The sequence below is a fragment of the Streptosporangium sp. NPDC000396 genome (assembly GCF_042898655.1).
In the GTDB taxonomy this organism is placed as follows: domain Bacteria; phylum Actinomycetota; class Actinomycetes; order Streptosporangiales; family Streptosporangiaceae; genus Streptosporangium.
On the sequence record NZ_JBIAZA010000007.1, the window covers coordinates 170,656 to 283,699 of the forward strand.

Genomic DNA, 113,044 nt, shown 5'->3' on the forward strand with positions numbered 1-113,044 from the left:
GAGGCCTTCCTCGCCGAGCGCGACGAGCGGCGTGGTGAGTGACCTCCGTGTCGGGCTCATCGGCTACGGCGTGGCCGGGGCGTTCTTCCACGCCCCGCTGATCGCCGCGACCCCGGGGCTGCGCCTGTCGGCCGTGGTGACCGGCAATCCCGAGCGGGCCGCCGAAGTGAGGGAGAAGTACGGCGCGCGGGCGGTCGGCGACGCCGGCCAGGTGTGGGACTCCAGCGATCTGATCGTGGTCGCCTCCCCCAACCGCACTCACGTCCCGCTGGCCGAGGCGGCCCTGAAGGCGGGCCTGCCGGTCGTGGTGGACAAGCCTCTGGCCGCGACCGCGGAGGAGGCTCGCGGGCTGGTACGGCTCGCACGCGATCGCGGCCTGATGCTGACCGTGTTCCAGAACCGGCGCTGGGACGGCGACTTCCTGACGATCAGGCGGTTGGCCTCCGCCGGGGAGCTCGGCGCCGTGAACCGGCTGGAGTCCCGGTTCGAGCGCTGGCGTCCCACCCCGAAGGGCGGCTGGCGCGAGCTCGGCGGCGCCGCGGAGGTCGGCGGCCTCCTCTACGACCTCGGCAGCCACCTGGTCGACCAGGCCCTGCGGCTGCTCGGCCCGGCCACCCGGGTCTACGCCGAATCCGACATTCGTCGGCCGGGGGTCGCCTCCGACGACGACACCTTCATCGCCCTCACCCACGCCGGCGGCGCCCGCTCCCACCTGTGGGTCAGCGCGGTCGCCCCCCGGCTCGGCCCCCGTTTCCGGGTCCTGGGGTCGCGGGGCGCCTATGTGAAATACGGCCTCGACGTCCAGGAAGACCGTCTCCGGGCCGGTCTCCGCCCGGACTCCCCGGGCTTCGGCGAAGAGCCGCCAGAGCGGTGGGGCTCCCTGGGCACCGACGACGCCCACCGCCCGGTCCGCACCGAACCGGGCGCCTACCTCGACTTCTACCGGGCCGTGGTGGCCGGTCTCCGTGAGGACGCCCCGCCCCCGGTCGATCCGGAGGAGGTCGTCGAGGCCCTCACCGTGCTGGAGGCCGCCCGCCGATCGGCCGCGGAGGGCCTGGCCGTCTCCCTCTGAGAGCCACGACCTCCTCCAGCTCCTCCAGCGACCCGCCACGCGCCGGGGTCTTGCCCGTGTGCCCCGGCCGCGTGACTCGCCCTCGGCGGGCCTGTCCTGTGCGCCCCGGCCGTACGGCGTGAAAGGCGGGCCGCGGAGTCTCGGGCCGCGGTCAGTCGCGCAGGCGGGAGCGGAGGATCTGGGAGTCCGACTCGGTCCAGCCGTGGGAGGCGAGCCACGGCAGGGGGCCGCCGAAGCGCTCGTCGAGGACGTGCAGGAACTGCTCCATGTACTCCGGGCGCGGCCGGTGGTCGTCGGCCGGGCGGGAGTCGAGGTCGTCGCGGTAGGTGGAGCTGGCCCGCAGACGGGCCAGGATGCCTTCCAGGCGCTCGGCGGTCGCGGCGTAGTCGGCGACGATCGCCTCCCGGGTGACTCCGGCGACCTCAAGCGCCAGGGCGGTGACGACGCCGGTGCGGTCCTTGCCCGCGGCACAGTGGACGATGGCGGCGCCGTCGTCGTGGGCCATGGCGCGCAGGGCGGCCATGACCGAGTCCGGCCTGTCACGAAGGTAGCCGTAGTAGAAGCCCGTCACCCTGAGCTCGGCGAGGTCCTCTTCGACCCTCTCCTGCCAGGGCAGCACCTTGTCACCCTCGATCGTGTCGGCCTCGACGTCGGTGTGTTTGCCACCTTCGGCGAACAGGGTGAGGTGGTGGATGCTCACCTCAGGGACGGCCGTGAGCGGGCCGGGGCCTTCGAGGGACACCTCGGGGCCGGAGCGCAGGTCGATGACGTGACGGAGCTTGAGCTCGCCGACGAGCAGCTCGACGTCGCGCGCCGTCAGCCCCTGCAGGTTGTCCGACCGGAACACTCGGCCGAAACGCGTGGTTCCGCCGTCCACCGTCGCGAGCCCGCCGAGGTCGCGTACGTTGACGGCACCTTCCAGATCGATCCATCGTGTGAAGTCGTTCATCAACGATGAGCCTATACGGCGAGATACATCCACACAGTTAACGCACGGGGCTTATTGCCACAAATGTCAACGCCCTCCAGTGCCCCGGATCTCCCCGCCCCGGCCCGCGACGGCAGGCCGGTCACTCCCCCTGCGGCGCGGCAGGCCGGTCACCCCCCGCGCGGCGCAGGAGTTCGAGGGTGCGGCCCATGCCCGCCTGGTTTCCGAGGCTTCGGTAGATGTCCTGGGCCTGCCTGAGCGGGACGAGCGCCGCCTCTCGGTCGCCCGCCTCCAGGTGCGTCTCGCCGAGGTAGCGCAGGCTCCTGGCCATCCACCAGCGGTCGCCCAGCTCCTCGAAGTGGTGCACGGCCTGCGTCAGCGACTCCTGCGCCTCCCGGATGCGGCCCAGCCGGCCGTGCGCGCGTCCCGCCGACAGCTCTGCCCTGGCCACACCCCAGGAGTCACCGAGCGCGACCAGCATCTCCGCGGCCCGTCGCACGTAGGTCAGCTCGCGGAGCCCGTTGGCCGGGTTGCCCACCTCGCCCGCCGCACGCAGGCACCTGGCCTCCTCCCACAGCTCACCCCTGAGCCGGAACATCTCCGCGGCTCGCTCCAGGCTGAACCCGGCCCGCGTGAAGTCCTCCTGGGCGGCGCCGGTGTCGCCCAGGGCGTGCAGCCTCCTGGCCGTCGCGCCGAGCACCTCGCCGTAGGCGCGCAGGGTCTGCGCCTCGGAGTAGCGGTTGCGGTCGTTCTTGAACACCTCCAGCGCCTCCTCCAGCAGTTCCCTGGCCTCCTCGGGTTTGCGCTGGGCGAGCCGGAGCTCGGCCAGGTTGCGCTGGGTCCTGGCCGACCACCAGCGGTCGCCCTCCCCCTTGAAGGCGGCGATCGCCTCGATCAGGTACCCCTGGCCCTGGTCGAGGTTGCCGTCGCTGAACAGGGACATGCCGACCGAGCGCATCGCCCGCGCGGCCCACCAGGACTCGCCGAGATCGGTGAAGATTCCCAGCGCCTGATCGGCGTCCGCCCTGGCGGCCTGGTGGCTGCCCTGGCCGCCGGCCACCGCGGCCCGGTCCAGCAGGGCGATGCCCAGGGCCCGTCTGTCGTCCATGTGGAGCGCGGCCTCGCACACGATCTCGGCGACCGCCCGCCAGTCGGACCAGTAGGCCCGCAGAGAATGGCAGAGCGAGCAGAAGGCCCGGCCCAGTCCCCAGGCCAGGTCCCACATCTCCAGGCTCCTGGCCTGGTGGGTCACCGCGATCAGGGTCAGCCGCTCGGAGTTGAGCCAGTCGGCCGCCGACACCTGGGCTCGCGCCGTGAACACCGGGTCCACCGTCCTGCCGCCACGGCCCCAGTCCTGCGGCCAGCGGGCCATCGCCGCGGCCTCGGCGCGACGGCGGTAGCCGGACAGGACCCGTTCGATGGCCGCCCGGCGATGGCCGTCGTCGTCACCGGAGACGGCCAGTTCCCGGGCGAAGATCCGGACCAGGTCGTGCAGCCGGTAGCGCATCACGCCGGAGAAGTCGACACCCGAGCACTCGGCGAGCTGGACGTCGATGAGCGCCTCCAGCTGGTCGGCACCGTCCAGTTCGGAGGTGGCGAGCAGCTCCCCCGCCACCCAGCCCGGCACGTCGGGAGCGGTGAGCAGGCTGAGCAGGCGCAGCAGGCGGCGCTGGATACCGGTGCAGTCGTCATAGCTCAGCTGGAGCGAGGCGCGCACGCTCTTGTCCATCCTGCGGGCGAGTTCGAGCTGGTCCAGGCGGTGGCGCTCGTCCTTCAGGCGGTTGGCGAGTTCGCGCAGGGTCCAGTTCTCCCTGGTCGCCAGGCGTCCGCCGCAGATGCTGATGGCCAGCGGCAGGTGATCGCACATCTCGACGATCTCCTGCGCCGCCTCCAGATCGGCGGCGACCCTGCCGTCCCCCGCCAGCCGGGCCAGCAGTTCCACGCCCTGCGCCTCGCTGAAAACCGACAGCTGCTTGTCATAGGTGTTGAGCAGGAACAGCGGCTGCCGCGAGGTGATCATGACCGCGCACCCCGGTTCGGCCGGGATCAGTTCCTTGACCTGGTCGCCGTCCTGGGCGTTGTCCAGGCCGATCAGGATGCGCTTGCCCTTGGTCCAGGTCAGCCAGAGCTTACGCAGCTCGGTCAGGCCGCCGGGGTCGGTGGTGAGCCTCACCCCAAGCGCCCTCAGGAAGCCGATCAGCACCTCCTCGGGCCGGACCGGGGCGTCCACCGCGCCGCGAAGGTCGGCGTGGAGGCGCCCGTCGGGGAACCTGTCGGCGATCTCATGGCCGAACCTCGCGGTGAGCGCGGACTTGCCCACGCCGCCCCTGCCGTACACCGAGACGACCAGCGGAGAGGTCTGCTCGTGATCGCGGGACCGGTGACGCTCGGCGAACACCCGGCGCAGCTCGGCCAGCGACTCCGTCCGCCCGGTGAAGTGCGCGGGGACCGGCGGCCACTGGTCGGGCGGGCGCCAGGAGACGTCATCGCCCGCGACGGGCTCCTGCGCCTGCGTCTGCGTGCCGGTGGTCGCCCAGGTGAGCAGGCCGACCAGGAGGCCGGCGATCGCGGTGACACCGATCTTGGCCCCCGTGGGCAGTTCCCACACGTCCAGCGAGGTCGCCAGGATGCTGGCCGCGGCGGCGGCGATTCCGGCCGCGGCCGGGGCCGCCAGTGGGATCGACCGCCTCGGCGGCCGGGAATCACGATGATCAGGCACGTTCGACGGGCCGGGCATCCGCACCCTCCGGAGAAAACCGCGGCACGCCCGCGGTCCCCCGACCCAGCCGACGTGTTGTCTCAAGATTCATTCTCAAGATTCATTCAACCAGACGCCGGACGACGGTAGCGCCCAGAAAGGTATCAACCAGTCGGTAGAGCCACATCTCTCCGGCTCTCCCCGTTCTTCAGGGGCCTCCGGGCCGGGGAGGACGCCGCGGCGCCTTCCGCGAACCGGCCCGAGAAGCCGGTCGCCGACCGGCGGGGCGAGCGTCATGACGGGGTACGGCATGCATGCCGTACCCCGTCATCGGCCCGGTCGCCGGCGCCCGTTACAAGCCGATCACGTGGCAGGTCGCCTGGGCGGTCCTGGACGGGTCGCTCTCGGAGGTGGCGGTCAGCGTGACCTTGGCCAGGCGGCTGCCGCCCGGGGCCTGCTGGGCGTTGACGGCCACCGGCGCCTGTTTGCCGAACTCCGCGGTCGCGAGCTGGTTCGGCAGCGAGACCGTCCAGCCGCGGCCCTCGACGGTGGCCGAAAGCCGGTAGACGTCGGAGGTGAGGTAACCGCTCACGTCCTCGGGGTGCTGTCCCCGGGCGGGGGCGTTCCTCCCGGTGTTGAACAGCGGGAAGCGGCAGCTGGACAGGCCCTTGCCGCCGGGGATCCCGGCGGCCGGGAGCAGTTTCAGGCCGCGCTTCTGCGGCCCGGCGCCGTCCAGGGAGCGGATCGCCACCGTGTAGGAAAGGACGCCCCCGCTGTCACGTCGCACGTCGAGGACGTAGAAGTGGAGCCTGTTGGCCTCGTCCACATACTCGAACTCGGACCCGGAGCCGGTGCCCGCGTGGAACAGGGCGTCCGACAGCTGGCGGTAGTCGCCGACCGTGATGGGCACGGCGGTGCCGTCGGGCAGGACGTAGTCGGTCATGCCGATGTCCTGCGGGTTGGCGTCGACGACCCACTCGAAGGGCGCGCGATCCTGGTTCTTGGTCTTGGCCAGCAGAACCCCGGAGTCGGGTGTGAAGGAGTCGGAGCCCATCCGGTCGACGACCTCGACGGTGTAGTTGTCGTAGCCGCCACCGTCGCAGAACGGGTTCGTGGCGATGTCGCAGGCGGGGCTCCGGTCACCGTCGCCGAAGGCGATGTTGACCCCCGACAGGCCGTTCGATCCCGGCTGGACCGCCCGAGCGGTCACCCTGGCCACGACGAGACCCGACTCGGCCAGCGCCTCCCGGGACAGGCGCAGCACGTTCCGCTCGTCCACCATCTCAAGTTTGATCTTGTTGCGGAGCATGTGCTGGGCTCCCATGGAGCCTCCGGAGGTGGGCGGGATCAGCCAGCGGCTGTGCGGTCCGCCGGGGCCGTTGAAGCTGCCGCGGCTGAGCATCTCCCAGATGCCGGTGTAGGCCCGGCGCGGCGGCACGCCGAAGGGGTTGTTGTAGTTGTCGCCGATACCGAGGATGTGGCTGAGCTCGTGAGCGTAGACCCCCTGCCCCGAGCTCTCGGCCTGGGTGGACGACCCGCCTCCGGCGTTGGGCCAGATGGATGAGGCCGAGGCCCAGGAGGTCCACTCCACGTAGCGGGTCCTGGCCCAGTTGGGCAGGTTCGGATCCGGCGGGCCGAAGGCGTCGGTCACCGCCTCCTTCGTCGGGAACTTGATCGGCCCGAACTCCTGCCAGGTGGCCGATTCGTCCTGGCCCGCGCTCAGGTAGAAGACGAAGTCGAAGCCGGCGGGAACCTCCGGGCCCTCGGCGGCGACCCAGGCTGCCCGCCCGTCGGTCCTGATGTTCTTGTCACAGCTGTCCCCGGCCGGGCAGGCGGTGCCCGCCTGGAACTCCATGGCGTACTCGTGGGACTTGCCCGGCATCCGGTAGGGGCCGAAGGCGGTCAGCTCGACGCCGTAGCGCCCGCCGGAGTCCTCCATCCAGTACTCGTGGATGGTGTGGCCGCGGTTGAGCTCGTTCGGGGTGTTGAGGAAGTCCTTGTAGAACTGCGAGACCTTCTCGCGCGGGATGTCATGGGCTTCGGCGCTGGGATTCCTGAAGACGGTCGAGCCCTGGGGCTGGGTGACCACGAAGGGCTGGTTGGGATAGTCGAGCAGGACCAGCGCGCCGCGGAAGGTGCGCTTGGAACCCTTGACGGCGGGGTCGGCCCAGTTCGTGCCCGGCGGCCTGGTGTAGTCGGCCCACGTCATGTGGTCGGGGTTCTTCCAGTTCTGCGGGTCGATCGGGGCCGGACCGCCCGGCTTCCCGACGCGCGCGGTGGCGGGTTCGTCTCGCTGCCAGGGTTGGGTCTGGGGCCAGTGGTTCAGGCGCCAGGGGTGTTCGGGCTGGGGAGGCGGCTCGGCGGAGGCGGGAGCGGAGGCGATGCCGACGGGGATCAGCACCACGGCCGCGATCAACGCTTTAAGTAACTTGGGGGGACGAGTCACGTCAAGTGACGCTATAGATCGTCTTAACCGAGATCAACAATCTTCTGTAAGAAGATGGCCCTATGCCCTGTTTCGTGGCAAGACATTTGAGATCGACAGGTCACTGCCCTTAGTCTCTTCAAAAGGGACAAACAGACAGGAGTGTCTATGCCCACGCGCCGAGGTCGCACCATCGGCGCGCGTGTGCTCCCAGCGGTCACCATCCACAGCGCGCCGCTCGTCCTGCCCGTCTGCGGGCCGCCCGTCGAGGACGGCGCCGTCGCCGTCCGGGGCGATCGGGTGATCCGGGTCGGGCCTCGGCGGAAGATCGAGGCCGCCCATCCCGACCTCGTCCCGGTTCGCTGGCCAGGCATGATCGTTCCGGGGCTGATCGACGCCCACCTCCGGCTCGGCCCGGTCCCCGTCCCGGCGTTCGTCCACGGCGTCACCGCGATCGCGGGCGTGGCGGACGACCTCGACTCCGCGTCCACGGTCGGCGAGACCGGGCTGGGCGGCGTGACCTATCTTGAGACGCGGTGCGAGGACGAGAGGCGGTGGGAGAGCGACGGCCGCGACCACCTGATCACCGCGATCCGCGAGGTGGACCACCCCGGGATCATCGGCATCGCGGCGCACTCCCCCGACCCCGCGGTCATGGAGGACCTGGCCATCCTGTCCCGGACGTTCGGACTCCGGCTCCACATCGAGCTGGGCCGCCATCCGGCCGGATTCCTGGACGAGGTGGGAGCCCTCGGCCCCGGCTGTCACGTGGCGACCTCCGGTCCGCTCGACGAGGCCGACCGCAAGCTTCTCCGGATCCGGGGCACGGCGGTGGCGATAGCGTCGCCGTTCGCCGCCGAAGGGCTCCTGGACGGCGAGAGCGTCATCGCGTTCGGCACTCGGACGGGCGGCGACCCGCTGGCCGCCGCCCGCATGCTCGCCCGGGACGCAGACCCCGGCCGCGACCGGCTCCTGGTCGAGGCGGTGACGCTGGGCGGGGCACGGGCTCTGGGTCTGAGCGAGGGCCCGGGCCGGCTGGGCTCCCTGGCCCCGGGCAGCCGGGCCGACTTCGCCGTCTTCGCCGTGGAGGCCGACGAGGAGAGCGCCTACACCGCCCTGCTCCGCAACGGACCGGGACGGTGCGTGGCCACCGTCATCGGCGGCCGCCCCCACTGGCGCCTCGAAGACCCCGCGACCACGGCGGAACGGCATCTCGCCTGACCGGGATGACACCTCGCCTGACCCGGACGGAACCTGACCGGGACGGCACCTCACCTGACCCGGATGGAACCTGGCTGGGACGGAACCTGACCCCCGCCCGGTCCTCCTCCTTGGAGATCTCCTGATAGGGGCGGTCTCGCCTGCGCCGAAACCGGCTGCCTCGGTTGGGCACAGCTATAGCGAATGCATACTCGCCTACGTATACTCGCAAACGAGTACCAAGGTGAGGTGACGAGACATGGCCAAACGGCGCAAGGTGAACAACATGCTTGGCCTGGCTGTGCTCGCGACGGTCTACGCCAAGCCGATGCATCCCTACGAGATGGCCTCCGTTCTGCGCGCACGCGGCAAAGACCGGGACATGAAGATCAAATGGGGGTCGCTCTACACCGTGGTGCGCAATCTTGAGAAGCACGGATTTCTCGCCGTGGCAGAGAGCGTCCGGGACGGCGCGCACCCTGAGCGCACGATCTACCGCATCACCGACGCCGGACGCCAGGAGTACGCGGACTGGGTCCGCGAGCTGATCGCGGTGCCCGAAAGGGAACAGCCGAAGTTCGAAGCCGCCCTGTCGGTCTGGGGAGTCATCCACCCCGACGAGGTGATGGTCCTGCTGCGGCAGCGGCTCGCCCTGCTGGAGGAGGAGGTCGCCGGCCAGCGGGAGACGCTGGCCCAGCACTGCCGGGAGGTTCCACGGCTGTTCCTCGTCGAGTCGGAGTACGACCTGGCCATTCGCGAGGCCGAGGTGGCCTGGATCCGGTCGCTGCTCGGCGAGCTCACCAGCGGATCGTTTCCCGACCTCGAGGCGTGGCGGGCCTGGCACGAGACCGGCCAGGTGCCGTCCGACGTGGCGGACCTCATGGAAAGGGGCAGCACCACCGACTGATCCTGGAAAGCCGACCCGGCGGGGTGCGGGAACACCACCGCCGGGTCGTCACCCTCGAACCGAAACCCGCGGAACGGAACCCGGCCACGAGGTGGCAACCGTAACAATAGCCGGGCTCTTTCCCGGGCCGGTTCGGACACTCACCATCCGAAACCGGAGGGACCATGGAGAACGCGCAACGCAAGCAAACCCAGGCACCGCAGATGGAAGGAGCGATGGCGCGGTGGTACGCCCGCCAGCGCGGCTCGGCGCCCCAGCTCGCGGCATTCCGGCAGTACGCCGCACGACTCGCCGGCGACCTGCCGCCCGGAGCCGCCGTGCTGGAGGTGGCACCGGGTCCGGGATACCTGGTCGAGATGGCACGGCTCGGGCTCACGGTGACCGGGCTGGACATCAGCCACACGCTCCTGGAGATCGCGGCCGAGAACGCTCGCCGGGCGGGCGTGCGCGTCGACTTCCAGCAGGGCGACGCGGCCGACCTCCCCTTCGACGGCGAATCCTTCGACCTGGTCGTCTGCCAGGCCGCCTTCAAGAACTTCGGGCGGCCCGGCAGTGCCCTGAACCAGATGCATCGCGTCCTGCGCGGCGGCGGGACGGCGGTGATCCACGATATGAACAAGGACATCTCCCGCGCCGACATCGACCGGGAGGTCAAGGGGATGGAGCTCAGCCCGCTGAACGCCTTCATGACGAAGCTGCCGCTGATGTGGCTCCGGCGCCGCGCCTACTCTCGGGCCCAGTTCGAACACCTGGCCGCCGAGAGTGCCTTCCGGACCTGCGATGTCCGGGCCGACGGGATCACCTTGGAGGTCCGGCTGGCCAAGCGCGGCGCGGACTGAACCTCACCCGCCGCAGAAATGAACACGGGGCGGCGGCCCTGCTCACCCCGTCGCGGGCATCCGCGTACGGTGACCGCAGGACCGCCGCCCCGCCCGTCCTCGTCCGGCGGCCGGGATGTCCCTATCTGGCCGGTCACGATTCCTGCCGACGAGGTCACGGGGCGGGGAAGTCGAACTCCCCGTCCTTGACGCCACCGATGAACGCCTCCCACTCGGCGCGGGTGTAGACAATCACCTGGCCGTCGGGGTGGTGGCTGTGCCGTACGGCGACCCGCCCGCTGCCGTCGGCCAGCGGTCCGGCCTCCACGCAGCTCCCACCGCCGTTGTCGCTTCTCGTGCTGATGTGCCAGGCAACGTTGGTCAAGTCTTCAGGGGTAGACATGCCATGCCCTTCCATCCGGCTCACCGCAACAGCTTCCCTGCCGTCGCGGAGATCAGCTCAGCTGACTCCTCGGGCGTGAGGGTCAGCTCTTGCAATTCATCGTACGTCCGCGCAAAGCGCTGGGTATCGGGTGATTCCACATAGATAGCCCCTTTCGGCGTCTCCGCATAGCCCACTTCGGGAAACGGCTTCTCCATCGTGAAAATACGGAACGCGCCGGTCGGGCTGGCGTGCGCCCCGGCACTGAATGGCAGCACACGAATCTCGATGTTCGGCCCGGTAGCACATCCGGCCAGGTGCCGAAGTTGCGCCGCCAAACATTTCGGACCACCGACCTCGCGACGCAGCACGGCCTCATCAATGATCGCTGAGAACCGGGGCGGATTCTCTCTTTCGAGGATCCCTTGACGGGTCATACGAAGTTCGACCCAACGGTCGATCTGCTCGCTCTTGGCGTCATACTCAGCCGCCGCGATCGCCGCCCGCGCGTATTGCGAGGTATGAAGCAGACCTGGAAGCAGGGTGTTGTCGAAGGCGCGGATCTCTTGCGCCCGGGACTCCAGCCACACATAGGCGTGGTCAACGGGTTCGGCCAGTGGGTGAGCGCCCACAGCGCCGCGTCGCGACTCCACTCCGACCTTGTCTGGCTCTGAGGCGGCGACGCGTGACCGGGCCCACGACATCGGCGACAGATCACTGATAGCGCCATCACGCGTCTCGGGGACTGCGAGCTTTCGGGAAGGTGGACGGCGCACTTTCCCGCAGCTCACAGAAGGCATGAATGTATCTTTCAGCAGTCCTCAGACTGCGTTTGAGATCTCGGTGGGAACGGCGCCGACATGCCGAAACCCGGTTGACCTGTGGTGAATGATGAGATCGTGATCTCCAAGGAACGCGCCGTCGAACTCGTCGAGTCCTTCCTGGCCACAGAGCGGCTGACGTGGTCATGGAGGGGGCCGGCCCCCGAACTGGCCGTCTACCACGTGGAGGAACACTCGGTCGGCTGGCTCGCCTTCTGGAACACGGCGGAGTACGCCCGCACCGGAGACGCGCGCGACAACCTCATGGGCGGCGGCCATTGCCTGGTGGACCGGCACGACGGGAGCATCCACTACATCCCCGACGCCTGGTGGTCGGAAGAGGGCTGGCAGGAGCACTACCTCCTGCAGATCAAGGGCATAAGACCGCCTGATCCACTGGCCTCCGCTGTTCGCGCGCTCGTCCACTCCGCCGGCGTCGTGGCCGCGATGAGCCACCTGCGCAAGCAGGCCCCGCGACTGAGCTTGCAGGAAGCAAAGGCCTACGTCACGACCGTTCGGGACGGTGCCGAACCACCGGAAGAGCTGGCAAGCCTTACCCGGAAGGAGCCGAAGTGGCCGCTTCTGCCCATCGAAACGCTGGCCGGTCCGGTCCAGCAGAGGTCTGGCCGAGGGGTCGAGGAGACCGTGTTGCTGGTCCACGTCGGGTAAGTCGGCCCCGGGCCGGTGGGTTCGCATGCTGAAACGTTGGAGCCGAACTCCCGGCCCTCACCGCCCACCCGGCGACGGCCGAGAGCCCCTTTCTACTCCTTCTCGGTCTCGCTCCGCGCGGCGACGTGCTTCTGGTAGGAGTCGCCGTCGAGATCGGCGATGTCCACCGTCGTCTGCACCGTCAGGCGGGGCGTGGGCTTCATGTGGTCGCGGGCGAGGGCCAGAACCGCACGGGCCAGCTCGCTCTTGGCCTCGGCCGTACGGCCGGACAGCAGGCCCACCTCGATGTGCACCATGGCGTGATGCGCCGCGCCGTCGGCGATGACGTACTCCTCGATGGGCCGGAACCGGGTCTTGCAACTGTCCAGCGCGGTTTCGGCCATCGTGGCGACCAGCGTGTGAAGGGCCAGCGCGAACCCACGGCGGTCGAACGCGTCGGTCATGTTGTCGGAGTATTCGACGAGTATCTGCGGCATCGGCTCTTCGGGCTCCCACTCGGGCGGACGGTTTCCCGGCAGCGTAGTAGAGGCGTCTCCGCGGGGATTCAGCCGGTGCACGGAACCGGATAAATCCATAGATAGATCATATAAGCCGCCATAAGATGACGATCATGACGATCTCGTTGAGCGATGCCACTCGAAAGATCATCGATGATGTGAACCCCGCGGTTCTCGCCACGGTGAATCCGGACGGGAGCCCGCAAACCTCCGTGGTCTGGGTCGGGCGGGACGGAGACGACCTGCTCATCTCCTCGCAGGCCGGCCGTCGCAAGGAGAAGAACCTGCGCCGCGAACCCCGGGCGAGCCTGAGCGTGTTCGACAGGAACGACCCGCTCCAGTACGTCGAGGTGCGGGGCACGGCCTCCGTGACCGAGGACACCGGCCGGAAACTGGCGGCCTCCCTGGCCGAGAAGTACGAGGGGCCGGGCGCCGGCGAGGAATACCTGGAACTACCGCCGGACGTCGTCCGGGTCGTGATCCGGCTCACCCCCCGGCGAATCCTGGGCACCGCCGCCACCTGATCCGGGACCTCGACCGAGCAGAGCATCGCCTACTGCCGCTCGCTCGGCGACGTCACGCTTCACGAGCCGGCCCGCCACCCGGCCTCGTCCGGCAACCCGCGCGAGACCTCCCCCGGCCGGGGAAACCAGCGCTGATCTGCGCTTACTCCGCAGGAACGCGGGAATTTACCCCCTGACCTGCCGACATCGGCCGGCTGGATCCTGTGACGGGCGATGTCGAGGGCCGGCATCCGCTCGCGTCGCCGTCGCGGCCGGTTCCCGATCGCTTCTCGCCGTTCCGCCGCCCGTCGCGCAGGCGGCGTGACTTCGCCGAAGGAGGCTGGGATGTCCCTGCCCAGGGGCCTGCAGCCCGTCGCCATGACCGGCACCGGCCGGGCGGACTCCCTCATCTACGACGCCCGCGACCACGGTCTCACCGGCGACGGCGTCACGAACGACCAACCGGCTCTGGCCGAGCTGGTCGACACGGCCGGGGCGGCGTGTGCCGACGACGGCCGTCCTCGCGTCATCTACTGCCCGCCAGGGGTGTACTCGATCCGGGACGCGGGCACCGTGTGGCGGAGCGGGGTGTCCCTCATCGGCGCGGGCCCGGGTGTGACCAGGTTCGTCCTGTCGAATCCCGGCAATCCCACCGATCCGACACCGCTGGCCTTCTTCACCGCCATCCAGCACGGCGCCGGCCGCGACAACCACATCGCCGACTGTACCTTCGCCTCGTTCGAGATCGACGGCTCTGGTGTCGAGCTCGCGGAGTACGACGTGCTCGCCAAGGGGCTGGGCCTGCAGTACGTGCTCCGGGGCCGCTTCCGCGACCTGTACATCCACCACACCGCGGCCTCGGGCTTCGGCTGCGACTTCCTGCAGGACTCGGTGGTGGAGAGCATCGTCGCCATCGGCTGCGGGCGACTGGACAGCGGCGAGCAGATCGGCGGCGCCGGTCTCGGCATCGGCATCGGCGGCTGGGGCTCCGTCGAGCGCCTCACCATCACCGCCTGCACCGCCGTCGGCAACGGAACCAACGGCGTCTTCCTAGAACTCCAGAATCGGGAATGGACCCCGCCTCGCGGCATCCGCATCACCAACTGTTACGCCGAGGGCAACCGGTACGGCATCTCCGACTGGGGCGCCGACGGCCTGATCGTCTCCGCCTGCACCATGATCGGCAATCAGGAGGCCGGATACGACGTCTCGGGCCTGGGCACGACCTCCGTCGCGGGGAGGGGCGGCATCGTCACCGGCTGCGTCGTCGACGGCAACGTCCGCGACGGCGTCAGCATCGGCAACACCCCCGGCCGCTACACCGTTCAGGGCAATCGCGTCAGCCGTAACGGCCGCTACGGCTACCGCCAGCACAACATGCCCGGCGGCCCGTCCCTCGCCTCCACCGAGATGGTCCTGGACGGCAACGACGTCTGGGGCAACGCCCTCGACGGCGTCCGGATCGACGGAACCCTTGTCGACGCCGTCCTGCTCGGCAACCGGATCCGTGACAACGGCGGGCGGGCGGCGCCGGCGGCATCCGGCCGGGGTGCCACCGTCACCTACACCGCCACATCCGTGATCGACACCGCCGCCGCCTGGCTTCCCGGCGGGCATCGCGGCAAGACGCTCACCGTAGGCGACCGCACGGCGGTCGTCGCCGCCAACACCGCCACCGAGCTGGTCCTCGCACCCTTCCGCCCCGGCGTGACGACGGCCTGGGTCGGCGACCCGCCCGCGGCGGGCACCCCGTACAGCCTGCCCGCCTCTCCCCCCGTCCGGAGCGGCGTCAGCCTGAACGCGCCGACCTCCGGCCTCACATTCCGCGGCAACCGCGTCTGGGACAACCATGACCCCAAGACCCAGACCCACGGTCTGTGGATCACCGACGGCGGTGGTTGCCTGTCGGGCCGGGTGGAGGACAACGACCTGGAGGGCAACGCCGTCGCGGCCGCTCTCTTCGACACCGCCCCCTCCGGCGGATACTGGGACCGCAATCACGGCCTGGTCACTCGCTTCTGAAGGCCGCGCGTGCCGGTCAGGGCGTTGATCAGCACGGGTACGAGGAGCATCGCGGACACGAGGAAAACACGTCCGATGCCGTCGGACAGAGCGGTCGGGGAGTCGGCTCCGGCGCTCAGCCGATCGTGGGAGTGAGCGGTGAAGACGGTGACGGCGAGGGCGAGGCCGATCGCCATGCCGATCTGGCCCGCCGACTGGACCATCCCGGTGGCGAGCCCCACGGTCCGCTTCGTGACTCGGGACAGGGCCACGACCTCGCTCGTCATCCAGATGAACGGCAGTCCGGCGCCGGTGAGCGCCAGGCCGGGCAGCAGATCGGCCAGGTACCCGGAGCCGGGACAGACCCTGGTCAGCGAGAGCAGGCCCGCACCGGTCATGACGCAACCGATGACATACGGCAAGCGTGGGCCGCGACGGGCGAGCATACGGTTGCACACGCGTCCGACCAGCATTATCCCGCCGACCATGGGCAGAAGTGCGAATCCCGCAGCCAAGGCGCTGTAGTGGTGAACCTGCTGAAGGTAGATGCTCCCGACGAAGACGACAGGGGCGGTGGCCGCGGAGACGAGCAGGATGGCGAGGGAGCCGGCGACCAGCCCACGGTCACGGATGACCACGGCGGGCAGGAGCGGGTGGCTGGCACGAGCCTGGGTCATCACGAAGAACCCGCCCAGGGCGACGGCCGCGGCCAGCGTCCAGCAGGTGACCTCGTCCCATCCGTGCTCCGGAATGCGGATCAGCGCGTAGATCAGTGTCAGCAGGCTGCCGACCAGGGTGAGCGGGCCGGGAACGTCCACGCTCTGGCCGTGCGTGTGACCGTCGCGAGGGAGCAGCCTGCGGGCGATCGGGAGCACCGCCGCGGCCAGGGGAACGTTGAGATAGAAGACCCAGCGCCAGTCGAGGTAGCTCACCACGAGTCCGCCGAGGAAGATCCCGGCCATGGCACCGGCTCCCCCGGCACTCGCCCAGGCCGCCAGGGCCCGTGCGCGTACGGCGGGCTCGGGCGTCGCCATGATCATTATTGCCATGGCCGCAGGAACCAGCAGCGATGCCGCGACGGCCTGCGCGGCCCTGGCCGCGATCAACGCGCCCCCGCTCGGCGCGACGCCGCAGGCGGCCGATGTCACGGCGAAGCCGGCAAGACAGATCAGGAAGAGCCGCCGCGGGCCGACCAGATCCGCGACCCTTCCGCCCACCAGCTGGAACCCGCCGACCAGCAGCACGTAAACGTTGGTCACCCAATGCACGTCGGCGAGGCTCATCGCCAGATCGCGCTGGATGTCGGGCAGGGCGAGCGACACGATCCCCGCGTCGGCGTTGGCGAGGAACGGCGCCAGCGCGACAAGGGGCACCAGACGCCCCTGGGACCCGCCACGACCGGCGGTTCGCTCAGGGGCCAGGGCCCGTGGTTTCGGACAGGGGATATCGAGCACGGCCATGGTGGCTCCTTGGGGGACGAGTGACCCGCTCACGGGCCGGCACGGACGCGCCGGGTACGGGGAGGCAGAGGCGCTGGACGCGGACGCGCCGGGTACGGGAAGACAGAGACGCTGGACACGACCGCCCCGCATATGGGGAAGGCAGAGGCACTGAGTACGACCAGCGATACGACCGGCGGGGCAAGGCTTCCGGGCGCGAGATGATCCCGTTCTCCGAGAGGACCGGGCCACGCCGGGAGAACTTCTCAGGCGGCGAAACGATCGCGAATGAGCCGGCGGCCGGTGTGGTCCCGGCACCGCGTCCGGCGGTCGCAGAAATGGGCCCAGAATGGGCGCGATTGCCGCAATTAACTGAATGAGCGCGGAACGGACACCACTGGTTCGGCGATGGCGAAGCCGCGTGACGGACCCCCGGTCGAGTGACCGTCACGCGGCTCGGCCAAAGATCGGCCCGCGGCCCCCGTCTCGGAGCCGGCCGCCTCCTCTGCCGAGCGTGGCCGTACCTCAGCAGAGGAGGCGGAGAACAGGGGCGGCGGCCCGGGTCCCCGCCCGGCTCGGCACCGTGCTCAGACCGGGGAACCGAGAAGCCACGGCCCAGGGGTGTCTTTTGGATCTTCTTGCCTACTGCGGTCGCCCAGACGGCGCCCCGCCGCGTTGTCGCCCCACCCCACGAAAACGCTACGCAAGCTCCGCGTTTGCCGCGGGGCCCCGGGGTCTTACCGCCCGTAGAACACCACTACGGGCTCCTTCGTCTTGCGAGGCACCACCTGGCCGATCCTCGCCACGGCAAAGATCCAAGGGACACCCCCTGGTTCGGTGACCACGAACCTTCGTCGGGTTTCCGAGACGGACTCAGCCGAGGTCGCCACCGAGACGGCGGGTCACCGAACCCGGTGAACATATGCCGGCGCCGCGTCAGACGGCCTTGAGGAACCCGGAGTCGACGGCGAACTCCGCACCGGTCGTGCTCGCCGAACGCGGCGAGACGAGCAGGGCGACCACGTCGGCGATCTCCTGCGGGTCGACGAGGCGTCCGGTGGTCAGCTTCATCATCTCCGGCGCGACGCTGGCCATGACACTGTCACGGTCGGTGCCCGCCATACCGGCGATGATGTCGGCCGCGCCGCCTTCCTTGGTCCACCACGCCGTGAGCACCGGCCCCGGGGAGACCGTGTTCACACGGATGCCCTGGGGTCCGAACTCCTCCGAAAGCGCCTTGGTGAGGTTGTTCATGCCGGCCTTGGCCGCGTTGTAGTCGACGTTCATGGGGGCGGGCTGCCGGGCGCTGCCCGAGGAGATGTTGACGATCGCGCCGCCGCCGCGCTCCAGCATCAGCGGGATGGCGGCGCGGATGGCCCGCACCGTGGAGAAGAGGTTGAACTCGAACATCTCCCGCCAGTCGTCGTCGGTGGGGGTCATGAACGACATGCGCGGCAGCTGCACCCCGGGCGGCGGGCCACCGGCGTTGTTCACGAGGATGTCGAGGCCGCCGAACACCTCCACCGCGCGTGCCACGACCTGGCCGGGCGCCTCGGGGTCCATCAGGTCGACCGGGACGTGGACCAGGTTCTCACCGGCGAGCGTGTCAAGGTCTGCGTTGCCCTTGCGGGAGGCGGCCACCACGCGGACGCCCTCCTCCAGCAGCGTGCGGGTGATGGCAAGCCCGATGCCCTTCGAGGCACCGGTGACGACCGCGACGCGGCCGGAAAGCTGCAGATCCATGAGGTTTCCTTCTGACGATCGTGCCCCCGCCCGACCGGGCGGGGAAGAGCCGGTTGTCGCGCTCTCATGGACTCAAACACCACCGCTCCCGCAGGGGTTGCACCTCACCGGAATCTTTTTTCCGCGCTCGCCGTCCGGCGTCTCCACGTGGTCACCCACGCCCGCGGCCGTCACCTCCGGCCTGCCCGGCGAGCCGGACGATCGCGGGGAGGGGGAACAGGAGCAGGTAGAGATTGGGGATCCACCAGGCGAGGGAGAAGTCGCCGCGCAGGGTCCAGAAGGCGACTGCCATCAGGCCCGAGGTCGCGGTGAGGACCAGGGAGACGAGCATCAGCCCCGGACCGCTCGGCGCGCCCCGCCGGAGCAGGTGGAGACTGGTCAGGCCGGTGGCGCTGGCCAGGAGGTCGATCCAGAGGAACGACCAGTTCCAGGAGACCATGAGCGGGTTGGCGTAGTCGGCGAAGGCCCACTCGGGCGGGATGAGCCCCAGGCCGGTGACCGAGAAGTAGATCAGGAAGCCCACGTCGGTGACCAGCATGAGTGTTTTGGTCACCCCGAAGGAGGGACGGGCGCCGCCGAGACCCCCGCCGGCCGGGCGGGCGCCGCCGGACGGGCGGGCGCCGTCGGTGGGACGGGCGGCCGTCCGGGAGCCGCCGCGGCGAAGGGCGGCCGCGCCTGAGCCGGCGCAGGAGAACACGCCGGCGCTACCCCGCGGCATGGTCGATCATCTCCATCAGACGGTGGCGGACCTGCTCGTGCAGCCCCTCCTCGGGTTCCGCGAGGCCCAGCAGGCGGGCCGCCCACCAGCCGTCCACGGCCAGGCGGACCAGGGTGGCGACCGCGGGATCGATCCCGTCGTCGGCAAGCCGGTGTTGCCATGTGGCATAGCGCTCACGCAGGGGCGCGAGGCCGCCGGGGTCGACGAGCACACCCGCGAGCAGGGCCGCGGTGATCCGGTCGGCCGGGGCCCCACCGGCGGCGGGCCGTTCGGGGATGGTCGCGGCGACATAGGCGCGCAGGAAGTCACCGGGTCGCGGGCCGGAGCCGGCCAGGGCCTCGTCGAAGGCGCCGACGAGGCGCTCGATCATCGCGGCGACCAGGGCCTGCTTGGTCGGGAAGTGATAGAACAACCCTCCCTTGGAGACGCCGGCGCGCCGGGCCACGGCCTCCAGGGTCAGCGACTCGGCTCCCTCGGCCAGCAGCACCTCGGCTGCGGCGTCGAGCAGACGGTCTTTCGAACTCGGTCTCGGCATGAACGAAACTGTACCGGCTGACCGGTGTAGTTATCCAGAGGGGGCGGAAGCCGTACGCTCTCGTCATGCTGAACACCCGATACGCGCGCTCCGGAATGGTCTGCACCGTCGATCACCTCGCTTCCGGAGCGGGTGTGACCATGCTGGAGCGGGGTGGATCGGCAGCCGACGCGGCGATCGCGGCGAACGCCGTCCTGGCGGTGACCGCGCCGCACATGTGCGGGCTGGGCGGGGATCTGTTCGCCCTCGTCCATGACGGGACCGGAGCGCCCGCGGCGCTCAACGCGTCCGGGCGGGCGGGATCGGGCGCGGACCCCGAGCGGCTGCGCGCCGAGGGGCACGACCGCATGCCGCATCACCACGACATCCGTTCCGCTCCGGTGCCCGGCTGCGCGGACGGCTGGCTGGCCCTGCACGGCCGGTACGGCAGGCTGACGATGGCCGAGGTGCTGGCACCGGCGATCGGGCACGCCCGCGACGGGTTTCCGGTCTCGCCCCTGATGTTGCCCGCGCTGGAGACCGTCGGCCCGCTCTGCGACGACTTCGCCCCCGCCCGGCGAGCCGGCGACCTGATCCGGCGCCCCGGGGTGGCGCGGGCGCTGGAGGCCCTCGCCGACGGGCGGGACGGGTTCTACCTGGGCGAGTTCGGCGAAGGGCTGCTCGCGGCCGGCGACGGCGAGTACACCGAGGGCGACCTGGCCGGAGAGAGCGCCGAATGGGTGGAGCCGCTCCGGGTCCGGGCCTTCGGGCACGACGTGTGGACCATGCCTCCGAACTCGCAGGGATACCTGCTGCTGCTCGCGCTCGGCATCGCCGAGGAGCTCGGCCTGCCGGACGACCCGGCCGACCCGCTCTGGGCGCACCTGCTGGTGGAGGCCGCGAGGATGGCCGGGCACGACCGGCTGGACGTGCTGTTCGACGGCGCGGCCGTCGACGACGTGCTCGGCTCGGCCACCGCGCGCCGATCCATGATCACCGCGAACGGGCGGGTCGCGGTGCGTGACCTCACCGCCCCCGGCGACACCACCTATCTGTGCGCGGTGGACGGCGAGGGCATGGGCGTCTCACTGATCCAGTCCAACGCCGCCGGTTTCGGAAGCCTGATCTTCGAGCCTCGCACCGGCATCAACCTGCACAACCGGGGCATCGGGTTCTCGCTGCTGCCGGGCCATCCCGCCGAATACGGCCCCGGCCGCCGCCCGCCGCACACCCTCGTCCCCGCCCTGGTCACCGATCCCGGCGGGTCGCTCCGCTCGGTCGTGGGCACCATGGGCGGCGACGCCCAGCCGCAGATCCTGCTCCAGGTGCTCACCCGCCTGCTGGCCCACGACCAGGCTCCCGGCGAGGCCATCGGCTCCGCCCGCTGGCGGCTGGCCTCCGGCGGCACCGGCTTCGACACCTGGCGCGCCCCCGACCAGGCCGTGGTCGAGGTGGAAGAGGGCGGCCCGTGGGGCGACGGCCTGCGGGAACGGGGTCACCCCGTCGGCGCCGCGCCGTACGGCTCCGCCTTCGGTCACGCCCATCTGATCGACGTGCTGCCCTCGGGCGTCCTGGCCGGAGCGGCCGACCCGCGGTCGATCATCGGAGCCGCGGCCGGACTCTGACCGGCTTCACCTGAAGTAGTGGTCCGCCTTTCCGAAGGCGTAAGTGACCCACGAGCCCGCGCTGTTCTTGTGGTAGAGGTACCCTTCGGCCCACATCGAATAATTGCGAGTCATCATCGGCGTGTAGCAGGTGCTCTGGCCAGGCAGGACACGCTTGTTGCCATTGGCGGTGTCGCAGCTGTAGGCGAGTCTGTGGGTGCCGTGGGGCCCGCTGCGGCGAATCAGCGCGTTTCCGTACTCACCGGCCCCGAGTTTTCCGCCGAAATTGACGAAAGCCCACGACGTGTTACACGACAGGTTCCTCCGTACCTGAATAGTGCCGTAGACGGTGTCACCCCGGACGATTTCCTGGGTGGCGACGACCCGCCCGTTGGTGGCGCACGCGCGGCCGTTGATCACCTTGTAGGGTGACTGGCCGTTGTACGGGTCGGCGGCCTCGGCGGCCTGGACCGGGCCGCCGAAAGGCAGCAGCGGTAAGACGGCGAGCAGGGCGAACAGGCGAGCCTTCGACTTCACGGGGTTCTCCTTCTGCGTGGCATCGGCTGGGGACCCTACCGAGTTCTGCCCCCGCCTGACAGCTTTACCGCAGCGACATTCAGGGGGCGGCATGGCCACGTCTTCATCAACCGGATCGGCCACAACACCCCTGACCCGGCTCCAGCGCCCACGGCGAAGGCCTCTGCCGCCGCGGATCCTGGCGTTGACCTCCGCGATCTGGCACAACCGCGGCGCGTGACGCCCACCCGCCGCGGGTGGTCACCCGTGGCCCGCGATCAGCCTGCCGCCTCGCGGGTCAACGCCGCCACGAGGGCCGGGAAGTCGTCGACGGCGAAGTCGGCCTCGCCCGCCTCGGGACGGGCGGCGTGGAGATATCCCCAGGGGCCCCTGCGAATGAGGGCGGTCCGCATTCCGGCCGCGCGGGCGGGACGGACGTCGTTGTCGAGCCGGTCGCCCACATACAGGATCTCGCCCGGCTCCCGCCCCGACACCGCGACGACCTTGGCGAAGAAGCCGGGATCGGGCTTGGAGACACCCCAGCCGTCGGAGGTGTGGATCCCGTCGACGGGCAGGTCCATCGCGGCCAGCGCGTCGTAGGCCTGGGGCGGCTGGTTGCCCGCGATGATCAGCTCGTATCCCAGGTCGCGCAGCGCGGCCAGGCCTGGCCGTACGTCCGGATAGAGGTCGTCGGCGTCGAAGTTCACCCGGAGCCCGTCGGGGTCCTCCAGTTTCCAGGCCTCCTGCTCGGCCTCGACGTCGAACCCGGGCCTGATCAGCCGGAAGGCGTCCTCGAAAGACCTGTCGAGCGCGGCCATGCCGCCCAGCACGCCGAGCATCGTGAACCGCGTGACGCCGAGCCGGTCGGCCCAGCGCGACCAGATCCGCGTCTCGTCGATCAGCGTCTCCCCGACGTCGAACACCAGCGCTCGGACCACGATGCCTCCCCCTTCGTTCAGCCCACCGATCCTATTTCAGTACGGCGAGGCCGCCGCCCCGGAGATCTCCGCGGGAGGCGCCGGAGCCCGGGGCGAGGACGCGAATCGGGCGGTGAAGTGATCCATCAAAGCCTCGGCAGGGGACCGTCGCCTTCAGACGACGGGGGAATGCCGTCCCCGCCGGGATGCCTTTCCGGTCCTTTCCCCGGGCATGGGGCGGGCGGTGCCGTTACATTGATCGGGTGGTTCCTCGGGTGCGTCCCTTTTCCGGCGCGGCGTCTGCCCTCGGGCACTGCGGCGCGTGCCGCCCCGGGTGCCGCCGCCCCGCCCTGGGGGAGCGCGTCACGGTACGCCTTGAGGAAATGCTCCGGGCCAACCGTGAGGAACCGATCGGCGTCCCGGTGAGCGGCCGTGCGTAGATCCTATAAATTCCTGCTGCGCCCCACCCGCCACCAGCAGATCGCGCTCGCCGCCTGCCTGGAGGACCACCGGGTCCTGTACAACGCGGCGCTGGAACACCGCCGCACCGCCTACCGCAGGGCCGGAGTCACCATCCGCTACGGCGACCAGTCCGCCGAGCTGACGCACATCCGCGCCAGCGACCCCGACGGGCAGGGCCGGTGGTCGTTCTCCTCCCAGCAGGCCACCCTGCGCCGCCTGCAGACGGCCTTCACCGCCTTCTTCACCCGCGTCAAGGCCGGGCGCACCCCGGGGTTCCCGCGGTTCAAGGGACGCGGCCGGTTCGACACCGTGGTCTGGCCCAGGGACGGCGACGGCTGCCGATGGGACGCCCAGCCCCACCACCCGGCCGCCACGTTCGTGCGGCTGCAGGGCATCGGGCAGGTGCGAGTCCACCAACACCGCCGAGTACCCGGCACGGTCAAGACGATCAGCGTCACCCGGGAGGGCTCCCGCTGGTTCGTGGTGCTGTCGTGCGACGGCGTGCCCGCCGAGGTGCTGCCCGCCACGGGCGCGGCGGTCGGGATCGACATGGGGGTGGCCTCCCTGGTCACCACCTCAGATGGCGACCCCGTCGACAACCCGCGTCACCTGGCCGCGTCCGCGGATCGGCTCGCGGCGGCACAACGCGCTCTGGCCCGCAAGAAACGCGGGTCCACCCGGCGGCGTAAGGCCGTGGCCCGGCTTGCCTCGCTGCATGCGAAGGTGCGCCGCCAGCGGCTCGACTCAGCGCACAAGGCCGCGCTCGCGCTGGTCGGCGGCTATGACGTGATCGTGCACGAGGACCTGCGGATCGCGAACATGACCCGCTCGGCGTCCGGCACTCTCGAGGCGCCCGGCACGAACGTCGTGGCCAAGTCCGGGTTGAACCGGTCGATTCTGGATGCGGGTTGGGGGGTGTTCCTGCGGGTCCTCGCGTACAAGGCTGAAAGCGCCGGTCGCGAGCTGATCGCAGTCAACCCCGCCAACACCTCCCGCACCTGCTCGCGCTGCGGGCACTGCGCGCGAGAGAACCGCGTCAGCCAGGCCGCCTTCCGATGTACGGCGTGCGGGCATGCCGCGCACGCCGACGTGAACGCGGCCCGCAATATTCTCCGGGCAGGGCTTGCCCTTCGTGAGGCCGCGAAAGCGGCTTAGCGAGAAGCCGCTCCCTTCAGGACCCCGGTGCAGATCTCCTAAAGCGGGTATCGGCGAAGTAGGCGGGTGAGGTGGGTGACACGGGTGGGCTCGGGGCGGTGCCCTTGGAGCCAGTCGTCGATCCGGATGAGGTTGATCGCGGTTGCGGCCAGGCAGTGGCCCACATGGGCTTGTTTGTGGCCTTTGTAGCTGGTGTGGCGGCCGGCGGTGCGGTGGACGAATTGGCAGACGGTGGACTCGATACCGGCCCGCCAGCGATAGCGGGCTCGCCACTGGTCTGTCTCCTGCTCACGTCGCCGCTGCTGGAGTGCGGCGCGCAGGGCGGGCGCGCGCAGTGTCAGGGAGCGCCCCCAGGTTTGATTGGCGGCGATGGTGCAGCGTGGCTGCAAGGGGCAGGCTCGGCAGGTCTGGGCGGCGAAGCGGATCTGGATCAGCGGGGTGCGGGTGCTGTGGCTGGCGTGCGTGGCCGACCAGGACACGCTGGTGTGCCCTGCCGGGCAGGTGGCCTGTTGACGGTGGTCGTCGATGACGAAGTCGTCATGGGTGAACATGTCGCCATGGCCGCGCTTGCGGGTAGCCGGCCGGGCCGGGCCGACGAGATCGATATCGTGCTCCCGGCGGGCGGTCACGATACTGGCGGCACTGATGTAGCCGCTATCGGCCAACTGCTCGGCGGGCACCAGGCCGCGCTGTCGCAGCCGGGTGTGGATGCCACCCAGCGCTTGACCGTCGTTGCCCGCGGCGGCGCTGGTGGTGGCAACGTCGGTGATCAGCCGGGGTGCGTCGGCGTCACAGGTCTCGGTCAGATGCACGCAGTACCCGGTCCACGTGGTGGTGCCCTTGGCGCCCCGGCGTGCGTCGGTGTCGTAGGGAGAGATCAGCAGCTTGCTGCTCGGGGGCAGATCGCCCGGCTCCCGGGCGTGGATGCCACCCTCGTCGCGGTGGTATTGCTGGACCCAGGCCTGACGCAAGACCTCCACGGCGGGGATCTGGCGCAACCAGGCGGGCGAGGAAGGCTGCCACACCGCGGTCAGCAGGTGCAAGCCATCCTGTCCGGTCTGGCTCAGCCAGGTCTGCCGGTCAGCCGGGGTGGACAGCCCGTGCCAGGAGTCCACGCGCTCGCCGTAGCGGCCCAGCCAGTCGCTGTCGCGTTCGGCCACGACACTTTCCAGCCAGCCGGGGGCCGCGGCAGCCAGCGCTTCCAGCGCGGCACGCAACGTCTCGGCCACGAATTCCATCCGGTTGAGTTGCCGCACATCCGCGATGACCATGGCCGAGTCGGTGCGTTGCCGTCCTCCCTGCCGCAGCAGTCCACGCTCGCGCGCCACGCGCAAGACAGTGGTGAGGATCTTCTCCTCCAGGCCGTGTTCAGCCAGCCGGGCACGGAACCTGCTGAGCAGCGTATGGTCGAACCCACTGTCGTCCAGTTCCAGCCCGAGCAGGTATTTCCAGTCGATCCGCGCTCGAACGGCCTCGGCGGCCTGCCGATCGGTGAGCCGCTCGGTGAACTGCATCACCGACACCATGGCCAGCGCTCCCGGCGACGCGGCAGGCCGCCCATCGGCAGGAAACGCCTCAGCGAACAGGGCGTCGTCGAAGAACTGTCCCAGACTGTCTCGCAGCCGCAGCGCCAGCGTTCCCTGAGGAAACGCCGCCCGCGCTACCCGCCTGGTCAGCTTCGGCACCTCGAAGACTCCTCGCGGATCCAACGACATCAGACTCACCCGCCCCCGCCCTGGACGATTCTTGGCCTTCCTTCCACTGTCTGTCGGCATGTCTAACGAAGCACCCGCTTTAGGAGATCTGCACCGGGGTCCTTCAGGGAGCGGAGGAGTCACAACCATGCCGCATGGCTTCTCCCGGCCGGGGGAATCCATGGGAAACTTAGAGTGCTCGTTCGAACACGAAGGGACACGGGTCCATGGTGATGACGGCACAGGGGCGACCCCCCCGGCACACTCCCCAAGAAGATCAGCCACGTCCGCACACCGCGAGAGAGTTCTTCGAGGCGTTGCCCCCCACCCCCGGCTTCCGAGCCGAAATCATCGACGGGAATCTGATTGTGAGTCCTGTTGGCAGCCCCGAGCACAGCTGGAACGCGACGCTACTTTCCTATGCACTGCTACCGGTCGTCATGGAGCGCAACTGGCACGCCCACGTGGGAGGAGTGAACGTCTGCATCGACGGACCCCGCGACAGCCTCGTGCCCGATTTCACCCTCGCTCCCACCGACTGCCCGCGCTGGGGCTCTCTCGAGCTGTTCTCCTCCGGATTGATCATGGTTGCCGAGGTCGTCTCGCCGGGCAGCGTCCGGGTGGATCGCGACGACAAACCCCGCATCTACGCCGGAGGCGGCGTGCCGATCATGCTGCTGGTCGACCCGATCGCCACCCCACCGACCGTCACGATCCTCAGCGACCCCGAAGGCGGCGCCTACCGAGACATGACCCAGGTCCAGATGGGCAAGCCGATCAAGATCCCCGCCCCCGTCGACGTCGAGCTGGACACCTCGATCTTCCTTTAAAGGAACGGCCGGTGCCCGATGAGCTGCGCGATTCGCTTCAACACATGGTGCCCCCATCGCCGAACCGGCAGGGGGGCCGACTCCCGGCGAAGCGTGCGAACCACCCCCCAGCCTTCAGACGGCACGGCGCGACGCGGGCGACCTGCTCCATGACCACCGCGCATGCCTGTCGTTACGGCGGGGCACCCCATAGAACACTTAGAGCGCTTATCCAGACACGAAGGGGCACGGGTTCATGGTGATGACGGCACAGGGACGACCCCCCCGGCACACTCCCCAAGAAGATCAGCCACGTCCCCGCACGCCGAGGGAGCTCTTCGAATCCCTTCCCCCCATGCCCGGCCTCCGGGCCGAGATCATCGACGGGAATCTCATCTTGAGCCCTTCCGGCATCCCCCATCATGGCCGCATCGCCATGCGCCTCGCCTTCGCCCTGCTCCCCCTGCTGGAGGAAAACGACTGGGAGAGCTTCACGGGAAACGTCGACGTCTGCGTCGAGGGACCGCGTGACACCGTGGTCCCCGACTACTGCCTGGTGCGCACCGGCGCCCCGCTCTGGGGCGACCGGGAGATCCTCTCCTCAGGGTTGATCATGGCCGCCGAGGTCGTCTCACACGGGAGCACGGAAATAGATCGTGCCACGAAGCCCCGGATCTACGCGGGTTGCGGCATCCCCATCATGTTGCTGATCGACCCCGTCGCCTCACCGCCGACGATCACCGTCCTCAGCGACCCCGAGGACGGCGCCTATCGAACCACCGGCTGCACCCAGCTGGGTAAACCGATCAAGATCCCCGCTCCCGTCGACGTCGAACTGGACACCTCGATATTTTTGTGACCCCCGCCCCGCTGCGGCGGGCTTCCGGCGGGCCTAAAGCTGCTCCATGGCCTTGCGGATGCGCTTGTCGGAGATCGAGTACGGCGTGCCGAGGGTCTGCGCGAAGTAGCTGACCCGAAGCTCCTGGATCATCCAGCGGATCTGGCGGACGTCGTCTCCGGAACGGCGGGCCGGGGGAAGCTTCTCGACCAGGTCGTGATAGTCGTCCTCGATGTCGTGGATCTTGTGCATCCGTTCCTCGTCGCGGAACGGGTCGTCCGGAAACTTCTCCAGCCGCCGCTCGGCCGCCTTGAGGTAGCGGAGCAGGTCGGGCAGGCGATCGTAGCCGGTGTCCGTGACGAAGCCCGGGTAGACCAGGTCGGCCACCTGGTCGCGGATGTCCTCGATCGTGGGGGTGGAGCGGGCCTCGGACAGGAGGGTGGTGAGCGTGTGCCACACCTTGAGGATGCTCTCGACCCTGGCGACCACATCGGCGGTGGTGTCGAACAGCTCGGCCCGGACCTTGTCGTGCAGGACGGTGAAGGCGGACTGCTCCCAGACCGGTCCGCCGTGCTCGCTCATGAGCTTGTCGGCGGCGCAGGCGATGCAGTCGTCGAACAGGGCGACGGCACCGGTGTGCGGGCTGCGGCTGAGAGCGAGCTTGGCCTGGTTGCTCAGGCGGCCGAGCACCCATTTGGCCGGGGACGGGATGTTGAGCAGCAGCAGCCTCCGGGTGCCTTCCCACATGGCCCGGCGCTGCTCCGCCTCGGTCTCGAACATCCGCACGGCCACGGTGGCGCCCTCGTCGGCGAGCGCCGGGTAGGCCTTCATCCGGCGCTGCTCGAACGTCTTGGGCAGCTCCCCCACGTTCCAGGTGGTCATGCCGGATCTCTCCAGCCCGTCGGCCGCCCTGGACAGGGTCTGGCGGAGCTTGGGCGCGAGCCGCCGTTTCAGCTCGGCGAGGTCCTTGCTCTCGGCCAGCTTGTGCTTGCGGCCGTCGATCACCCGGAAGGTGATCTTCAGGTGGTCGGGGACCAGGTCGAGCTGCCAGGCCTCGCTCGGCACCTGGATGCCGGTCAGGTTGAGCAGTTCCCTCTCCAGCACCGCGAGTAGCGGTTCCTGGGTGGGCTTCGCGCGCTGGAGCACCTGCTTGGCGTAGTTGGGGGCGGGTACGAAGTTGCGCCGGATGTTCTTGGGCAGGGCCCGGATCAGCGCGGTGAGGAGCTCCTCGCGCAGACCGGGGATCTGCCAGTCGAACCCGTCGGCGTTCACCTGGTTGAGCAGGGAGAGCGGGATGTGCGCGGTGACGCCGTCGGCGTCGGTGCCGGGCTCGAACTGGTAGGTCAGGGGGAACCGCAGGCCGCCCTGGCGCCAGACGTCGGGGTAGTCATTCTGGCTGACGTCGCCCGCCGACTCGCTGATCAGCATCGATTTCTCGAAGTTGAGCAGGTCGGGCTGGTTCGCCTTGGTCTTCTTCCACCAGGAGTCGAAGTGACGCCCGGAGACGACGTCCGCCGGGATGCGCTGGTCGTAGAAGTCGAACAGCGTCTCGTCGTCGACGAGGATGTCGCGGCGGCGTGCCCGCTCCTCCAGCTCCTCGACCTCTTCGAGCAGCTTGCGGTTCTCCTTGAAGAACGCGTGGTGGGTCTCCCAGTCGCCCTCGACCAGGGCGTTCCTGATGAACAGCTCGCGGCTCAGGTCGGGGTCGATGCGGCCGTAGTTGACCTTGCGCTGCACCACGATGGGCACGCCGTACAGCGTGACCTTCTCGTAGGCCATCACCGAGGCCTGGTTCTTCTCCCAGTGCGGCTCCGAGTAGGTGCGTTTGATCAGGTGCTGGGCGAGCGGCTCGACCCACTCGGGTTCGATCTTGGCGTTGACCCGGGCCCAGAGCCGGGAGGTCTCCACCAGCTCGGCGGACATCACCCACAGCGGCTGCTTCTTGGCCAGCACGGAGCCGGGGAAGACCGCGAAGCGGGCATTGCGGGCACCGATGTATTCGGTGATGGGACGGCGAGGGCCGTCGTTCGTCGTCTTCTTGTCGATGTCCTTGACGCCGATGTGGGACAGCAGGCCGGACAGCAGGGAAACATGGATCTTCTGCTCGTCACCCGGGGTGCTGTTCAGCGTGACGCCGAGGGACTTCGTCATCTGGCGGAGCTGGCTGTAGACGTCCTGCCACTCGCGCACCCGCAGGTAGTTGAGGAACTCGGCCTTGCACAGGCGCCGGAACGCGCTGGAGGACAGTTCCTTCTGCTGCTCCTGGAGGTATTCCCACAGGTTCAGGTAGGAGATGAAGTCCGACTCCTTGTCCGCGAAACGGCGGTGCTTGTCGTCGGCGGCCTGCTGCTTGTCGGCCGGGCGCTCGCGCGGATCCTGGATGGACAGCGCGGCGGCGATGACCATGACCTCGCGGACGCAGCCGTTGTGGTCGGCCTCCAGCACCATGCGGGCCAGGCGGGGGTCCACCGGCAGGCCCGCCAGCTTGCGGCCGAGCGGGGTCATCTGCTTGGCCTGGTCGAACGCGCCCAGCTCCTGGAGCAGGTCGTAGCCGTCCTTCACCTGGCGCTGGTCCGGCGGCTCGACGAAGGGGAAGGCCCCGATGTCGCCCAGGCCGATGGAGGTCATCTGCAGGATGACCGAGGCGAGGTTGGTGCGCAGGATCTCCGGGTCGGTGAACTCCGGCCGGGTGAGGAAGTCGTCCTCCTCGTACAGCCGGATGCAGATGCCCTCCGAGACACGGCCGCAGCGGCCCTTGCGCTGGTTGGCCGAGGCCTGGGAGATCGCCTCGATGGGCAGTCGCTGGACCTTGGTGCGATGGCTGTAGCGGGAGATGCGGGCGAACCCGGGGTCCACCACGTATTTGATGCCGGGCACGGTCAGCGAGGTCTCGGCCACGTTGGTGGCCAGCACGATCCGGCGTCTGCTGTGCCGCTGGAAGACCTTGTGCTGCTCGGCGGCCGACAGCCGGGCGTACAGCGGAAGGATCTCGGCGTCGCCGCGCTTGGAGAGCGCGTCGGCCGTGTCGCGGATCTCGCGCTCACCGCTGAGGAAGACCAGGATGTCGCCCGGCCCCTCGGCGCACAGCTCGTCCACGGCGTTGCCGATCGCCTGGGTCTGGTCGTCGTCCTCGCCGATCGGCCGGTATCGGACCTCGACCGGGTAGGTCCGGCCGGAGACCTCCACGATCGGCGCGTCGCCGAAGTGCTTGGAGAAACGCTCCGGGTCGATGGTGGCCGAGGTGATGACGATCTTCAGGTCCGGCCGTCTCGGCAGGAGCTGTTTGAGGTAGCCGAGGATGAAGTCGATGTTGAGGCTGCGCTCGTGCGCCTCGTCGATGATCAGCGTGTCGTACTGGGCGAGGTCGCGGTCGTTCTGCAGCTCGGCCAGGAGGATGCCGTCGGTCATCACCTTGACCAGCGTGTCCTCGCTCACCTGGTCGGTGAACCTCACCTTGTAGCCCACGGCGTCACCGAGCGGCGTGTCCAGCTCTTCGGCGACGCGCTCGGCCACGGTCCGGGCGGCGATCCGGCGGGGCTGGGTGTGCCCGATCAGGCCCTTGACGCCCCTGCCCAGCTCCAGGCAGATCTTGGGCAGCTGGGTCGTCTTGCCGGAGCCGGTCTCACCGGCGACGATCACGACCTGGTGGTCGCGGATCGCCTCAAGGATGTCGTCCTTGCGCTGGCTGACCGGCAGCGCCTCCGGGTAGGTGACCGCGGGGACCCCCGCCCGGCGCTGGGTCACCCGGCGCTCGGCCTTCTCGATGTCGGAAGTGATCTCCGCAGCGATCTTCTGCTGCGTGGCGCGGTTTCTGACCTTGCGCGCGCCGTCGAGCCGGCGCCGGATCCGCCGCTGGTCGCGCAGCGTGAGCTCAGGCAGGCGAGCGTGGAGTTCAGCGAGCGGAGGTGTCAACGGAGGCGTTCCCATACTGCGAACAGAATACTTTCAGCCCGCAAGTCGGGGCCCAACCGACCATGCTGCCCCAGCCTCGGGGGTCACCGCATCCCAATATCGCCCCGGCGGCGGCACCAGGACGGCCTTGGCCGGTTCCGGCGCACACCAAGATCGCTAGAGTACGGTCCGTGGACCAGACAAGCGATGTCGCGCGACTGCTGGACCAGTCGCGCGCCGGAATCCGCCGGCTACGGCCCGCGGATGCGTGGAAGGCCGCTCAGCGAGGCGCGTTCATCGTGGACACCCGTCCCGAGTTCCAGCGCCGCGCCACCGGCGAGATCCCCGGAGCCGTCGTCATCGAGCGCAACCACCTGGAGTGGCGGCTCGACCCCCGCTGCGACTCCCGGATCCCGGAAGCCGTCTCCCACGAGATTCAGTGGATCGTGATCTGCGCCGAGGGATACTCCTCCTCGCTGGCGGCGGCCAGCCTGCGGCAGCTGGGACTGCACCGGGCCACCGACGTCGTCGGCGGGTTCGACGCGTGGCGGGAGGACGGTCTGCCGACCGCGCGTCCCGCCCGTCCGACGACGGCACGCGGTCCCGGCCAGGCCGGTGACGAATGACGCGGCCCGTCTACCTGGACTACCAGGCCACCACTCCGGTCGATCCCCGCGTCGTCGAGGCGATGCTCCCCTGCCTCACCGGAGACTTCGGCAACCCCGGCAGCCCGCACGCCTACGGGCAGGCCGCGGCGGCGGCCATGCGCGTCGCCAGGGAGCAGGTGCGCGAGCTCCTCGGCGCGGGCCCGGACGACGAGCTCGTGTTCACCGGAAGCGGCACCGAGGCCATCAACCTCGCCCTCACCGGTGTGGCCAGGCGGTCCGGCCGCGGGCGGATCGTCATCACCGCGATCGAGCACCCCGCGGTGAGCGCCACCTGCGACCGGCTGGCCGGTGAGGGGTTCGAGATCGTGCGGTTGCCGGTCGACGGAGAGGGGCTGGTGGACCTCGGCGACGTCGAGCGCGCCGTGGACGAACGGACCGTCCTGGTCTCGGTCATCCACGCCAACAACGAGATCGGCGTCGTGCAGCCGGTCCGTGAGATCTCCGAGATCACCCGATCGCGCGGCGCACTGCTGCACGTCGACGCGGCGCACAGCCTCGCCACCCTCCCCGTCGACGTGGACGACCTGGGAGTGGACCTGCTGACCGTGGTGGGGCACAAGATGTACGCCCCCAAGGGGATCGGCGCACTCTACGTCAGGGCGGGAGCCGTACGGCTCGTCCCGCTGATCCTGGGTGGCGGGCAGGAGCGCGGCCTGCGGTCGGGCACCGAGAACGTCCCCTCCGCGGCCGGCCTGGGCGCCGCCGCGCGGCTGCTGACCGAGGAGCGTGAGGGTGAGGCGGCCCGGATCCTGACGTTGCGGGAACGGCTTCGCGCCGAACTCACCGCGGCCATACCCGGGCTGCGGGTCAACGGGTCGATATCCCGCCGTCTGCCGGGCAATCTCAGCCTGACCGTGCCGGGCGTCCGCGCCTCGCGGCTCATGGAGGCCGTTCCGGAGCTGGCCTTCTCCGCGGGCGCGGCCTGCCACGGCGAAGACGGGCCTCCCTCGCCCGTGCTGACCGCCATCGGGCTCACCCCGGACGAGGCCGGCCGTACGATCCGGATCGGGCTCGGCCGCTTCACCACCGACGCCGACGTCGACCTCGCGGTCGATCGGCTGGGCCGTGCCGTCCACGCGCTGGGAACCCCCGGTAACACCGCGGCTGAGCTTTAGGGCATTCCATCGCGACCCGGACGGCCTTCCCCGCAGGTGCCGTCCGCGATGCCTACGGCAACGCCGCGGCGGCCATGGCGGCTCCCACGATGCCGGCCTCGTTCTGCAGGGTCGCCGGGACGATCGGCGTGCGCAGCTTCACCAGGGGCAGGAACTTCTCGGACTTCTTGCTGACCCCGCCGCCGATGATGATCAGCGATGGGGAGAACAGCGCCTCGACGTGCTGCAGATACTCCTCGACCCGCGTCGCCCATTTCTCCCAGCTCAGCTGACGGCTCTCCCGCGCGTGGTCGGAGGCCCGCTTCTCGGCGTCCTTGCCCCTGATCTCCAGGTGCCCGAGTTCGGTGTTGGGCACCAGGTGACCATCGACGAACAGCGCGCTGCCGATCCCGGTGCCGAAGGTCAGCACCAGCACCACTCCGGGCTTCTCCCGGGCCGCGCCGACCGCCATCTCGGCCAGGCCGGCCGCGTCGGCGTCGTTGAGCACCACCACGGGCAGGCCCGTCGCCTTGGCGAACATCGTCTGCGTGTCCACGCCGATCCATGACTCGTCCACGTTGGCGGCCGACATCGTGATTCCGTCGACCACCACCCCGGGGAAGGTCACCCCGACCGGCCCGGTCCAGGCGAAGTGCTCGACGATTTGCACGACCACCTCGGTGACGGTCTTGGGCTTGGCCGGGACGGGCGTCGGGATGCGCAGCCGCGGCTGCGTCAGCTCGCCCCTGGCGAGGTCGACCGGGGCGCCCTTGATCCCCGATCCCCCGATGTCGATTCCCAGCGCTTCCATGATATCTACCTCCCGTCTCCGGGCTTTTTTCCCCGTAACGGGCGGCTGATACTCGTTCGCGGCGAACGGTCGGCCGTCAGCCCGCGGTAAGCCGGGGCCGTTGCTCAGGCTTCCGTGACGCGCCCCTCGGCGACGTGAACGTGCCGGGTGGTGCGCACGGCGTCCAGCATCCGCCGGTCGTGGGTGACCAGCAGGAGCGTGCCCGGGTAGGAGGCGAGCGCCGACTCCAGTTGCTCGATCGCGGCCAGGTCCAGGTGGTTGGTCGGTTCGTCGAGGACGAGGAGGTTCACCCCCCGGGCCTGGAGCAGCGCGAGCGCGGCCCGGGTCCGCTCCCCGGGTGACAGGGTCGCCGCCGGGCGCAGCACGTGTGCCGCGCGCAGCCCGAACTTGGCGAGCAGGGTGCGCACGTCGGCGGGGACCATGCCCGGTACGGCGGCGCCGAAGGCGTCCATCAGCGGCTCGTCACCGAGGAACAATCCTCGGGCCTGGTCCACCTCGCCGACGACCACGCCGGGGCCGAGCGAGGCGTTTCCCTCCTCCAGCGGGATCCGGCCGAGGAGAGCGGCCAGCAAAGTGGACTTCCCCGATCCGTTGGCGCCGGTGATCGCCACCCGTTCGGCCCAGCCGATCTGCAGGTCGACCGGGCCGAGGGTGAAGGCGCCGCGCCGGGCCACCGCTCCGCGCAGGGTCGCGACGACCGCTCCGGCCCTGGGTGCCACGGCGATCTCCATCCGGAGCTCCCACTCCTTGCGGGGCTCCTCGACCTCCTCCAGCCGCTCGATCATGCGCTCGGTCTGGCGGGCCTTGGCGGCTTGCTTCTCGGTCGCCTCCGTACGGAAGTTCCGGCCGATCTTGTCGTTGTCGCCCGCCTTGCGCCGCGCATTTTTGACGCCCTTCTCCATCCAGGCGCGCTGCATCCCGGCCCGCTGTTTGAGCGCGGCGACGGTGCCGGCGTACTCCTCGTACTCGGCGCGGGCGTGCTGGCGGGCGATCTCGCGTTCGGCGAGGTAGGCCTCGTAGCCGCCGCCGTAGACCCCGATCCGCTGCTGGGCGAGGTCGAGCTCGACCACCTGGTTCACCGTCCTGGCCAGGAACTCGCGGTCGTGGCTGACCAGCACCGTCCCGGCACGCAGACCGGCGACGAAGCGTTCGAGCCGCTCCAGGCCCTCCAGGTCGAGGTCGTTGGTGGGCTCGTCCAGCAGGAAGACGTCGTAGCGGCTCAGCAGCAGGGAGGCCATCCCGGCCCGGGCGGCCTGCCCGCCGGAGAGCGCCGTCATCGGCCGGTCCAGCTCCACCGCGAGGCCGACCTCCGCGACGACCCCCTCCGCGCGCTCCTCCAGATCGGCTCCTCCCAGGGCCAACCACCTCTCCAGACCTGCGGCGTAGTCGTCGTCGGCACCGGGGCGCCCCTCCACGAGGGCATCGGTCGCGGCGTCCAGCGCCCGCTGCGCGGCGGCCACTCCGGTCCGCCTGGCCAGAAAGGCCGCGACCGTCTCATCCGCCCGGCGCTCCCGCTCCTGGGGCAGGTAACCGACCATCGCCGAGGAGGGGCTGAGCCGTACGGCGCCCTGCTCCGGGGGGAGCAGCCCGGCCAGGATCCGCATCAGCGTGGTCTTGCCGGCGCCGTTCACTCCGACCAGGCCGATCACGTCGCCGGGGGCGATGACCAGGTCCAGCCCCGAGAACAGCGCGCGGTCGCCGTGTCCCGCGGCGAGATCCTTGGCAACGATGGTGGCAGTCATGGGGCAAACGCTATCCGGCGTCCGTCATCGGGACTCCGCCCCGGCGCTCTCCGGGCTCCGGCTTCGCCTCATCTGATTCCCGACAAATCAGACAGATTTATATTCCAGCCATGAAGATCGGCATATCGCCGGGCGGTGTTCTGACCTGCGACATTGATGATCAAACGCTATCTTACGGAAACTTTATGCGCTCTTTTTTGAGGTTTTAGCGAACATTCCTTCACCGGAACCCGTCTCATATGGGTGGAAGCGATCACCTCCGACCGCTTCCTCCAACGGGGAGAAGGAAACGTCTTGATGAAACGAATCGCCGTCGGCCTCCTGTCCGCAGCCGTGGGCAGTTCGCTCCTCCTGACCGCCGGTACGGCTTCCGCCGAGCGCACCGCCCTGAGCGTGCACATCGACAATGTGGCTCCGAACCCGGTCGTCGTCCAGGAGGACAGGGACACGACCGTCACGGTCGAGGTCCGCACCACCGAGGCGACCCGCGTCGAGCTCCGCCTCAGGCCGGCCTCCGGCCAGTTCCGCACCCAGGAGGCGCATCAGCCCAAGCTCGTCCACGACGGTGACCTGTGGCGCTTCACCGCGGACTTCGACGACTCCGACGTCGAGGGTCGCTGGCTCGCGATCGCCGACGCCTACGGCAAGGACGGCAAGAAGGTGACCGACCAGGTCAACTTCTCCGTCGAGCACGAGGAGCAGGGGAAGACCGAAACCCGCCTGACCAGCTTCTACGCCAACCCGGACTCGGTCCGCAAGGGTCGCTGGATCACCTTCACCGGCCGTCTGCAGTCCCACGAGGACGACAGCTGGCAGGGTCTGAAGGACGAGGAGGTGGGGATCTACTTCCGCCCCCGCGGCTCCAGCGGCTGGAAGTTCGTGACCTCCGCCGACACCGGCTGGAGGGGCAAGTTCCAGGCCAGGGTCCGCGCCTCCAAGAGCGGTGAGTACCGCGCCGTCTTCGAGGGCAACGACGAGTTCGAAGAGAGCACCAGCAGGTCGGACTGGGTCCGGGTCTCCCGCTGGTAGTCCCTCGCCTCTCGGCGGGCTCACATGGACGGCACGGCGGCCCGGGGCGACCCGGGCCGCCGTCGTCTCCTGTGATCTCCGGCCGTCTCCGAGGGCCGTCGACATCTTCCAACGAAAACATGCCGATCTCCGCGTACTGGGCACTACGCTCGGAATAAAGGATCTTCACGGCTGTTCAGGGGGAAGGTGAACGTGGCTGACGAAGAGTGGTCGCAGCGGGGAGTCGACATCAACACCCCGAACGTCGCCAGGTTGTACGACTACTACCTGGGCGGGAAGGACAACTTCGCGATCGACCGCGCCGCGGCCGAGGAAATTCTCGCGGTCGCTCCTGAGGTGCGCATCGCCGCCCGGGAGAACCGGGCGTTCCTCGGCAGGGCGGTCAGGTTCCTCTCCGAAACGGGAATCAGGCAGTTCCTGGACATCGGCACCGGGTTGCCCACCCGGGGAAACGTCCACGAGGTGGCGCACGAGATCGCACCGGACGCGCGCATCGCCTACGTCGACAACGACCCGATCGTCCTCACACACGCCAGGGCGCTCCTGCGCGACACCCACGGCGAGGTCACGGTCACCTCGGGTGACCTGCGGCAACCCGAGGAGATCCTGAAGTCGCCCGAGATCCAGGAGCAGCTCGACTTCTCCCAGCCCGTCGCCGTGCTTCTCGCGGCGATCATGCACTTCGTCACCGCGGCCGAGGATCCCCGGCGCATCGTCGCCACCCTGCGGGACGCCCTGCCCTCCGGCAGCTATCTGGTCCTCTCCCACGGATGCCGCGACACCCGGGCCGCGGCCGTGAGCAAGGGCACCCAGGTCTACCGGCGGGCCAGTTCCCCGCTCGTCCTGCGCTCCCGGCAGGAGATCCTGGAGCTCTTCGACGGGTTCGAGCTGGTGGAGCCGGGGCTTGTCTGGCTGCCCGAGTGGCGGCCGGAGGATTTCTCCCCCTACGACGACCCCGCACAGGCGCTGATTCTGTGCGGTGTGGGCAGGAAACCCTGATGACCGTCCGCCTCGGGCTGGCGCTGCCGCAGTACGGCCGGTTCGCCGACGCGCAGGCACTCGTCACCGTCGCCCAGGAGGCGGAGTCACAGGGCTTCGACAGCCTGTGGGTGGGCGACCGGCTGCTGACGCCGCTCGCTCCGCGAGACCGCTACCCCGGCGGGGACGGCACGATCCCGCCCGCGCATCGCACGTTCCTGGACCCCTTCGCGGTCCTGGCGACCGCGGCCGCCGTCACCTCGCGGGTCCGTCTGGGAACCAGCACACTGAACGCCAACTGGTATCCCCCGGCGGTGCTGGCCCGCTCGCTCACCACGATCGACCGGCTCAGCTCCGGCCGCCTGGAGGTGGGGCTGGGGCTCGGCTGGTCCAGCGACGAGTACGCCGCCGTCGGCGTGCCCTGGGACGGGCGTGCCACGCGCTTCGACGCCACACTCGACGCGCTTGAGGCCATCTGGCGTGACGACCCGGTGAGCGTCACCGGCCCGGACTGGGACATCCCGCCGAGCCACATCCTTCCCAAGCCGGTGCAGCTTCCCCGGCCTCCTGTCCACCTCGCCGGTTTCTCCCCCGCGGCACTGGCTCGCGTCGGCCGCCGCGCCGACGGATGGCTCGCCGCCGCCATGCCGCTTCCCCGGCTGGCGGACATGTGGAAGACCATCAGGGAGTCGGCCGAGCGAAGCGGGCGCGACCCGGACGAGGTGCGCGTCATCGTGCGGGTCAATCCGGTCGTCGTCGACTCTCCCGCCGAGGCCGCACCGCCGGGAAGGGGGACCGTGGAGCAGATCGCCGGCCAGCTGAGGGCCACCGCCGAAGCGGGTGTGCACGAGATTTTCCTCGACCTCCAGCACACGGCGCACGACCCCTTCCAGCTGCTCGACCTCGCCGATCGCCTGCGCAAAACGTCCGGCCTGTGAGGCGGGCCGCCGACCGCCCCGCGCGAGGCCCTCGACGACACCGGTGACCTCCCCGTGAGGACCGCTTCAGGGAGGTCACCGTTCAGTGGTCGCGGCGGGTGACGAGGCGGGCGAGCGTGCTCAGCTCGGCGGTGGATCTCGGCACCGAACCGGCCGATCGCAGGTGACACAGTGCCCTCGCCAGGAGTTCGTCGGCCTTGTCCTGACTCCAGACGCGCCCGCCCACGACGTCGATGAGCTCGGCGGCGTGGACCAGATCGGCATCGGACAGGGGCCGCTCCCGGTGGTAGAGCCCGGCCAGTTCTCGTCCTGCCCGGGTGCCGGAGGTGAGCGCGGCCACGACCGGCAGCGATTTCTTACGGCTGCGCAGGTCCGAATAGACGGGCTTGCCGGTCACGGCCGGGTCTCCCCAGATGCCCAGCAGGTCGTCGACGAGTTGGAACGCCAGCCCCAGGTCCCTGCCGAAGTCCCGGAGATGCTCGACCTGCTCCGTGCTGCCGCCGCCGAACAGCGCGCCGAGCGCGCAGGCGCACCCCAGCAGGGCGCCGGTCTTGCCCGTCGCCATGTTCAGGCATTCGGCGAGCTCGACGTCCTGGCGCTTCTCGAAGGCGACGTCCGCGCTCTGGCCCTCCAGCAGTTCCTGGATCGCGGCGCTGAAGATCCGCACGGCCTCCGTCGTGACGGGGTGCCCGTCCGCGACGAGCACGTCGCAGGCCAGTGCCAGCAGGGCGTCGCCCGCCAGGATCGCCGGGCTGATGCCGAAGACGGTCCAGGCCGTGGCCCGGTGACGGCGGGTCCTGTCGCCGTCCATCACATCGTCGTGCAGCAGGGAGAAGTTGTGCGCCAGCTCCACCGCGGCCGCGGAGGACAGCGCCGCCGCGGCGCTGCCTCCCACGGCCTCGGCCGCCAGCAGGACCAGCGCCGGGCGGATCGCCTTACCGCCGTCCGCGCCGACCGGCTGGCCGTGCTCGTCCCACCAGCCGAGGTGGTAGCCGGCGATGCGCCGCATCGACGGGGGCAGGGTGTCGACCGCCGGGCGCAGGGCGGATTCGACCATGTCGCGGCTCCAGGCCAGCACCTCGCGCGCCGGCCGCCCCTCGGCCGCCACCTCGACCGCGGTCATGAGTGACCGAGCTCGACGTCTTCGAGGATGCCGAGCGCGTCGGGGACCATGACGGCGGCGGAGTAGTAGGCGCTGACCAGGTAGGAGATGATCGCTTTCTCGCTGATGCCCATGAACCGGACCGACAGGCTGGGCTGGTACTCGTCCGGGATGCCCGTCTGGTGCAGGCCGACGACGCCCTGGTTGTCCTCCCCGATTCGCATGGCGAGGATCGACGTGGTGCGGCTGGCGCTGATGGGGATCTTGTTGCAGGGGAAGATGGGGACGCCGCGCCAGGCGGGCACCGTGGCCCCGCCGACGTCGACGCCGAGGGGGTAGAGTCCCCGGCGGCTGCACTCGCGGCCGAACGCGGCGATGGCCTGGGGATGGGCGAAGATGAGCTGCGTGTTCCTCCGGCGGCTGAGCAGCTCGTCGAGGTCGTCAGGGGTGGGCGGCCCGGTCCGCGTGTGGATGCGCTGCTTGAGATCGGCGTTGTGCAGCAGCCCGAACTCGCGATTGTTGATCATCTCGTGTTCCTGGCGCTCCCGGAGCGCCTCGATCGTCAGGCGGAGCTGCTGCTCGATCTGGTTCATCGGGTCGTTGTAGAGATCCGCCACCCTGCTGTGCACCCGCAGCACGGTCTGGGCGACGCTCAGCTCGTATTCGCGGGGTGCGATCTCGTAGTCGACGAACGTCCCGGGAAGGTCCGGCTCCCCGGCGTGCCCGGCCGCCATCTCGATGGCGGCCTCGCCGTACTTGTTCTGCGGCCCCTTCGGGGCGTCCTGGAGCCGTCGCAGGTGGGCCTGCAACGCCTCGGACTGGTTGACCAGATCCCGGAACGCCTGGCGGGACAGGACCAGCGCGGTGACCGCGGTGACCGCTTTTGCGGTGAACTCCCACTCGCCCTGCGAACCGGCCAGGGTCTCGTCGCCGAAATGGTCGCCACCGGCCAGCACGCCCAGGACGACCTCGTCGCCGTACGGCCCGGAGCCGACCTTGTTGACCTTGCCGTGCGCGATGAGCACCACCTCGTCAGCCGGCCGGCCCACCTCCACCAGCACCTCCCCGGCCGCGAACTCCCGCTGCGCGAACCGGTTGCCCAGCGCCTCCAGGACCTCGGAGTCACCGAAGCCGCGCAGCGACGGCAGCTCGCACAGCTCCGCCGGCACCACCCGCACCTGCGACCCCGCGGTGGTGAAGCTCACCCGCCCGTCGCCGATCGCGTAACTCAGCCGCCGGTTCACCCGGTATGTGCCGCCGGACACCTGCACCCACGGCAGCATCCGCAGCAGCCATCTCGAAGAGACCTCCTGCATCTGCGGCGCCGTCTTGGTCGTCGTCGCGAGATTGCGCGCCGCGGCCGTACCCAGACTCAGTTGCGCCCGGCCGGCATCGAACTCCGTCACAACACACACCACCTATCCGCGCTCGTGTCGACAGGAAAAACCAAAGAACTGAACGAGAAATGGAGAACCGCTGAACAGAACACAGTCGAATATGTGGCCTTCCACCCCCGGAACGGAGAATCGGACGCAGCGGCGACGTCACAAGCAGACCCAATTTTGAAGCGACCTTAAATAGATTGTCAAGCATTAAATATATTCCAGTCAATCACAGATGTCGCCATTGTAGAGAAATGCCGGAATAAGCTTGAATGCATAGCCCTGCCGGTTGTCATGTCAACACGGAAGGCCATTGAGCTGCATGAATCCGCCCTCACGAGACAACCGGCGCCGCACCCGACCCCGGCACATCACCGCCGCTCGCACATCCGGGACACCCAGGCCCGGAAAGCCGAATCAGTCACAGAGAGAACTCAGGACGGCAATCACCGCATAGAGACCTCTGCCCCGGAAAACGATTTCCACCGGATTTCCTCACCGGCCCTCCCGAGCCGGGGCCGTGGCCGAATCGCCCGGCGCTCCGGCTCTCAGGCCGGGGCGAGCAGCGTGGCCAGCAGGTCGTCGAGGCTGACCAACCCCGCCAGGGTGCCGTCCTGGACGCGGACGGCCGCCAGCTGGCTGCGGGCGGCGCGCAACTCGGCGACCGCGTCGGTGATCGAGGTGTCGGCCGTGAGCGCGGGCATCCGGTAGGCCAGATCACCCGCCCGGGCACGAGAGCCCCGCCTGCGGGCGAGGTAGGCGTCCCGCACGTGGATGACGCCGGCCGGGCGGTCACCGTCCCACACGACCAGGCGGGTGCGGCCCGTCCGGGCGCAGGTGTCGACCACCTCCTGAACCGGGGCGCCGGCGGGAACGCCGACGATGGCCTCTCTCGGGGTGACCAGCGGGGCGATCGTGATGTTCGGCGCGTTCAGGGCCCGGCTCAGGACGATGTGCTCCTCCGCGTCGATGAGACCCAGCCGCCGGGATTCCTCCACCAGGTGATGCAGTTGCTCGGGAGTACGGGGCCTCGCCGTCTCCCCGCGCGGCCTCACCCCGATCATGCGCAACATCAGGTTGCTGAGACCGTTGAGCGCCCTCAGCACCGGGCGGACCACCAGCGTGAACCAGCGGAACGGCAGGGCGAGCAGGATCGCCGAGCGCTCGGGATGGGCGATGGCCCACGACTTGGGCGCCATCTCACCGATCACCATGTGCAGGAACGTCACGATGCCCAGCGCGATCACGAAGGCGGCCGCATGCGCGGCCGATCCGGGCAGACCGAGGTCGTGGAAGAGGGGACCGAGAGTGCCCGCGATCAACGGCTCGGAGACCGCGCCAAGGCCCAGCGAGCACAGAGTGATGCCGAGCTGGGCCCCGGCGAGCATCAGCGACAGCTCCCTGATGCCCGCGACGGCGGCGGCCGCGGCGCGGCTTCCCCGGGCGGCGGCGCTTTCCAGCCGGTGGCGCTTGGCGGCGACCAGCGCGAACTCGGCGGCGACGAAGAAGCCGTTGCCCGCCAGCAGGAGCAGGGTGAGCGGCAGGCCCGTCGAGAAGTTCATGCGGAGCTCTTCCCGGTCTCCCCGGCGCGGCGGATCGGGCGGAGCCGGACCCGCCCGGGGACGTGCCGGTCGATGGTGAGCACCTCGATCTCGACGTGGGTGGGAGCGTTCTCCTCCATGGGGGGAACCACCTCGACGGTGATGACGTCACCGGGTACGGCGAAGCGCCCCAGCCGGTACAGGATCAGCCCGCCGAGTGTGTCGTAGTCGTCCTCGTCGGGAAGCTCGATGCCCGTCGCCAGGGCGACCTCGTCGACGCGCAGACCGGCGTCGAGCCTCCAGCCGTCGTCGGCCCGGACCACGGCCGGGATGTCGAGGTCGTTCTCGTCGACGATCTCACCGACGAGTTCCTCCGCGACGTCCTCCCATGTGACCAGCCCGGCCAGGCCGCCATACTCGTCGACCACGCAGGCGACCTCCTCGCCACGTGCGCGCATCTGGGCGGCCAGGTCGGGCAGCGAGGCCGAGAAGGGCACGATCAGCACCTCCCGGGCGATGTCCGCCACCCTGGTCCGCCCCGCCTTCTCCACCGGGATCGGGGCGACCTCGCGAAGGCCGGCGATCCCGATCACATCGTCCAGCCGGTCCCCCAGGACCGGATAGTGAGTGTGACCGTATCTGGCGATGAGTTCGTCCAGCTCCGGGGTCAAGGCGGAGCCGTTGACGGTGACGACGTCCACGCGGGGAACCATGACCTCCCCGGCGATGTGGTCGGAGAAGGCCAGCGCCCGCTCCAGCAGGTCGGCCTGGTCACCGGGCAGGTGCCCGTAAGCCTCGGCCTCGCCGATGATGTGCCCCAGTTCCTCCAGCGTGGCGCCGTGATGCAGTTCCTCGACCGGCTCGATGCCCACCGCGCGCACCAGCGCGTTGGCCGCGGAGTCGAACAGCCGGATGACCGGGCCGGCGATCGTCAGGTAGACCAGGGTGGAGGAGGCCAGTGCCCGGGCCACCTGCTCCGATCTGGCCAGCGCGAGGTTCTTGGGCACCAGCTCACCGATGACCATCTGGACGACGGTGGCGATCGCGAATCCGAGGCCCAGCGCGATCGCGTCCGCCGCTCTCGGGGGCATCCCGGCCACCCCCAGCACGGGGGCGATCAGCTCGGCCAGCGCGGGCTTGGCGATGAAGCCGACGACGAGCGTGGTGACGGTGATGCCGAGCTGGGCGCCCGAGAGCATGAACGACAGCCGTTCCATGACCCTGACGGCGCGGGCGGCCTTCCTGTCCGCCGCCGCCTGTTGCGACAGGGCCAGCCGGTCGGCGGCGACGTAGGCGAACTCCTGGGCGACGAAATAGCCGGTGGCCAGCGTCAGCAGCAGGACGGCCAGCAGTCCGAGAACGGCGTTCACCGCGCTCATCGCGGGTTCCCGCCCCGCGCGCTGCCCCCGTCACGGTCCGATGACATGGACGCCACCCCATCATCCCTCGACGCTCGCCGACCGCTTCGATCCGCATGTTCGACCGTGCCACCACGGTAACCACACGGTCACGACCGGCGGACGGGCAGGGCCCCGTCACGAAGGCGGCACCCGTTCGCACGTACGGCTCCCGCACGACCGTGGCCTCGGCCCGGAGTGCCGGGCCGAGGCCACGGTGAAGCCGGTCGGCTTCCGCCCTGGCGAATCGGATGTCCGAATGATCCGCCCAAATCGCCAGGGCGCGTTTCGCGGATCTTCGTTCTATTCGTGGATCTTCGTTCTAGCGGACGCCGCGCCTGCCGTACAGGCCGACGGCCAGGACGACGCCCACGGCGGCCACGACGACCTGAAGCACCAGCTCGATCCAGTCGATTCCGCGGGTTTCGGCGACGCCCATGGCTCCGGCGATCGCGGTGCCGATGAGAGCGGCGACGATGCCGATCACGACGGTCAGCCAGATCGGGATGCTCTGCCTGCCGGGCACGACCAGCCGGCCCAGGGCGCCGATGATGGCTCCGATGACGATCGCGGTGATGATGCCGGTAACTGTCATGTTCCACACTTCCTCGTTGCTCGGCTGCCAATCGTCTGCCCCAGAAAAGGGGAACGACACGCCGTCCGGCGAGAACATCCGGGCGATTCGGCCCCCACCGCCGGGGTAAAGACAAGTTCTCGCAGCTCAAGCGCCAAGGAGGCGGCGATGACGGCACTCTCGCCCCAGCGCGGCGGACCGGGACGGAGCCCGTTCGCCCGGCCGGTCGCCGATGCCGCCGCTCCGTCTCGGCGCGGCCAAGCCTGTTGTGAGGAGGCCAAGTGATCCACGATGGACGGCCGGCCGGGCCGTCGCCTTCCGAGATCGACGACACGACCGTCGAAGCGCTGGGGAGGCTCTCCGAAGCCTTGGAGACGACCGAGCGCGCCCGAGGCCATCTCTACTCCTTCCACCAGCTCACCGGCCATGCCGACCTGCAGCTCGACGCGGTCGTGGAACTGCTGCGCGCCGCCGGCCACCACGATCTCGCCGACACCGTGTCCGGCGAGCTGATCGGCCGCAACGTGCTGCCCGGCCGATGGACCTACCAGATCGTGGAGGACTACGACGACGGCTACTACCGCTTCTTCGCCGACCTGGAGAAGCAGATCAGGGACCGGCTGGCGGACGGCCGCCGCCATCTTTTCGAGGCACGGATGAGGCGGCGACGTCAGACCTGAGCGGGCCCCGGACCGGGCCGGAGGCCGGACGGCGCCGGAGCCGCACCTCTCTCTGTCTCCCCTCGTCTCCCCCTGTCTCCCCATCTCTCCCTTGCGTCTTCCCCTCGCGGACGCCCTACGCGGGCCGCGAAGGAGCCCGCCGTACAGTGGCCGCATGGGCATGGTTGAAACGGTGGGGCTGGTGCTCCACCCACAACGTGACTCGAAGGTCGCCATCGACACGATCGTGGAGTGGGCCTGCACCCGGGATGTCACGGTGCTCGGCCTGCCCGAGGAGGTCGGACGGATCGCCTGCAGCGCCGTGCCGGTCGACGCCGAGACCCTGAGGAACCGCGCCGACCTGCTCGTCAGCCTGGGCGGTGACGGCACCATGCTGCGCACCATGCGGCTCATCGCCGGACGGCCCGTCCCCATTCTCGGCGTCAACCTCGGCAAGCTCGGGTTCCTCGCCGAGATAGACGTCGACGAGCTGCCTTCCGCGCTGTCGGCCATCGACAACCAGCATTACACGGTCGAACCTCGCATGGCGGTGCGCGCGACCCTCCCCGACGGGGAGACCGTGACCGCCTTCAACGACATCGCCCTGGTGCGCACACCCGGCGACAGGCTGTCGGCGGTGGCGATCTCCGTGGAGGGCCACCCCTTCGTCCGTTACGCGGGCGACGCCGTCATCGTCGCCACCTCCACGGGATCGACCGCCTACAGCTTCTCGGCCGGCGGGCCGATCGTGTCCCCGTTAGTCGAGGGGTTCCTCGTCGTGCCGGCGGCCGCCCACTCGACCTTCAACCGGGCCCTGGTGCTCTCCGCCGACGAGCACGTCAGCCTTGAGGTGCTCACATCGAGCGGCCACCTCGCCATGGAGGTGGACGGGGCGATCGGCGCCCACCTGGCACCCGGGAACCGGCTCACCGTCACCGCGGTGCGTGCCGCCGCGTGGGTCGTCCGGCTCGGGACCACGACCTTCTACGAACGCGCCCGCCGCAAGCTCCGGGTCAACGGCAGCGCGGAGGTCGAATAACAGCCCCCGGGGCCGGCCGTCCGGCCCCGGGAGACGATGTCAGCGGCCGGAGGAGGATCCGTTCACCGTCAGGACGCGCTCCTGCGTCTCGATCGCGGGGAAGGTCCCGGTGTCGATGATCCCGTGCTCGTTGTACGCGGCCTCTATCAGGGCGTGGGCCCGGGACTCCAGCTTCCACAGGGCGCGGTACTCCCGGGCGGTGGCCAGCGCGATGCCGGTCTCATGGGCGATGTCCGCCGCCCGGGGCACGAACTTGCGCTCGATCTGCTTGTCCCAGTACTCCCGCGCCTTGCGCATCAGGGCCGCGCGCTGCGCCGTGTCGACGATCGGCGGGGCGGCGTCCAGCATCTCGATCTCGTCCTCGTCGTCCTCGTCCAGCGACGCGGCCACCGGCAGCGCGGGACGCGCGGCAGGTTCCTCGGGCTCGGGAGCCCAGGGAACGGGCGGGGACAGGTCGATCAGCGAGGAGGTGTTGAAGAGCGCCCCGATCTGGGACAGCAGCGCCTCCTGGCGGTTCGCGTCGACCGCCAGGCCGGTGTGCTCCACCGCCTGGTCCATCGCCCGGTCCAGCTTGGCGAGCGCCGCACGCATCTTCCGGTCGGACGCCCCGGCCTCCCGGAGCGCGCGGGCGTGCTTGGCGGCCAGCGCGACGCGGGTCAGCCTCCGGTGGGCGTCCACCTCGCTCGTGGTGCGGTCGCTGACCTCGGCCAGCCCGACCCGGACCAGCATGCGCTCGGGGGTGATCCGCCAGTTGATGCGGGCACGCCCGGTGATGCGGTGCCGCTCGATCGCCATCCCCCGCTCCCACAGCCACGCGGCCACCAGCGGAGCGGCGAGCCGGAACACCGCCTCGGCCGGGCTGCGGGCGTCCATGCTCGACAGAACCGCCGACAGGGAGGTGAGCGTCCACACCGCGATGCCGTCGATGCCCGCGGAGTAGTTCTCCCGCATGTTGCGGCGGGCCCGCACGGCGCTGGTGATCACAGCGACCTCGATGAACGCGAAGAGCAGGAGCCGCAGGGGCCCGTCGAAGCCCAGCACGTCACCGGAGAAGCGCCACATGCCCTGCGCGGACACACCCGTGGCGATACTGGCGGCGACGATGGTGAGGACGTCCTCCGCCGGGCGCGGAGCGACATATTTCTGGAAGAAGCGGGCTCCCGCGCGGTAGACCGCACGCAGGACGAGATAGGCCAGTGCCAGGAGGACCAGGGCGATCACGCAGATGACGGCGGTTCCAACCGGATGGTCCGACGCGAAGACGGTGATTTGATCGATGGGAGGCATCAGTTACTGTCCGTCAGTTTCGATGTCCGACAGGATATCTGCACGATCATTCCAGAATGTCTCCGGCTTGTTCGTGAAACGGCACACGCGAAGGCGCCCCCGCCCGGAATGCCTTCCAGGCGGGGGCGCGGCGCCCGGATCCGATCGGACGATCAGAACGGCCAGCCCGCGTTCCGGCCCGTCTCCAGCAACGGGATCAGCCGGAACGTCGCGTCGGAGAAGCCGCCGAACTCGTGGCGGTTGCCCGAACCGGCCGGCATGGCCGCGTGCCGGTAGCCCTGCAGGTTGAAGCCGTACATCGGGACGTGCTCCGGCACCGCGCCGGTGACCCCGCCGCCGTAGTGGCCGCTCATGGTCTGCATGTCCGACAGGATGACGACCCGGTCGTGCCCGTCGTAGGTACGGCGGACCGAATCGGCGATCTGCGTGCCATGACCGACCTCACCAACCCTCCCGCGGAACCGGTCCATCTCCTTCAGAACGGACACACGCCTGCCGACACGGTGGCGGAACACACCGTCCGCGAAGCCGTACAGGTCCACCCGCTCCCCGCGGGCGGCGAGCGTGACCCCGAACAGCGCCGCCGCCTCGACCGGCGTGACGGTGGAGCGCGCCGAGATCCCGCCGGACGTCATCGACGCCGAGGTGTCCACGAGGACGAGGGTCCGGCCGCCGAACGACGGCACGTTCCCCGTCGCCAGCGTGAGGGCCTTCTCCAGGGTGCCCGTCCAGCGCCGCGACGCGTTCCGGTGCGCGGAGTAGAAGCGGAACGGCAGCTGCCGTGACCGGGCGACCTCGCCCGGGTCGGCGAGCTTGGCGGCGACCTGCGCGGCGACCTCGTCGGACACCCCCGCCTCGTCGACATTCCGCAGGTTACGAAGAAGCGCCATGTAACCCATGGACGGGATGACGCAGTTACCGGTGACGACGCCGTTGGCAACCCATAGATGAGACGGCCGAACCTCGACGCAGTATGTCTTCTTCACTCCTGCTGGCCTGATAGAGACCACGCGGTCCCACATGATGGAGTCCGCATAACCACGGTGGCCCATCGCTCCCCGACGAGATACGTGATTCTGCGCTGCCAGGGCGTCCAGCGCTACAGCCTTGTGAGCGGCACGAAGGTTGATCACGGCACGCAGCCGCTTTATGGAGCGTCCGTCGGCCACGCGTAGGCGCCACAGTGGCTTTTCGCTGAGGCCGTTCTTCTTGCTGCTGATGTTGCTCTGGATACCGAGCCGCAGCAATGCGTTGCTGAGCTGGCGGACCAGGGTCTCCGAGATGCTGGCGAACTCGACCTGCCGAGCCTCAACCGAGCCGTCGCTGTCGATCAGACCCGCGATGAGGCCACAGATGAAGGCACGGCTGTAGGGCAAGTTCGCGATGCGCTTCTCTTCGCCCTTGAGCCCCCACACCTGGTGCTCGATGAGGACGTCACGCAGGGTGTTCTGGTGCCACTGGGGGTCGGTGAGCCGCACGCGGACCCAAGTGCCGTTGTCCTCGACGCTGATTTGGCGTCCATGCTTCGCGGCGTACTCCTTGAGCTGCGCGAGGGTGCCGTCGTCATGGCCGACCCATGTCGGAGTGCGGCCCGTCATGTTACCGTCGCCCAGCATCGCCCCGACGAACCAGCCGTCCCACTCGTCGCCGAGGCTCCCGAAGAAGCCGGCAGTGAGGGGAACGGGTATGGCGCACCCCGGCGTCAGGTCAGCGGTTGCGCGCCAGGTCGGACGGCGCGATCCCTCTCGGGTTCGGGCAGCCCATCGGTGGTTGGCGGTTGCCTCGATGACGCGACCAGAGGCCAACTGCACGGCGAACACGGGCTGTTCCCCACTGTCGATCCAGCGGACCGGCATGGTGGGGGTAAGGCTGCCGGTCTCCTGGTCGCGTACCGGATACGGACGCCCCATCTTCGGCTCGCGCAGATCCCATTCCTTGTCGTAAGCCAGCACAGGCAGCGACTCGGCCACGACGCGCTCAACAGGCGCTACCGTGCCGTCTGGCAGCCAGATCGGGGTGCCTTCGGCCAGGCACTCCCAGGCCTGCTTGTCCATCGGTCCCTGCAACCACCCGGCGAGCGCCTCCCACGTCATGCCCGCCGCCTTCAGCCGTCCCGGGTCGTCCAGGGCCGCGCGGCGCAGGTCGACCGGCAGAGCCGTCAGCTCGGCGCGGGCGCGCAGCGTCGTCAGGGCCTCGTGGATCGGCTTGTCACGGCCGTGCCTGCGGTCCAGGGCGTGCGCGAACAGCTCGCCCTGCCACGCCTTGTCCGCCGCGGGGGCGGGGTGGACCAGGTCGATGACGTCACCGAAGCGGAAACCCCTGGTGTCACCGTCGTATTTGAGCAGGTTGCGCTCGCTGTAGAGCCGTCGGACGGCGTCGGCCAGGCCGCGCTTGACCGGCTTGGGAACGGCACGGCCGTACCGGGACGTCCAGTAGGCGAGGGCCTCACCGGGCTCGTCGGCGCGCTGCAGGACGCTGTCCACCAGCTGCCGGTTGAGACCGTGCCGTCCGGCGGAGAGACGCGCCCTGACGGCCTCCAGCGCGGCGACGATCGGGGCGGTGCGCATGTTCGCCACCCCGCGCAGCCACGGCAGGAAGCGGGACATCCACTCGCCGTCCTCGACCGCGACCTGGTGGACGAGGTGGCGGAACCGCTCGTCGCGATCCCCCGCCTTCTCGTAGAAGGTGTCCTCTCCGACCATGTTCGACACCGCGAGGAGGAACAGCTCGCCCTTGGCGTCGCGGACGTATCCGGGGGCGCCCTCGTAGGTGCGGCCGGACGGCGTCCGCTCGGTCCTCACCGGGCTGGAGACGGCCGGGCGGGTGGTCGCGGTGTTGAACTTGGACATGGACACGGGCCTTTCTCCGTAGGACGGAAGGAGCCCGCGTTCAGAGGTCGTGCCCGAGGTCGAGTCGGCGAAGGTACGTAGGTGCTCTGCCAACTGAGCTACACGGGCCGGAGCCCGCGGTCAGACTCGAACTGACGACCGCCCCATTAACAGTGGAAGTAACCCTCGTCTGCGCACCGGGCACGCTCTGAATCGTGCTCCTCCCGAGATCGGGGTGACGGCGGTCTGCCCTCCGATCGGGCGACGGCCCCGGGGGTGGGGCCGCAAGGAATCGAACCTCGAAGTAACCGCTGTCATCGCACCGGGAGGTGCTTGTTGTTTTGTCGAACCTTCCCGAGGTCGAAATCGGCGACGGCACAAAACGAGCGTGTTTCCGTTACACCACACCGGCCGGAGCCGGCGCCGGGATTCGAACCCGGAACACTCGATCCCGAAGTAACCGTCGCCTCCGCACCGGGAAGGTCATTATCAAGTTGTGGTCTTCCCCGAGATCAAAGCGGTGGCGGCCTCTGAGATGCTGCCGTTACACCACACCGGCCGGAGCCGGCGCCGGGACTCGAACCCGGACCTTCGCATTGGAAGCGATGAAGTATCCGCAACCTTCGCACCGGGGAAGCACATATTCGGTTGTCGGCGCTTCAGCGCCCGGAAACGACTCCGGTGTGTTCTTTCCCGAAAAGGCTGCCGGGGCCGTTTCCTGGCTCTGAAGCGCTTCCGACAATAGCGATCGCCATGGCGCGCCACACCTGATTATTCGTCGGAGGGAAATCCAGGATCCGCTGCCGCCGCCGACGCCCCGGGACAGTGTGTCTAGACCGTGAGCGTGTCGAGGATCTGCTGGCCGTACTTCGCCAGCTTGTTCTCGCCGACACCGTTCACCTTGGCCAGGTCGGCCAGGGACGACGGGGGCGCGGCGGCGATCTCGCGCAGGGTGGCGTCATGGAAGATCACGTATGCGGGCACGCCCTGCTCCTTCGCGGTGGCGGCGCGCCAGGCGCGGAGCTGCTCGAACACCGGCACGGCCTCCTCGGGCAGGTCGGCCGCCGAGGCGACGTGGCGGGACTTGGCCGTTCGTGCCTCGCGTGCCGCCCGCTCCGGCTCCCGTCTGAGGAGAATCTGCCGCTGCCGGCGAAGCACCTCGGCGCTCGCCTCCGTGAGCACCAGCGTGCCGTAATCACCCTCGACGGTCAGGAGTCCCTGGGCCAGCAGCTGGCGCACCACGCCCCGCCACTCGGCCTCGCGCAGCTCGGTGCCGACGCCGAACACCGTCAGGGAGTCGTGGCCGAACTGGATGACCTTGGGCGTCTTCTTTCCGAGGAGGATGTCGATGATCTGGCCCGCGCCGAACGCCTGGCGCCGCTCGCGCTTGAGCCTGAACACGGTCGACAGGAGCTTCTGGGCGGCGACCGTGCCGTCCCACGACTCCGGCGGTGACAGGCATGTGTCGCAGTTGCCGCAGGCCGTACCGCTCTGGCCGAAATAGGCGAGCAGGTTCACCCGGCGGCATTCGACCGTCTCGCAGAGGGCGAGCATGGCATCGAGATGGACACCCAGGCGACGGCGGTGGGCGTCGTCGCCTTCGGAGGTGTCGATCATCCTGCGCTGCTGCACGACGTCCTGGAGGCCGTAGGCCAGCCAGGCGGTGGAGGGGAGGCCGTCGCGTCCGGCCCTGCCGGTTTCCTGGTAGTAGCCCTCAATGGACTTGGGCAGGTCGAGATGGGCGACGAATCGCACGTCGGGTTTGTCGATGCCCATGCCGAACGCGATCGTGGCGACCATGACGAGGCCGTCCTCGCGCAGAAAGCGCGCCTGGTTCGCGGCGCGGGTGTGGGCGTCGAGCCCCGCGTGGTACGGCAGCGCCTCGATCCCGTTCTCCACCAGGAAACCGGCGATCTTCTCGACGGAGGCTCGTGACAGGCAGTAGACGATGCCCGCGTCCCCGGGGTGCTCGGTCCGCAGCAGCTCCAGCAGCTGCCGCTTGGGCTCGTTCTTGGGCGCGATGCGGTATTGGATGTTCGGGCGGTCGAAGCTCGACACGAAGTGGCGGGCTTTTTCCAGGTTCAGCCGGGATGCGATCTCGGCGTGGGTGGCCTCGGTCGCGGTCGCGGTCAGCGCGATGCGGGGCACGGTGGGCCAGCGCTCGTGCAGTTCGGACACCGCGAGGTAGTCGGGCCGGAAGTCGTGTCCCCACTGGGCCACGCAGTGCGCCTCGTCGATGGCGAACAACGAGATGGTGCCGCGATCGAGGAGCCTCAGCGTCGACTCGACCCTCAGGCGCTCCGGTGCCAGGTAGAGCAGGTCCAGCTCACCGGCGAGGAAAGCGGACTCGACCAGGCGGCGCTCGTCGAGGTCCTGGGTGGAGTTGAGGAACCCGGCCCGCACGCCAAGGGCCCTCAGGGCGTCGACCTGGTCCTGCATGAGCGCGATGAGCGGCGAGACGACGACGCCGACGCCTTTCCGCACGAGCGCGGGAATCTGGTAGCACAGCGACTTGCCGCCACCGGTCGGCATGAGGACGAGCGCGTCGTGACCGGCGACCACGTGATCGATGATCTCTTGCTGGCCCTCCCGGAACGAGTCGTAGCCGAAGACGCGGTTCAGCACGCGCCACGCGTCGCTTACCTCGGGACCGTTCTCGGGGGAAGGCATCGGGTCATTCTATGAGGAGCTCGGTGCCCCGGGAGGTGATCACGCGGGAATGTGGATGACGCGGGTGACCTGGTTCGCCGGTGGCGGCGAGCCGGTTCCCGGCCGATGCGAACCTTCCAGGTGCACTCCCTCGCCAGGGGGAGGCCGAGCCGGCCCGGCCATTCCTAGGGTGAGCGGCGATGACGAGAACTGATCGGACACCCGGCGCGGCGCTGTCGCTCCCGGTGACCGCCGGAACGAAGGAATCCAATGACCGCTCTGACCGATTCCCCAGCGACCACCGGGCGGCTACGTACCGTGTGGAGGGCCGCCCACGCCCCGGTGGCCGGGGTCCCCCGCTGGGCACGGATCGCCGCCTTCGCCGTCCCGTTCACCGTGCTGCCATCCAGCCTCTGGCGGCTCCCGGCCGCATTCGACGACGGGTTCCCGCTCGGCGAGCGGGTGTACATCGCCTTCCTGTCGATCCTGTCGGAACTGGTGGCGTTCACCGCCGTCGGGCTGGTCGCCACTTGGGGAGAGCGGTTCCCGCGCTGGATTCCCGGACTGCGCGGCCGCAGAGTGCCGACGTCGGCCGCCGTCATCCCGGCGGCCCTCGGCGCCGTGGTCCTGACCGTCTTGTGGACCGCCGCCTTCGTCACCCATTTCTCCGGAGTCACCCTTCGAGGCGAGCCGATTCCCGCGAACTTCCCCACACAAGCAGGCGGCTGGAAGGCCGCGATCTTCTACGTCTGCTACCTCCCGCTTCTGCTGTGGGGACCACTGCTCGCCACCGTTACCTACGCCTACCATCGACGCCGCCGGAGCCGCTGATCCCGTCGGCGCAGCACCGTGCCCCGCACACACCGGCTTGGGCTTCTAGGTGTGGGCCTTCCAGCAGGACCGATATGCCTGTCCGAGGTGTTCCACGACCCGGTCGAGGGTCTCGGCCGGAGCCGTGTAGGGCACCCTCAGCCAGTTGGCCAGTGTGCCGTCAGGGGAGAACTTCGAGCCCGGAAGCAGGCTGAGCCCCGCTCTGGCCGCCTTTCGGGCGAGGGTTTCACCGGACACGCCGCTGAGGCGCAGCCACAGCGCGAGACCGCCCTGCGGGAGGGAGAAGGTCCAGGCGTCGTCCTCGTTGAGCCTGCCCGCCAGGTGGTCGCGCTGGCGTCGCAACTCGCCCCTGCGGTGGGCCAGCAGCGCATCGAGGAAAGGGAGAACCTCGCAGACCACCAGCTGCTCCATGGGCGGCGGGGTGTACAGGCCGCTGACGGGGTCGAGGAGCAGCTCGCGGATCAACGCGGCCGATCCGCGGATCCATCCGACGCGCAGTCCTCCCCACACGGTCTTGCTCATGGAACCGATCGTGACGGCCTGCCTGATGCGAGGCTCGGGGACCGGGTGATCGCGGAGGTCGATGTCGCGCATGGTCTCGTCCACGATCACGGTCACCCGGTGTCTGGCCGCCAGCTCCGAGATCTCACGGCGGACCGGCGAGCTCATCAGGGCCCCGGTCGGATTCTGAAAATCAGGGACCAGGCATGCGACTCCCCCGGAAGCCTCACGAAACGCGACCGTGAGCTGATCGGTGTCCCACCCTTCCGTGGTGACCCGCAAAGGCGCGGTCCGGCCGCCGAAACGCCGAAGCGTGGCGAGGGTGCCGAAGAAGGCGGGGTTCTCCACCACCGTTCTCCGCGGATCGAAGTGCGCGACGAGCATGGCCAGCGCGGCTCGGGCGCCGGAGGTGACGAGGATCTGCTCGGGCCGCGTCGCCAGCCCCTCGGCGGTGTAACGCTGGGCTATCAGTTCCCGCAGCTCGGGAAGGCCCGCCCCGGGCTCGCCGCTCTCCAGGAGCAGCCTCGCCGATCTGGCGAGCGCGCGGGCGGCGGCTTCGGTGACGATCGTTCGCGGGGCGGCGGGAACGGCACGGCGCAGGTCGAGCGACGAGCCCTGCCCGTCCACCGACAGAGGGGCGTAGCGTTCGCCGAAGCTCGGCGGAAGCCGTACCTCGCTCCCCCTGCCGTGCTCCGTGACCAGCCAGCCTTCGGCGCGCATCAGGGACAGGGCGGCGACGACCGTCCCCCGGCTCACCCCGAGTTCGGCGGCCAGGCGCCGCTCCGAAGGCAGCCGGTCTCCGACCCGCACGCGCCCGTCGAGCACGGCTTCGCGTAACGCGGTGGCCAGCGCGTCGTGGAGAGGCTTTTCAGGGCGTTGCCATCCCGTGAGGGCGTCCTTGAGCACTGGTCCAGTTTGCCGCAAGTGGACCACGACACGAGCATGGCCCGGCTCATAACGTGAGCATATGAATGACCGACTTGATACTGATCGTGCCCGTATCCCCGAACTGCTCGACGCGACCCACGCCTATGCCGTACGGCTCCTCGGCGGGCTGGACGACCGGCCGGTGGCGCAGACGCCCGTGAGACCCCGGCCCATGCCGCTGCCGGAGACCGGAGGCGGTCTGGAGAAGGCGATGGAGCTGTTCGCCCGGCGATGGGAACCTGGCTTCGCGGCCAGCGCGGGCCCCCGCTACCTGGGCTTCGTCACGGGTGGTGCGACCCCTGCCGCGCTGGCGGGCGACTGGCTGACCGGCGCGCTCGACCAGAACCCCACGTCGAGCCTGGACTCGCGCGCCCCGGATCTCGAACGGGAGACGGTCGGCTGGCTGCGTGACCTCTTCGGCCTGTCCGCCGATCATGAGGGCACCTTCGTCAGCGGCGCGACGATGTCCAATTTCGCGGGCCTGGCGATCGCCAGGGAGTGGCTGGGCGAACTGCGCGGCATGTCGGTGGCCGAGCAGGGTACGGCCTCGCTCGGGCCGGTGCACGTGCTGTCGGGAAGCCCGCATTCCAGCATCGGCAAGGCGCTGTCCATGCTCGGGCTGGGACGTTCGGCGATCCGGCGGATCGATCTCCTGCCGGGACGGGAGGCCGTGGACGTGGACCGGCTCGCCGAGGCGCTCGACCGCCTGGACGGCGCGCCGGCGATCGTGGTCGCCAACGCCGGGACGGTGAACACGGTCGATTTCGACGACCTGCGCGCGATAGCCGCCCTGCGCGAGCGCCATCCCTTCTGGTTGCACGTGGATGCCGCGTTCGGCGCCTTCGCCGCACTCTCCCCCGAGCACGCCCACCTCGTCGCGGGACTCGCCGAGGCCGACTCGGTCTGCGTGGACCTGCACAAGTGGTTGAACGTGCCCTATGACAGCGCGATCCAGTTCACCCGCCGCCGCGATCTGCAGACCCGCGTCTTCCAGAACTCGGCCGCCTACCTCGGCCCGTTGGGCGACGACCCGGATTTCGTGCACCTGACCCCGGAGAACTCCCGGCGCCTGCGCGCGCTGCCCGCCTGGTTCACGCTGGCCGCCTACGGGCGTGCGGGTCACGCGGAGATCGTCCGGCGCAACATCGCCCTCGCCGCCGGTCTCGGCGAGCGGATCAGCGCGATGCCCGCCTACCGGTTGCTCGCCCCGGTCCGGCTCAACGTGGTCTGCTTCACCCTCGCCGGCTCTCCCGAAGGCCTGGGGAAGGTGGTCGAAGCGATCACCGAGTCCGGAGAGGCGTTCCTCACCCCGACGGTCTATGCCGGAGTGCCCGCGCTGCGAGCCGCTTTCAGCAACTGGCGCACCGCCGAGGCCGACGTCGACAGGGTCGTGAAGGTCCTGCAGGCGGTCGCCCCGCAGTCGTGACCCCGGCCGCCGCACCCGTCGCGGAACGCGGTCCCCGCCCGCATGCGACGCCGGGCCCTTCCAGCGGGCCGTGAAGCCGTCGCCACGGCACAGGACTTCCTCGACTCCCGACCAGCTGTCCGCCGCCCACGGGCCGGAGTCCGGACATGGGGTTCACCCACATTGATCCGGCGGCCTTGATCGGGCGGACTGGACATCGGTTTCGGGGAATCGCTTGAGGGAGATGCGATGAGACAACGTCCATGGAAACGAGTGACCGTGGCTCTGGGGCTGGTGGCCGGCGCGCTGCTCGCGGCGCCGGCCACTCCCGCCGCGGCGACGGGGTCGGTCACACTGGAGGCGACCTACACGACCGGGCTGGAGAACGGCTGGGCGCAGGTCGAACGCTACAAGGACAATTCCAGCGCTTTTCAGGCCGAGACGTACCCTCCGGACGGGCGTGGCAATCACACAGGACAGACGAAACGCTTGTTCGGCGACGTGGCCCGGCCGCATTCGTCGCGGTTCCTGCTCTATCACGCACCGGGCTGGCAGACCGGCACCAAGGCCGTGCCCGTGCTGCTGGTGCACGGCGCCAACCAGACCGCGGACCTGGCCTGGGCGAATCCCAACGCGAAGGGCTCCTACGGCTGCGGCCAGGCGAGCTGTCCCACAACGGGCCTCATGCAGCATCTCACCGCGCAGGGTTACAAGGTGTTCGCGATCGGATTCCCCCACGTCACCGGGGACGGCCACTACTGGGCGGAGCAGATCCACGACGCCATCTCGCAGATCAGGGCGAAGACCGGCGCACCGAAGGTGGATGTGATCGGCTGGTCGAAGGGCGCGTTCAACGCGCGCATGTACGTCTCGTCACTCCGTAAATCCTGGGGTACGGCGTATGCGGACGATGTCCGGAAACTGATCCTCGTCGGCGGGCCGAACAAAGGCTTTGACTGGGGATATCGACATGGCTGGACCCACGATTTCGCGATATTTCCTGAATGCGGTGGATCGCTGAACGCCCCCGCCCCGCACGCCCAGATGGTCTGCTACGGGCTTTGGCGGAATCATCCCGAGCTGAGCTACGAAGGGGACGCCTACCCCGGATCCGATGACATGCTCTACCGCTGGGACGACGTCTACCCGCTGCCCGCCACCGAGCAGGACTGGTACACCACCTATTACGGGGGAACCGGCTTTTACACCGCCGGCCGCGGCATCCAGTACGCCATCGACCGGGGCTCGCTGGTCAGGCCGCTCATCGACGCGGGCACCCCGGCGAGCGTGCCGGTCTACCAGCTCTGCGGCAACTCCCCGGACATGGCGCTCCTGCACAACGAGCACACCGGCCCCTCCGACGGAGCCGTGTTCGTCGCCAGCTGCGCCGCGGCCGACGGCGTCACCAACCGGGCCGCAACCGCGACCCTCGCCCTGAACCACCTCAAACTCGGCTGGGCTTCAACCGCGCTGAGCCAGATCGTCACCTGGCTCGGCTGAGTCTCATACGGGACTGCCCGCCGTACCTCTCCGAGGGGTACGGCGGGCAGGGGGGCTCATCACCGGCGGGACCGCACCCGGCTTGGCCGGAACTTTATATTTGCTTTATCCGTCATTTGATGAAACAGGGGGTTTTCGTACGAGAAAGATGGGGGCACTGATCGACAGGCCACGATCGCTCGCCGGGGGCGGGTGCGAGTTCCAGATAATCGGCGATTCTCTCGTCATCGAGATTTCCCGGCGTCATCCGGTACGGCTGCCACTCACCGGCGAGGGGCGCGCTTCGACGCTGCTCCTGTACGGCTACCCTACCGACCACAAGATCGTTTACGGTCTCGCAGTCCTGGACGAGGACGGGCTGGTCATGCTCGATTCTCCCGGCGCGAGATCCCGTCACCTGGCGGAGACGTTCGCGGCGGACAGCGGACTGGCATTCGAATTTCGGCGATACGCCACGGAGGAGCAGGCCCGCGCGGCGCTGGCGCGCCGGACCGGGAAGTGGCATACCACCGTGCACGACGGGCTCCCGTTACATGATCGCCGGAATCCTCACATGGTGCCGGCCGAGATCCGGCCGCTCGCCGGGGCGGTCGAGGGCGCTCCCCTCCCGGCAACCGTGCTCTCCTGGGACGAGGAAACACTGGTGACGGCTGATCCGGCATCCGGGCGTTCGGTACGGCTCAAGCCCGCCGCCCTCTATCACTACCGGACCGAACAGACGATCCTCCATCCCAAGGAGGAGAAGTCACGGATCGTCAGCGGGCTCGCGGCTCTCGATGCCGACGGCCTGGTCCTGCTCGACATTCCCGGCGAATGGTCCGCTCAGGATGTGGCCGCCTTCGCGGCCGGTCGGGGAACACCCGTCGAGGACGCCCTGTCTGCCAGGCCGGAGCAGGTGCGCGCGGTCCTCGCCAGGCGCGCTCCCGGCTGGGGGCGTCTGACCGGGCTACCCGCCTCACGCATGTCCGGGAGGAAGAGGGCCGCCGCCTTCGTCGTGGGCGCCATGGGCCTGGTGGTCATGGCCTACCTCGCCACGGCGGTCGGCTGGCCCGCGTGGCGAATCCTGTCGGCGCTGGGAAAAGAATTGCTGGACCTCCTGCCCGCCAAGTGGCTGACGATCTTTTTCAGCCCTCTGATCATCGTCCTGGCTCCTGCCTATCGGGCGCTGCATGCGAGGCGGATCAGGCGTGGCGCCACCCTCGGGCCGCCCGGCGGGCCCTACCTCTCCGTCAAGTCCGTCAAGGGCAAGAACACGCTGCGCGTCTGGCTCGGCCGACGGATGGCTTCCGACGGCATGTCCATCGGACCGGATCCCGGCTGCGCGGCAAGCCTGCTGGTCTATCGCTACGAGGATTTACGCGGACTTTTCGTGATCAGCCGAGACGGCCGGCCATTGCGCCACCTTCCCGGCCCCTGGCATCCAGAAGACGCGAACCGCTTCGCCGTACGGCACAGCCTGGGTTTCGAAGTCCGCACGCTGAGCCGCGAAGAGTATCTCGACCTCACCACCCGTGCCTGCGACGCCGTCCCCTGATCGGGATCGCACCGGGATCGAAGACTCATCGTCAAACCGATGACGCAACGCCGGGAAAGACAGCAAATTCGGAGAAGACCGCGTCCAGACCTGCCAGCAAGAATAGGCCTTTAGTTTGACAGTGCCGCCGCAATGGCGCGGGGTGCGGAAACATCCGCCGCGCCATGAAATATGCGGCGGATATACGGTCATGATTCTTGGGATCGAGGTTTGCGCATGGCCACCGAGACGGCTTCGGCGAGTCCTTTACACGTTCGGACATCAGCCCTCAACGGCCGGTATCACCGGGCCGCGCTGAGCGTTTACCTGGTGATAGTCCTGGCCCACTGGGCGGAGCATGTCGCCCAGGCGATCCAGATCTATGTCCTGGGCTGGCCGCTTCCCGAGGCGCGCGGCGTGCTGGGAGTGCCGTTTCCCTGGCTCGTCAAGTCCGAGTGGATGCACTACGGCTATGCGCTGCTGATGCTGATCGGCCTGATCATGTTGAGGCGGGGTTTCACCGGCCGGTCACGGACGTGGTGGAACGTGTCGCTCGGGATCCAGGTGTGGCATCACTTCGAGCACCTGCTCCTGCTCATCCAGGCGCTCACGGGAGCGAACCTGCTGGGACGCCCTGTTCCGACCAGCCTCATCCAGCTTCTCGTGCCGCGTGTGGAGCTGCACCTGTTCTACAACGCGATCGTCTTCCTGCCCATGGTGGTGGCGATGATCCTCCACCGGCGCCCTCGCGAATCCGAGCGCGCCGCGATGCGCTGCAGCTGCGCGCCCGCACGCGGATGACGGATCTCCGGAACGCGGCCCCTCACGGGTGTTCACGACTCCATTGCCTCTTGCGGGCCTGCGAATTCCGGCGTTCTCACACGGCCGCCCGCTGCCGCGATTGTTCGGAACTCCCATCCGGGAATCGCGGTGCGGAGCGGGTCCCACGGATGACCGCGCATCCCGGATAACGTACAACCGTCTGTGGCGCTTCTGGACTGCATAACAGACGGAAAATCCGGCTGGAGTAAGCCATATCTCCAAAAACCCCTGGAGGCATGTCATTCCAGGCAAACACCCAAAAATAATGATCGTTGGAGACTCGATCAGCCAAGGCTTGGAAGGCGACTACACCTGGCGCTATCGGCTGTCGCAGAACTTCAACAAACATGACGTTTTAGTGCGTTTTGTCGGACCTTGGGCGGGCACCTCGGTGTTACCCGCGAGCCAGCCGAGTGACTACCCGGCCCGTACGGCGGAGCCCGTCTACACCGGCCGATACCGGCCGGGAATCGATTTCAGGGACAACAGGCACTATGCGAGGTGGGGTCGCCAGCTCCACGAGGCCAAGGACAACATCAAGGACGCCGTCGCCGCCTACGGCCCCGACTACCTCATGGTCGAGCTCGGCTTCAACGACCTGGCCTGGGGCGTGTCCTGTCCCGAACGGCTGGTGGCGGACATCGAGGTTTTCGTACGGCGGGCGCGCGACGCCAATCCGGACATCCGGCTCCTGATCGCGAACGTCGTTCACCGCACACCGTTGAGCGCCGACCCGAACCTGGCGGACATCATCGACTCGTACAACCGGATGCTGCCGTGCAGGCTCGGGGCGTTGTCGACGGCCCGGTCGAGGATCGCCCTGGTGGACCTCGCCCGCGACTACGACCCCCACAGCGACGCCTACGACGGTCTTCACCCGAACAACATCGGTGAATTCAAGATCGCAAGAGCGTTCGCCGACGTGTTCTCGTCGGCCTTCGGCCGCGGCCGGATCGACTTCCTCGATCCGGTCCCCCACATGACCGACCCGCTTCCGATCGCCGCGCCGGCGGGCATCACCGTCACCCCGCGCGGCTCGCACATCGCCATCTCCTGGCCACACGTGTTCGGTGCGAGCGGATACTGGCTCTACTGGCGCGACGCCACCAGCGGGAAAGGCTTCCGGCGGTCACCGCTGCCGATACTCGCAGACAGCCTGGAGTTGCGCGTTCAGCACGGGCATGCCTACGAGCTCATGGTCAGTGCCGCTCGCGGACTCCAGGAGAGCCCGACCACGGAGATCACCAGCGTCGTCCTTGACGACCACGACGCGGCCGTCGCCTCGGCGGTGCCGTGACCGACCGCTTGCCGTGCGCGGGTTGTTCGATCGCGATGTCCGTCACGGCCGGCAGCAGGCCCGGCTCACGGTCGATGACGAGACACTGCTCGTGCTTGCCCGGCTCGCCGGGCTCCTGGACGGCGCCGACAGCGGCTCCGGCGCGACCGAGCGGATCAGAGGCATTCTCCGTCCGACGGGTGCCCGGGATGTCGGCCAGGACCTGATGGGCCGCCGCTCGCGGCTTCGGCGGTACGGGCGCCCCGGTGAGGAAGCAGGCCGCGGAGCGGATGAGGTTCACATCCTGGCCCGTCGCCTCGGCCTTTCGGCTGTCAAGCAGGAGTGGCCCAAGCCGCCGTGGATCGGTGCGAGGGTTCCTCGGCCCCTCCGGCGTCATGGTCTGGCCGCCCAGCGCGTGGATCGGCCCGCCGGGCCGATCGCCGTGGCGAGTTCCCCCGGACCCCTCTCCAGGATCCAGGCCCGCGTCTCTCGCGGTTTCGGCATCTCAGTCATCGTTCTCTTGTTCAGGGAATCTCGGAGCGGTGGTGGAGGGTGAGACTGACCGCCAGAGCCGGGGCCGGGTCGAGTCGGGCTCGGAGTCGGAGTCGGGCATCGCCTCTGCGATGCCGTACCGGCATAACACCTGGTCATATGCGGTCCACCTTCCTGAATGTCGGGCTCTCGACGGTGACGGCCCGAAGTCGCTCAGGGAGTTCGCGGTCCATGGCTTCGGGGCGGGGGCACCGGCAGGCGATTCGGGTTTCGCGGGGAGACGCTTCGGCTGAGACCGTGGCGGGCAGGGACGGGGCCACGGAACATGAGATCGATGTCGCGCTCGGCCATGTCGTTTGCCGTGACGTCGGCTTCATGGCCCGCTGGGCGCTGCCGGCTGTTTTCAGGCTCTTCGCGGCCGAGGAACGAGATGAGATTCGACGGGTTCGCGATGCCAGGTTCGGCGTTGGGCCCCTCAAGGGGCGACTCTCCGAGGAGAGGGCGTGTCGTTCGATCAGCTCTGCTGAGAGGCGATGTCGGTGAGGAGCGTGGCCAGTTGGTCGGGGGCCGACAGCATCGGCCAGTAGCCGGTGTCGAGGGTGTGGAAGGTCCAGTTGGGCTCGGTGCGCATGGCCGCGACATCGTCGGAGACCTTACCGTTGAAGTGTTCCATGGTGCACACGATGTAGCTTGCCCGCTGCTGGGCCAGCGGCCGTGCCAGGACGGCCGGTTCGGATATCGTCCGCCCCGGATGACCCACGAAACGCTCCACCAGCCACCGTGCCTGCTGAGCGGACAGATCCTGGCCCTCGGCCACGATCGCGACGTCCGGCACCGGCCAGCGGCCCTGATTGTCCGCGATCAGCTGGAGCTCGTCGGTGCGCTGGCGTTCCGGGAAGACATGAAGCATCGATCTGCCGTTGTGCGGCAAAAATCCTTCGACGAATACAGTGCGGGCCACGCGATCGGGCGCCCGGTCGGCGACCTGGCCGGCCACGATGCCTGAATAACTGTGCCCCACGACAATGACATCTCTCAGATCTTCTTTCTCCAGGACCGACAGCACATCATCAACATGGGTTTCCAGACCAACAGTGGAAACGTCGGTCTCAGGAGCGGCCAGCCCCGACAGCGTGACCGTGCGGACGCGATGGCCGAGCTCACGCAACCTGCAAGCCACCGGCTCCCAGGCCCAGGCACCCATCCACGCTCCGGGAATCAGGACGAAATCGTTCTTCACGGCAGATCAGTTCCTCTCCTTTACAACCGGAACTGCCCTGAATAATACGGAAATCGGGCTTATCGGATTCTATGTCCGCAGCTCACGACCATGACTTTCCGTAATTATTCAATAGTCTCCAAGCAGGACCGTCAACGGTTTGTCATGCGGCTCTACGCCCCGCGAACGGGAACGGGATTCGGCGAAGATCGGTGGCGTCGACTTCCGACACGGTGATCGGCAGGCCGTCCGCGAGCACGGCGACGACGCCGACATATCCATCACCGGGATCGAGAGTGCGCATTCTCACGGTGTCGGGCGAGATGTCCAGCGGCCAGCTGAGCAGCGCGGGTTTTTCCTGCGGGCCGCTGACCTCGACCTGCTCCGGGGGGATCCGCAATCCGTGACCCGTCGCCTTGAGGACCGCCTCCTTGCGTACCCACATCTTCGCGAAGGCGATGTTGTGGTCGCGCTCGGGGAGCTCCCGCAGGGCCACCTGCTCGGCCGGCGACAGGGCACACTGCGCGAGCTCACCGACCGGGCCCGAAGGCACCTCCTCCACATCGACGCCCACCGGTCCGGCCGTACTCAGAGCCACCGCGACACGGTTCGCCGAGTGGGAGACCGAGGCGTGCAGCTGAGCCGTCGCAGTACGGATATGAGTTTTTCCGTGTGGTTTCCCGCAGCCCGAGCAGCGCCGGTCGATGGGAACGTCCGCGGGAGACACGTCCAACTGGGCGGCCGCGGTGGTGCGCAGCAACCAGCATGCGGTGAGGAACCGCCGCCGGTCGGGCTCGCGGTGGAAGCCTGAGGCCCGCTCCAGTTCGGTCGCGTTGAGCGCGCCGGTCAGGGTGTCGATCGGCTGGTGGCGCGGATCCGCCCACCACACGCGGCATTCACCGGCCTGCAGGGTGTGAGTGATCATGACTTGCCTTCCTTTCGCTCGTGGTGGCCGACGGCCAGGGTGTGGCAGGTGACGAGTTCCCAGTCGTTGACCGCCGGGTCGGTGAGGATTTCGGTGACCTCGGCACGGATCTGCGCATTGGTCATGCACTCGTCGGTGTGAACGCGGATGACGATTTCTCCGGTCGCCTGCCTGAGGTCTTTTCGCCATCGTCTTGGTAAAAGCGCCAATATTCGGATTCCGTCGACAGGCGAATTTCCTGCCCGCTCTCCCGTGGCTCGGCGCATCATCAGTTCGACCAGCATGGCTGAGGCTCCTGCCTAGTCCCAGGTGGTTCCGTCGGTGGCCGCGGTGGCGGAGTCCCAGGTGGTTCCATCGGCGGAGTCCCAGGTGGTTCCGTCGCCGGTGGCGGTGGCGGAGTCCCAGGTGGTTCCGGCCGCGATCAGCGACGGGGAGTCCCAGGTGGTGCCGCCGGCCGTCGCCGCGGAATATCCGCCGATGACGGCGGCGCAGGAGACGACGCCGGAGACGAGCAGGGCCGACAATTTCGCGGTGGCTTTGAATTTGATCGGGGAGGCCGTTGCGCTCTTCATTTCCTGGCTCCTTTTCCCGGGTGGTCGGTTTTGTTCTCGCACAACCAACTCTGCGCGTTCCCGGGTCCGTGAACCAGGCGAATCAAAGGCAGCAAGTTGCCTGCCGATTACAGCTTCCTGCCAACCGGGTGCTGGACAGGATCCCGCCACCGGCAGAAAAGGGAAAACCGCAGGCAGCACGCGGTGGGCGCGGGCGGACCACCGACCCGCGGAGCACCGGACGACTTCACGATCGGCTCTCGAACACGCCGTCAGAAAGCGCCTCCGCCGTCGACCCAGGGCTCGGTGAACTCACGTAGAACTCCTGGGTCTCCAGCAGCCCGTACAACTCGGGATCGGCCTGTTGGAGCACCTGGTCGCCGAACAGGGCCACCGCCGTACCGATCTCCTGGGCGCCGCAGGCGGCGTAGACCGGCCGACGGGCGGGATCAAGTACGGCATGCCGCTCACGGGCCTGCCGTACCGCCTTCTCCCCCGCAACCGTGACGCCTTGCGAATGCACGCACCCCGCCGCCGGCATCGTCGTCCACGCCAGGCCGAGCAGCGTGACACCTGCCAGGACGGCCGCAAAGGTGCCGGACAGGACCAGAACACCCACCGCCAGCGGCAGACCCGACGCCAACGCCGCCCTGGCCACCCCAGCGCGCTTCAGGGAATCGTCATAGGTCGTGTCCTGCCACAGTCGCCGCTGATCCAGCCGCCACCGCAGATCCCGGATCTCGTCGTCCAGCAGCCAACAGCGCCGCGAACTCAGCTCCCGTGCGAATGGAGATCAACGGCATTTCACGTCAGCTCGGACAGCCTGCTCTCCGCGTTCGACGGGCTGCCGCCGACCTGGACGGGACCGCCGGAGCTGCCTCTTCTCTGCGGTCTCCGGCCGTGCTCTTCTGCGGTCTCCGGCCGTCGGCACGGATCTCGGCCGATGGCGGCGCGTTCGCGCCGGTGCCGTGACATCGGCGCGGGCGCAACCGGGTTCGCCGCCCACCGTCCAGGTTGCTCCGCCTCGCGGACCTCTAACGGCTCTGAGCCCGCGCCACGACGTGACGCACGAAGGTGTTCAGGCTGGGGTGGTCGAACAGATCGACGACGTCGATCCTGATACCGAGGTCGTTCTCGATGCGGGCGACGATGCGAAGCGCGGAGATCGCCTGTCCGCCCAGATCGAAGAACGTCGCATTCGCCGACATCTCTTCATCTGAGACGGAGAGCACGTTTCTCCATATCTCTTCGACCTGTTTCTCGAGCATCGGAAAACTCACATCCCGCGCGCTTCCGCTCTCCGTTTGACGATTCCTCGCGCAGGTATGCTCGATCGTCGTCGCTGGAATCCCGGGAGCGCTCTCCAGCGCGGTCACATGCATTAATGCGCGCCCCTCTCGACCCGACGTAGGGTTATGCCAACCGTATCGGCCCCAATCCGATCCGCCGTCTCCCAGATTGCCGAATCACCGAGAAAGGCACGGCGGAGAGAGCGGCGGGATCACCCGGATGCGCACCCGATCCATGACCGTGGACGGACACACCATTGAACTCTGTTCATTTTCAGTGAGAGATTCTCACCGAAAAGGCGGCGGCAAGGCCGGCCTTGACGGGGCGAGCGGTCAACTCGGCTGCGTCACTCACCGCCGACTGCAGGTTTCTCGATGTGGGCCGCGTGCTGAGCCTTGCCAACTCCTGGAGGACCTGTTACGGCAGAGCTGCCCGAAGCCCCTCAGGCTCGATCGGCGGCGCGGGGGCGGACTGACGGCCGCGGGACGGGGCGCCGAAGCCGGCCATTCTCGGCCCGGCTACTCTCTGCGCCACTGACGTTCATTCTGCGATCCGGACAAACTGAAACCGAATCGTCACTCGGGAGACGCCAACGTATGAATACGCCACCATCACCACCTGGAGTGGAGCGGACTGACGGATCATCCGTCCAGATCGGCGCTCTCGTTCCGCTGACTCGGCCTGGCTGGGTCGAGGCAGGCCGACACTTGCTGGCTGGACTTGAGCTGGCCGTTCGCGAAGTCAATGAGGCTGGCGGGATCGTCGGAAGACCACTCGAGCTGGTGGTCCGAGACACGGCGGCTGATCCACAGAGGGCCGCGGCGGCCGTAGATGAATTGGCTCGCCTGGGCGTGGCTGCCTTGGCAGGGGAATATCACAGCGTCGTCGCTCGCGCCGCTGCCGCCAGGGCCGATGCCCTCGGCCTGCCCTTTCTTTGCTCGTCAGCGGTTCTCGACACGCTCACCGAACAGCCGACGGAATGGGTCGCGCGCCTCGCCCCGGCGCAGTCCCACGGCTGGCAGATCTACGCAGACTTCCTCCTCAGCGTGGGTCACAGCCGGATCGCCGTAGCAGCCCAGCCGAGTGTCTACTGGGCGTCTGGGACCCGCATTCTGCGGGACTACCTCGCTCCACGCGGCGGCACCGTCATCGAACTCGACATGCGCGCGCTCGCCCCCACGGCCGTGTGCGACGAACTCGTCGACAATCGCGCGACAGCCCTCCTTCTTCTGGTCGGCCACCCGGAGCCGGCAGTGTCGATCGTCAAGTCTGTCCGCCGCGACCAGCGCCTCGCCAAGATCATGATTGGTGCTCCGGCCGGGCAACCGGAGTTCGCCGAATGGGCGACGTTGCTGGGCGACGACAGCGCCGCGATCCCGTTCTTGCGCTACCTGCCCGAGCGCCTCAGCCCACTCGGTGCACGAGTCGAGACGGCCCTCCGTGAGCGGCTAGCAGAAGCGCCCTCCTTCGTCGCCTTCGAGGGCTACGACACGGTCGCCGTCCTCGCCGATGTGCTGCGTTCTCACGGCACGGACCGGGCGCGCACTGCCGAATCCTGGCCGCGCGTTGCAGTCGAAGGCACTCGCGGGCAGATCCAGTTCTCCCGCATGCCAGGCATCAGCGTTTGGCAATGGGCTTGGACGCCGATCCAAGTCGTTGATCGAGATCCGGCGGAACCCGATCGCTTTCGTATCCTTCACGCCAGCTGAGGGAGCACGGAGGTTCGACTGCCCAGATCTGTCCGAACTTGAGGCTGTCCACCTGTCCACGTGTTGATCACTGGGTGCGCTCCACGGGCCATCCTGCGGGCCGCGAACCATGTCGTCTGCGCTCGGGTTCCTGTTCAGCAGCTACCTGATCGGCGGCTCGTGGCGGCGCGGCCCTTCGCCACAACGGGACTCGTCCAGAGCGACTACGCGGTGGTCATTTCTTGTCGTAGGTGAGGATCACCGTGCCCCCCTCCAGGACACGGGTGCCGGCGAGCGTGAAGTGGGCCGGGGAGAACTCCGCGCTGAACAACGGGACCCCGGCGCCGATCACCACCGGGTAGAGCTTGATGACGAGCCGGTCGATCTCCGGCAGCAGGCTGCCGGCCAGCCGGGCGCCGCCGATCAGGTAGATGTCCTTGCCGTCCTCGGCCTTGAGCCGGCGCACCGCGCCGGTCACGTCGCCGGAGATGAGCTCCACGGCCGGGTCGGGCGAGGCGTCCATGGTGTCGGAGACCACGTACTGGCGCAGGTGGGCGTATGGGCTGGTGACCCCGAGGGCCAGGACGGGCTCGTAGGAGGCGCGGCCCTGGATGCAGGTGTCGAAGGTGCGGTTGGGCGTCTCGACGCCGAGCTGGGCCCGGCCCTGGGTGGGCAGCGCGTCGGGGTAGTCGGTGACCAGGAAGTCCAGCATGTCGGGGGTCAGCGGGAAGAAGAAGTCGTAGCTGCCGTCGGGGGCGGCGATGAAGCCGTCGATGGTCATGCCGACGTAGTAGACGAGCTTGCGCATGCAGGGGTCCTGTTCGCGTGATCTGCCGGGGTGGGGTGGGGGTGGCCGGTCCGCGATCCGGGCCGGGGCCCCGGGGGCGGGGGCGGCCATGCCGGGCCGGGGTGACCGGGCGGGTCGGGCCGGGGACGCCGGGCGGGGGTTCCGGTTACCGATGACCGGGCGGGCCGGGCCGGGGGTCAGCGGGCGGCGCCGGGCTTGGGCAACGGGCGGGGGCGGGGGCGGGGCACCGAGCGGGGCTTGGGGGCCTGGCGGCGGTGAGCCGGGGCGGCCGGGAAGGCCCGGCGGGCCGGTGCGCCGGCCGCGGCCTGAGCCGGGGCCGATCCGGTGGCCAGTCCGGCGAGCCCCGAAGCCGGGGCCAGGACCGAGGCGAGGGCCAGAACCGGAACCGGAACCGGAGCCGGGGTGAGGGCCGGAGCCGAGGTGAGGGCCGGGGCCGGGGTGGTGGCGGGGGCGATGGCCGGGGTGGGGAGCTGAGCGCGCATCTGGGTTTCCTTTCCGCCGATGCCGATCGGCGTAGTACTCTGTTCGGAGTGGTTAAACCGTAGTACTACGAACAGAGTGGTGTCAACTCCCCGCCACCCGCCTCAAACGACCCCGGCCCCGCCCGACCCCGGCCCGGCCCGATCGGTGCCCCAACCCCGCCCGGACCCGAACCCGGACCTGAAACGCCCCCAGCTCTCCCCGCCCGATCACGGGTGCCGATCCCCATCGCGGCTCTCTCCACGCCCCGTCCGTACCGTGATCGCCACACCCCACGGAGCGATCCCACCCAAACGGCGCGACCGAGCGACACCCCGCCCGGCGCATGACCCGACGACCGACTCGCGAACAAACGAAAGAACAGACGAAAGAGACGAAAGAGCGCGGGCGCCGCTACGGGGACAGATCCATCGCGGCAGGAGCCGCCCGGATGTCACGATGCGAACCGCGAGCATCCGGCTGCGCGCGATCGCACAAGAATCCGACCATGTTCGCTTCGCCGTACTCGACCGGCAGCCCGGCATGCCGACGTATGCCGCATTCGCTCGTGTCTTCTCAAACGAAGAGAGCGCGGCGTTCCGGTGACGGGGAACGGCGTTGCCGCGGATCACCCGTAGCAGGCCCGATACTGCCGCAGACAATCTCGCAGCATCAGGCGTCAAGCAGCGACCCTGATCCGGCCGGAGCCCGGACGGCACGGACGGCACGGACGGCACGGACGGCACGGACGGCACGGACGGCACGGGCTGAATCTTCGGCATTCATGCCGAAGAGCGCGTCAAGGCAGGTGTTCACCGACCGGCTGGCCGCACGACCGCTCTTCCCGCTCGGACGGTCGCGTCCCATTAGCTCGGGCGAGAGCGTGCGCGTCCGAAGGGCGGGCTGCGGGCCGCGCCGCAGCTCGACCTCGATCGGCTTCGAGCCGGAAAAGCGCAGATCTCGCCGGGGCGGGCCCCGTCTCTCTCTCGAACCGTGAAGGACTGTGACGAGCACCGGATCGTCCTGGAGGCGGCCTGTCGTCTACAGGGGCACGTTTCCGTGTTTGCGTTGCGGGGGCTGTTTGCGTTTGTTGCGCAGCATCGCCAGTCCACGGGCGACCGCCGATCGAGTCTGCACCGGGTCGATCACGTCGTCGACCAGTCCTCTTTCGGCGGCGTAGTGCGGATGCACGAGCTGTTCGGAATATTCAGCCACCAGTTCCGACCGGAGCTCGACGGGGTCTACGGCGGCGGCCAGCTCTCTGCGGAAGATGACGTTCACAGCACCCTCGGCGCCCATCACGGCGATCTCGTTCGTCGGCCAGGCCAGTGAGAGATCTGCGCCGATGGAACGCGAGTCCATCACGATGTACGCCCCGCCGTACGCCTTGCGCAGGATGACCTGGATGCGCGGCACGGTCGCCTCGCAGTAGGCGTACAGCAGCTTGGCGCCGTGCCGGATGATCCCGGCGTATTCCTGGTCGGTTCCCGGGAGGAAGCCGGGCACATCGACCAGCGTCACCAGCGGGATGCCGAAGGCGTCGCAGAACCGCACGAACCGCGCGGCCTTCTGCGACGCGGCGACGTCCAGCACGCCGGCCAGCACCATGGGCTGGTTGCCGACCACGCCGACGACCTCGCCGTCGATCCGGGCCAGCACGCAGATCACGTTCGGCGCCCAGCTCTCATGCAGTTCGAGGAAGTCTCCGTCGTCCACCAGTTCGGAGATGACCTGTCGCATGTCGTAGGGCTTGTTCGGCTCCACCGGGACGATCTCGGCCAGCCGGGGTCTCGCATCCGTGGCCGCGTCGCAGGACGGCGCACTGGGAGGAAGGTCCAGGTTGTTGCTCGGCAGCATCGAGACGAGATAGCGCACGTCCTCCAGGCAGCTCTCCTCGTCGTCGTGCACGAACGTGGCAACCCCCGATCGGCCGCCGTGGACCTCCGCGCCGCCGAGCTCGGCGTGGCTGACCCGCTGGCCGCTCACCGCCTCGACGACGTCCGGACCGGTCAGATACATCTGTGCGGTGTCGCGGACCATGAAGGTGAAGTCGGCCAACGCCGTGGAATAGGCCGCTCCACCCGCGCAGGGCCCGAGCACAACGCTGATCTGCGGTATCACGCCCGATGCCTGGACATTGCGCTGGAAGATCCCGCCGTACCCGTTGAGGGCCATCACCCCCTCCTGGATCCGGGCGCCCCCGCTGTCGTTCAGCCCGATGAAAGGGGATCCGGTGGAGATCGCCATGTCCATCACTTTTTGGATCTTCGATGCGTGCGCCTCACCGAGCGATCCGCCGAAGACGGTGAAGTCCTGGGCGTAGACGAACACCCGGCGGCCGTGGATCGTGCCGGAGCCCGTGATCACACCGTCGGTGTGCGGCCGGTTCTCCCCGATCTTCAGGCCGTGTGCCTGGTGGCGGCGGTACATGTCGATCTCGATGAACGAACCCTCGTCCAGCAGCAGGTCTATCCGCTCCCGCGCTGTGCGCTTGCCAAGGGCGTGCTGCCGGTCGACCGCCTCCCGGCGACCGGCGGCGATCCCGTCACGCAGTCCGTCGCGCTGCTCGCGCAGCAGGCGCATGGATCGGACGGGCGGCTGTGGAGCCGGTGCCTTCACGTGGTGATGCCCGTTCGCGTGATCGTCGGGATGGCCGTTGACACCCTCTGTGGTCGGCCTGGGCACGGAAACGAGAACGAAATCGAGCTCCGAGGTGCTCATCGGGGCTCCTTCCCCAGGATGTTCAAGGCACTGGCCTTCCGGGCGGTCCGTTCACTCATGTCGGCATCTCCCGTCATCGCGCCATCGCGGGCGACGGACTCAGCCGGCCGAGGCCCGCCTGCCGGGCGGACAGGTAGCCGCTTTCGTACAGCCAGCGCACCGTGTCGGCAATGGTCTCGGTGGTGGATCGTGGACTGATTCCATGCGTGCTGACGTTCTCAGCCGGCCGCGTGGCGCAGGCGCATGTGTAGATGGCCCCGTGTTCGGCTGGAATGTGCCACGGCCACACACGCTGCACGAGATCGACGAGCAGCCCGACCGGAATCATCCCCCGGGCAGGCAGGAAGAGCGTCGGCAGCGCGCGTCCGGTGATCTCACGCAGCGTTTTCACGTACTGCCGCGTGGAGAGGTAATGGCCCGGCCCGAAGCAGCGGTTCAGGCCGTTCCCCGATGAGGTGAGCAATGCGGCGTGCAGCGCCGCGGTGTCCCGCACGTCACCGACCGGGAACCCGCCCAGCGGCCATATGGGTGTCAGGCCTCGAAGCACGCTACGGAGACGGGCACTCTGGTCACCCAGGTTCGGATCATGTGGGCCGAGCAGGGCGGGTGGATAGGTGATCACCACCGGCGCCCCCTCGGCCTGGTGCCGGCGTGCGATCACCTCGGCGGCGGCCTTGCTCGCCATGTATGTGTCGCGAGGCCGGCCGACAGGCGAGTTCTCGCTGATCACCTGTCCCTGTGCCGGGAACATGGCCACAACACTGGAAACATGGATGATCGGGTCCGCGCCCGCTCGCCGGGCGGCGTCAAGCACGAGCTCCGTACCCCGTTCGTTGACCTGCCGCATTCTCGCGCGAAGCCTGCTGTCAAAGGAGTACACCGATGCCGCGTGCAGTACGGCGTCGGCACCGCGCATCGCCCGGGCCACACTGCTCTCGTCCGTGACGTCTCCGACGACCACGTCGACAGCGCCGAGGTCAACGTTCAAAGGAGCCAGGGCACGGTCTGCTTTCGAAGGGTCGCGGACGAGCATACGAACTCGGTGGCCCGTCTCCACAATCGCCGCGACCGAATGGGCTCCGACGAATCCAGTACCGCCGGTCACACTCACCAGCATCAGATCATCTCCTCTAATTCACACCAGTCAAATACCTCTGCCTCTCTCCTGTCATCTCCGATTGTGCTTTGCCCGGCGGTACGGCCTCCGGAGCGGAAAAGGGTTATCCGTAGATCATTTCATCGGTGATGCATCGATCGGGAACGCGGGCGATACACGCGCGCCATACGGAATCCCGGTGGGAGCCTGTCCGGCGCCCGGTTGGCAGGAAGCTGTAATCGGCAGGCAACTTGCTGCCTTTGATTCGCCTGGTTCACGGACCCGGGAACGCGCAGAGTCGGTTGTGCGAGAACAAAACCGACCACCCGGGAAAAGGAGCCAGGAAATGAAGAGCGCAACGGCCTCCCCGATCAAATTCAAAGCCACCGCGAAATTGTCGGCCCTGCTCGTCTCCGGCGTCGTCTCCTGCGCCGCCGTCATCGGCGGATATTCCGCGGCGACGGCCGGCGGCACCACCTGGGACTCCCCGTCGCTGATCGCGGCCGGCACCACCTGGGACTCCGCCACCGCCACCGCCGACGGAACCACCTGGGACTAGGCGGGAACCTCGGTCGTGCCGGTCGAGCCGACGGCACGGCGAATCACGGCAAAACCCACTTCGGCAGAAAATCGAAAAGCAATCCGCGACGCCGGAGCCGGTGCCGCGGACCCCGTCAGATCCAATTCTCTTCCTTAGCCCGCAAAGCAGCCTGAAAACGGTTGACAGCGCCCAGACGGGCCATGAGGTCGGCGACGTAACGACGATACGTCCGCACGGAGACATCGATCTCGCGTGCCGCTATCTCGTCCTTGTCCGCCGTCGCCATCACCGCGAGCACCCGCCTTTCCAGATCAGAAAGAAGCGGTGGTTCGGTGCAAGGGTCGGTGAAATCACGAAGATCGGTCGCAGCCTGCCACACGCCGTCGAAGTAGGTGACCAATTGAGAAACCAAACCAGGTTCCCGCACCAGCAGCGCGCCCCGGGAGCTCTCCTTCGGATCTATCGGCACGACCGCCACGCTGCGGTCGAAAATAACCATTCGATCCATCGGGTCTTCCGTGATGTGAATCTGACCGCCGAGGCCGACGACATCGCGCAAGTATGCCGCCATTATCGGATCGTCAAGCGCTTTGGGGTGGTACACCGCTTTTACCGCGAGTCCGCGACGCAAGGAGCGCGTGTCCAGCGGCAGCGCGGTCTCGATGGCGCCCGGCGAGAGCGGTCCGCCGGGATGCAGGCACAGCGTTTCCTTGTAGGAGAAGAATCCAAGGTCGTCCAGTCGCTGGCGAACACGATCGAGGCCCTCCACCCGCTCGATGTCGAGCGCCGACGTCGCGTTCTCGCCATGTCGCTGGTCTTCGACAAAGGACGCGATGGCGTCACGCGCCGACAGAACGCGGCGGATCTCCATGTTGAGCTGATTGAGTCGCTCTTCTACAAGGCGCTCGATCCCGATCCTCGGCTCCGTGGCCACCACCCGGTGCCGGTCGGCGAGGTCCAGCAGGGACAGCCTGCCCAATGTCTCGACGGCGGCCTCAATCGTGTCGGGGTCCAAGTCGAGCGCCTGCCGTACCGAGCCGATCCCGTCTCCACGGTGTCGAAGGAAGTACCGATAGATCTCTACTGCTTCAGCCGAAATACCGATGACGGAAATGTCCATGGCTCACCTCCCGGCCATGCACCTCACCCAGGGGTGACCTCGGGGCCGCGCCACCCTTGCCCGACTCTATAGATATGTAGATTTACAAACTATCAGATACTAGATCGTTCGTAAAGCCTCACATAGTGGTCGCTCAAGCCCCGCCGACCAACTGCGCAAGGATTCGATTGAGATGAGCCCGGTCTTCACACGTCAGCCTGCCGATCACACGGTTGTGGACATCGGCGGTCACCGGATGAAGCACTTCCACGAGCAGCGCCCGGCCGGCGTCGGTCAGTTCGATCGAATAGGCTCGGCGGTCCGTCCGGTCACGGCCCCGCGCGATCAGCCCGCGCTGCTCAAGCACATCGATGACGTGCACCATCGTCGACCGGTCGACAGCGAGCCGCCGCCCTATCTCCTGCTGCGAGAGCGGCCCGGCCTCTTCGAGCACGCTCAGCACGCCGTAGTCGCGCCAGCGGAGATCGTCCGCCTTCAGCGCCTCTTCCATCTCCAGCGCGACCTCGCGCGCCGCACCGTTGAGCAGCCACCCCGTGGACCAGACGAGGAAACCCTCGGCCGGCGTGGACTCGCACCCGTCTCCACCCATAGCCTCCCTTTCCCGAAGAGGATCAGCAATCAGTCTTCCTGCTCCCCAGCCACCTCGAACGGGTCCGCGTCGATCACGATCTCAAGGACCTCATCCCAAGTAGTACCGGCATCGGGGCCGACTCGGCCGTCAGACATGGAGCTCCCCTCACCCGGAGAGGCCGCGGAACCCCTACGAGGTTCCCTTCACCCCTCACCTATTAGGGAGCTTCACAGATCATCAGCAGAACTGTCAATCAGCAATACTGACGATTTGTTATCGGCTGTTGCGCCACCCATGCCTGCATGTGACACTCTTGCCACATATAGACATGTTCGATATGGGCATTAATCACATTAGGGACAAGCAACGAATGAAGGGACATATGTGAGCGCTGATTCCCCAAGTACGGATCTTCCCCTGCCAGACTTCCTGTCCAGCTTTACCAGCCTACTGATAAGCAAGGCGAATGACCTTTTCGTCGAGATCTCCGAGGCGGCGGTAGAACCCTTCGGGCTGCGGTCGAAGGATTTCATCGTGCTCACCGCCATTGACTCGATGGGCCCCCAATCTCAGCAGCAGCTCGCGCGCACGCACGGCATCGACAGGACCACCATGGTCAGCATCGTCGATGGGCTGGAGCGGCTCGGCCTGGTCCAGCGGACGCGCAATCCGGACGATCGGCGTAAGTATGCGATCGGCCTGACCGGCGAAGGACAGACACTCCTCCGCCGCAAGCTCACCCCGGCCATGCTGAACGCCCTCGACACCTTCCTCGACCCGCTCACTCCGGACGAGCGTGAACTGTTCAACAAGCTCCTGTGGCGCCTGGTGCACGAACGCGGCCCGGCGAACTCCAGCGGAGCCGGCACGTCCTAGGGGACCGGGCACGGAAGCGTCGTGCCAGGCGGCACCGTCCGATAACAGGCGGCACCCGGGCACACCACCTTCACGGGGTCGTCGGACGTCCCCAGCCGAACCAGGACCGGTTCGTGCCCGAACCGGCGACAGGCGATGTCGGCCCAGCCGGGCGCCCCCTCCCACACGGCGGGTTCATCGACCATCACCGGGTCCGCGTCGACGGCGGACCGCTCAAGATAAGCCAGGTAGTCGGCCTCGCGATGCCACACCATGAGACGGCGCAGGGAGTCCGCGTTCGGAAGCGTGTTCCACGGCTGCGCCCGCGCCGCCATCGCGCGCAGGAACGCCTCGCCTACCGCCGCCTTCACCGAAGAAGCGGCGGCCGTGGCTATCGTGGTTCCTTCTCCGCTGACACCGACGACGGCGATCCGGAAATCAGGACCGGGCAGCACGAACGCCGACACCCAAAGGCCAAGAGCGGATACGGCGGACGCCACACCCGGAGGAATCAGCCTCCCGAGGTGTTCGGAGATCCGCAGGAGCGGTACCCGCGGGCTCGCCCACCAGCGCGTGACCACATCATGGGCGAGAAGGTCGGCGATCGCCCCGGAGATCCCATCGGGGTGGTCGTCCACGACGCCGACCACGGTGGGCTCGACCCGGCAGTCCCGCTCGCCCATCCACACGACCTCGGCCGGGAGGAGATAGCGCTCCCGGCTCAGCAGGCCGATCCCGGGAACGAGTGAATGGCTGTCGGCCGGCGGTTCCGGCATGAAGTCGGCCAGGCGCAGCCGCCTGCCGTCACCACCGGCGTCGACCCCGGCTCCGCCGTCCGGAATCCGGTGCAGGGCGTCCATGGCCGAGGCCCGCGCCTCCGCCCTCGTTCGCGCGGCGTCCGGAGAGAAACCCGCCGCGACAGTGAAGACCCCGAATGCCGGCCGCTGCGCGTATGCGAGGTGGACCTCCCCGCCAAGGCACTCGGCGATCTCCCCCAGGCCCATCGACGACCACGACACCCCCGAAATCGCCGACCGAGCGCTTCTAGGTGTGGACGCCATCAATCCCTCCTCGCCATGGGTCCCGGACCGTGAAGGTCCATGGTGAAGCCCTTCGACTCGCGGCCGTTGCTGCCGTCGGAAGGGTCCTGCCATCAGCAGGGCCGCGAGCCGAGCTTCCCCGGCGTCCAGCACCCCGATTCGTGTCGCTTATCACACAAGGTGCTGACACATGACCAATGCAACACGCTCCATAAGGGAGCCGTCAACACAAAAAGGCCCATCCAGCAACCTGGAAGAAGGGGCCTTTTATTTGAGAGGGAACAGCATCCGGAATGACAATTCAAAATGTTTTCACATTGCCGGAGACCAATGAGTTGATCGACATCAGAATAGCATTTTAAAATTTGCCCGCAAGTCATTCGGGCGTTCCGGGACGGCCCTCTCGGCGTTTCCGTGACTCATTACACCGTCTCGCTCGGCGGTGCATCTTCCAAAGTGCGACGTCGCCCCCGGCGCGGGCGGCCTTCCTCGGCAGCCGCATGACTGCGCACACCGGAAGATGCGCCGTGCGGCGGCGGAACGAGACGATGCGTCCCATGACCGAGGTCCTGCAAAGCGCCGACTTCCTGTTGGCGGGCGCACCGCGGCGACATGCCGAGTACGCGCAGCTGCACGGCGGAAGCCAGGTGCACCGCGTCGTGCTGCGGTCCGGCGAGACGGGATGGCTGGTGACCGGATACGAGGCGGTCCGCCAGGCTCTGGCGGACCCGCGTCTCCAGGGGAGGACCGGCGCCGTCGGTGACCGCCGCAGCCTGCCCGAGGATCTGCGGCTGGGCATGAACAGCCACATGCTCAACAACGGGCCGCCCGATCACACGCGCCTGCGCCGGCTGGTCTCCGCCGCGTTCACCCGCCGCCGGATGGAACAGATGCGGCCCCGGATCCAGCACATCACCGATGAGCTGCTCGACGCGATGGCCGGCGAGGACCAGGTGGACCTGGTCGAGTCGCTGGCGCTGCCGCTGCCGATCCGCGTGCTCTGCGAGATGCTCGGCGTCCCCAGGGAAGACACCGGTACTCTCCATGACTGGACGGAGACGCTCACCGCCGGCGCGCTCGCCCTCGACCAGCTCGACGACGTCGGCACCCGGATGCTCGCCTACATCCGCTCGTTGCTCGACCGCAAGCGGCGCGAACCGGGGACCGACCTGCTGTCCGCGCTCGTCGCCGTGCGCGAGGGCGACGACCGGCTCAGCGAGCACGAGCTGACGTCGATGGTCTTCCTGCTGCTGATCGCCGGCCACGAGACCACCGTGAATCTCATCGGCAACGCCGTACTCGCGTTGCTGACCAATCCGGAGCAGCTGGCCCGGCTGCGCGCCAGGGCGGAACTGCTGCCCGCCGCCGTCGAGGAGTTCCTGAGGTATGAGAGCCCGGTGCAGGCGGCACTGCGGTTCACCACCGAGCCGGTACGGCTGGCCGATGTGACGATCCCCGCCGACTCGGTCGTCATCGTGTCGCTGCTGGCGGCCAACCGTGACCCGGCCCGGTTCGCCGACCAGGATCAACTCCACCTGGCCCGAACCGACAATCCGCATCTGGCCTTCGGCCGCGGGATCCACCACTGCCTCGGCGCGCCGCTGGCCCGGCTTGAGGGTGCCATCGCGATCGGCTCGCTGCTCGCCCGCTTCCCGAGGCTACGTCTCGCCGCACCGGCCGAATCGCTGGACTGGCGGTTGAGCCTGGTCATGCACGGGCTGGCCGCGCTGCCCGTCCGCCTTCGCTGACCCGGGGCCACCGCGACGCCGCGGGCCTGTCCTGGCGCGGCAGCCGTCCGAGGTGCTCGCGACGGGTATGGACGCGCCGCCGGGGCGTGATGGCGTGAGCCCGGCGGAAAGCCAACCGATATAAGCGGATTTATCAAGCAATTCAGGAGAAGCAGAAACAAGCGCACGTCGATACGATCGGCGTCAACCAAAGGGCCCTGCGGCGCTCGACAATCACCAGTTCTGCACGGTTCACGGCACTGACCGGTGCCTTGTCGGCCCACCACGGCTCGGGAAATCACATCAATCATCGCGGGGTGGCTGAGGGGGCTCGCCACCCTGATCGCGTTTGTCATCATGATCAAGGAGGGGCGCATGACAACGAGATTGGTACAGCCGAGCCGAACAGGAATCGTTCCCTGGCCCGACGACATGGTCGCGCGTTATGTCGCCAAGGGGTACTGGGAGGGGCGCTCACTCGGCGAGCGCCTTCTCGCCGCCGCGGACGCCACACCGGACACGACCGCGCTCGTCGACGGTGAGCTGCGGCTGAGCTACCGCGAGCTGATGGAACGAGCGGACGGCGCCGCGCTCCGGCTGCACGCGCTCGGCCTGCGCCCGGACGACCGGATCGTCGTGCAGCTGCCGAACTGCTGGGAGTTCGTCGTGCTGACGCTGGCATGCCTGCGGCTCGGCGTGCTCCCCGTGATGGCGCTGCCCGCACACCGCCGGCACGAGATGTCCTACCTCGTCGACTACGCCGAGGCCAGGGCGATCGTCGTGCCCGACACGATCAAGGGCTTCGACCACCAGGCGATGGCTCGCGCGATCGCCGACGACATCGACTGCGTCGAACACGTCGTGGTGGCCGGGACCGACGTCCGGGCGGGCAGCGTGGACCTGAGGGCGCTGTGCGCGCCGGACGAAGACCCGGCCGCGGCTCGAGGGAAGCTCGACGGCGACGCGCCCGACAGCCGCTCGGTGGCGGTGTTCCTCCTCTCCGGCGGGACGACGGGACTGCCCAAGCTGATCGCCCGCACGCACGACGACTACGCCTACAACGTCAAGCGCAACGCCGAGGTCTGCGGTTCCGGCCCCGGCACCGTCTACCTCGCGGTACTGCCGCTCGGCCACAACTTCCCGCTGCTCGGGATCCTGGGGACGCTGATGGCCGGCGGCCGTGTGGTGCTCGCCTCCTCACCCGTCCCGGAGCAGGCGTTTCCCATGATCGAACGCGAACGGGTCACGGCGGCGGCCCTGGTCCCGGCGATCGCGCAACGGTGGCTGGAGTACCGCGAGTCGGACCAGAGCCACGACCTCGGCTCTCTGGGGCTCCTGGTGGTCGGCGGCTCCCGCCTGGCGGACCACGTCGCCCTGCGCGTCGGCCCGACGCTGGGCTGCACCCTGATGCAGGGGTACGGCATGGCCGAGGGGCTGGTCAACCTCACCCGGCTGGACGATCCCGACGAGGTCATCTGCCACACGCAAGGACGGCCGATATGCCCCGACGACGAGATCCTGATAGTCGACGAGCAAGGTGAGCCGGTAGCCCCCGGCGAGCCGGGAGTGCTGCTCACCCGCGGCCCCTACACCCCGCGAGGCTACTACCGGGCCGAGGAGCAGAACGCCCGCGCGTTCGTGGGGGACGGCTGGTACCGCACCGGCGACATCGTGCGCCTGCGCCCGGACGGCAACCTGATCGTCGAGGGCAGGGACAAAGACATGATCAACCGAGGCGGGGAGAAGGTCTCCGCCGAGGAGGTCGAGAACTTCGCCTACCAGGTCGACGGCGTCAGCCTGGCCGCCGCGGTGGCGATGCCGGATCCCGACCTCGGCGAGCGCGTGTGCCTCTACGTCGTGCCGCACTCCGGGACGACCGTGTGCCTGGAGGACGTCCGGGCGGTGATGGAGCACGCCGGAGTCGCCCGGTTCAAGCTGCCCGAACGGCTCGTCCTCGTCGGCTCCCTGCCCAGCACCAACGTCGGGAAGATCGACAAGAAGGCCCTGCGCGCCGACATCGACGAACGCCTCTCCCTCGAACGCGCCGCCGCCGAAGCCGCCGTACGGGCAGCCTGACGCCGGTGTGAACGAAGATCGGCATGCTTTGGGATGCCCCTTGACGGCGCCCTCGAAGCGTGTCCGGGCCGCTTCGCGGAGAAGCGGAGAAGCGGAGAAGCCCGGCCGCACCGCCGACGGCGCGGCCGGGCCACCTCAGGGCCTGCCGCCACCGGTAACGCGGCCGGGCCACGTCGGGACCTGCTGCGATGGCGCGGCTGGGTTATGTTCCGGGACCTGCCCGCGGTGCCATCGTGGCCGACGCGTCACCGCAGGATGGGCGGCGCGCGGGCGCGCACCGTCGAAACGACGCGGCGGAGAGCGACGTCCCGGCGCTTCAAGGCATGCTCCGGGACACCTTCAGGGCATGCCCCGGCGCTTCAAGGCATGCTCCTGTACGTTCAGGTTCGTTCCGGCGCTCCGGCGATCCGGGCCGGCATCGACTTGATCCCGTTGACGAAGTTGGATTCCAGCCGCACCACCGGACCGGCCGGCTCGAACGCGGCCAGGTGCGGCCGCATCGCCGTCAGCAGCGCGGTCAGTTCGAGACGCGCCAGGTGCGCCCCGAGGCAGAAGTGCGGGCCGGTGCCGAAGGCGAGGTGGGGGTTGGGATCGCGGCTCAGGTCCAGCCGTTCCGGGTCGGCGAACACGGCGGCGTCCCGGTTGGCCGAGACGTAGTAGACGACCACCTTGTCGCCCGCGGAGATGCGCCGGCCGCACAGCTCGGTGTCGCGGACGGCGGTGCGGCGGAACTGCATGATCGGCGTGACCCAGCGGAGCAGCTCCTCCACCGCGGCCGGCAGCGCCACCGCGCCGGACACCAGCCTGTCCCGCTCGGCCGGATGCGCCGCCAGGGCTTCCAGCGACCCGGAGATCAGGTGCCGGGTCGTCTCGTTTCCGGCGACCACCAGCAGCAGCCAGAAGTTGCAGAACTCCCGGTCCGACAGGCGTCTGCCGTCCACCTCGGCGTTGGCGAGCAGGCTGATGAGATCGCCGGTGGGGTTCTCCCGCCGTTGCATGGCGAGCTTCAGGGCATACTGGAACGCCTCGGCGAACGTCCTGCGGTAGGCGTCGACGTCGCCGCCGCCGTACTCGGGGTCGTCGAAGCCGACGAGGTGGTTGCTCCACCGGTACAGCAGGTGCCGGTCCTCCCGCGGCATCCCGAGCAGGTCGGAGAGCACCAGCAGCGGCAGCTCGCAGGCCAGGTCGGTGACGACGTCGAACCGCCCCGCCCTCACCACCTGACTCACCAGCGCCGCCGCGTGCGCGGCGACGCCGTCGGCGAGGGCGCGGACGGCACGCGGGGTGAACACCGACGTCACCAGCCTCCTGATCCGCAGATGCTGGGGCGCGTCCATGTTGACCAGCAGCTGCCTGGCCTGCTTCAGATCCGCGGGTGTGCGTGGGTCGGCGAGGAAGGCGCCTTTGGCACCCGAGGAGAACTCCTCCGCCCGGCGTGACACGGACAGCACCGCCTCATGCGTGGTCACGGCCCAGAACCCGGTGCCGCGCTCGGCGATCCGCCCGCCGCTGCTGTGCCGCCACAGCGGTGGCTCCGGCACCCAGGCCACCGGTTCGGTCCGGCGTCGCCGCGCGAACTCCTCGTGCGGCACCCCGGCCGCGTAGGTGGCGGGGTGGGCGATGTCGGGGCTGCCAGGACTGTCAGGACGCGGCGGCGCGCCGATCGTCGACGAAGTCATCAGCGTCTCTCTCCTGCTGGTCAGTGCCCGCTCGGCACCGGCGTGGAGTAGCTCTCACGCAACGCGTCCTTGCGGAGCTTGCCGGTGGGCTCGCGCGGCAACGCGTCCACGAAGTGATAGGCGCGGGGCGTCTTGAAACCGGCCAGCGAGCGGCGGCAGTGCTCGTCCAGCCTGGCCGGGAGGTCGTCCGGGGCGTCCGCCTCGCATTCCACGACGCCGACGACCCGCTCGCCGAACTCATCGTCCGGCACTCCGATCACTGCGGCGTCCCGTACCGCCGGATGCGTCAGCAGTACGGCCTCGACCTCGGCGGGATAGACGTTGACCCCGCCCGAGACGATCAGGTCCTGCGCGCGGCCGGTGAGGAACAGGAATCCGTCCTCGTCCAGGTAGCCCAGCTCGCCGTAGGTGAATGTGTCCGGCGCCAGGTGTGCCGAGCGGGTCTTGCCGGGGGCGTTGTGATAGTGGAAGCTCTTACCCGTCCTGCGGCGTACGAAGACCCGGCCCGGTTCGCCGGGCGGCAGCGGTGTGCCGTCGTCGCCGACGACGACGATCTCGCCGGACGGGACGGCCCGTCCCACGCTGCCGGGGTGGCGCAGCCAGTCGTGCGAGTCGATGAGGGTGACCACCCCGCCTTCGGTCGCCCCGTAGTACTCAAGAAAGACCGGCCCCCACCAGTCGATCATCCCGCGCTTCACGTCGATCGGGCATGGGCCGCCGCCATGCAGCACCCGGCGCAGGCTCGCCCCGGAAAAAGCACGCCTGTCCGCCTCGTCCAGGCGGAGCAACCGGACGAACTGCGTGGGCACCAGGTGCGTCACGGTGATCTGCTCACGGTCGATGGTCTCAAGGGTCGCCACGGGATCGAAGTGCCGGCGGATGACCAGGCACGAGCCCTGCAGCAGCGAGAGCAGCGCGTAGAACAGCTGCGCCGAGTGATACCAGGGGCCGTCCAGCAGGAAACGCTCGCGCGCGGGCACGTCCAGCACCACGCGGGCGTACTCGACCAGCTTTCCCACCCTGGAGAACGGCGCGCCGACCATGAACAACCCGTTGACGACGCCCTTGGGGGCCCCGGTCGTGCCGGAGGTGTAGAGCATGGTGGACCCGCAGCACTGTTCCGCGGGTTCCCGGGGATCGCTCGAAGCGAGGAGAGGCTCCACGGCGGCGAACCCGCCGGCGTCCCGCTCTCCGGTGATCAGCAGCACCGTGCACGTGCCGGTGGCCCGTGCGGCCGCGCTCCCCGCCACCTGCGCGTAGGCCTCCTCGACGACGAGAGCCCGGCTGCCCGAGTCGGACAGGATGTAGGCGATCTCGGGCTCGGTGAGGTGCCAGTTGACCGGCACGACGGTGATGCCGCTGTGCAGGCACGCGAGCACCACCTCGAAGGACTCGCGCCGGTTGCCGAGGACGCACGCGAGCCGGTCGCCGGGACCCAGCCCGCGGCCGGCGAGCAGGTCGATCCACCGGTTCACCCGCTCTCCCAGACGGCTCCAGCTCACCGCACCGCCGTCGTCCACGATCGCGGTCCCGGCGCCGTCCTCGGCGATGTAGTCGTTCAGCAGCGTTGGCATGGGCGAGCCCACCCCTCTCCGATTCGATTTGGTTCGATTCGGTTAGGTCAAGTTCGGTCCAGTTTGGTTTGGTCGGCGCTGGGCGGTTGCCCGTGGATGTCCGTCCTCCCGAGCCGCGTCGTCGTCACCGCTCATGGCGGGCGGGGCCCACGGGACGCTCCTCGTCCAGCAGATCGGGCTGATCTCTGATGATGTCCGCGTACAGCGGGCGGAAGTTGAGCCGCCCCATGCCCGGGGAGCCCATCGTCGCGGCGGTCGCCCGCGCCACGTCCGGGCCGATGTGCACGGGCGTGCCGGCCGCCTCCGCCAGCAACTGCACCTGGCAGGAGCGCTCCATCGTGATGAACCACCAGGCGGCCTCCTGCACCGACCCGCCGACGGTGAGCAGACCGTGGTTGCGGAGGATGACGGCCTTGCCCGAGCCGAGCCGTTCCGCGATGCGCTTGCCCTCCTCGGAGTCGAGCACCACGCCCCCGAAGCCGTCGAACACCTCGTGGTCCTCGTAGAAGGCGCACGCGTCCTGGGTCAGCGGATCCAGCCGCCTGCCCAGCGTCGACCATGCCCGGCCGTACGTGGAGTGCGTGTGCGCGGCCGCCACCACGTCCGGCCGCGCGGCGTGCACCTGCGAGTGGATCGCGAAACCCGCGGGGTTGACGCCGCCGGTTCCCGATACGACGGTGCCTTCGGCGTCGACGAGCAGCAGGTCGCCGACGCGCACGTGCCCGAAGTGGACGCCGAACGGATTGATCCAGAAATGCTCGGCGTTCTCGGGGTCGCGAGCGGTGATGTGCCCGCCCGCGCCCTCGTCGAATCCGAGCCGTGCGAACAGCCGCAGCGCCGCGGCGAGACGCTGCTTGCGATACAGGCGTTCCTCCTGCGGCGTTCGCTCCGGGCGCGAGGAAGTCATCCGCACCCGCCCGCGGAGTCGGTGTCCAAGGAGTACGTCCCGTCGAGCAGCTCGGCGGGGATGCCGTGCCACGGGCTGTCGATGTCGTTCTCGATCTCTGTCAGGGTGTCGGGTGTGGTCATCTCACGCTCCTTGCAGTGTGGGCTGCCAGACGTCCAGGAAGGCGTCCAGCCGGTCGAAGCCCCAGAACCTGTGCCGCCCCCACTTCAGGTAGGGGATGCCGAACACGTCGTCGAGGTAGGCCTGGTAGAGGCAGCCGACGGCCTCCTCGCGGATGCTCGGGTCCTCGGGCGCGCGTACGGTCCGTTCGGGGTCCAGCCCCGCCCGCTCGGCGGCCGCCCGGATCACCCCGGGGTCGCAGATGTTGTCGCCGCGGCCCCACCTCGCCTCGGTGACGGCCTCGTAGAACTCCCACGCGCGCCCCTCCCGCCGGGCCAGCAGCCACGCCAGGTGCGGCAGCTCCCACCACGGGTCGACGTCGATCGGCCAGGCCATCGCCAGGCCCTGCTGCTCGGCGAGCCGCTTGGTGTCCAGCAGCATGTACAGGTGTTTGGCCCGGCTCATCTGGATGTAGTGGAACTCCCCGCCGCGCTGCGCCAGCGCCAGGCTGGTCCGCGCGTCCGGATCCCAGTAGGGGTAGCACTCCATCGCCTCGAACACCTCCGGCACCGTTTCACGCAGGCGCAGGACGGTCAGCCAGCTGTAGGGGCTGCGGAGGGAGAAGTACAGGCGCGGGCGCCGGCTCATGACCTGCCTCCGATCAGCGCGCGTACCACCTCGTCGTCCAGCTCGGCCATCCCGCCGGCGCCCTCACCGGCCGCGATCGCGTACCCGTGCAGGATCTGCGCGGTGGTGACGTGGACGAGCTCGTCACCGCGCTGGACGTAGCAGTCCATGCGGGCGTCGAACATGACCCCGCGCAGGATGTCGACGACGGTGAACACCGTGTGCACCGTCTCCTCCATGTGCGCGGCGGCGATCAGCCGCACGCGCGCGCGTGACACCACCGGAATCCACGACCGTTCGAGCAGCATGCGCCCGACGGAGATGCCCCGGTCGGCGAGGAACCGGTCGACCACCTCCTCCAGCGCCCGCACGAATCCGGAGTGCTGGACGCGGTCGGAGAAGTGGCAGTAGAAGTACGGGGCCCGCCAGGACCACAGGAACGCCGCCGGGTCGGCGGTCAGCGCCGACTCCGCCGACTGCCCCGGGGCCAGGCGCAGGTGTCCCGGGCGGGCGACCGTACCGGCCTCCGCCAGGTCCGCCACCTCCAGCGCGGCCAGCGGCGCGGGAGCCGGCCGATGGCCGGGCGCCGCCCGCTCGCGCACCAGCGCCACGCTCACCTTGCCGCGCAGTACGGTGACCTCACCGCCCTCTCGCACCACGGAGAGCTGCACGGCCAGCCGGTTGCCCCTGTCCGCCGTGACCTGCGCGCGCACGTCGTCGTCGAGTTCGAGTACGGCCGGCAGCTGGACCGAGCAGTCGACGATCTCCACGCCGAGGCCGTGGTCGAGGAACAGGCTCCGGGAGCCGGTGCCCTGGTCGATCAGCCACTGCAGCACCGCCTGTTCGACGAGATACATGAAGTGCTTGAACCCGATCCAGGTGCGGATGTTGGCGCCCTCGTAGGCCGGACGTCCGTACACCACGGTCGGCTCCGGTCGAATGGTCACGGTCATCGCAATTCCCCTGCCGTCCTGGTCGTCGCACGGGCGGTGTCGACAAGGTCCGCGACCTGCGCAGCGACGCCGCGAGCGTGCCGGATATGACAAAAGTGGTCGTAGTCGTGGTGGATCCGTATCTCCGCCCCCGGCATCCCGCCGGCGAGCGTGGTGGCCGCCTCTCGCGACAGGGCCGGGTCCGCACCGCCCGCCAGCACGAGCGTGGGCAGCCCGACGTTGCCCAGCGGAAGATCCGCACTCGCCGCGAACTGCTCGAACACGGCGAAGAAGCCGGACGGTCCCACCCGGTCCAACGCCAGATCCATCATGGTTTCGAGCACGCCGGGGTCCGTCGATTCCGCGCGGACGCCCATCCGTGCCCGCACGCCGTCGCGGATGTGCTGGACGAACGTGCTCCGCGAGCGGTCGAACATGCGCCAGGTCACCGGGTGGTGCGGCGGCCGGTACATCGGGCACACCAGCGCCGCGGCCCGCCCGGGACGCGGGTCGAGCGCGCACAGCAGCTCAAGAGCCGCGTTGGCGCCGAACGAGTGCGCCACCAGCGTGTCGGGGACGGCGCCGAGCAGATCGAGTCCCTCCGCCAGCCACTGCCCCGCCGGCCGGGTGCGCCAGCGGTAGTCGTTGGCCGGCCGCCACGGCAGGTCGAGCGCGACCAGCCGCCAGTCCGGGTCCAGTTCCGCGGCCAGCGGCAGCCAGCTCGACCAGGAGTCTTCGAGGCCGTGCGCGAACACGACCAGTGGCGCGCCCGGCACGCCCGATGCCAGCGTGTGCGCCTTCACCGTCGATCCGCTCACCGTCACCTCCCGACCACGGCGGATTCCGCCGAACTGACCAGCGCGGCCCGCGAGCCGTCCTCACCCTCGCAGCGGACGCCGACGACGCCGTGCCCTTCATCGGCGGCCAGGTGGGCGGCGAGCGCGAGCGCCACCACGCCCTCCGCGCCGTAGCAGTCGCCCCAGTGCGCCGCCGGGTCGAACCCGTCGCGGCCGATCGTCACCCGCGGCGGCCGGGGCCATGGCCCCGCCTCGGGAACGAGCTCCACCAGCGCCCGCCCCGCCGGGACACCGCCCTCCGGGTCCCGCCCCGCCGGGACGCCGCCCTCCGGGTCCTGCCCCGCCGGGACGCCGCCCTCGGGGTGCCATGCCTCAAGCACGACGCATGCCGCCCCGGCGCGCAGCGGCCGCCCGGAGCCTCCCTCGGCGTGCAACGCCGTGGCCACCTCGTCGGCGGGCTCGGCGCCGACGAGGACGACCCGTTCGGCGCGACGGGCGCGCAGCAGCAGTCCCGCCAGCCGTACCCCGTCCAGGCCCGCCGTCGCGCCCGAGCAGACCATCAGGTTGGGGCCGCCGAAACCGAACCACAGGGCGACGGTGCTGGCCACGACGTTGCTGGAGACGTTGGGCGCGTCGAGCACGCTGACGCCCCGGCCTCCCTCGGTGGCGACGGTGCGCGTGACCTGGGCGACGGTCTCCACGTTCCCCAGGTTGCTGCAGGCCACCACGGCGACCTCCGGGGCCACGGGCCAGCCGGGCCGCTGTCTCGCCTGGAGTCCCAGTGCCCGGTGCACCGCGCACAGTGCCAGCCGGGTCGCCGGTTCCTTGTACAGCAGGCCTTTGCGTCCCAGCAGGGTCGCCGCCGCCTCCGGCGCGGGCGGGTCCTCGTGCGCCCAGGCGCCGCGTGGTTCGCCCAGATGATCGGCGAGCGCGGTGCCGAGGCGCAGGCCCGGCAGGTGCAGGCTCCAGCCGGTCGCGAGCAGACGCTGCGGGGAGACGTTCACGCGGCCTCCAACAGGGTCACGGCGTTCACACCGCCGAAGCCGAACGCGTTGACCTGGACCAGCTCGGGCCGTAGCCGGACCGGCTCACCGAGCACGAACCGCAGCCCGGCGCCCTCGTCCAGCACGTCGCGCTGGCCGGCCACCGGGGGGACCACTCCCCCGGCCAGGCAGCGCAGCGCCACGTCCACGTTGACCAGCGACGCGCTTCCCGACGTATGGCCGACGGAGCCCTTGACCGCGGTCACCAGCGGCGCCCCGCCCGCACCCACGACGACCTCGCGCAGCGCCTCGCACTCCGCCGGATCGTTGAGGTCGGTGCCGGTGCCGTGCGCCACCACGAGGTCCACGGCGGACGGATCGCGACCGGAGCGGTCGAAGGCGTCGCGCATCGACCGGCAGATGCCCTCGACGTCGGGCGCGGTCTCGTGGCGCGCGTCGCAGGAGAGCCCGGTGCCGGCCAGCCGGGCCAGCGCGCGGCCCGGCCAGGACCCGGCCACGACCACGAGCGCGGCGGCGCCCTCACCGAGCAGGACGCCGTCACGGTCCCGGTCGAACGGGCGCACCCGCGCGGTCCGCGCGGGTGCCACCCGGCCGATCATGGCGAGCATCGACTGCGTCATGGTGTCGGTCGCACCCACCACGACGGCGTCGGCCTCGCCCAGCTCCACGAGATCCTGCGCCAGCGCCAGCACGTGCCCACCGGCGCTGCACGCGTTCGAGATGGTGATCACGTCGGTCACGCCGGGCAGCGCCTCCCGCACCACGTCAGCGAAGTGCAGTCGCCGCAACGGGAAGGACGACCCCGTCAGTGCCCAGTCCTCGACCGCGGACAGCTCGCGCAGGCCGGTGCCCACGAGTGCCGTCACGCGCTGCCGCCCGGTGTCCAGACCAGCCTGCCGCACGGCCTCGCCCAGGCACTCGGCGAGCAGCCTCCCGGCGCGAAAGGGCCGGTTGGGGTCGTCGGCGCCGATGTGGTAGCCGGCGAACACGTTGAGCTTGTCCGGTTCCCCGTGCCGCAGCGGGCCCGCGCCGCACTCGCCGCGCAGCAGCGCGGCGAACGTCTCCGCGCCCCCGCCGAGGCAGGTGCGTACGGCGCTACCCGCGATCAGTGTCGGCATCGCCGTACCCCTTCACGATCGCGGCCCCGACTGCTCCGTCCGCGCCACGGGCGGTGAGCAGGCTCAGCCCCTCCCCGGCGGTGCCGCCCGTGCCCGCCAGCAGTACGGCGAGCGCGACCGCTCCGGAAGCCGCGTCGCATTCGCCGAGAAGCCGCTTGGCCATGATGCGTCTCGGCTCGTGTCCCAGGACCTGGGACACCGGTCCGTATTCTCGGCGATCCGCTTCGTCGGACTCGCAGGTGAGCACCGTGGTGATCTCGGCGGGATCGGCGCCCGCCCGGCGCAGGGCCCGGCTCACGCAGCCGCCCAGCGCGCGCTCGGCCTGCTCGCCGCCGCCCGGACCGTAGCCCGTGGTCACCGCGAGGATCCGCGCCGAGCGGCGCGGTCCCGCCCATTGCGGTGCCTGCGGGCCGGTCAGCGCGAACACGCCCGCGGCCTCTCCCGCGGCGACCGTCGTGGTGGCGCCGGTGAGATGGGAGGCCCAGGCCCGGTGCGGCGTGTACTCCTCCACCGCCCCGGTGAGCATCACGTCCGCGTACCCGCGCTCGATGACGTTGCCCGCGTAGCGGACCGCGTTCAGGAACGCCAGGGCACCGCCCGCGATCGTCACGTTGACCCCGCGCAGGCCGAACCGGATGGCCACCTGCCCGGCCGCGCAGTTCATCACCGTGTTGGGGAACAGCATCGGGTTGACCAGGTAGGGCTTCTCCTGGATCAGGGTCTCGCGGCTGTAGTCGCTGGTGGACTTGAAGCTGCCGAGGCTGGTGCCGAGCACGACGCCGACGCGTTTCCTGGTCGTGTCGTCGACGGTCATCCCCGCTTCGCGCAACGCCTCCTGGCAGCAGACGACGGCCAGTGCCGTGGCCCGGTCGTAGGAACTGGTGCCTTTGCGCCCGAGCTGGGCGCGCACGTCGAAGTCGGTCAGCGCGTGGCCGTTCGGCGAGGGCAGCGGCTCCTCGTACAGGTGGCCGACGCCGGCCCCGGGGCTGGCCGCGACCGCGCCCGACTCCGCTCCGGCCAGCCGCCCGGCCAGCGCGTCGACGCCGATGCCCGCGGAGCTCAGGACGCTCCACCCGGTGACTATGACGCCGGTCATGCGACGGCTCCCAGCATCACGATGGCGTTGTTGCCGCCGAAGGCGAACCCGTCGTTCTGGACCACCCGCACGTTCGCCCGCCTGGCCGCGTTCGGCACCGGGTCGATGCCGAACATCTCCGGATCGGGGTTGCGCCAGTTGATCGTCGGCGGCAGGAAGCCTCGCTCGATCGCCATGACGGACGCGATCGCGCCGAACCCGCAGGCCGCACCCATGGTGTGCCCGATCATGGACTTGATCGAGCTGACCGGTGGCGGCCGGTCCCCGAAGACCTCCAGGATCGCCCGGCTCTCCACCAGGTCGTTGGCCGGCGTGCCCGTCCCGTGCGCGCAGATGTAGTCGACTTCCTCCGGCTTGACCCCGGCGTTGCGGTGAGCCGTGCGCATGCACTCCGCGATGCTCGACGCGTCCGGGGAAACCGGGTGGTTGGCGTCGCAGTTGAGGCCGTACCCCAGCAGCTCCGCGTAGATCCGGGCACCGCGTGCCCGAGCGTGCTCGAACGTCTCCAGCAGCAGCACGGCTCCGCCCTCACCGGTGAGGATGCCCGAACGGTCACGGTCGAACGGCGAGCAGGCGGTGTCGGTCAGCGCCCCGAGGCGGAAGAACCCCGCATGGGCCCACCGGCACACCGAGTCCGCTCCCCCGGCGAGCACCAGGTCGGCTTCGCCGGTGACCAGCAGGTCGTAGGCGTACCCGATGGCGTAGTTGCTCGCCGAGCACGCGGTGGCGATGGTCAGCGACTCGCCGAGCAGGCCCAGTTCCTCGCTGACGGCGTTGGCCAGCCGGTTCGCCGGCAGCTGCGTCAGCAGGCCCGGATCCTGCGCCGGGAATCCGCCGCCCACGATCTGCGCGGTGAGGGCCTCGGCCACCGTCGACTCGCCGCTGGTGGTGCCGATGACCGCGTGTGCCCGTCCGGGCGAGATCCGTTCCAGATCCAGCCCGCCGTCGTCCACCGCCAGCCGTGCCGCGCTCGCGGCGAACTGGCTCGACCTCGCCCATCTGGCCGGATCCAACCGGCGCAGATGGGCGGTGGGGTCGAAGTCACGCACCTCTCCTGCGTTCTGGTACGGGAACCCGGCCGGATCGAAGCTGGTGATCCGCGAGATGCCGGACCGTCCGGCATGCAGCGCGTCGGCGAACGCCGACACGCCGACACCGATGCTCGACACAGGACCGAGCCCGGTCACCGCGACGCGGACCATGGCTCAGCCCTGCCGGCTCGAGTGCCGGAGGAGCGCGGCGTGGACCGCTTTCAGGTTGCGCAGCTCAGGCAGTTCCGCCTGAGGGATCTCAATCTTGTACTGCTTGTCGATGCGCGCCAGGATCTCGATGGCGCGCAGCGAGTCCGCTCCGTAGTCCTCAATGAAGTCGCCGGTGTCGTCGAGCTCCTCCGGCTCCAGTTCGAGCACCTCCGCGACCATTTCGCGGAGTTCCTCCAGCTGCTGTTCTACCTGCGTCGTCATCGCGATCCTTCCCATACTGACGGCACCACCATCGGTGGAGTTGACGCTGGCCCACCCGCGGGGATCGCGGGCGGCACGGGGCCGGACGGGCGCACGGGGCGCCTCGTGGCGATCAAGGTGGCAACGGTGGCGACACGCCGGTCGCCGACCCAGGTCTCGCCGGAGGCGAACGCCGTGTCGGCGACCACGGAGTCCAGCCGGACCTCGTGCCGCAGGACGTCGCCCGGGTGGGCGGTTCCCTCGAAGCGGTAGTTCCTGGCACCCACGAACATCAGGACCTGGTCGTCCCCGGGGGTGGGCACGCGGCCGTCCAGCCACAGCAGCGCGGCGCTCTGCCCGAGCGACTCGATCATCAGCGAGGGCGGGTAGGCGTAGCGCCAGTTCTCGGCTCCGTCCGCGAGGCCCGCGTAGCAGGGCTCCGTTCCGGTGATCGCCTTGATGGTGCGGATGGACTTTCCCGGGTCCAGCTCCAGCACGCGATCCACCAGCAGCAGCGGATGACGCTGCGGCAGGATCGCCCTGATGTCGGCGTGTTCACGCATGGGCTGCCTCACCTGGGTCGAAGTCGGCGCGGATCCGCGCCGTCGTGGTGCCGTCGCGGCGCGATCCCTCGGCGGTGACCGCCCAGCCGCCCTCCGGCCGCGGTGACGCGACGATCCGCAGGGTCAGCTCGTCCCCGTCCAGCAGGGGCGCGAGGAACCGGACCGACCGCACCGAGCGCAGCACCGGGGGCGCCGGGGACACCGCGGTGCCCGGCGGCACGGCGAAAGCCATGGCCTGGCACAACGTCTCGATGACGAACACGCCGGGGAAGACGGCCAGCCCGGGGAAGTGGCCCCGGAGATTCGGGTCGTCTCCGCGCACGCCGACCCGCACGGTCATGGTCAGCTTGTCTCCCGCCCGCTCGGACCGCCAGAGGTCCACCGCGCGCAGCGGCGCGGCCACCGAAGGCACGCCGGGAACCGTGGTCCACCCGGCCTCGACTGTGCGGGTCAAAGCGTGATCCCCCCGTCAACCTGGAAAACCTGGCCGGTGATGTAGGAGGCGCGCTCGGACAGCAGGAACGCGACGAGTTCGGCCACTTCCTCGGGCCGGCCGAAGCGCCGCACCGGGATCTGGGTGAGCGCCTGGGCGCGCAGCTTCTCGCCGAGCGCGTCGGTCATGTCGGTTTCGATGAACCCGGGAGCCACCACGTTGACGCGCACGCCGTAGGCGGCGACCTCTTTGGCCAGCGACTTGCTGAACCCGATGATGCCGGCCTTGCTCGCCGCGTAGGCGGTCTGGCTCGCGTTGCCGTACACCCCCGCCACCGACGACATGTTGACCACCGCGCCGCTGCGGTTCTTCATGAAGCGGAACGCCATCGCGCGGCAGAGGCTCCAGGTTCCGGTGAGGTTGGTTCCCAGCACCGCGTTCCAGTCCTCGTAGGAGGACAGCACCAGCGGTTTGTCCCTGGTGATGCCGGCGTTGTTGACCAGAAGGTCGAGCGCGCCGAGCCGTTCCTCGGCGGCGCGGACGAACTCCTCGACCGCGCCGGGATCCGACACGTCGCATTCGGCGAAATAGCAGGGGGCGCCGAGCGCCCGCACATCGGCCTCGGTCTGCCGCGCCGCTTCACTGGCGGTGCTGTGGCAACCGGCGATCGCGTAGCCCTCGCGGGCCAGCCGCAGGGCCACCACGCGGCCGATGCCGCGTGAGGCTCCGGTGACCAGTGCCCGGTGCTGCTCAGCCACTCCGCCTCCTCGTGTGGGAACGCGCGCCACCAGACAGCGGTGTCGCATTTGCGCCATTAACAGCAAATTTGCGTGGTATGTGCTACTTAAACCCTATGAATTCCGTCGTAAGAAGTGCATCTCGCAGGTTGCTCCGTAACCGTCCAGCTCAGCCAGCACCTCGGCGGTGTCGGCCCCCGGCACCGGGGCTCCGCGCCGGATGCCGGTCGGTGTCCGGGAGAACTTCACCGGCGGCCCGACGATCGGCGCGGACGAACCGTCGCTCAGCACGGTCTCTTGCAGCATCTCCCGCGCCGCGACGTGCGGGTCGGTCACGGCCTCCGCGAGCGTGCGCACCGGTGCGACGACGAGACCGCGCTCGGACAGCGCGGCGACGGCGTCGGACACCGTCCGCCCGAGGCACCACTCGGCGACGATCCGGTTGATCGCCTCCCGGTTGCCCAGCCGATCCTTGTTCGTGCCGTAGCCGTCCGCCCGCGCCAGATGCGGCTTGCCGATCACCTCGGTCAGTGCCCGCCAGTGCTTGTCGAGCGCCACCGCGAGGTAGAGGTGCCCGTCGCGGCATTCGTAGACGTTGGACGGGACGACGAAATCGGTCTCGTTGCCTAGCCGGGGCGGAGGGGCGCCGGTCGCCGCGAGCGTGGGCAACCCGCTGCTGCTGAACAGCAGGCTGTCCATCATGGACACGTCGACGTGCTGCCCCTCGCCGGTCCGCGAGCGGTGGGCCAGCGCCGCCAGCGCGCCGATCGCGGCGTGCAGGCCGGCCAGCTCGTCGGCCAGGAACGTGGGGGCCCGGACCGGCGAGCTCCCGGGCGGGCCGTTGAGGGCCATCCATCCGCTGGCCGCCTGGATGACCGGGTCATAGGCGGGCAGGTGGGCGTTCGGACCGTACTGTCCCCATCCGGAGACCGACACGAACACGATGTCCGGCCGCACCTCACGGCAGTCCTCATAGCCGACGCCCCAGCCGTCCAGGGTGCCGGGTTTGTAGTTCTCCACCACCAGGTCCGCGGTGGCGACCAGGCGCAGGAAACACTCCCTGCCCGGCGCCTGGCGAAGGTCCAGGCCGACACTGCGCTTGTTGCGGTGCACCGTCTCCCGGAACCACGACAGACCGGTGCCCGGGATGTTCGGCGGCACCTGGCCGTCGCGCCCCTCCGCCAGCTCCACCCTGACGACGTCCGCGCCGAGGTCGGCCAGCACGCAGGTGGCCAGCGGACCGGACCACACCTTCGTCACGTCGAGGACCCGGATGCCCTCAAGCGGGCCTGCCGAGCCGCTCAGGGACTCGCGGAGGAAATCCTGCTCGCGCATGTCGTCTCCTAGAGCCGTTGCAGAATGGACGCGGTGCCCAGCGACCCGCCGCAGCACATGGTGACCAGCGCGGTCTCCGCGCCCGTGCGTTCCAGCTCGTGCAGCGCGGTCACGATCAGCCGGGTGCCGGTGGCGCCAAGGGGATGACCCAGCGCGATCGCACCGCCGTTGACGTTCACCCGCTCCTGGTCCGCGCCGTGGGCGTCCATCCAGTTGAGGACGACTCCGGCGAAGGCCTCGTTGACCTCGCACAGGTCGATGTCGCGCAGCTTCATGCCCGCCCGGCGAAGTATCCGCTCGGTGGCCACGACCGGGCCGTCCAGCAGGTAGTACGGGTCGGCGCCGGTGACGACCTGGTGGGCCAGCCGCGCGCGGGGCTCGATGCCCAGCGCGCGGGCCCGCCCCAGGGACATCCACAGAATCGCCGCCGCGCCGTCGGACACCTGCGAGGTCGTCCCCGCCGTGTGCACGGCGCCTTCGACGTTGGGCGTCAGCGAGGCCAGCCCCTCCTCGGTGGTCTCGCGCAACCCCTGGTCCCTGCGCACCTGCCGCGTCTCGCCGGTCGGCCGGCCCGCTTCGTCGAGCACCGGCGCGGCGATCGGGACCACCTCGCGCTCGAAACGCCCCTGCTCCCACGCCTGGGCCGCGCGCCGCTGGGAGAGCAGGCCATAGGCGTCGGCGTCGGCGCGAGTGATCCCCTGCCGTCGGGCGATCCGCTCCGCGCCGCCGAACTGCGCCTTCGGCGGGTCGTCCCACGGATAGTCAGCCGTTTTGTAGTGGCCTGGGCCGCCGTAGAGGTTCGTCCCGACAGGGACCCGGCTCATCGACTCGACGCCGCAGGCGATGCCCACATCGATCGCGTCCGCGGCGATCAGCGCGGAGACGAGGTGGTTGGCCTGCTGCGCGGAACCGCAGGAAACGTCCACGGTCGTGCAGCCGACGGCGGGGTCGTTCCCGGTGTTCAGCCACGCGTTGCGGGTGACGTTGAGGCTCTGCTCCCCGGACTGGGTCACGCAGCCGCCGATGATCTGCTCGACCTCGCCCGGCTCGATCCCGGCGCGGGCGATCACCTCCAGCTGGACGTGACGCAGCAGTTCCACCGCCTTGAGCCCGGCCAGCCAGCCGCCCCGCTTGCCGATCGGCGTACGGGCAGTGGCCACGATGACCGGTGTGCGGTCCTCCAGCGCCGCCATCAGCTCACCTCCAGCGGTGTGATGACCGGGCCCGGGCACCCGCACGCGGTATGCGGTCCCGTGCTGTCACGCCTGCCGGAATCGGCGACCATCCGCATGCGTCGCACCCCCTCAAGCCGTCGGCCGTTCGGTACGGTCACGGGGGTACGGCGCTCCTCGTTCCTGGCCGGTAGGCGAGCAACGACCGATTCACCGTCCCCACCACGCCATCGTCACGGCCTGCCGCTTCACGAGGCATCTCCTGGAGTGCTGCATCGAAGCCGCGGGCCACTCCCCCTTCTCCTAGGTTGCTGACCTGCGGCTGCGCCCATGATCCTCGCGCGCTGTTGGGTTACCGTGCGAGTTGGGCGGCAGCCATGGAGCGGCCTTCGTCATCCGGGTACGGCGCCGCGTTCCGGCGAGCACCCACGTGGAAGGAGTGACATGCCGTTAGAGATGCACTGGTTCCTGCCGTCGCACGGTGACGGCCGGGAGGTCGCCAAGCGAAGCGCGGGACCGGCGTCGCCGGGTGCCCGCCGCGAGCCCGACATCGACTACCTGACCCAGGTCGCGCTCGCCGCCGACCGCTTCGGTTTCACCGGCATGCTGACGCCGTTCGGGCTGTTCTGCGAGGACCCCTGGGTCGTCGCGTCCGCGCTGGCGGCGAAGACCCGGCGGGTGAAGTTCATGATCGCGCTCAGGCCCGGTCTCGTCTCGCCGGTGCTGGCCGCCCAGACGGCCGCCACCTTCCAGCGGCTTTCGGGCTCGCGCCTGCAGCTGAACATCGTCACCGGTGGCGACGCCGACGAACAACGGCGCTACGGCGACTGGCTGGAGCACGACCAGCGCTACGAACGCACCGAAGAGTTCCTCGACGTGTTCCTGCGCGCCTGGCCGGGCGAGCGGTTCGACTTCACCGGCACGCACTACCGGATCTCCGGCGGCCTGCTGGCCCGCCCGCACCCGGTCCGGCCGGAGGTCTTCGTCGGCGGCTCCTCGGCCGCGGCGAGGCAGGTGGCCGCCCGGCACGCCGACGTCCTCCTCGCCTGGGGCGAGCCGCCGCGGGCCATGGCGGACTTCGTCAAGCAGGCAAGGGAGCTGGCCGACGGCCAGGGCCGCGAGCTGAGGTTCGGCACCCGGTTCCACGTCATCAGCCGGGACACCTCAGCGGAGGCGTGGCAGGTCGCGCGGCAGCTGGTCGAGGGAATGGACCCGGCGAGGATCAGCCAGGCCCAGAAGCGTTTCCGCGACACCGAGTCCGAGGGGCAGCGCCGGATGGCGGCCCTGCACGGCGGCAGCACGGACGCGCTCGAGGTCTACCCCAACGTCTGGGCGGGCTACGGGCTGGTCCGTCCCGGCGTCGGAACCGCGCTCGTCGGCAGCCACGAGGACGTGGCCGAGCGCATCGAGGAGTATCACGCGCTCGGCCTGGACCACCTGATCCTCTCCGCGCAGCCGCACTTGGAGGAGGCCTACTCCTTCGGCGAGGGTGTGATGCCCCTGCTGCGCAAACGCGGGCTGCTCGCCGAACCGGTCGCCGGGACACCTGCCTGAACTCCGCACGGCCGGAGGCCGGGGACAGGCGGAGGCCGGGGACAGGCGGAGCGGGCGGGATCAGCGGACCACCGGGCCGGCCGGGGCGAGCGCGGTGTGCAACCGGCCGGGAGCCGCGCGGACGGTGTCGGCGGCGAGCCGGGTGGTGACGCGCCCCGCGGTCAGGACGGTGATCTGGTCGGCGACCGCTTGGGCGAAGCCCGGCTGAGGTGTGGCCAGCAGGATGCCGATGCCGTCGGCCGCGAGGGCGGTGACGACGTGCTGGATATGTTCGACGACGGCGGGGGCGAGCCCCTCCGTGGGCTCGTCGAGCAGCAGCAGGCGGGGCTGGGTGAGGAGGGCGCGGGCGATGGCGAGCATCTGCTTCTCACCACCGGACAGCTGCGCCCCACGATGGTCGCGCCGTTGGGCCAGGCGCGGCAGCAGGTCGAACACCCGTTGACGGGTCCAGCCCTCCGGCGCGCCGGAGGTCCGGCGGTGAGCGATCGCGAGATGCTCCGCGACCGTCAGTGAGGCGAAGACGCGGGCGCCCTGGGGCACGTAGCCGATGCCGGAGCGGTTGCGGCGGTGGGCGGGCAGCCGGGTGAGGTCCCGGTCACCGAGCAGGACGCGTCCGGTGGAAGGACGGATCAGCCCGGCGATCGTGTCCAGCAGGGTGCTCTTGCCGGCGCCGTTGTGGCCGACGAGTGCGTGAACGGCACCGGCCCGCACCGTGAGGCAGATCCGGTGAACGGCGGTGCCACCGTGGTAGCCCGCGCTGATCTGGTCCAGGCACAGCGACATGGTCAGCTCACCTCCTGTGGTGTGCCGAGATAGACCTCGGCCACGGCCGGATGTCCATGGATCTCCTGCGGGGTTCCGGTGGCCAGCACCTGCCCGTGGTGCAGCACGGTCACGGTGTCCGCGAAGGCGGTGACCAGGTCCTGGTTGTGCTCGATGAGCAGCACCGCCATCGCGGCCGGCAGCCGGTGCAGGGCCGCGAGAAGCCGCGGCAGGTCATCGTCGCCGAGCCCGGCCGCGGGCTCGTCGAGCAGCAGTACGGCGGGCTCGGCGACCAGCGCGACGGCGATCTCCAGCATCCGGCGTTGCCCGTGGGAGAGGGTTCCGGCGGCCAGCTGGGCCTGCGCGCCGAGGCCGAGGGCGTCGAGCAGGTCCCGGCGGGCCGGCTCCCGGCGCCGGGACTCGCGCCATCTGCGCCGTACGCCGGTGTGCCGCCACGCGCCGACGGCGAGGTTGTCCAGCGCGGTCAGGGAATCGAGGACGGCGGGAGTCTGGAAGGTGCGGGCGATGCCCAGGCGGGCCCGGGTCGCCGGTCCCGCTCGGGTGATGTCGCGACCGGCGAGCCGGACCCGCCCGGCCGAGGGCCGTACGGTGCCGGCGATCAGGTTGAGCAGGGTGCTCTTGCCCGCCCCGTTGGGGCCGATCAGCGCGTGCCTGGCTCCGGCGGGCAGGTGGAGGTCGACGTGGTCGACGGCGACCAGCGGTCCGTAACGCCGGACCAGGCCGGTGACGTCCAGCAGCGCGGTCATGACGACGGCACCTCCCTCGGCTTGCGGCGAACCCGCCGGCCCAGCCCGGCCAGGCCGTCGGGCAGCAGGTAGACGGCGACGACGAACAGGGCTCCCAGCAGCAGGGGGCCGTGGCCGGGCATCGACCCTGCGGCCCATTCCCGCACGGCGACCACCACCGCGACCGCGGACAGCGCTCCGGCGAGGGAGGTGGCACCGCCGATGGTCACGGCCAGCAGCACCAGTGCCGAGACCTCGAACCCCACGTCCTGGGGTGACACGTAGCGCTGGCCGGTGACCAGCAGTGCCCCGCCGACACCGGCCACGGCGCCGGCGGCGGTGTAGACCGCGAGCAGGTAGCGGGTGACGGGGTGCCCGCTGGCGCGCATGCGGGCCTCGTGGTCGCGGCAGCCGCGAACCAGCAGTCCCGCCGGGGACCGCAGCGCCAGCCACACGGCGGCGGTCACGGCGGCGGTCACCACGAGCACGTACATGTAGACGGCCCGGTCGTCGACCAGCGGCGGCGCGCCCCAGACCGGCTGGGTGGCGGGGATGCCCGCGAGGCCGTCGGTGCCGCCGGTGACCGCTTTCCACTGCCCGGCGGTGACCGCGGTCAGCTCCCCGACGGCGAGGGTGACCATGAGGAAGGTGATCCCCCGGGCCTGGACCACGGCCAGCCCGACCAGGACGGAGAACAGCGCGGCGGCCAGGGCCGCGGCGGCGAGCTGGGCCGGGCCTGCGGTGACACCGGCACGGGCGAGCAGGGCCGTGGTGTATGCGCCGACGGCGTAGGGGGCGACCTGCCCGAGCGTGGGCAGCCCGGCGGTGCCGGTCAGGATCGCCACGCTGACCGCCAGCAGCCCGAGGGAGAGGACGCGGGCCAGCACGCTCAGCGCGTACGGCTCGACCGTCCACGCGGCGGAGATCATGACGACGAGCGGCAGTCCCCAGACCAGGGCGGGCGCGGGGGTGCGACGGGCGGACAGGTCTCGCAGGACGGGGTTCATGAGCGCCCTCCGAAGACGGGCACGTGCCGATGGCGCAGGACCAGAACGGCCGCCATGGCGGCGAACAGCAGGTACGGTGCCCAGGCGGGCGCCAGCACGACGCCGAGACTCTGCACCTGGCCGACGACGACGGCGGCCAGGAACGCGCCGCCGATCGAGCCGAGCCCGCCGAGCACCACGATGACCATGGACAGCAGCAGCACGGTGTCGGCGGTGCGCGGCCCCGGCCCGATGATCGGTGCGCCGAGGGCACCGGCCAGTCCCGCGAGTGCTCCCCCGGCGGACAGAACGGCCGCGAGCACCACGCGGGGGCTGGTGCCCAGGCAGGCGAGCATGTCACGGTCGTCGACCACCGCCCGCACCCGCGCACCGGCACGCGTACGGCGGATGACGAGCCAGCCGCAGACGGCGGCCACCGCGGCGACGACGATGAACCCCAGCCGGTAGACCGGGTAGCGATGCCCTCCGATCGCGACGGCGGTGTCGAGCGCCGGTGGGACGGTGGGACGCAGGTCGTCGGCGCCGAAGGTCAGCACCAGCACGGCGCCGACGGCCAACGCCACCCCGAACGTCAGCAGCGCCTGGGTCAGGTGCCCGCGGCCGGTGAGGGGGGCGAGCGCCATCGACAGCAGCCCGCCGCCGGCCGCGCCGGCCACCGTACCCGCCGCCACGGCCAGGCCGAGGCCGGCCCAGCTGCCGTCGCCGAGCGCGACGGCGGCATAGGCGCCGACCGCGTACAGGGTGCCGTGGGCGAGGTTGAGCACGCCGCCGACACCGAAGGTGAGGGTCAGGCCCGCCGCCACGGTGAACAGCAGCAGCCCGTAGGCCAGCCCGTCGACGGCGGGAATCAGGTAGGCGTCCATCAGGTTCACGGCGGTCCTCCCTTGCGTCGCGGGTGTGGCCCTAGGCACCGACGACGGCCAGGTCCTGGACGACCCGGTTGGACAGCTGGGTTCCGTCGCGGCGTGCCACGCGCAGATACCAGCGCTGGATCGGGGAGTGCGTCTTCGACGAGAACTTCCAGGGGCCGCGGGGGCTGTCGATCTGCCCGAGCTCGCCGATCGCCTGGTTGATCTTCTGCGGGGTCACCTCGCCCTGGACTTTCGCGATGGCCGCGTCGAGAACGGCGGCGGCGTCGTACGAGGCCATCGCCTGCGTGGTGGGCGGGCGGTCATGGCGTTCGGACCAGGCGGCGGCGAAGGCGCGGTTGGCCGGGTTGTCCAGGTCGGGGGAATAGTTCAGCACGTTCCAGACGCCCTCGGCCGACGCGCCCTGGGCCTTGAGGACGCCCTCGGTCAGGAACGCCCCGTACAGCGGCAGGTCCTTGATGTCGGACTGGGCGTACTGGGTGACGAAGTCGATCGCGCTCTTGCCCGCGTAGAAGGCGTACACGGCCTTCGCGCCGGAGTTCTTGATCTGGGTGAAGTAGGGCAGGAAGTTGGTCGTGGCCGGGAACGGCGTCCACGTGGGCTTCCCGTCCGGGTTGGCCAGCCTGCCGCCCAGCCGGGTGAACACGTCGGTGAACCCGCCCAGCTGGTCGTGACCGCCCTGGTAGTCCGGGCCGATCGCCCAGACCGGGCCGCCGGCCTTCTCCTTGACGTAGGGGGCGATGGCCGCGCCCGGCTCGTCGGAGATGAAGCTGGTGTGCCACAGCCAGGAGGTGTCCTTGACCGGCGGCCGGCCGTTGGATCCGATGAGCGGGATCTTGTTCTCGACCGTGAGGGCGGAGATCGCCTGGTAGGCCCCGCTGGCGACGACCCCGGCCAGCGCCGCCACCCGTTCCTGCTTGACCAGCCGGGTCGCGGCCGGCAGGGCGGTGGCCGGACCGTCGCCCTCGTCGGCCACGGCGAGCGTGACCTTCCGCCCGCCGAACTTGCCGCCGTGGGTGTCCAGGTAGAGTTGGAACCCGTCGCGCATGTCCTCACCGGCCGCCTGGTAGGTGCCGGACAGGCTCGCGACGAATCCGATCTTCACGCCGCCGCTGCCGGCGCCGCCGCTGCCGCAGCCCGCCGCCGCCGCCGCCGAGATGACGGTCAGCAGCCCTGCCAGGCCGCGTCGTGTTCGTCCTAGGTGCATATCCGCTCCCGAAGGGTCAAGGGGTTGGCTGCGGGGCCGGTGCGGGTCGGACCTCCCGCCGCTCTCCCGGCGGGTGACCGCCAGGCGTATGCCGGCCTTCGCTGCCACGCAGGCCTCCCCTCCACCGATCGAGGCCGGAGCGGCGAGCCCCGTCGGCGCGGGTACCCGGGGTCGATGCTCCCTCGACCCTGTCGATCGGCTCCGCCGGCTCGTGACCGGCTCGGTCCACGTCACAACTGCGGCGAGCGGCGCCAGTGGGGCTCGCGCCGTCGGCGACCGGCGGCCCCCGATCCAACCGCCTCAGGCATCCATGCGGCCCACCCCCGGATGCTCTGTGGATGAATGTTCGCAGGGGGTCGTTTCCGCTGTCTTCTCCGAAATTGCTCACTCCGGGTGGGATTGTCCGCCCGAGCGGGACGAGCCTGTGCGGGACGAGCCTGTGCGGGGTGGGCCCGAGCGGGACGAAGACGAAGACCGTCGCCCGTACCGGGGACATGGGCATGACATGCGAAAGGCGGGGCCCGTCGTGGGCCCCGCCGGGGACCGCCCGGAGCGGTCCCGGGCCAGGACTTGTGAAGATCCGGAAAACAGACCTAACCGGCGAAGAAATCCACCAGTTCCGGGGCGAGGACCTTCGCCTTGATGAGATGCGTCTGGCCGTCCAGGGTGCGATGCCGCGCGTTCGGGAGGACCTCCGCCAGGGTCTTCGCCGACTTCTGCATCCACGCCGGGCTCTTCCCCCCGCTCATCACGAGCGTGGGGATCGTGACGGAGCTCCATCGTTCGGCCGGCAGCGGCTGGCCCGCCCAGGTGCCCTCCATGAGGGCGGTGTCGTAGCGGAGCGTGTGCGCGACGGACTTGAGCTTCGACCACGCGGGGGTGAACTGCATGATGAAGACGGCTATCGAGGGAACCTTCACGGCCTTGGTCATGAAGAGCTTCACCGTGTCGCCTCGGCGGCCCGCCGACAACAGCGCGTCGACCTCCGCCGCGTAGTCGGGCGACATCGGCGTGCGGCTGTCGTCGACGATGAAGGGCGGCTCGTACAGCGCCAGCTTGTTGATGACCAGGCTGCGGTTCGCCGCGGCGAGGGCGAGGGGCACGCCGGAGGAGATGGCGTACAGGTGCGCCGACCCACCGGCCTCTTCGACGAGGGCCTCGATGTCCTCGATCTCGCGCTCGATCGCCCACGGCGCGGTGTCACCGCTCTCGTTACGGCCCCGGCGGTCGTAGTTGAACACGGTGAAGTGCTCCGCCATGGCCTCGGCCAGCTCGCCGTTCGGGCCGAACGAGCGATTCGCGAACGCGCCGTCGACCAGAATGACCGCCGGTCCCCGACCTCTCTTGTCGAACGCGATTTGCGTCCCGTCCTTTGACGTTACCTTCGGCATGATTCTCCCTTGAAACTGGTTTGAAAACTCGCAGGTCCGAACAGCGAGTTCTCATCGGTTTCGAGCAGCGCCGCGTAGCGCATCGTCGTCTCCTCCACCTCCCGGTTCGGACTGGGCTTGCGGACCTTTTCGACCAGAGCCGGGCCGCCCCACCGGGGTCGGACGGAAGGCCGTCGAATCGGCGAGTGAGCCATTTTGGGCATGATCCGGCCCAGGTCAGGTCCATCATCCCCGCAGACGCCGTCCGCCGCATCTTCTGAATTGCTGTTTTGCGGGTCGTATCGCGGACCCGAAGGGCCGCGCCCACGGCGCGGGCCGTCATGGAATGTGACGGCAGGGCTGCCGCATCAAGGGAACGCACGATTCCAGGGTGATCATTCTCCATATATGAAGGCATATGTATACCCCTATAACCGCAATCCAGAAGATGCAGGGCGGACTATCGGGAGTGAAACTTAGCGCACCCATCAACCCAAAGGGGGGCATATGACGGTGACCGAAAGTGCGTCCCGCCTAGCCACACGCGCCAGGGAGCGCTTTGCGATACTCGACGGGATACGCGGGATCTGCGCGGTATCGATCCTCACCACCCATGTCGCATTTGCGACGATTGTCCTGTCCAAGGATGCTGGACCACCCCGCGCCGGGTTCTTCTCCATCATCGCCATCGGCCTGGAGATGGCGATCGGTCCCTTCTTCATCCTGTCCGGCCTTCTGCTCTACCGGCCGTTCGCCCGCATGACCATCGCCGGCACCCCGAGGCCGGCCCTGGGGCAGTTCTTCGCGAGGCGCGTGGCGCGGCTCCTGCCCGCCTTCTGGCTCGTGACGACCTTCTGCCTGCTGGCGCTCAACTTCTCCCTGATCCAAGGGGTGTGGGATGTGCTGCGCCCGTTCGCGCTGCTGCACGTCTACGACTCCCACTACTACGTCGGCCTCGACGTGGACTGGACGGTGCCGGCCGAGGCCCAGTTCTACCTGCTGCTGCCGCTGTTCGCCTGGTTCATGCACCGGATCGCCGGGAAGGGCACCGACCCGGTGCGGAAGGCGCGCCGGATGATGATCCCGCTGGGCGTCCTCGTGCTGATCCAGCTGGGGTGGGCCGTTTACATCCACTGGAAGTACACCACCTGGGGTCCCCAGTTCTTCTACCCGTTCACCGTGATCGGCCTCTGGGCCATCGGGATGGCACTGGCCATCTGGTCCGTCGTCGCCGAGGTGGCGCCGGAGAAGGCGCCCGCGTTCCACCGCCTGGCGGCCAGGAGGCCGAACCTCTACTGGCTCGCGGCGCTGGTCGTCTACGCCATCGTCTGCGCCCAGCCGTTCGCCGTCCCGGGCACGGCTGACTGGAAGAACTCACCCGCCGCGTTCGTCGAGGCCGCGACGGTCCTGCTCTTCTCCTTCCTGGTCATGGCGCCGCTGGTCGTGCCCGGCGCGAGCTCGCGGCTGATGAGGACGGTGCTGGAGAACCGGCCGATGCTGTTCCTCGGACGCGTCTCCTACGGGATCTATCTCTGGCACTTCGTCGTCATGTACCTGTGGTTCGGAAGCGGAAGCATCTTCGGGGAGATCGTCCCGGTGCAGACGCTGCTGGGTAAGTACGGTTTCTGGGAGCTGGAGATTCCCGTGCTCATCGGAACCGTCGCGGTCGCCACGCTGAGCTACTACGCCGTCGAGCAGCCCATCACGCGGCTCACGAGCCGGATGATCAAAGCGAGGGCCGCGAGGAACGCCGCCCCGGGCGGCATCGGGATCCCGCGCCAGGCCGAGTCCCCCTCGTCCATGGCGACGATCGACTAGACCGTCGATCCAGGGGGGCACCGAGGAAAAAGCGAGGGTGTTCGAGGTCCGTCGTCACGGACGGGCCTCGAACACCCTCTGCTCGTCATGTCCTCACCGCCGCAGCGGATCAGCCGGCGCGCGGATCAGGCCGGGTGGTAGGCGAGGGAGAGGACGCCGGTGCTGAAGGTCTTCGACTCGATGAGCTTCAGGCCCTTCTGCTCGGCCCCGTCGGCGAACAGGCGCTGGCCGCTGCCCACGATGATCGGGTGAACCAGGAGCCTCAGCTCGTCGAGGAGGTTGTCGCGCAGCAGCGACCGGACGAGGGTGGCGCTCCCGTTGACCAGGATGTTCTTGCCGGGCTGCTGCTTCAGCTCGGCGATCTCCCCGGCGACGTCGTCACGGATCAGCGTCGAGTTGCGCCACTCGGCCGTCTCCAGGGTCGAGGAGACGACGAACTTGGTCGTGTTGTTGATGTGGTCGGCGAACGGCACGTCACTGCCCTTGTCGGCCCAGTGGGCGGCGAACTCCTCGTAGGTCCGCCGGCCCAGCAGCATGGCGTCGGCCTCGGAGGCCTGAGCGCCGACCGCCTCCCCCATCTCCTCGTTGAAGTAGGGGAAGTGCCAGTTCTGCGGCGCCTCCACGACGCCGTCCAGCGACATGAAGAACGCTGCGACGATCTTTCTCATGACATCTCCTTGGAGTTCGGTCGGTGGTGGTCGTCCACTCGTTCACCGCGCCCGGACACGGCCTGCCGCCCGGTGACGGCGAGGCCGCCGCCCTTGACCACGGCGGATCGGGCGGTCGAGCGGTGGAGCCAGGACTGCCCGTCGCGTCCCGCGAACCGGGCATCGGATCCGGGGCCCGCGGCCGTCGCCTCCCGCACCCGCGGAGGGGCGCGCCGAGCGTGACCTTCATGGGGGCTCGTGGCCGTACGGCATCGCCGCCGAGACGCACCACGCAGGCCGTCCGCCGCGAGCACCGCCAGGCGTCCGGCGGTCTCGGGCACCCCGTGACGAGCCTGTCCACGTCACGCGGGAGCTGAGCGCGCAAGGTCCGGCGAAACCCCCGCCACCACGGAGCCCTTGATCACCGCCACACCGTATCAACCGGCTCCCCGGACTCACTTCTTCCAGATTGCTGAGCCTCCGCCTGGATCAGGCGGCCTGCTCGCCGTCCCGCTGGAGCTCTTCCCTGCTCTGCTGGAGTTCCACGGCCTGGTACAGCGCCGCGATGTTGCCGCTGCCGAAGGAGCGCGCCCCCAGCCGCTCGATGAGCTCGAGGAAGAAGGTGTTACGCGGATGGACGGACTTGGCGAAGATCTGGTAGAGCTGCCCGTCGTGGTCCTCGTCGACGAGGATGTCGAGCCTGCGCAGCTCGTCGACGGAGTATCGGCCCAGCTCCAGCCGTTCCGGCAGCAGGCTGTAGTAGGCGTCCGGAGTGCTCAGGAACTCCACTCCCCTGGCGCCGATCCTGCCCACCGCCTCCACGATGTCATCGGCCGTGAACGCCATGTGCTGCACGCCGGCGCCGCCGTGGTGCTTCAGGAACTCGTCGATGTGGCCGGCGGCCTGCGACACGTCGGGCTCGATCAGTGTCAGTGTCACCGCGCCGGACCTGCTCTGCACCACCTTGATGGTCATCGCCTGCGAGCCGACGACGATGTGCTCGATGAAGATCATCTCGAAGTCGAGCACCTGCCGGTAGAACTCCACGGTCGAGTCGATCTGCCCGGCCTCCACGCACACGGCGAAATGGTCCACCTCGGCGAGCCCGTTGTCCGTGCCGGACGCCGTCCCCGTCACCGGCCGCAGCCCCGGAAGCGTCCGCTCGTCCACGCTGTCGGCGCGCTGCACGAAGGTGTGCGCCACGTCGCCGAAGCCCATGATCGTGGCCGTCACCACGTCGCCGTGCCGGACCGGTGCGGACACCGGGCGGGCGCCACGCCGTACGGCCTCCTCGAACGCGGCGGCGGCGTCCGCGACCAGCAGTCCGAGATTGGCCACGCCGTCACCGTGCTTCTCCACGTAGGCGGCACTGGGGTGGTCGCTCATCCGGGGCTCGGTCAGCACGAGCCTGATCTGGTTTCCTCCCAGTCCCACCGAACGGACCTCCGCCGTCTCGCCGGAGACGTCCGTGGCCGCGTAGACCGAGAAACCGAAATTGTCGACGAACCAGTCCGTTTTCGCCTCGATGTCGCTGACGTAGAACTCAACGTGATCGAGAAGCATGTCTTCGAAGATCCGTGTCGCTGACGAGGCCATAGATAACATCTCCGTTAGTCGTCCAATCGGCGTGCCGTGCAAACGGGAACCCGGCGGGTCGGCCCGGCCGGGCGCTGAACCGGGCTCAGGAGAAAGTGCCCACGTGCTTGGCGAGACTGCGTGGCCGCAGGTCGGTCCAGTGCGCGTTCACGTAGTCCACGCAGGCGTCCCGGCCGGCCGGGCCGTACACGACGGTCCAGCCCGCCGGGACGTCGGCGAAGTCCGGCCACAAGGAGTGCTGCCCCTCCTCGTTGATCAGTACGGAGTGGAGGCTCTCCTGGACGTCAAAAGGATTCGTCATCTCGGCTCTCTTTCCAGTCTCCGTTTCGATATGCGTGGCGCCTACTTCACGCCGCTTTCGAGCAGCCTGGACAGACCGGCCACCGTGGGGGTGTTGAACAGGTCGCCGACCGACACCTCCACGCCGAGAACCGTCCTGATGCGGCTGGTCAGCCGCATCGCCAGCAGCGACTGCCCGTCCAGGTCGAAGAAGCTGTCGTCGATTCCCACCCGCTCCACGCCCAGCACCTCGGCGAACAGCGAGCACAGGACCTCCTGCCGCGCGTCGCGAGGGGCCCGGTAGGCCGCCGCGCCCTCGGCGAAGTCGGGCTCCGGCAGCGCCCGGCGGTCCAGCTTCCCGTTGGGCGTCAGCGGCAGGGCGTCCATCACGACGAACGCCGACGGCACCATGTACTCCGGCAGCGACTCGGCCGCGTGCGCACGCAGGGCGGCGACGTCGACGTCCCCGGACTCGGGCACGACGTAGGCGGCGAGCCGCTTCTCGCCGGACTCGTTCTCCCGCACGACCACGGCGGCGTGGGCCAGCCCCGGATACTTCGCCAGAACGACCTCGATCTCCCCCAGCTCCACCCGGAAACCTCGGATCTTCACCTGGTCGTTCGCGCGTCCGGCGAACTCGAGCAGGCCGTCGCCGTTCCTGCGCACGAGGTCACCGGTGCGGTACATCCGCTCGCCCGGGGCCCCGAACGGATTCGCGACGAAGCGTTCGGCCGTCAGGTCCGCGCGGCCGTAGTAACCCCGCGCCAGGCCGCGGCCGGCGATGTACAGCTCGCCCACCACGCCGTCGGGGACCGGGTTGAGCCGGTCGTCGAGGATGTGCAGCCGGACGTCGTCCATCGGGCCGCCGACCGGCACGCTCGCCCCCGGCTCGTACGGAGCCGTCATCGGCGAGTGCGTGGAGAACAGCGTCACCTCGGTGGCGCCGTACATGGCCCGGACCACCGTGTCCGGGCACGCCTGCAGCACCCGCCGCACCGCCGCCGGCGCGATCACGTCACCGCCGGTCAGCACCTCGCGCACACCGGCGAGGGCCTGCGGCGCCTCATCCGCCAGGACCCGGAAGAGCCCGGCGGTCAGGTGGATGCCGGTGATCTCGTTGTCGCTGATCAGGCGTTGCAGGACGGCGACGTCCAGGTCCCCGGGCGGGGCCACGACGATCCGGCCGCCGTGCAGCAACGGCACCCACAGCTCGTAGGTGGAGACGTTGAAGGCGTACGGGGCGACCATCAGCACCCGCTCATGGTGACCGGTGTCCCAGCATCCGTCGAGTGCCAGGCCGAGCACATCCCGGTGCGTGACCGCCACACCTTTGGGATGCCCCGTCGAGCCGGAGGTGTGGATCACGTACGCGAGCCGGCGGGGGTGGATCTCCACTCCCGGATCGGACACCGGCGACGCCGGCAGTTCCCGGTCGGTGTCGACGATGACGGTCTGCCCGCACCGGGGAAGGCCGCGCTCCCGCATGGCCTCGTCGGCCAGCAGCACCGGCGCCGCGGTCTGGTCGACGATCCACTGCATGCGGTCCAGGGGGTAGGCGCTGTGCAGCGGCATGTAGAACGCCCCGGCCTTGATGATTCCCAGGATCGCCACCACCAGGTCGGCGGAGCGCTCCATCAGCACCGCCACCGGGGCCTCCGGGCGCACGCCCAGGCCCAGCAGCCGGTGCGCGAGCTGATTGGCCCGCTCGTCCAGCTCCCGGTAGGTCAGCCGGACGTCTCCCGAGGACACCGCCACCGCGTCCGGCACCCGGCTGACCTGCTCGGCGAAACGTCCCTGGATGGAAGAGGAAGCCATCACGTACTCCAATCCGTTCATTCCCGAAGCCCGACGGCGCGGATAGGGTCGGCGGCACCGCACGGCCCGCCGGTTCGGATCATCACGTGCCCGGTGTACGGCGGCGCCGGCGGAAACCGCGACGATCAGGTGGCGGCGAGGCCGTCTTGACCAGGTCGAGACGGCCTCTCCGCCCGGAGCCCGCGACCGGGCCGGTCCCGGGCTCCTGCCCCGGCGTTACGCCGACGGGCTCGACGCCGCCACGGGAGCCACCGCGTCCGCCTGGCCGTCCTCGCCGCCGGGAGCCGGCGCGGCCTGGCCGATGGGAGGCACGTGCCTGAGCATGGTCCCGATGAGGACGGCCACACCGGCCAGGACGACGGCGCCGATCGCGGTGACGGCGTTCAGCGCGCTGGCGAAGGCCTCGTTGGCGGGGCCGAGCAGCGCCGCGCCGAGCTGCTCGGGAAGCTTGCCCGCCGCCGCCGCGGCCCCGGCGATGCTGTCGCGGGCGGCCTCGGCCGCGTCGGCCGGGACGGTCGCGGGGATGGTGCCGGCGACGTGGCTGCGGTACAGGGCGAAGCCGATCGTGCCCAGGAGGGCGCCGCCCAGGGTGCCGCCGAACTCGTTGCTCATCTGCGCCAGCGAACCGGCGGATCCGGCCTTCTCCGGCGGGGCGGACCCGACGACCAGGTTGGTGCCCAGGGCCACCAGCGGGGCGCCGCAGAAGGAGAAGACGGCGAACCCGATGATCAGGAGCGCGGTCCCGGAGGTCGCGCCGACCTGGGTGAAGGCCACCAGGACGGCCGCCGTGCCGGTCATGCCGGCCGCGATGACGTAGGCCGGGCGGAAGCGGCTCGCGAGTATCGGAGCCACCATGAAGCCCGCGGTGGCCGCGGCCATTCCGGGCAGCATCGCGAAGCCCGCCTGCAGCGTCGACATCCCTCCGACAGCCTGGAAGTACAGCATCATGAACAGCATGGTTCCGCCCCCGACCACGCTGTAGCACAGCTGGCTGATCAGCGCGGTGCTGAAGGAGCGGTTACCGAACAGGCCCAGGTCCAGCAGCGGGTCGCTCAGCCGGCGCTGCCGCCGCCCGAACGCCACGGCGGCGATCACGCCGATCACGATGGCGGCGACGGGCAGCGGCTGCCAGCCGCCGCGGGCCAGCTCCTTGATGCCCCAGATGATCGGCAGCATGGTGGCCAGGGACAGGACGACGCTGGCCGGGTCCAGCCGGCCGGCCTGGTCGTTGCGGTATTCGGGCAGCACGATCGGGCCCAGGATCAGCAGCAACAGCAGCAGCGGTACGGCCAGCAGGAACACCGCCCCCCACCAGAAGCTCTCCATCAGGAAGCCGCCGATGATCGGGCCGACGAGCGCGCCGAGCGTGAAGGTGCCTCCCCACAGGCCGAAGGCGGTGGCCCGCTGCTTGGGGTCGTGGAACATGTTGGTGATGAGCGCCAGCGTCGAGGGCATCAGCGTCGCCCCGGCGATGCCCAGCAGCGCGCGGGAGGCGATCAGCATCTGCGGGCTGGTGGAGAAGGCGGTCAGCACCGAGGCGATGCCGAACGCGGTCGCGCCGATCAGCAGCAGCTTGCGGCGGCCGATCCGGTCGCCGAGGGTACCCATCGTGACCAGGAACCCGGCGAGCATGAACCCGTAGATGTCCATGACCCACAGCTGCTGGGTGCTGTCGGCCTTCAGGGCCGCGCTCAGGTGGGGCAGCGCCAGCAGCAGCACGAAGATGTCGATGGCCACGAGAAATGTCGGCAGGGCAAGCACCGCCAGCCCGACCCACTCCCGCCGCCCAGCCTTGGGTGCATCCGCAACAGTCACGTTCCTACTCCTTTCGTCGTCTCGCTCGGCCGTTCACCCCGCGGCCCAGGCCTGCGGTACTCGCTCAGGACGTGGCAGGCGGCAGAAGCCGGCCGGCCTTCCGCCGCCTGCGCGCCCGGGTTCCCGACGTGTCTGGTGTGGTGGAGACGTGTCTGATTTGGTGGATCGGCCGTCTCGTCGTGCGACAAAAGCGTCCCTCGCCGGGCGGCACGCGCGCATCTCCCCGATTGCTGTCATGCTGGCACGGTGGACCGGCATGACAGCGGACGCTCGCCGTACCGGCGTCCGGGACGGCCTCGAACCTGGTGAGGGTGTGCGGGCACCGCGCTAGCGGTTGAGCTGGACGACGTTCTCCAGGTCGGCGCCGGAGTACGGCTCAGCGTCCCGGAAGAACTCCACCCTCAGGGTGTCGGGGCTGCGCGGTCCCGCCTGGAGGCAGTCGGCCCGGTAGTCGTCCAGCAGCTTCTGGGCTTCGGCGGTGGCCTCGGTGAACCGGGCGACCGGATCCGCGCCGTGGGTGAGCACGTCTCCCATGGCCCGCGTCATGACGTCCTGGACCCCGGCGAAGTCCCCGAACAGCGCGCCCCACGACGGCGGCGGGGTGGCCGCGTCAAGGCCGCCGGTCGCCCGGTGCGCCGGATACGTCTTGAGCTGGTCGCTGGCCACCCGGTGGTACGGGTGCTTGTCGAACCACCCCTCCTCTTCCAGCAGGGCGAACGACGCGTTGGTGACCGGGATGAAGCTGTTGGCCTTGTGCTGGTCGGCGGCGTTGTGCGGGTTGTGCATGTACTGCAGGAAGGCCAGGGCGCCGTCCCGGGTCACCTCGTCGAGGCCGTCGGCCAGCCAGAGGGAGGTGCCCGCGAGCGCGTTGCCGCCGTAGGGAGCCCGGCCGTTGTCGGGGAAACGGCTCACCTCGATGCCGAAGCCGCCGCTCTCGGCCGCCTGGACCATGTAGTTGAGGTCGTTGGAGGAGGTGATCCTGAACGCCACCTCCTGGGTGGCGAAGGCCTTGAAGGTGCCCTCCCAGTCGGGGATCTTGCCGGTGTAGAGGTAGTGGCCGTCCTGGTGGAGCCGCTGCCACCAGGTGGCCCAGGCCAGCATCTCCTTCGAGGCGAGGTCGACGCTCGTGGCCCGGCCGGACCGGCCGTTGT

Annotated in this window: 100 protein-coding genes and 2 tRNA genes (2 of these 102 running past the window's edge); 32 read left to right on the plus strand and 70 right to left on the minus strand. The window is 69.5% G+C overall.

Annotation, left to right across the window (positions count from 1 at the left end; genetic code table 11):
* A protein-coding gene (locus ACFY2X_RS13630) for a proteasome assembly chaperone family protein (protein ID WP_389937247.1) crosses the window boundary here: on the plus strand, positions 1-42 show its final stretch. The gene continues 867 nt to the left of window position 1, outside the view; 42 of the gene's 909 nt are visible here — the last part of the coding sequence; the start codon falls outside the window, past its left edge; the stop codon is at positions 40-42.
* Positions 35-1,072, plus strand: coding sequence for a Gfo/Idh/MocA family oxidoreductase (locus ACFY2X_RS13635; RefSeq protein WP_389937250.1), 1,038 nt, complete (start codon positions 35-37; stop codon positions 1,070-1,072). The genes ACFY2X_RS13630 and ACFY2X_RS13635 overlap by 8 nt, the downstream gene beginning before the upstream one ends.
* Before the next feature lie 151 nt (positions 1,073-1,223).
* On the opposite strand, the gene ACFY2X_RS13640 is transcribed toward ACFY2X_RS13635, so the two are convergent.
* The 3 genes from ACFY2X_RS13640 to ACFY2X_RS13650 all read right to left on the minus strand — a co-directional run bounded on the left by ACFY2X_RS13640 (position 1,224) and on the right by ACFY2X_RS13650 (position 7,144).
* Positions 1,224-2,021, minus strand: a complete 798-nt coding sequence (locus ACFY2X_RS13640) for a tyrosine-protein phosphatase (RefSeq protein ID WP_389937253.1) — start codon at positions 2,019-2,021, stop codon at positions 1,224-1,226.
* A gap of 121 nt (positions 2,022-2,142) precedes the next feature.
* On the minus strand, positions 2,143-4,737 hold the full coding sequence (locus tag ACFY2X_RS13645; protein ID WP_389937256.1) for a tetratricopeptide repeat protein: 2,595 nt from the start codon (positions 4,735-4,737) through the stop codon (positions 2,143-2,145).
* Between the two features lie 313 nt (positions 4,738-5,050).
* On the minus strand, positions 5,051-7,144 hold the full coding sequence (locus ACFY2X_RS13650; RefSeq protein WP_389937259.1) for a M6 family metalloprotease domain-containing protein: 2,094 nt from the start codon (positions 7,142-7,144) through the stop codon (positions 5,051-5,053).
* Positions 7,145-7,291: 147 nt separating this feature from the next.
* On the opposite strand from ACFY2X_RS13650, the gene ACFY2X_RS13655 reads away from it, so the two are divergent.
* The 3 genes from ACFY2X_RS13655 to ACFY2X_RS13665 all read left to right on the plus strand — a co-directional run bounded on the left by ACFY2X_RS13655 (position 7,292) and on the right by ACFY2X_RS13665 (position 10,069).
* On the plus strand, positions 7,292-8,344 hold the full coding sequence (locus tag ACFY2X_RS13655) for an amidohydrolase family protein (protein WP_389937262.1): 1,053 nt from the start codon (positions 7,292-7,294) through the stop codon (positions 8,342-8,344).
* Between the two features lie 238 nt (positions 8,345-8,582).
* Positions 8,583-9,230: a PadR family transcriptional regulator gene (locus ACFY2X_RS13660; RefSeq protein ID WP_389937265.1), complete on the plus strand. Its 648-nt coding sequence runs from the start codon at positions 8,583-8,585 to the stop codon at positions 9,228-9,230.
* 164 nt (positions 9,231-9,394) lie between these two features.
* The gene (locus tag ACFY2X_RS13665) at positions 9,395-10,069 is read left to right on the plus strand and encodes a class I SAM-dependent methyltransferase (protein WP_389937268.1); all 675 of its coding nucleotides are present in this window, start codon (positions 9,395-9,397) and stop codon (positions 10,067-10,069) included.
* A 154-nt stretch (positions 10,070-10,223) separates the two neighbouring features.
* Here ACFY2X_RS13665 and ACFY2X_RS13670 read toward each other — a convergent pair whose 3' ends face one another.
* Together ACFY2X_RS13670 and ACFY2X_RS13675 are read right to left on the minus strand one after the other, a co-directional pair.
* Positions 10,224-10,451: a DUF397 domain-containing protein gene (locus tag ACFY2X_RS13670; protein WP_389937271.1), complete on the minus strand. Its 228-nt coding sequence runs from the start codon at positions 10,449-10,451 to the stop codon at positions 10,224-10,226.
* A 20-nt stretch (positions 10,452-10,471) separates the two neighbouring features.
* On the minus strand, positions 10,472-11,020 hold the full coding sequence (locus tag ACFY2X_RS13675; protein WP_389937272.1) for a DUF5753 domain-containing protein: 549 nt from the start codon (positions 11,018-11,020) through the stop codon (positions 10,472-10,474).
* 309 nt (positions 11,021-11,329) lie between these two features.
* Between ACFY2X_RS13675 and ACFY2X_RS13680 the strand changes: the two genes are divergently transcribed.
* Positions 11,330-11,920, plus strand: coding sequence for a YrhB domain-containing protein (locus tag ACFY2X_RS13680; protein ID WP_389937274.1), 591 nt, complete (start codon positions 11,330-11,332; stop codon positions 11,918-11,920).
* Between the two features lie 92 nt (positions 11,921-12,012).
* Here ACFY2X_RS13680 and ACFY2X_RS13685 read toward each other — a convergent pair whose 3' ends face one another.
* On the minus strand, positions 12,013-12,495 hold the full coding sequence (locus ACFY2X_RS13685) for a 5-carboxymethyl-2-hydroxymuconate Delta-isomerase (protein ID WP_389937275.1): 483 nt from the start codon (positions 12,493-12,495) through the stop codon (positions 12,013-12,015).
* A gap of 35 nt (positions 12,496-12,530) precedes the next feature.
* Here ACFY2X_RS13685 and ACFY2X_RS13690 point away from each other — a divergent pair, with 35 nt between their 5' ends.
* Both ACFY2X_RS13690 and ACFY2X_RS13695 read left to right on the plus strand, forming a co-directional pair.
* Positions 12,531-12,941 (plus strand): PPOX class F420-dependent oxidoreductase, encoded by a 411-nt coding sequence (locus ACFY2X_RS13690; RefSeq protein ID WP_389937277.1) that lies wholly within the window; start codon positions 12,531-12,533, stop codon positions 12,939-12,941.
* Between the two features lie 324 nt (positions 12,942-13,265).
* The gene (locus ACFY2X_RS13695) at positions 13,266-14,942 is read left to right on the plus strand and encodes a right-handed parallel beta-helix repeat-containing protein (protein WP_389937280.1); all 1,677 of its coding nucleotides are present in this window, start codon (positions 13,266-13,268) and stop codon (positions 14,940-14,942) included.
* On the opposite strand, the gene ACFY2X_RS13700 is transcribed toward ACFY2X_RS13695, so the two are convergent.
* From ACFY2X_RS13700 to ACFY2X_RS13715, 4 genes are all read right to left on the minus strand, one after another.
* The gene (locus ACFY2X_RS13700; protein WP_389937282.1) at positions 14,918-16,381 is read right to left on the minus strand and encodes an MFS transporter; all 1,464 of its coding nucleotides are present in this window, start codon (positions 16,379-16,381) and stop codon (positions 14,918-14,920) included. The genes ACFY2X_RS13695 and ACFY2X_RS13700 overlap by 25 nt on opposite strands.
* 915 nt (positions 16,382-17,296) lie before the next feature.
* Entirely contained in the window at positions 17,297-18,103 is an 807-nt protein-coding gene (locus ACFY2X_RS13705; protein WP_389937285.1) for an SDR family NAD(P)-dependent oxidoreductase, read from the minus strand.
* A 151-nt stretch (positions 18,104-18,254) separates the two neighbouring features.
* Positions 18,255-18,821, minus strand: a complete 567-nt coding sequence (locus ACFY2X_RS13710; protein WP_389937288.1) for a DUF5360 family protein — start codon at positions 18,819-18,821, stop codon at positions 18,255-18,257.
* The gene (locus ACFY2X_RS13715; protein WP_389937290.1) at positions 18,808-19,356 is read right to left on the minus strand and encodes a TetR/AcrR family transcriptional regulator; all 549 of its coding nucleotides are present in this window, start codon (positions 19,354-19,356) and stop codon (positions 18,808-18,810) included. The genes ACFY2X_RS13710 and ACFY2X_RS13715 overlap by 14 nt, the downstream gene beginning before the upstream one ends.
* A 65-nt stretch (positions 19,357-19,421) precedes the next feature.
* Between ACFY2X_RS13715 and ACFY2X_RS13720 the strand changes: the two genes are divergently transcribed.
* Complete coding sequence (locus ACFY2X_RS13720; protein ID WP_389937293.1) at positions 19,422-20,960, plus strand: gamma-glutamyltransferase family protein; 1,539 nt, start codon at positions 19,422-19,424, stop codon at positions 20,958-20,960.
* Between the two features lie 6 nt (positions 20,961-20,966).
* On the opposite strand, the gene ACFY2X_RS13725 is transcribed toward ACFY2X_RS13720, so the two are convergent.
* Both ACFY2X_RS13725 and ACFY2X_RS13730 read right to left on the minus strand, forming a co-directional pair.
* A complete protein-coding gene (locus tag ACFY2X_RS13725) occupies positions 20,967-21,476 on the minus strand; it encodes a DUF2690 domain-containing protein (RefSeq protein ID WP_389937295.1) in 510 nt (169 codons plus the stop codon).
* A 257-nt stretch (positions 21,477-21,733) separates the two neighbouring features.
* Positions 21,734-22,393 carry an HAD family hydrolase gene (locus tag ACFY2X_RS13730; protein ID WP_389937298.1) on the minus strand — a complete coding sequence of 220 codons (660 nt, stop codon included), beginning with the start codon at positions 22,391-22,393 and terminating at the stop codon, positions 21,734-21,736.
* A 411-nt stretch (positions 22,394-22,804) separates the two neighbouring features.
* Between ACFY2X_RS13730 and ACFY2X_RS13735 the strand changes: the two genes are divergently transcribed.
* Positions 22,805-23,989 carry an RNA-guided endonuclease InsQ/TnpB family protein gene (locus ACFY2X_RS13735; protein ID WP_389937301.1) on the plus strand — a complete coding sequence of 395 codons (1,185 nt, stop codon included), beginning with the start codon at positions 22,805-22,807 and terminating at the stop codon, positions 23,987-23,989.
* A gap of 38 nt (positions 23,990-24,027) precedes the next feature.
* Here ACFY2X_RS13735 and ACFY2X_RS13740 read toward each other — a convergent pair whose 3' ends face one another.
* Complete coding sequence (locus ACFY2X_RS13740; protein WP_389937303.1) at positions 24,028-25,674, minus strand: IS1182 family transposase; 1,647 nt, start codon at positions 25,672-25,674, stop codon at positions 24,028-24,030.
* Positions 25,675-25,916: 242 nt separating this feature from the next.
* On the opposite strand from ACFY2X_RS13740, the gene ACFY2X_RS13745 reads away from it, so the two are divergent.
* A complete protein-coding gene (locus ACFY2X_RS13745; protein WP_389937687.1) occupies positions 25,917-26,513 on the plus strand; it encodes a Uma2 family endonuclease in 597 nt (198 codons plus the stop codon).
* 241 nt (positions 26,514-26,754) lie between these two features.
* Positions 26,755-27,351: a Uma2 family endonuclease gene (locus ACFY2X_RS13750; RefSeq protein ID WP_389937689.1), complete on the plus strand. Its 597-nt coding sequence runs from the start codon at positions 26,755-26,757 to the stop codon at positions 27,349-27,351.
* A gap of 33 nt (positions 27,352-27,384) precedes the next feature.
* Here the strand turns inward: ACFY2X_RS13750 and hrpA are convergent, their stop codons facing one another.
* Complete coding sequence (gene hrpA / locus ACFY2X_RS13755; RefSeq protein ID WP_389937306.1) at positions 27,385-31,257, minus strand: ATP-dependent RNA helicase HrpA; 3,873 nt, start codon at positions 31,255-31,257, stop codon at positions 27,385-27,387.
* A gap of 155 nt (positions 31,258-31,412) precedes the next feature.
* On the opposite strand from hrpA, the gene ACFY2X_RS13760 reads away from it, so the two are divergent.
* Both ACFY2X_RS13760 and ACFY2X_RS13765 read left to right on the plus strand, forming a co-directional pair.
* Entirely contained in the window at positions 31,413-31,847 is a 435-nt protein-coding gene (locus ACFY2X_RS13760) for a rhodanese-like domain-containing protein (protein WP_389937309.1), read from the plus strand.
* Positions 31,844-33,004, plus strand: a complete 1,161-nt coding sequence (locus tag ACFY2X_RS13765; protein ID WP_389937312.1) for a cysteine desulfurase family protein — start codon at positions 31,844-31,846, stop codon at positions 33,002-33,004. The genes ACFY2X_RS13760 and ACFY2X_RS13765 overlap by 4 nt, the downstream gene beginning before the upstream one ends.
* Positions 33,005-33,056: 52 nt before the next feature.
* Here the strand turns inward: ACFY2X_RS13765 and ppgK are convergent, their stop codons facing one another.
* Positions 33,057-33,794, minus strand: coding sequence for a polyphosphate--glucose phosphotransferase (gene ppgK / locus ACFY2X_RS13770; RefSeq protein WP_389937315.1), 738 nt, complete (start codon positions 33,792-33,794; stop codon positions 33,057-33,059).
* Positions 33,795-33,898: 104 nt separating this feature from the next.
* Positions 33,899-35,536, minus strand: coding sequence for an ABC-F family ATP-binding cassette domain-containing protein (locus ACFY2X_RS13775; protein ID WP_389937318.1), 1,638 nt, complete (start codon positions 35,534-35,536; stop codon positions 33,899-33,901).
* A 297-nt stretch (positions 35,537-35,833) separates the two neighbouring features.
* On the opposite strand from ACFY2X_RS13775, the gene ACFY2X_RS13780 reads away from it, so the two are divergent.
* The 3 genes from ACFY2X_RS13780 (at position 35,834) to ACFY2X_RS13790 (ending at position 38,481) form a co-directional block, all read left to right on the plus strand.
* Positions 35,834-36,565: a hypothetical protein gene (locus tag ACFY2X_RS13780; protein WP_389937321.1), complete on the plus strand. Its 732-nt coding sequence runs from the start codon at positions 35,834-35,836 to the stop codon at positions 36,563-36,565.
* A 192-nt stretch (positions 36,566-36,757) separates the two neighbouring features.
* The gene (locus ACFY2X_RS13785; protein ID WP_389937323.1) at positions 36,758-37,564 is read left to right on the plus strand and encodes an SAM-dependent methyltransferase; all 807 of its coding nucleotides are present in this window, start codon (positions 36,758-36,760) and stop codon (positions 37,562-37,564) included.
* Positions 37,564-38,481, plus strand: a complete 918-nt coding sequence (locus ACFY2X_RS13790; RefSeq protein ID WP_389937326.1) for a TIGR03619 family F420-dependent LLM class oxidoreductase — start codon at positions 37,564-37,566, stop codon at positions 38,479-38,481. The genes ACFY2X_RS13785 and ACFY2X_RS13790 overlap by 1 nt, the downstream gene beginning before the upstream one ends.
* Positions 38,482-38,563: 82 nt before the next feature.
* Here ACFY2X_RS13790 and ACFY2X_RS13795 read toward each other — a convergent pair whose 3' ends face one another.
* The 5 genes from ACFY2X_RS13795 to ACFY2X_RS13815 form a co-directional block, all read right to left on the minus strand.
* Positions 38,564-39,604: a family 2 encapsulin nanocompartment cargo protein polyprenyl transferase gene (locus ACFY2X_RS13795; protein WP_389937328.1), complete on the minus strand. Its 1,041-nt coding sequence runs from the start codon at positions 39,602-39,604 to the stop codon at positions 38,564-38,566.
* Complete coding sequence (locus tag ACFY2X_RS13800) at positions 39,601-40,989, minus strand: family 2B encapsulin nanocompartment shell protein (RefSeq protein WP_389937331.1); 1,389 nt, start codon at positions 40,987-40,989, stop codon at positions 39,601-39,603. Before ACFY2X_RS13800 ends, ACFY2X_RS13795 begins: the two co-directional genes overlap by 4 nt.
* A 524-nt stretch (positions 40,990-41,513) precedes the next feature.
* Complete coding sequence (locus ACFY2X_RS13805; RefSeq protein WP_389937333.1) at positions 41,514-42,527, minus strand: hemolysin family protein; 1,014 nt, start codon at positions 42,525-42,527, stop codon at positions 41,514-41,516.
* On the minus strand, positions 42,524-43,885 hold the full coding sequence (locus ACFY2X_RS13810) for a hemolysin family protein (protein WP_389937336.1): 1,362 nt from the start codon (positions 43,883-43,885) through the stop codon (positions 42,524-42,526). Before ACFY2X_RS13810 ends, ACFY2X_RS13805 begins: the two co-directional genes overlap by 4 nt.
* A 340-nt stretch (positions 43,886-44,225) precedes the next feature.
* Positions 44,226-44,498, minus strand: a complete 273-nt coding sequence (locus tag ACFY2X_RS13815; protein WP_389937338.1) for a GlsB/YeaQ/YmgE family stress response membrane protein — start codon at positions 44,496-44,498, stop codon at positions 44,226-44,228.
* Between the two features lie 260 nt (positions 44,499-44,758).
* Here ACFY2X_RS13815 and ACFY2X_RS13820 point away from each other — a divergent pair, with 260 nt between their 5' ends.
* Positions 44,759-45,157, plus strand: a complete 399-nt coding sequence (locus tag ACFY2X_RS13820; protein ID WP_389937341.1) for a hypothetical protein — start codon at positions 44,759-44,761, stop codon at positions 45,155-45,157.
* 154 nt (positions 45,158-45,311) lie between these two features.
* Entirely contained in the window at positions 45,312-46,175 is an 864-nt protein-coding gene (locus tag ACFY2X_RS13825) for an NAD(+)/NADH kinase (RefSeq protein ID WP_389937344.1), read from the plus strand.
* Positions 46,176-46,214: 39 nt separating this feature from the next.
* Here the strand turns inward: ACFY2X_RS13825 and ACFY2X_RS13830 are convergent, their stop codons facing one another.
* From ACFY2X_RS13830 to recQ, 5 genes are all read right to left on the minus strand, one after another.
* The gene (locus tag ACFY2X_RS13830; RefSeq protein WP_389937347.1) at positions 46,215-47,462 is read right to left on the minus strand and encodes a hypothetical protein; all 1,248 of its coding nucleotides are present in this window, start codon (positions 47,460-47,462) and stop codon (positions 46,215-46,217) included.
* A gap of 152 nt (positions 47,463-47,614) precedes the next feature.
* Positions 47,615-50,311: an LAGLIDADG family homing endonuclease gene (locus tag ACFY2X_RS13835; RefSeq protein ID WP_389937692.1), complete on the minus strand. Its 2,697-nt coding sequence runs from the start codon at positions 50,309-50,311 to the stop codon at positions 47,615-47,617.
* A 111-nt stretch (positions 50,312-50,422) separates the two neighbouring features.
* Positions 50,423-50,493: transfer RNA gene (locus tag ACFY2X_RS13840), tRNA-Ser, on the minus strand.
* 212 nt (positions 50,494-50,705) lie between these two features.
* Positions 50,706-50,849, minus strand: a tRNA-OTHER gene (locus ACFY2X_RS13845).
* 272 nt (positions 50,850-51,121) lie between these two features.
* Positions 51,122-52,960, minus strand: coding sequence for a DNA helicase RecQ (gene recQ / locus ACFY2X_RS13850; RefSeq protein WP_389937349.1), 1,839 nt, complete (start codon positions 52,958-52,960; stop codon positions 51,122-51,124).
* Positions 52,961-53,209: 249 nt separating this feature from the next.
* On the opposite strand from recQ, the gene ACFY2X_RS13855 reads away from it, so the two are divergent.
* Positions 53,210-53,770: a hypothetical protein gene (locus ACFY2X_RS13855; protein ID WP_389937352.1), complete on the plus strand. Its 561-nt coding sequence runs from the start codon at positions 53,210-53,212 to the stop codon at positions 53,768-53,770.
* Positions 53,771-53,815: 45 nt separating this feature from the next.
* Here the strand turns inward: ACFY2X_RS13855 and ACFY2X_RS13860 are convergent, their stop codons facing one another.
* On the minus strand, positions 53,816-55,177 hold the full coding sequence (locus tag ACFY2X_RS13860; RefSeq protein ID WP_389937355.1) for a PLP-dependent aminotransferase family protein: 1,362 nt from the start codon (positions 55,175-55,177) through the stop codon (positions 53,816-53,818).
* A 61-nt stretch (positions 55,178-55,238) separates the two neighbouring features.
* Here ACFY2X_RS13860 and ACFY2X_RS13865 point away from each other — a divergent pair, with 61 nt between their 5' ends.
* From ACFY2X_RS13865 to ACFY2X_RS13885, 5 genes are all read left to right on the plus strand, one after another.
* Positions 55,239-56,624, plus strand: coding sequence for a pyridoxal phosphate-dependent decarboxylase family protein (locus tag ACFY2X_RS13865; RefSeq protein WP_389937358.1), 1,386 nt, complete (start codon positions 55,239-55,241; stop codon positions 56,622-56,624).
* Positions 56,625-56,852: 228 nt separating this feature from the next.
* Positions 56,853-58,103: an esterase/lipase family protein gene (locus ACFY2X_RS13870; RefSeq protein WP_389937361.1), complete on the plus strand. Its 1,251-nt coding sequence runs from the start codon at positions 56,853-56,855 to the stop codon at positions 58,101-58,103.
* A gap of 148 nt (positions 58,104-58,251) precedes the next feature.
* Positions 58,252-59,637 (plus strand): hypothetical protein, encoded by a 1,386-nt coding sequence (locus ACFY2X_RS13875; RefSeq protein ID WP_389937364.1) that lies wholly within the window; start codon positions 58,252-58,254, stop codon positions 59,635-59,637.
* Between the two features lie 309 nt (positions 59,638-59,946).
* Entirely contained in the window at positions 59,947-60,417 is a 471-nt protein-coding gene (locus tag ACFY2X_RS13880; RefSeq protein WP_389937366.1) for a hypothetical protein, read from the plus strand.
* A gap of 286 nt (positions 60,418-60,703) precedes the next feature.
* Positions 60,704-61,735 (plus strand): GDSL-type esterase/lipase family protein, encoded by a 1,032-nt coding sequence (locus ACFY2X_RS13885; protein WP_389937369.1) that lies wholly within the window; start codon positions 60,704-60,706, stop codon positions 61,733-61,735.
* Positions 61,736-62,720: 985 nt separating this feature from the next.
* Here ACFY2X_RS13885 and ACFY2X_RS13890 read toward each other — a convergent pair.
* The 6 genes from ACFY2X_RS13890 to ACFY2X_RS13915 form a co-directional block, all read right to left on the minus strand.
* Positions 62,721-63,446: an alpha/beta fold hydrolase gene (locus ACFY2X_RS13890; protein WP_389937372.1), complete on the minus strand. Its 726-nt coding sequence runs from the start codon at positions 63,444-63,446 to the stop codon at positions 62,721-62,723.
* Between the two features lie 142 nt (positions 63,447-63,588).
* On the minus strand, positions 63,589-64,350 hold the full coding sequence (locus tag ACFY2X_RS13895; RefSeq protein ID WP_389937375.1) for a 4'-phosphopantetheinyl transferase family protein: 762 nt from the start codon (positions 64,348-64,350) through the stop codon (positions 63,589-63,591).
* Positions 64,347-64,634, minus strand: coding sequence for a hypothetical protein (locus ACFY2X_RS13900; RefSeq protein WP_389937378.1), 288 nt, complete (start codon positions 64,632-64,634; stop codon positions 64,347-64,349). The genes ACFY2X_RS13895 and ACFY2X_RS13900 overlap by 4 nt, the downstream gene beginning before the upstream one ends.
* Before the next feature lie 15 nt (positions 64,635-64,649).
* On the minus strand, positions 64,650-64,922 hold the full coding sequence (locus ACFY2X_RS13905; protein WP_389937381.1) for a hypothetical protein: 273 nt from the start codon (positions 64,920-64,922) through the stop codon (positions 64,650-64,652).
* A gap of 226 nt (positions 64,923-65,148) precedes the next feature.
* Positions 65,149-65,544, minus strand: a complete 396-nt coding sequence (locus ACFY2X_RS13910) for a hypothetical protein (protein ID WP_389937384.1) — start codon at positions 65,542-65,544, stop codon at positions 65,149-65,151.
* Between the two features lie 391 nt (positions 65,545-65,935).
* Positions 65,936-66,277: an acyl carrier protein gene (locus ACFY2X_RS13915; RefSeq protein ID WP_389937387.1), complete on the minus strand. Its 342-nt coding sequence runs from the start codon at positions 66,275-66,277 to the stop codon at positions 65,936-65,938.
* A 510-nt stretch (positions 66,278-66,787) separates the two neighbouring features.
* Here ACFY2X_RS13915 and ACFY2X_RS13920 point away from each other — a divergent pair.
* The gene (locus ACFY2X_RS13920) at positions 66,788-67,900 is read left to right on the plus strand and encodes an ABC transporter substrate-binding protein (protein ID WP_389937390.1); all 1,113 of its coding nucleotides are present in this window, start codon (positions 66,788-66,790) and stop codon (positions 67,898-67,900) included.
* 214 nt (positions 67,901-68,114) lie between these two features.
* On the opposite strand, the gene ACFY2X_RS13925 is transcribed toward ACFY2X_RS13920, so the two are convergent.
* The 4 genes from ACFY2X_RS13925 to ACFY2X_RS13940 all read right to left on the minus strand — a co-directional run bounded on the left by ACFY2X_RS13925 (position 68,115) and on the right by ACFY2X_RS13940 (position 72,984).
* Positions 68,115-68,687: a dihydrofolate reductase family protein gene (locus ACFY2X_RS13925; protein WP_389937392.1), complete on the minus strand. Its 573-nt coding sequence runs from the start codon at positions 68,685-68,687 to the stop codon at positions 68,115-68,117.
* 176 nt (positions 68,688-68,863) lie between these two features.
* Positions 68,864-69,169, minus strand: coding sequence for a hypothetical protein (locus ACFY2X_RS13930; RefSeq protein ID WP_389937395.1), 306 nt, complete (start codon positions 69,167-69,169; stop codon positions 68,864-68,866).
* A 1,018-nt stretch (positions 69,170-70,187) separates the two neighbouring features.
* Complete coding sequence (locus ACFY2X_RS13935) at positions 70,188-71,867, minus strand: acyl-CoA carboxylase subunit beta (RefSeq protein ID WP_389937398.1); 1,680 nt, start codon at positions 71,865-71,867, stop codon at positions 70,188-70,190.
* A gap of 73 nt (positions 71,868-71,940) precedes the next feature.
* Positions 71,941-72,984: an NAD-dependent epimerase/dehydratase family protein gene (locus tag ACFY2X_RS13940; protein ID WP_389937401.1), complete on the minus strand. Its 1,044-nt coding sequence runs from the start codon at positions 72,982-72,984 to the stop codon at positions 71,941-71,943.
* Positions 72,985-73,309: 325 nt separating this feature from the next.
* Between ACFY2X_RS13940 and ACFY2X_RS13945 the strand changes: the two genes are divergently transcribed.
* Positions 73,310-73,522: a hypothetical protein gene (locus ACFY2X_RS13945; protein ID WP_389937403.1), complete on the plus strand. Its 213-nt coding sequence runs from the start codon at positions 73,310-73,312 to the stop codon at positions 73,520-73,522.
* A 115-nt stretch (positions 73,523-73,637) separates the two neighbouring features.
* Here ACFY2X_RS13945 and ACFY2X_RS13950 read toward each other — a convergent pair whose 3' ends face one another.
* On the minus strand, positions 73,638-74,624 hold the full coding sequence (locus tag ACFY2X_RS13950) for a hypothetical protein (protein WP_389937406.1): 987 nt from the start codon (positions 74,622-74,624) through the stop codon (positions 73,638-73,640).
* Positions 74,625-74,757: 133 nt separating this feature from the next.
* Positions 74,758-75,213, minus strand: coding sequence for a MarR family winged helix-turn-helix transcriptional regulator (locus ACFY2X_RS13955; protein ID WP_389937409.1), 456 nt, complete (start codon positions 75,211-75,213; stop codon positions 74,758-74,760).
* 366 nt (positions 75,214-75,579) lie between these two features.
* Between ACFY2X_RS13955 and ACFY2X_RS13960 the strand changes: the two genes are divergently transcribed.
* Positions 75,580-76,071 (plus strand): MarR family winged helix-turn-helix transcriptional regulator, encoded by a 492-nt coding sequence (locus ACFY2X_RS13960; RefSeq protein WP_389937412.1) that lies wholly within the window; start codon positions 75,580-75,582, stop codon positions 76,069-76,071.
* Here the strand turns inward: ACFY2X_RS13960 and ACFY2X_RS13965 are convergent.
* Positions 76,068-77,111 carry a hypothetical protein gene (locus tag ACFY2X_RS13965; RefSeq protein WP_389937415.1) on the minus strand — a complete coding sequence of 348 codons (1,044 nt, stop codon included), beginning with the start codon at positions 77,109-77,111 and terminating at the stop codon, positions 76,068-76,070. The genes ACFY2X_RS13960 and ACFY2X_RS13965 overlap by 4 nt on opposite strands.
* 536 nt (positions 77,112-77,647) lie before the next feature.
* On the opposite strand from ACFY2X_RS13965, the gene ACFY2X_RS13970 reads away from it, so the two are divergent.
* A complete protein-coding gene (locus ACFY2X_RS13970) occupies positions 77,648-78,838 on the plus strand; it encodes a cytochrome P450 (RefSeq protein WP_389937418.1) in 1,191 nt (396 codons plus the stop codon).
* Between the two features lie 354 nt (positions 78,839-79,192).
* A complete protein-coding gene (locus ACFY2X_RS13975; RefSeq protein ID WP_389937421.1) occupies positions 79,193-80,893 on the plus strand; it encodes a (2,3-dihydroxybenzoyl)adenylate synthase in 1,701 nt (566 codons plus the stop codon).
* 380 nt (positions 80,894-81,273) lie between these two features.
* Here ACFY2X_RS13975 and ACFY2X_RS13980 read toward each other — a convergent pair whose 3' ends face one another.
* From ACFY2X_RS13980 to ACFY2X_RS14060, 17 genes are all read right to left on the minus strand, one after another.
* The gene (locus ACFY2X_RS13980) at positions 81,274-82,572 is read right to left on the minus strand and encodes a cytochrome P450 (protein WP_389937424.1); all 1,299 of its coding nucleotides are present in this window, start codon (positions 82,570-82,572) and stop codon (positions 81,274-81,276) included.
* Positions 82,573-82,592: 20 nt separating this feature from the next.
* Positions 82,593-84,146: an AMP-binding protein gene (locus ACFY2X_RS13985; protein WP_389937427.1), complete on the minus strand. Its 1,554-nt coding sequence runs from the start codon at positions 84,144-84,146 to the stop codon at positions 82,593-82,595.
* A gap of 124 nt (positions 84,147-84,270) precedes the next feature.
* Positions 84,271-85,053 (minus strand): class II aldolase/adducin family protein, encoded by a 783-nt coding sequence (locus tag ACFY2X_RS13990; protein WP_389937430.1) that lies wholly within the window; start codon positions 85,051-85,053, stop codon positions 84,271-84,273.
* Positions 85,050-85,175 (minus strand): hypothetical protein, encoded by a 126-nt coding sequence (locus ACFY2X_RS13995; protein WP_389937432.1) that lies wholly within the window; start codon positions 85,173-85,175, stop codon positions 85,050-85,052. Before ACFY2X_RS13995 ends, ACFY2X_RS13990 begins: the two co-directional genes overlap by 4 nt.
* Before the next feature lies 1 nt (position 85,176).
* A complete protein-coding gene (locus ACFY2X_RS14000; protein ID WP_389937435.1) occupies positions 85,177-85,800 on the minus strand; it encodes a 2-hydroxychromene-2-carboxylate isomerase in 624 nt (207 codons plus the stop codon).
* Positions 85,797-86,732 (minus strand): hypothetical protein, encoded by a 936-nt coding sequence (locus tag ACFY2X_RS14005; protein WP_389937438.1) that lies wholly within the window; start codon positions 86,730-86,732, stop codon positions 85,797-85,799. The genes ACFY2X_RS14000 and ACFY2X_RS14005 overlap by 4 nt, the downstream gene beginning before the upstream one ends.
* On the minus strand, positions 86,729-87,529 hold the full coding sequence (locus tag ACFY2X_RS14010) for an alpha/beta fold hydrolase (RefSeq protein ID WP_389937441.1): 801 nt from the start codon (positions 87,527-87,529) through the stop codon (positions 86,729-86,731). The genes ACFY2X_RS14005 and ACFY2X_RS14010 overlap by 4 nt, the downstream gene beginning before the upstream one ends.
* Before the next feature lie 2 nt (positions 87,530-87,531).
* The gene (locus ACFY2X_RS14015) at positions 87,532-88,512 is read right to left on the minus strand and encodes a beta-ketoacyl synthase N-terminal-like domain-containing protein (protein ID WP_389937444.1); all 981 of its coding nucleotides are present in this window, start codon (positions 88,510-88,512) and stop codon (positions 87,532-87,534) included.
* Entirely contained in the window at positions 88,509-89,630 is a 1,122-nt protein-coding gene (locus tag ACFY2X_RS14020) for a beta-ketoacyl synthase N-terminal-like domain-containing protein (protein WP_389937447.1), read from the minus strand. The genes ACFY2X_RS14015 and ACFY2X_RS14020 overlap by 4 nt, the downstream gene beginning before the upstream one ends.
* Complete coding sequence (locus tag ACFY2X_RS14025; RefSeq protein ID WP_389937450.1) at positions 89,608-90,726, minus strand: beta-ketoacyl synthase N-terminal-like domain-containing protein; 1,119 nt, start codon at positions 90,724-90,726, stop codon at positions 89,608-89,610. The genes ACFY2X_RS14020 and ACFY2X_RS14025 overlap by 23 nt, the downstream gene beginning before the upstream one ends.
* Positions 90,723-91,928: a beta-ketoacyl-[acyl-carrier-protein] synthase family protein gene (locus ACFY2X_RS14030; RefSeq protein ID WP_389937453.1), complete on the minus strand. Its 1,206-nt coding sequence runs from the start codon at positions 91,926-91,928 to the stop codon at positions 90,723-90,725. Before ACFY2X_RS14030 ends, ACFY2X_RS14025 begins: the two co-directional genes overlap by 4 nt.
* Positions 91,929-91,931: 3 nt before the next feature.
* Positions 91,932-92,189: an acyl carrier protein gene (locus ACFY2X_RS14035; RefSeq protein ID WP_389937455.1), complete on the minus strand. Its 258-nt coding sequence runs from the start codon at positions 92,187-92,189 to the stop codon at positions 91,932-91,934.
* On the minus strand, positions 92,186-92,731 hold the full coding sequence (locus ACFY2X_RS14040; protein WP_389937458.1) for a 3-hydroxyacyl-ACP dehydratase FabZ family protein: 546 nt from the start codon (positions 92,729-92,731) through the stop codon (positions 92,186-92,188). Before ACFY2X_RS14040 ends, ACFY2X_RS14035 begins: the two co-directional genes overlap by 4 nt.
* Complete coding sequence (locus ACFY2X_RS14045; RefSeq protein ID WP_389937460.1) at positions 92,724-93,185, minus strand: FabA/FabZ family ACP-dehydratase; 462 nt, start codon at positions 93,183-93,185, stop codon at positions 92,724-92,726. Before ACFY2X_RS14045 ends, ACFY2X_RS14040 begins: the two co-directional genes overlap by 8 nt.
* Positions 93,182-93,922 (minus strand): 3-oxoacyl-[acyl-carrier-protein] reductase, encoded by a 741-nt coding sequence (fabG, locus tag ACFY2X_RS14050; protein WP_389937463.1) that lies wholly within the window; start codon positions 93,920-93,922, stop codon positions 93,182-93,184. The genes ACFY2X_RS14045 and fabG overlap by 4 nt, the downstream gene beginning before the upstream one ends.
* A gap of 93 nt (positions 93,923-94,015) precedes the next feature.
* Complete coding sequence (locus tag ACFY2X_RS14055; RefSeq protein WP_389937466.1) at positions 94,016-95,236, minus strand: CaiB/BaiF CoA transferase family protein; 1,221 nt, start codon at positions 95,234-95,236, stop codon at positions 94,016-94,018.
* An 8-nt stretch (positions 95,237-95,244) separates the two neighbouring features.
* A complete protein-coding gene (locus ACFY2X_RS14060; protein ID WP_389937469.1) occupies positions 95,245-96,429 on the minus strand; it encodes a steroid 3-ketoacyl-CoA thiolase in 1,185 nt (394 codons plus the stop codon).
* 423 nt (positions 96,430-96,852) lie between these two features.
* Between ACFY2X_RS14060 and ACFY2X_RS14065 the strand changes: the two genes are divergently transcribed.
* On the plus strand, positions 96,853-97,962 hold the full coding sequence (locus tag ACFY2X_RS14065; RefSeq protein ID WP_389937472.1) for an LLM class flavin-dependent oxidoreductase: 1,110 nt from the start codon (positions 96,853-96,855) through the stop codon (positions 97,960-97,962).
* A gap of 60 nt (positions 97,963-98,022) precedes the next feature.
* Here ACFY2X_RS14065 and ACFY2X_RS14070 read toward each other — a convergent pair whose 3' ends face one another.
* From ACFY2X_RS14070 to ACFY2X_RS14095, 6 genes are all read right to left on the minus strand, one after another.
* The gene (locus ACFY2X_RS14070) at positions 98,023-98,745 is read right to left on the minus strand and encodes an ABC transporter ATP-binding protein (RefSeq protein ID WP_389937475.1); all 723 of its coding nucleotides are present in this window, start codon (positions 98,743-98,745) and stop codon (positions 98,023-98,025) included.
* 2 nt (positions 98,746-98,747) lie between these two features.
* A complete protein-coding gene (locus ACFY2X_RS14075; protein WP_389937478.1) occupies positions 98,748-99,491 on the minus strand; it encodes an ABC transporter ATP-binding protein in 744 nt (247 codons plus the stop codon).
* The gene (locus ACFY2X_RS14080) at positions 99,488-100,477 is read right to left on the minus strand and encodes a branched-chain amino acid ABC transporter permease (protein WP_389937481.1); all 990 of its coding nucleotides are present in this window, start codon (positions 100,475-100,477) and stop codon (positions 99,488-99,490) included. Before ACFY2X_RS14080 ends, ACFY2X_RS14075 begins: the two co-directional genes overlap by 4 nt.
* A complete protein-coding gene (locus ACFY2X_RS14085; RefSeq protein ID WP_389937693.1) occupies positions 100,474-101,340 on the minus strand; it encodes a branched-chain amino acid ABC transporter permease in 867 nt (288 codons plus the stop codon). Before ACFY2X_RS14085 ends, ACFY2X_RS14080 begins: the two co-directional genes overlap by 4 nt.
* Positions 101,341-101,380: 40 nt before the next feature.
* Positions 101,381-102,553, minus strand: a complete 1,173-nt coding sequence (locus ACFY2X_RS14090) for an ABC transporter substrate-binding protein (RefSeq protein WP_389937484.1) — start codon at positions 102,551-102,553, stop codon at positions 101,381-101,383.
* 593 nt (positions 102,554-103,146) lie between these two features.
* Positions 103,147-103,944 carry an alpha/beta fold hydrolase gene (locus ACFY2X_RS14095; RefSeq protein WP_389937487.1) on the minus strand — a complete coding sequence of 266 codons (798 nt, stop codon included), beginning with the start codon at positions 103,942-103,944 and terminating at the stop codon, positions 103,147-103,149.
* A 486-nt stretch (positions 103,945-104,430) separates the two neighbouring features.
* Between ACFY2X_RS14095 and ACFY2X_RS14100 the strand changes: the two genes are divergently transcribed.
* The gene (locus ACFY2X_RS14100) at positions 104,431-105,741 is read left to right on the plus strand and encodes an acyltransferase family protein (RefSeq protein WP_389937490.1); all 1,311 of its coding nucleotides are present in this window, start codon (positions 104,431-104,433) and stop codon (positions 105,739-105,741) included.
* Between the two features lie 125 nt (positions 105,742-105,866).
* On the opposite strand, the gene ACFY2X_RS14105 is transcribed toward ACFY2X_RS14100, so the two are convergent.
* The 7 genes from ACFY2X_RS14105 to ACFY2X_RS14135 all read right to left on the minus strand — a co-directional run.
* The gene (locus ACFY2X_RS14105; protein ID WP_389937493.1) at positions 105,867-106,409 is read right to left on the minus strand and encodes a dihydrofolate reductase family protein; all 543 of its coding nucleotides are present in this window, start codon (positions 106,407-106,409) and stop codon (positions 105,867-105,869) included.
* Entirely contained in the window at positions 106,406-106,729 is a 324-nt protein-coding gene (locus tag ACFY2X_RS14110; RefSeq protein WP_389937496.1) for a hypothetical protein, read from the minus strand. The genes ACFY2X_RS14105 and ACFY2X_RS14110 overlap by 4 nt, the downstream gene beginning before the upstream one ends.
* A 148-nt stretch (positions 106,730-106,877) precedes the next feature.
* Entirely contained in the window at positions 106,878-107,951 is a 1,074-nt protein-coding gene (gene hppD / locus ACFY2X_RS14115; RefSeq protein ID WP_389937499.1) for a 4-hydroxyphenylpyruvate dioxygenase, read from the minus strand.
* 118 nt (positions 107,952-108,069) lie between these two features.
* Positions 108,070-108,285, minus strand: coding sequence for an MbtH family protein (locus ACFY2X_RS14120; protein ID WP_389937502.1), 216 nt, complete (start codon positions 108,283-108,285; stop codon positions 108,070-108,072).
* A 41-nt stretch (positions 108,286-108,326) separates the two neighbouring features.
* Positions 108,327-110,078, minus strand: a complete 1,752-nt coding sequence (locus ACFY2X_RS14125) for an amino acid adenylation domain-containing protein (RefSeq protein WP_389937505.1) — start codon at positions 110,076-110,078, stop codon at positions 108,327-108,329.
* Positions 110,079-110,294: 216 nt separating this feature from the next.
* On the minus strand, positions 110,295-111,893 hold the full coding sequence (locus tag ACFY2X_RS14130; RefSeq protein WP_389937507.1) for an MFS transporter: 1,599 nt from the start codon (positions 111,891-111,893) through the stop codon (positions 110,295-110,297).
* A gap of 327 nt (positions 111,894-112,220) precedes the next feature.
* Positions 112,221-113,044: the 3' portion of an extracellular solute-binding protein gene (locus tag ACFY2X_RS14135; protein WP_389937510.1), read on the minus strand. The gene runs 601 nt beyond the window's last position; only the last 824 of its 1,425 coding nucleotides appear in the window; its start codon lies beyond the right edge, outside the window — the gene reads right to left on this strand; its stop codon occupies positions 112,221-112,223.

Bases quoted from the DNA above. Each gene is read 5' to 3' on its own strand.
- ACFY2X_RS13695 (WP_389937280.1), top strand. From the start codon at position 13,266: ATGTCCCTGCCCAGGGGCCTGCAGCCCGTCGCCATGACCGGCACCGGC.
- ACFY2X_RS13920 (WP_389937390.1), top strand. From the start codon at position 66,788: ATGAATACGCCACCATCACCACCTGGAGTGGAGCGGACTGACGGATCA.
- hrpA (WP_389937306.1), bottom strand. From the start codon at position 31,257: ATGGGAACGCCTCCGTTGACACCTCCGCTCGCTGAACTCCACGCTCGC.
- ACFY2X_RS13995 (WP_389937432.1), bottom strand. From the start codon at position 85,175: ATGACCACACCCGACACCCTGACAGAGATCGAGAACGACATCGACAGC.
- ACFY2X_RS14080 (WP_389937481.1), bottom strand. From the start codon at position 100,477: ATGAACCCCGTCCTGCGAGACCTGTCCGCCCGTCGCACCCCCGCGCCC.
- ACFY2X_RS14055 (WP_389937466.1), bottom strand. From the start codon at position 95,236: ATGCGCGAGCAGGATTTCCTCCGCGAGTCCCTGAGCGGCTCGGCAGGC.
- ACFY2X_RS13790 (WP_389937326.1), top strand. From the start codon at position 37,564: ATGACCGTCCGCCTCGGGCTGGCGCTGCCGCAGTACGGCCGGTTCGCC.
- ACFY2X_RS13975 (WP_389937421.1), top strand. From the start codon at position 79,193: ATGACAACGAGATTGGTACAGCCGAGCCGAACAGGAATCGTTCCCTGG.
- ACFY2X_RS14105 (WP_389937493.1), bottom strand. From the start codon at position 106,409: ATGAGAAAGATCGTCGCAGCGTTCTTCATGTCGCTGGACGGCGTCGTG.
- ACFY2X_RS14085 (WP_389937693.1), bottom strand. From the start codon at position 101,340: ATGGACGCCTACCTGATTCCCGCCGTCGACGGGCTGGCCTACGGGCTG.
- ACFY2X_RS14065 (WP_389937472.1), top strand. From the start codon at position 96,853: ATGCCGTTAGAGATGCACTGGTTCCTGCCGTCGCACGGTGACGGCCGG.
- ACFY2X_RS14090 (WP_389937484.1), bottom strand. From the start codon at position 102,553: ATGCACCTAGGACGAACACGACGCGGCCTGGCAGGGCTGCTGACCGTC.
- ACFY2X_RS14060 (WP_389937469.1), bottom strand. From the start codon at position 96,429: ATGGCGGCGCTGGAGGACCGCACACCGGTCATCGTGGCCACTGCCCGT.
- ACFY2X_RS13885 (WP_389937369.1), top strand. From the start codon at position 60,704: ATGATCGTTGGAGACTCGATCAGCCAAGGCTTGGAAGGCGACTACACC.
- ACFY2X_RS13715 (WP_389937290.1), bottom strand. From the start codon at position 19,356: ATGCCGAGACCGAGTTCGAAAGACCGTCTGCTCGACGCCGCAGCCGAG.
- recQ (WP_389937349.1), bottom strand. From the start codon at position 52,960: ATGCCTTCCCCCGAGAACGGTCCCGAGGTAAGCGACGCGTGGCGCGTG.
- ACFY2X_RS13705 (WP_389937285.1), bottom strand. From the start codon at position 18,103: ATGGATCTGCAGCTTTCCGGCCGCGTCGCGGTCGTCACCGGTGCCTCG.
- ACFY2X_RS13955 (WP_389937409.1), bottom strand. From the start codon at position 75,213: ATGGGTGGAGACGGGTGCGAGTCCACGCCGGCCGAGGGTTTCCTCGTC.
- ACFY2X_RS14070 (WP_389937475.1), bottom strand. From the start codon at position 98,745: ATGTCGCTGTGCCTGGACCAGATCAGCGCGGGCTACCACGGTGGCACC.
- ACFY2X_RS13815 (WP_389937338.1), bottom strand. From the start codon at position 44,498: ATGACAGTTACCGGCATCATCACCGCGATCGTCATCGGAGCCATCATC.
- ACFY2X_RS13990 (WP_389937430.1), bottom strand. From the start codon at position 85,053: ATGACTTCCTCGCGCCCGGAGCGAACGCCGCAGGAGGAACGCCTGTAT.
- ACFY2X_RS14075 (WP_389937478.1), bottom strand. From the start codon at position 99,491: ATGACCGCGCTGCTGGACGTCACCGGCCTGGTCCGGCGTTACGGACCG.
- ACFY2X_RS13685 (WP_389937275.1), bottom strand. From the start codon at position 12,495: ATGGATTTATCCGGTTCCGTGCACCGGCTGAATCCCCGCGGAGACGCC.
- ACFY2X_RS13855 (WP_389937352.1), top strand. From the start codon at position 53,210: ATGACCGCTCTGACCGATTCCCCAGCGACCACCGGGCGGCTACGTACC.
- ACFY2X_RS13875 (WP_389937364.1), top strand. From the start codon at position 58,252: ATGGGGGCACTGATCGACAGGCCACGATCGCTCGCCGGGGGCGGGTGC.
- ACFY2X_RS13640 (WP_389937253.1), bottom strand. From the start codon at position 2,021: ATGAACGACTTCACACGATGGATCGATCTGGAAGGTGCCGTCAACGTA.
- ACFY2X_RS13775 (WP_389937318.1), bottom strand. From the start codon at position 35,536: ATGACTGCCACCATCGTTGCCAAGGATCTCGCCGCGGGACACGGCGAC.
- ACFY2X_RS13980 (WP_389937424.1), bottom strand. From the start codon at position 82,572: ATGACTTCGTCGACGATCGGCGCGCCGCCGCGTCCTGACAGTCCTGGC.
- ACFY2X_RS14120 (WP_389937502.1), bottom strand. From the start codon at position 108,285: ATGACGAATCCTTTTGACGTCCAGGAGAGCCTCCACTCCGTACTGATC.
- ACFY2X_RS13905 (WP_389937381.1), bottom strand. From the start codon at position 64,922: ATGAAGAGCGCAACGGCCTCCCCGATCAAATTCAAAGCCACCGCGAAA.
- ACFY2X_RS13670 (WP_389937271.1), bottom strand. From the start codon at position 10,451: ATGTCTACCCCTGAAGACTTGACCAACGTTGCCTGGCACATCAGCACG.
- ACFY2X_RS13870 (WP_389937361.1), top strand. From the start codon at position 56,853: ATGAGACAACGTCCATGGAAACGAGTGACCGTGGCTCTGGGGCTGGTG.
- ACFY2X_RS13645 (WP_389937256.1), bottom strand. From the start codon at position 4,737: ATGCCCGGCCCGTCGAACGTGCCTGATCATCGTGATTCCCGGCCGCCG.
- ACFY2X_RS13665 (WP_389937268.1), top strand. From the start codon at position 9,395: ATGGAGAACGCGCAACGCAAGCAAACCCAGGCACCGCAGATGGAAGGA.
- ACFY2X_RS13765 (WP_389937312.1), top strand. From the start codon at position 31,844: ATGACGCGGCCCGTCTACCTGGACTACCAGGCCACCACTCCGGTCGAT.
- ACFY2X_RS13795 (WP_389937328.1), bottom strand. From the start codon at position 39,604: ATGACCGCGGTCGAGGTGGCGGCCGAGGGGCGGCCGGCGCGCGAGGTG.
- ACFY2X_RS13700 (WP_389937282.1), bottom strand. From the start codon at position 16,381: ATGGCCGTGCTCGATATCCCCTGTCCGAAACCACGGGCCCTGGCCCCT.
- ACFY2X_RS14040 (WP_389937458.1), bottom strand. From the start codon at position 92,731: ATGCGTGAACACGCCGACATCAGGGCGATCCTGCCGCAGCGTCATCCG.
- ACFY2X_RS13940 (WP_389937401.1), bottom strand. From the start codon at position 72,984: ATGCTGGTGAGTGTGACCGGCGGTACTGGATTCGTCGGAGCCCATTCG.
- ACFY2X_RS13660 (WP_389937265.1), top strand. From the start codon at position 8,583: ATGGCCAAACGGCGCAAGGTGAACAACATGCTTGGCCTGGCTGTGCTC.
- ACFY2X_RS13690 (WP_389937277.1), top strand. From the start codon at position 12,531: ATGACGATCTCGTTGAGCGATGCCACTCGAAAGATCATCGATGATGTG.
- ACFY2X_RS13965 (WP_389937415.1), bottom strand. From the start codon at position 77,111: ATGGCGTCCACACCTAGAAGCGCTCGGTCGGCGATTTCGGGGGTGTCG.
- ACFY2X_RS14005 (WP_389937438.1), bottom strand. From the start codon at position 86,732: ATGACCGTGACCATTCGACCGGAGCCGACCGTGGTGTACGGACGTCCG.
- ACFY2X_RS13655 (WP_389937262.1), top strand. From the start codon at position 7,292: ATGCCCACGCGCCGAGGTCGCACCATCGGCGCGCGTGTGCTCCCAGCG.
- ACFY2X_RS13825 (WP_389937344.1), top strand. From the start codon at position 45,312: ATGGGCATGGTTGAAACGGTGGGGCTGGTGCTCCACCCACAACGTGAC.
- ACFY2X_RS14025 (WP_389937450.1), bottom strand. From the start codon at position 90,726: ATGACCGGCGTCATAGTCACCGGGTGGAGCGTCCTGAGCTCCGCGGGC.
- ACFY2X_RS13745 (WP_389937687.1), top strand. From the start codon at position 25,917: ATGACGGCACAGGGGCGACCCCCCCGGCACACTCCCCAAGAAGATCAG.
- ppgK (WP_389937315.1), bottom strand. From the start codon at position 33,794: ATGGAAGCGCTGGGAATCGACATCGGGGGATCGGGGATCAAGGGCGCC.
- ACFY2X_RS14125 (WP_389937505.1), bottom strand. From the start codon at position 110,078: ATGGCTTCCTCTTCCATCCAGGGACGTTTCGCCGAGCAGGTCAGCCGG.
- ACFY2X_RS13780 (WP_389937321.1), top strand. From the start codon at position 35,834: ATGAAACGAATCGCCGTCGGCCTCCTGTCCGCAGCCGTGGGCAGTTCG.
- ACFY2X_RS13925 (WP_389937392.1), bottom strand. From the start codon at position 68,687: ATGCGCAAGCTCGTCTACTACGTCGGCATGACCATCGACGGCTTCATC.
- hppD (WP_389937499.1), bottom strand. From the start codon at position 107,951: ATGCTTCTCGATCACGTTGAGTTCTACGTCAGCGACATCGAGGCGAAA.
- ACFY2X_RS14100 (WP_389937490.1), top strand. From the start codon at position 104,431: ATGACGGTGACCGAAAGTGCGTCCCGCCTAGCCACACGCGCCAGGGAG.
- ACFY2X_RS14000 (WP_389937435.1), bottom strand. From the start codon at position 85,800: ATGAGCCGGCGCCCGCGCCTGTACTTCTCCCTCCGCAGCCCCTACAGC.
- ACFY2X_RS13945 (WP_389937403.1), top strand. From the start codon at position 73,310: ATGAAGAGCGCAACGGCCTCCCCGATCAAATTCAAAGCCACCGCGAAA.
- ACFY2X_RS14020 (WP_389937447.1), bottom strand. From the start codon at position 89,630: ATGCCGACACTGATCGCGGGTAGCGCCGTACGCACCTGCCTCGGCGGG.
- ACFY2X_RS13710 (WP_389937288.1), bottom strand. From the start codon at position 18,821: ATGCCGCGGGGTAGCGCCGGCGTGTTCTCCTGCGCCGGCTCAGGCGCG.
- ACFY2X_RS13930 (WP_389937395.1), bottom strand. From the start codon at position 69,169: ATGCGCGCTCAGCTCCCCACCCCGGCCATCGCCCCCGCCACCACCCCG.
- ACFY2X_RS13900 (WP_389937378.1), bottom strand. From the start codon at position 64,634: ATGCTGGTCGAACTGATGATGCGCCGAGCCACGGGAGAGCGGGCAGGA.
- ACFY2X_RS14030 (WP_389937453.1), bottom strand. From the start codon at position 91,928: ATGGTCCGCGTCGCGGTGACCGGGCTCGGTCCTGTGTCGAGCATCGGT.
- ACFY2X_RS13720 (WP_389937293.1), top strand. From the start codon at position 19,422: ATGCTGAACACCCGATACGCGCGCTCCGGAATGGTCTGCACCGTCGAT.
- ACFY2X_RS14095 (WP_389937487.1), bottom strand. From the start codon at position 103,944: ATGCCGAAGGTAACGTCAAAGGACGGGACGCAAATCGCGTTCGACAAG.
- ACFY2X_RS13835 (WP_389937692.1), bottom strand. From the start codon at position 50,311: ATGTCCAAGTTCAACACCGCGACCACCCGCCCGGCCGTCTCCAGCCCG.
- ACFY2X_RS14035 (WP_389937455.1), bottom strand. From the start codon at position 92,189: ATGACGACGCAGGTAGAACAGCAGCTGGAGGAACTCCGCGAAATGGTC.
- ACFY2X_RS13805 (WP_389937333.1), bottom strand. From the start codon at position 42,527: ATGAACTTCTCGACGGGCCTGCCGCTCACCCTGCTCCTGCTGGCGGGC.
- ACFY2X_RS13830 (WP_389937347.1), bottom strand. From the start codon at position 47,462: ATGCCTCCCATCGATCAAATCACCGTCTTCGCGTCGGACCATCCGGTT.
- ACFY2X_RS13970 (WP_389937418.1), top strand. From the start codon at position 77,648: ATGACCGAGGTCCTGCAAAGCGCCGACTTCCTGTTGGCGGGCGCACCG.
- ACFY2X_RS13750 (WP_389937689.1), top strand. From the start codon at position 26,755: ATGACGGCACAGGGACGACCCCCCCGGCACACTCCCCAAGAAGATCAG.
- ACFY2X_RS13895 (WP_389937375.1), bottom strand. From the start codon at position 64,350: ATGATCACTCACACCCTGCAGGCCGGTGAATGCCGCGTGTGGTGGGCG.
- ACFY2X_RS13950 (WP_389937406.1), bottom strand. From the start codon at position 74,624: ATGGACATTTCCGTCATCGGTATTTCGGCTGAAGCAGTAGAGATCTAT.
- ACFY2X_RS13810 (WP_389937336.1), bottom strand. From the start codon at position 43,885: ATGAGCGCGGTGAACGCCGTTCTCGGACTGCTGGCCGTCCTGCTGCTG.
- ACFY2X_RS13935 (WP_389937398.1), bottom strand. From the start codon at position 71,867: ATGAGCACCTCGGAGCTCGATTTCGTTCTCGTTTCCGTGCCCAGGCCG.
- ACFY2X_RS13985 (WP_389937427.1), bottom strand. From the start codon at position 84,146: ATGCCAACGCTGCTGAACGACTACATCGCCGAGGACGGCGCCGGGACC.
- ACFY2X_RS13865 (WP_389937358.1), top strand. From the start codon at position 55,239: ATGAATGACCGACTTGATACTGATCGTGCCCGTATCCCCGAACTGCTC.